The sequence below is a fragment of the Labilithrix sp. genome, assembly GCA_019637155.1.
GTDB lineage: Bacteria > Myxococcota_A > Polyangia > Polyangiales > Polyangiaceae > Labilithrix.
The window spans coordinates 1-113,426 of record JAHBWE010000021.1 but is presented as its reverse complement, the minus strand read 5'-3'; the positions used below and the strand labels follow the sequence as shown (position 1 = coordinate 113,426).

The window sequence follows — 113,426 nt, the reverse complement described above, 5'->3', positions numbered from 1 at the left end:
GACGCGAACGGCGAGATGCTGGGTGTGCTCGCAACCCATGAGGCGCTTCGGCGTGCGCAGGAGCAAGGGCTCGACCTCGTCGAGGTGAACCCGAAGGCGGAGCCGCCGGTCTGCAAGATCCTCGACTTCGGAAAGTACAAGTACGAGGAGAAGAAGAAGGCCGGCGAGGCGAAGCGCAAGCAGACGGTCGTCGAGATCAAGGAGATCAAGCTCCGTCCGAAGACGGACGATCACGACATCGCCTTCAAGACGAAGGCGGCGCGCAAGTTCCTCGAGGCCGGCCACAAGGTGAAATTCACGGTCCGCTTCCGCGGCCGCGAGATCACGCACCCCGAGAAGGCGCAGGAGCAGCTCCAGATCATCATCCCGCAGCTCGAGGACATCGCGAACGTCGAGACGCGCGCGATGATGGAAGCGCGCGCGATGAGCGTGCTCGTCGCCCCGAAGCCGGCCGTGATGCAGCGGGTCGCGCAGATGAAGGCGCAGCGCGAGAAGGACCGCCAGCAGGCCGAGAAGGAAGGCCTCGCGCTCCCGTCCGAGGAGTCGCTCCCCGAAATCGACGACGACGACGACGACGACGAGGACGACGACGGCGACGCGGAGGGCTGATCCCGGTCGACCGGCCGGGCTCGGGATTCCACATGGCTCCGCAACGCGACGTGGTCGAAGTCGAGGCCCGTCGCGCGGAGCCGCGTTCGTGGAAGGCCCGCGTGTCGTCGATCCGAGGTCTGGTGGTGAAGAGGCGCTTCTTCGTTGCGCCGTTCGTCGTGTTGCCGCTGGCGGCGCGGATGCTCGTCGCGCCGATCGGCGATTCGTTCGCGGCCGACATCTCGCGCATCGCTCCGGACGCGCCGGTCGCGACGGAGCCCGACCCGTTCGTGGAAGACGAGCCGCCGGCCGTCGCGCGGGGCCGATCGGCTCGTCACGGCGGCGCGTTTGGAGCGTCGCGGCGGAGCGAGGGTGGCGGGATGGGCGGGGCGGTGTTCGCCGCGGCGGGCACGGATGGCGGGGCGCGCGCGCCGGCGGGGGACGGCGGCGCGCGAGGGGGCGGCGGGGGCGGCGCGCAGGGCGGGGGCGTGCATGGTGGGGGCGGCGTGAGCGGCACGATCGTCGTGCCGGCGTCGGTCGTCGCCGCGGCGATCGCGGACAAGCGGATCGGCGCGCGTGATGCTGTCGACGTGGACGGCAAGCCGGTCGGCGCGCGCATCCACGGCGTGAGCCGCTACAAGTCGGGGCTGCAGAACGGCGACGTCATCGTCTCGGTCGCGGGCTCCCCGACGCCGACGACGACCGCGCTGGTCGAGGTCGCGATGAAGGTCGTCGCCGCGGGCGCGACGAAGCTCACCGGCAAGATCAAACGCGGCGACGCGGTCTACGACGTGGTGTTGGAGCTCCCGCCACGGGACAAGTAGCGCACGAGGCGCGGGGGGTGGGGTGCATGCGGGGATGGAGGGGAGGGGCGCGGGGTTGCGCGAGGGCGCTGCGCGTGGAGAAGACGCTCGCAGCGCCGCACGGAAGGACGCCGTAGGTGGGAACGAGGGTAGTGCAACGCCTCTTGAAGAAAGATTGGCGTTCGCTTCGTTACTCCCAGCGCGCTTTGTCGAGGGCGTGGTCGGAGAGGTTCTGCTGGCCTTTGATGCTGGGGTGGAAGCAATCGAGCTTGCTCACCTCCGCGGGCGCGAACTTGTAGGTGCCGACGGAGCTGTTGGGGGCGTTGCCCTCGTCGAGGGAGCCGTGCCAGTCGCTCTGGAGGCGGATGCGCTTCGGGTTCAGCGTCGCGTCGGCGGCGAAGCGGCGGACCTCCTCCGCGAGCGCGTCGTTGTAGGCGTCGACGCGGTCGCCGATGGCCTTGCGCTTCGCGGCGCTCGTCTCCGTCGTCACGATCTTGCAGATGCCGTTCGCGTACTGCGCGGTGAGGGACCAGAGGTCCTTGCACGTCGTCGTCGCGGAGATGGGGCCGATCGGGGACTCGTAGCGGATCGGGACGCGCGTCGACTGGAGCGTGTCGAAGAGGAGGTCCACGCGCGGCATGCTGAGGACGCGGACGGTCGCGCCTTCGGGGAGCGCGTCGACGAGGGCGGTGAGGCCCTTCACCGCCGCCTCGCGCCAGCGGTCGACGCTGTAGAGGGGCGCGGTCGCGTCGGCGGTGGTGGACTTCTCGCGGTTGCAGACGTCGTTGCCGCCGAGGAGCACGTAGACGAGGTCGGGCTTCGCGCCCGCCTTCGCGATCGCCTTCGCCTGGTTCTCGAAGTCGCGGACCAGCTCGGCGCCGGAGCGCGAGAACGGCGTCATCACGAGGTTCGGATCCTTCGCCGCGAAGTGCTGGCGGACGGAGCCGATGCGCGGGTCCGTGCCCTGGATCCACGAGAGCGCCGGGTTGTCGTGGAACATCAGGCCCGGGTCGCGCTTCAGGAGGCCGACGTCGATCGGGCTCGAGTCGTCCGCGTCGAAGGCCTGCGAGATGCTGTCGCCCAGGTTCGCGAGCGCGTGGACCTCGAGCTCGGGGGCCGGGGCGGCGGCGTCGGGGGCCGCGGGCGCGGGCGCGGGATCGTCGTCGTCTTCGTTCGTCGTGGTCGCCGGGGCCGGGGCGATGACCTGATCGTTGGTGCCGTCCGTCGGGCCGTCGGCTGCGGCGTCGGCGCCCGAGCACGCCACGGCGCCGAGGCCGAGAGGGAGCGCGATGAGAGCGGAGGCCCAGAGGCGAGCAAGCATCCGATGTCCTTGTGCAAACCGGCGGCCGGCGAGGGGTTTACAGTGGGTGGGGAATTGTCGGGAGGTCAGGGGAGAGGGCCGACAACAAACCCGCACAAAACGACGGTTTGGCAGGTGGGAGGGGGTTGCGCAACTGGGGCGCCGACGATCCACCTCGTACTCCTCGCGATCCCGGCTAAGGTCCCGGGCCATGAAGACCGCCGGCCTGCTGCTCACCGCCGCTTTCCTCCTCCTCTCGTCGCCCGCCAGCGCGGCGCTGACCTCGAGCGAGAAGGGGCAGATCAAGGACTTCATCGTCGCGGCCAAGAGCGAGAACGCGGCGAAGGTCCGGTCGCTCGTCGCGCGCACGGACCTCACGCCGGAGGAGGCGGCGGGCGTGCTCACCGAGGCGATCGCGCCGGTGAGCTGGACCGACGCGCGCGGCGGCTTCCTGAGGGAGCTCCTCTTCGGCGGCGCGGCGTCGGCGCGGCCCGTCCTCGCGACGTCGGCGGTGAAGGCCGTCCTCGCGCGCGCGGACGCGATCTTCCAGCACGAGGGCGACAAGCTCGAGAAGGAGCCGCGCGCGATCGCGGAGCTCGTCGCGCTCTACGCGTGGATCGACACGAACGTCGCGAACGCGGGGACGCCGACCGCGACGGCGCACGACGCCAACGCGGGCCTCACGCCGGCGACGTACGAGGACTGCTCCAAGGCGCTGAAGGACCACGTCGAGAAGAACGCGAAGTGGCTGAAGGGCGACGGTACGGTCGCCGATCCGGTCGGGCGCGTGCGCGCGCAGGCGCAGGCCGCCGTCGTCGACATGATGCCGGACCGGCTCACGCGCCGGGTCGAGGCGGCCGACGGCCTCGGGCTGAAGGGCGCGCGGCGGCAGATGCTCGTCGACTGGGGCGTCCTCCTCGCCGACGCGGGGAAGCTCGACGACGCGAAGGCGCTGAAGATCCGCGAGGCGCTCCAGCGCTTGGCCGGCGCGCGCGTCGATCTCTCGCTCGTCTACTACGGCCCGACCGATCGCGCGCAGGCCCTCCGCGCCCGCGGCAAGGTCGTGCAGGCGGTGACGACGAGCGAGAAGTGGCCGTTCGAGGGCGACGCGCCCGCGTCGTTCGATCCCGCGGTGAGCGCCGTCGTGCACGACCTCGCCGTCGTCGCCGCGACGCAGGCGCTCAAGGGGGACCCGGCGCTCAAGGCGCAGTCCGAGAAGGACGCGGTCCTCGCGTCGGGCGACCCCGGGCGCGTCGTCGGCAAGCCGCACGCGCCGAGCGCCGAATACGTCGTCGGCTCCGTGATCCACGCGCTGATGACGGAGGCGAACAAGACGTTCGACCTCATGGTGTCGCGCTTCGGCACGAGCCAGCCGCAGACCGCCGCGCTGGTGAACGACGCGATCGCGGCGCTCGCGGCCTACGCGCCGGAGGCGAGCGGCGCGCGCGTGGCGGCGCCGCTGAGGATCGAGCTCGCGAAGGCGGGCGCGTGGGCGACCGCGACCGTGCTGAAAAAGGGCGTCGACGAGACGTGCGCGTTCACGTTCGACGGCAACTCGTGGGCGATCGACCGGAGCAACGGCGTGGTGGTGGGCATCCGCAAGAACGGCGGCGCCGCGACGACCGCGAAGGGCGCGCCGGCGGCGAAGCCCGCCGCGCCGGCGAAGCCCGCCGCGCCGGCCCCGGCGGCTCCGGCGACGAAGAAGTGATGCGCGGCTGGCTCGGGCTCGCGTTGCTCGTGGGCGTGGGGCGCGTGCGGCTCGGACGAGGACGGCGCGCGTCCTACTTTCCGCGGAGCGACGGGCTCACGCTGCTCAGCCCCGGAGTGCCCGTAACCGAGAAATTGCCCGTCGGCGTGGCAGGGTGGGAGATTCGCCCACATGCCGCGGCTGGCGCGATGCACGGTGGTTCTTCTCGCCCTCGCTGGGTGCCGCCGTGCGGAACCGGTGCAGAACGACCTCGCGCCGGCGGCGGCGGTCGTTGCGGTCGCGCCGGTCGTCGCGGCGGTCGTCGCGCCGGTCGAGCCGGTCGCGCCGCCCGCGCCGTCGCCGCTGCGGGTGCTCGTCGGCGGGGATTTGATCCCGCATCGGCCGAGCCTCGCGACGGCCGAGGCGATCGGGGGCGCGCTCGCGCCGCTCGCGCCGTTGTTCGGGGAAGCGGACGGCGTGATCGCGAACTACGAGGCCGCGACGGGGGACCTCGAGAAGAAGGCGTTTCGCCTCGCGTACGCCGCCCCGCCTTCGTGGCTCGGGGCGCTGCCGGGGGTCGGGATCCGCGCGGTCTCCGTCGCCAACAACCACGCGTGCGACCTGAGCTACGAAGGGGTCGAGGCCACGCTCGCCGCGAGCGCCGGGGCCGGGCTCGTCACGCTCGGCGGCGACATGAAGGGCGATCCGTGGGCGCCGCGCGTCGTCGCGGAGGGCGGCGGCAAGAAGGTGTGCGCGATCGCGTGGACGACGCTCGTGAACGCGGAGGGCGGGTGCGCGCGGAGCGTGCGGCTCGCGGTGGCGCCCGAGAGCGCGGCGGGGAGGGCGCGCTTCGTGACGGCGCTCACGCAGGCGCGCGCGGCGTGCGACGCGACGATCGCGATCGTCCACGGCGGCGCGGAGTACAAGCCGCAGACCCCGAGCGTCCTCGCGCTCGCGCGGCGGGCGGCCGACGCCGGCGCGGACGCGGTCGTGCTCCATCACCCGCACGTCGCCTCGCCCGTGCTCGTGCATCATGCACGCGACGGACGCGACGTGCCGATCTTCGCGTCGGTCGGGAACCTCGTCTCGAACCAGGGCGAGTCGTGGAAGCCGTCGATGTTCCCCGTGCTGCGCGAGAACCGGCGCCTCGTCTGCGTGAACGGGTGGACGCGGCTCGGCGTCATCGCGGACCTGACGTTCGACCTCTCCGGCGCGGCGCCGCGGCTCGATTGGGGCTTCCACCTCACCTGGACCGAGAACTCGCACGCCGACGACAGGAAGAGCGTGCCGACGATCGCAACGCGGCTCGTCGACCCCGCCGCCGACGCCGCGATCCTCGAGCAGCTCGCGCAGGACGACGAGGGGCCGGTCGCGCTCTTCTCCGATCCGTGCTGGCGCGAGCGCGGAGGTGAGCCGGCGCCGCGCTGCGGGACGAGCCTCGCGCGGAGCAACCCCGATTTGACAGCACGGGCGCGGCGGACGATAAGACGCCGGTAATGTCCACCGAGACGCGCAAGGTCCGCATCCTCGTCGCGAAGCCTGGGCTCGACGGCCACGATCGCGGCGCGAAGGTCGTCGCCCGCGCGCTGCGCGACGCCGGCTTCGAGGTGATCTACACCGGCCTCCACCAGACGCCGGAGATGATCGCGAACGCGGCGGTGCAGGAGGACGTCGACGGCGTCGGCCTCTCGATCATGAGCGGCGCGCACAACACGCTGTTCCCCGCCGTCATCGAGGCGCTGAAGGCGAAGGGCGCGGAAGACGTCGTCGTCTTCGGCGGCGGCATCATCCCCGAGGGTGACCTCGAGCGGCTCCGCTCCGCAGGGGTGAAGGGCGTGTTCACGCCCGGCACCACCCTCGAGTCGATCATCGACTGGGTGAAGACGAACATCGTCGCGCGCGCGTAATCTACGCACGGTGCTGCGTGAGTCGTTTCCGCCGGGGGTGACGGAGCTGCCGAAGCTCTCGCGGACGAGCGGCATGCTCGCGGATCCGATCCTCGAGCGCGCGTTCCAGAAGGAGCACTTCGAGCTCACGGTCCGGCGCTACACGCGGTTCAGCATCGCGATCGCGACCGCGGCGATGCTCTCGTACGGGGTGCACGACGCGCTCGTCGTGCCGGAGGTGCGCGATCGAGCGTGGCTGATCCGCTACGCGTTCTTCGGCCCCGTCGCGGCGCTGATCCTCCTCTTCCTCTTCCGGAACCGAAGGCCGGAGCGCCATCAGCCCGCGATGCTCGTCTTCGGGCTCGCGGTGAACACGGTCGTCCTCTGGATCGGCGCGATCGCGCACGGGGGCGGGGCGTTCATCTACACGTCGTACGCGGTCGTCTTCGTCACGCTCGGGCCGTTCCTCGCGCGCATGAACGTGCGCACGCAGGCGATCTACACCGCGCTCTCGATCGTGCTCTACCTCGCGCTCGACGCGGCGCTCGCGCGTTCGGCGGGCACGTACCGGTTCTCGTGGGTGATGGCGCTGACGACGCTCGGCACGATCGGCGTCCTCGCCGCGCGGCAGCTCGAGGTGCAGAGCCGGATGGCGTTCTTGCAGAAGCGCGTCATCAGCGACCAGATGATCGCGCTCGAGGCGGAGCGGATGCGGAGCGAGTCGCTCCTCCTCAACGTGCTGCCGCGCCGCATCGCAGAGCGCCTGAAGACGGCGCCGGAGCAGACGATCGCCGACCGCTTCGAGGGCGTGACCGTCCTCTTCAGCGACATCGTCGGCTTCACCGAGATGTCGAGCCGCCTCGACGCGAAGACGATCGTGACGCGGCTCGACGAGGTCTTCTCGAAGTTCGACGACGTCGCGGAGGCGCTCGGCCTCGAGAAGATCAAGACGATCGGCGACGCGTACATGGTCGCGGGCGGCGTGCCGACGCCGCGCAAGGACCACGCGGAGGCCGTCTGCGACATGGCCTTGCGCATGCGCGACGTGATCGCGGAGCTCGCGGCGAAGGCGGACGAGCCGATCCGCATCCGCATCGGCGTCCACAGCGGGCCCGTCATCGCGGGGGTGATCGGGAAGAAGAAGTTCATCTACGACGTCTGGGGCGACACCGTGAACTCCGCGAGCAGGATGGAGTCGCACGGCGTGCCGGGCGCGATCCAGGTCAGCGAGGCGACCTACGAGGCGACGAAGGACGCCTTCGACTACGAGGAGCGCGGCACGATCAGCGTGAAGGGCAAGGGCGAGATGAAGACGTACCTGCTCCTCGGCCGCCGCGAAGAGGAGGGCGACCGCCCGGCGTCGCTCCCGCTGCAAAGCGTCACCCCGCGCCGGTGAGGGCGCTCAGCTCTTGAGCGGCGGGGTCAGGGCGTCCAGCGCCCAGCGGGTGGCGTTCGGGAAGTGGCGCGTGGCGCCGTAGAGGCGCGGGTACACGACGCGCGGGCGCTTCTTCGCGACCGCGTCCGCGATCATGCGCGCGAGCACCTCGGGCGATCCGGTCGGCACGTTGCGCGCGGTGACGCGGTCCTCGTACGCCGCGCGCGCCGCGGCCTCGAGCTCGCTCGTGACCGGGCCCGGGTACACCGTGACGACGTGGATGCCGTGCGGCTTCACCTCGGCGCGGAGCCCCTCCGACGCGGCGGCGAGGCCGGCCTTCGCCGCGTTGTAGAAGAACATGCCCGGCGTCGGGGCGAGCGCGGCGAGCGACGCGATGTCGACGATCGCGCCGGAGCGTCGCGGGATCATGCGGCGGAGCACGAGGGTGGTGAGGCGCAGCGGGACGAGGAGGTCGAGGCGCATCATGCGCTCCGCCTCCGCCCAGTCGGTGTCGACGACGCGCTTCACGATCTGGACGCCGGCGTTGTTCACGAGCACGTCGATCGGACCGAGCGCGCGCTCCGCGTCGTCGAGCCAGGCCCACGCCGCGTCGGGATCGGAGAGGTCCGCGCTGACGACGTGGGAGCGATCCGCGCCCGCGGTCGCGATCTTCTCGAGGTGGCCCTTCCTCCGCGCGACGAGGGTGACCTTCGCTCCACGCGCGAGGTACTCGCGCGCGATCGCCTCACCGATTCCGCTCGACGCTCCCGTCACGACGACATGCATGCCGCCAGACTAGAGCGAACGGAAGCGGCGCCGGAGCGGGAATGCGACGAGGACGCCGAGGAGCACGAGCCGCGACACGGGGCTCGCCGGGCGGCGTTGCGTCAGCGGCTTGAGCTGCCGCTTCTCGAGCTCCAGCTTCTTCTGGAGCTCGCGCTGGTCGAGCCGGCGCTTGAACGACTCGGAGTCGTCATCGTCGTCGTCGCCCCACTCGATGTCGATGCTTCCGTCGTCGTCGTCGTCATCGTCGCCGAGCCAGCTCCCGCTGCTGTCGTCGTCATCGTCGTCGTCGTCGTCGTCGTCGCCCGACGAGACGTAGGGATCGTCGTCGTCGTAGCTCGTGGCGGAGCCGCTGCAGCTGTCGTCGCTGTAGCCGTCGTCGTAGTAGCCGCCGCCTCCGCCGCTTCCGCTGCAGCTCTCGCCTTCGTAGTAGTAGACGGTGTCGTTGGACGCCGGGCTCGAGGTGTAGGGGAGCGGCATCGGCTTCGGCGGCGGCGCGGGCGCGGGCTCCGGCTCGGGCTCCGTCGTCGGCCGGTGGCCGGGGGTCACGACGATCGGGGCCGGCGGCGGGGCGGCGTCGATGTCGGCGTCCGCGCCTGCATCGGCGAGCTCGGGCTCGGGTTCGGGCTCGGCGTCGGCTCCGGCGTCCGCGATCTCGTCAGGGTGTCGATGCGGGGCGGCGGCGGCATTCTGGGAGGCGGACAGACAGAGACACACGAGAGCCGCAACGACCGCCAACCGCATCGACGAGGGGACTCTTGCAATCGACGTACTTGCCGCCGATCCGCGAGAAATGCCGAAATGTCGGGGACCGTGCCTCGGCTGTGAATCCATCGCTCCGCAAAGCAGCCGAGAACCGGCGGTCACAGGCGCGGACTCGCGCTAGGCTCCGCCTCCATGGACGGCGAGGTGATGCAACGCGTGGCGGCGATGCGCGCGGCGATCGCGAAACTGCGGACCGAGCTCGACGCGCTGACGGAGGCGGAGGAGCAGCTCAGCGAGAAGCTCCGCTCGCTCGGCATCGACGACGCGATCACCACCGTGGACCTCCCGACCGTCGCGGGACTGCCGTCGCGGCGGAAGAAGCGCGCGGCGGTGGGCGCGGGCGGCGAGCTCTCCACCATCAAGGCCGCGGCCGCCGGCGCTGGGCTGATGCTCGGCGTCGCGCTCGTCGTGCTCCTCGCGCTGAACCTCGTCACGCGCCGCTCCGAGCCGGCGCCGATCGCGTCGGCGTCGGCGTCCGCGTCGGTCGCGCCGCCGGCGGCCTCGGTCGTCCCCGTCGCGGCGGCGACCACGCCGTCGGCGGAGCCGGCGCCTTCCGCGGCGCCGCCGCCCTCCGCGAGCGCCGAGGCCCCGCCGAAGCCGGAGATGGGCGCGATCACGGTTCTTTGCACACCACGCTGCGACTGGATCACGGACAACGGCGCGCCGCTCTCACCAGGCAACCTGGTCGGCGTGCCGGTGCCCGTGGGCCCACACCGCATCGAAGCCCGCGCCAACGGCGTGAAGCGCTCCTACTCCGTGAACGTCGCCCCCAACCAGACGCGCGAGGTGAGGATCAACCTCGAGCCGGTCGACCGCGGGTTCTGACTTACTGGGGATCGAGCGCGATGCCGTCGTAGAGGTCGTCGACCGCGATTTCGATCGCGGGACGGAGGACCTTCATCACCTCGCCTCCGCGAAAGTCACGTTCGCTCCACCCTGCGCTCGTGCGCTCCACCAGCGTGAGCCTCCGCGAGCGGTGGGAAACGAACACCACCGAAGCGAGTGAGTCGAGCTGTTTGTACTGACTCAGCTTGTCGCCTCGATCGTAGTCCTCCGTGGACTTGTTCGTGACCTCGACGAGGAGCATCGGGTTCGTGATCGCGTTGGGATCGATGAGCGCGACCTCGCGCTCGCCGCATACGACGACCCCGTCGGGGAAGGTGCTGAGCTCGGTCGCCTCGACGCGGACCTTCATGTCCGACGTGGCCACGCGACATCCCTTCGGAAGGCGAGCGTAGAGCTGTCCGATCATCGCCGCGCTGAGCTCGGCATGCGCCGGCGTGCCTCCCGCCATGGCATAGATGGTCCCCTCCCGATACTCGAGCCGAAGCTCGCTCATCTCGAGCGCCCTCAGGTACTCGGAGTAGTCGTAGTGGAGGCGGCGCGCCGTGCTCACGTCCTTCAACGTAGCCTTTCCCTGGCCCCTGGCCTGGCCCGTTCTGGCCCGGGCCAGGCTCTGGCGCCGAAAAGGGGCGTGATTCCGTGGCGCGGACGTTGGCGCGGTGAGTGCTTTGGGCGCGGGCGGAGGTGGTCATGGGTCTTCGTCGTCGTCTTGGGTTTCTTGTTGTCGCGGTGGTCGCGGTGGTCGGGTTGGCGTGCTCGCCGGCGGCGGAGCGCGAGTCGGCGATCGAGCGGGTGATGGAGAACGCGCCGGCCGACGCGGGGCCGGGCGTCGTCGCGGATCGCGTCGAGCTCTTGCGCGGGGTGCCCTCGCGCGGGCGCGATCCGTCGGTCGTCGCGCTTCGGATCGGCGAGAGCGGGCTCTGCTCCGGCACGCTGATCTCGCCGCGGCTCGTGCTCACCGCGCGGCACTGCGTGAGCAAGACGGCGAAGGTCGTGGAGTGTCCCGCGCCCGGCGTGCAGGTCTACTCCGATCGCGATCCGCGCGATCTCGCGGTGCTGGTCGGTGAGGACATCGGCGCGGCGCGGCCGCTCGCGCGCGGGATCGCGATCGTCTCGCCCGGCGGCGTGACGCTGTGCGAGGCGGACATCGCCGTGCTCGTCCTCGACGAGCCCGTCGTCGTCGCGAAGGCGGCGCCGCTGCGCGCGCGCGGGCCCGCGGCCGGCGATCGGATCCGCGCGGTGGGCTTCGGCGGACCGAACGGAGAGGACCGCGGGAAGAAGCTCCTCCGCGAGCACGTGCCGGTGCTCGACGTGACGACGGCGGAGTTCACGGTCGGGGAGGCGACGTGCCTCGGCGACTCGGGCGGGCCCGCCGTCGACGAGGACACGGGCGAGATCATCGGCGTCGTCTCGCGCGGCGGCCCGGACTGCGAAGGCGAGGACGTGCACAACATCTACACGCGCGTCGACACCTACGCGTGGCTGATGGAGGAGGCGTTCGCGCGCGTCGGGGAGATCGACCTCGAGGAGCGCACCGACGCCGGCGCGAAGAACCCCGCCTTGAAGGCGGCGAAGCGAGGGAGCAAATCGAAGCCGGCGAGCGACATCGGCGGGCCGTGCACGTCCGGCGCGGACTGCGCGGCGGGCATCTGCCTCACCGACGACGCGCGCAGTTATTGCTCGCGGCCGTGCGGGTCCGGGGACCGCTGCCCGACGCGGTATCACTGCCTCCCGGCGGCGGGGCTTCCGGCGCCGGAGCGGGCCTGCACGCAGGTGCGTTGACGCCGGTCGCCGGGGCTCCTAAATGCCTGGTCCGTCATGGACTTTTCCCATTCCGAAGACCACGAGCTCCTTCGTAAGACCGTGCGCGACTTCGCGCAGAAGGAGGTCCTGCCGAACGCGCGGAAGTGGGACGAAGAGGAGCGCTTCCCGAAGGAGATCGTGCCGCGCCTCGCGGAGCTCGGGCTCCTCGGCATCCGCATCCCCGAGGAGTACGGCGGCTCCGGGATGGACATGACGAGCTACGCGATCTGCGTCGAGGAGATCGCGCGCGCGGACGGCTCGCTCGCGCTCACGGTCGCCTCGCACAACGGGCTCGGCACGGGGCACATCCTCTCGTTCGGGAACGAGGCGCAGAAGAAGAAGTACCTGTCGAAGGCGACGACGGGCGAGTGGCTGGCGGCGTGGGCGCTCACGGAGCCGGGGAGCGGGAGCGACTCCGCGGGCCTCCGCACCACCGCGCGGCGCGAGGGGAACGACTGGGTCTTGAGCGGGACGAAGATGTTCATCACGCAGGGCAGCGTCGGCGGCTTCTGCGTCGTGCTCGCGCGCACGAACCCGGACGTCGCGAAGCAGAAGGGCATCACCGCGTTCGTGGTCGAGCACGGGACGAAGGGCTTCACCGCGTCGAAGCACCTCGAGAAGCTCGGCTGCCGCTCGAGCGACACGGTGGAGCTCACCTTCGACGAGGTCGTCGTGTCCGACGAGCAGCGCATCGGCGAGGTCGATCAAGGCTTCACCGACACGATGAAGATCCTCGATCGCGGCCGCATCTCGATCGCGGCGATGGCGCTCGGCCTCGGCTACGGCGTCCTCGACATGGCGGTCTCGTACGCGAAGGACCGCAAGCAGTTCAACAAGCCCATCGCCGAGTTCCAGGCGGTGCAGTGGATGCTCGCCGACATGAAGACCGAGCTCGACGCCGCGGCGCTCCTCACCTACCGCGCGGCGTGGCTCGCGGACCAGAAGCGGCCGTTCACGAAGGAGGCCTCGATGGCGAAGCTCTTCGCGAGCGAGGCGTCGTCGCGCGCGTGCAACAAGGCGCTCCAGATCCACGGCGGCTACGGCTACACGCGCGAGTTCCACGTCGAGCGGCACCTGCGCGACGCGAAGATCTGCGAGATCGGCGAGGGCACGAGCGAGGTGCAGCGCATCGTCATCGCGAAGCAGCTCCTGGCCGGATGATGTGGCGCGGGGGAGTCGCGCTCGCGGCGGCCGTGCTCGCGGCGGCGGCGCTCGCGCTCGGCTGCGAGTCCAACCTGCCGCCGGAGGCGCCGGACCGACCGGCGGCGAAGGCGAGCAACGGGAACGTGCGCGTCGGCGATCTCGCGCCCGACTTCGACGTCATGAACGCGAGCCGCAACACGGGCGATCGTCTTCGCCTCGTGAAGGGCAAGGTCAACCTCCTGTTCTTCTGGTCGACGAGCTCCGCCGGCGCGAAGGACGCGATGCCGGTGCTCTCCGATCTCCAGAAGCGCTACACCGGCCGCGGCCTCGTCGTCAGCGCGATCGCGACCGACGAGGACGTGATGGACGTCGCGCGCGTCAGCGGCGACATGGGCGCGACGTTCGACGTCGGCTGGGACGAGACGAAGTCGGCGCAGACGCGCTACAGGCCGCCGACCGACGCGAGCATCTTCATCGTCGACAAGGCCGGCGTGGTGCGGTTCATCCACGGCGGCTACAGCGGCGGCCTCGCGGGCGACCTCGAACGCGAGTGCAGCTCGCTCCTCTGAATCTCCTGCGCTCGCTCAGCGCCGCGGAACGACTCCACCGTCGGGGAAGACGCGGACGCACGCCTGCTCGCGGCAGGCGGGGTCGAAGGTCTGCCCGCCGCCGCTTCCGCAGTCGAGCGAGCTGCATCCCTCCGCGCGGTACGTCGCGGCGATGGTGGCCCCCGCGTCGGCGCCGCTCGCGTTCACGGCGAGCTCGCCGGTCCAGTTGCAGATGCCGTTCCGGATCAACGTGCAGTCCTCGTCCCGCGCGCACGCGACGTGGCTCGCGACGGTGGGGACCGCGGCGTATTCGGCGCTGAGCTCGCTGCAGCGCGACGGTGCGCCGGCGTCGTTCGCCGCGCTCGCATCGGCGCCGCCGTTCGGCGCAGGGGGCGGCTCGTCGCTCGAGCAGCCCGCGAGCGCCGACGTGGTCACGAGAACGGCCGCAAGGTATCGAAGCACCATCGAGCGCCACGATATCTCGTCGCGCCGTCGCCCGCTCAGAACATCCGGCGCCGGCCTTCGCCGTCGCGCGGCCGGCGTCGTGAAACCCGAAGCCGATGAACGCGACGAGCGGACGTCGATGCTCTCGCGCGCGGAGCGCGATGTCGTGGATGACGGCGTTCGCGAGGCGGCGCTCGTGGCGGCGTCGGGCGCGACGAAGCGGTCGAAGATGGCGGCGAGGGCGCGGTCGCAACGCTCGAAGAGCTCGCGCGTGAAGGTGGCGAGCGCTTCGTCCGAGGTCGCCTCCGTCACCGCGGGGCTCACGACGACGCAGCCGGGTTGCTCGTCGACGTAGAGCGACGGCGACGAGGAACAGCTCGCCGTCGTTGCTGCGGGCTGCAGGCCGTGTTTGCGAGCTCGTTCAGAGCAGCGTCGTGCGGCCCTGGGTCTTCAGGGTGTCGACGATGAGCCTTACGTCCTGGGCGCGCTCGCGCGGGAGGACCAGGATCGCGTCGTCGGTTTCGACGATGACGAGGTCGTCGACGCCGACGACGGCGATCGTCTTGCCCGAGGTGCCGCGGAGCAGGTTGCCCTTTGCGTCGATCGCGACGTCGCTCGGGCCGAGCGCGTTGCCGCTCGCGTCGTGTGGGGCCAGCTCCCAGGCCGACTGCCAGCTGCCGACGTCGTTCCAGCCGAAGTCGCCCGGCACCACCGCGAGGTCGCCGGCCTTCTCCATCACGCCGACGTCGATCGATACGCTCTCGAGCGTGGGGAACACCTCCTTCACCTTCGCCGGATCGGTCCCCATCTTCGCGACGCCCGCCGCGACCGAGGGGAGGTGCTGCTCGAGGAGCGCCGCCATGTCCTTCACGCGGAAGAAGAACATGCCTGCATTCCACAAGTACTTCGTCGGCCCCGCGGCGAGGAACTCCTCCGCCTTCGCGCGGGCCGGCTTCTCGACGAAGCGCGCGACCTTCCGCGCGGGCGCGGCGTCGGAGAGCTCCGCCCCGACCTCGATGTAGCCGTAGCCCGTCTCCGGGCGCGTCGGGACGATCCCCACCGTCGTGACGTGGCCGCGCGCGGCGGTCGCGATCGCGGTCGCGAGGACGCCCTGGAAGCCGCTCTCGTCGGTGATGAAGTGATCGCTCGGGAGGACCATCACCACCGCGTCGGGATCGAGGCGCGCGATCGTCGCGTTCGCCCACGCGATGCACGGCGCGGTGTTGCGCGCGGCGGGCTCGCAGAGGATGTGGTCGCGGCGGACGCCGGGGAGCGCCTGCGCGGTGCCGTCCGCGAGGTGCTCGCCGGTGACGACGAGCACGCGCTCGGCGGGGACGAGGGGCGCGAGCCGCCGCACGGTGGCGGCGAGCAGCGGCTCGTCGCTCTTGCCCGCGAGCGGGAGGAGCTGCTTCGGGCGCTTGTTGCGCGAGGCCGGCCAGAAGCGGGTGCCGGCGCCGCCGGCCATGATCACGGCGTAGACGTTCGGGGTAGCCACGGCCGGCGAATGTAGTCGCTTTCGCCGAAAAGTCGCGCGGATGCGAGCCCTCCTTTATGACCGGAGGAGCCTTGCGCCTCCTCGTCCTCTTCGCCGCGCTCCTCGTCGTCCTCGCGGGATGCGAGCGGACCGTCGCGCCGCCGCTCGTCGAGGTCACCGAGCTCGCGCCGAAGGAGGTCGAGCCCGGCGATCGCATCGAGGTCCACGGCGCCGGCTTTCCGCAGGGCCGCACCGGCAAGCTCGTCCTCGAAGGGACCGCGTTCCGCCCCGGCGAGCCGCCGCTCACGCACCTCACGATCGAGGCCGACGGCGTCGTCGCCGCGCCCGATCGCATGGACGTCGTCGTCCGCGAGAGCTTCGCCGAGCGGCTGTGCGGTCGCGGCGATCGCGCGTCGCACGCGACGTTCCAGGGCGACGTCCGGATCTCCTTCGCGTCCAACGATCCCACCGCGCCGCCGCTCGTGGGGCGCCTGCGCGGCGCGACGATCGACGTGCAGCCGTCGTCGATCCGCGCGACCGTGCTCGACGCGCGGACGACCGAAGGCGCGCGCCTCCTCGAGTTCCTCGGCATCACGCCCGGCGCGCCGTCGCCGCGCGGCATCCCCGCCGAGCAGGTGAGACCGGGCTCGCCCGCGGAGCGCGCCGGGATGCAGACCGGTGACGTGCTCGTCGCGGTCGACGGCGTGCACGCGCTCGCGATCGCCGACGTCGCGCCCGCCTCCGCGCGCTCCGCCGAGCTCACGATCAAGCACACCGAATCCGGGATCGAAGACACGACGACGGTGTCGCTCCTCGACTACTCGGGCGAGCGCGTGCCGACCGAATACGCGCCGGCGCTCCTCCTCGTCGGGCTCGCGCTCGCGATCCTGATCCTCCTCGTCTTGCCGGGACCGCCCGTCCTCGCGACCCTCGAGCTCCGCATCGCGAGCGAGCTGCGGAGGACGAGCTTCGGCGGCGCCGCGCGCGCGCTGTTCGGCGCCGGCACCGGCGCGGCCGCCTCCGTCCTCGTGACCGCGGCGCTCGCCGCGTTCGCGCTGACGCCGTGGATCGTGGGGCGCGACGTCGACGCGGTCGCGCTCTTCGCCGCCGCGGCGGTGCTCTTCGTCTCGTCGCGCGTCGCGCGGGCGAAGGGGGCGGGCGGCGTCGTCCGCGCCGTCTTCGAGACGCTGCTCGTCTTGCTCGTCCTCGCCTCCGCGCTCGCGCTCGCGTTCGCGCAGATCGGCGCGATCGAGCTCTCCGAGATCGTCCGCCTCCAGGGCGCGCTGCCGTGGCAGGTCGAGGCGACGCGCCACCCCGCCTGCGCCGTCCTCGCGGTCGTGTACTTCGCGACCGTGATCGCGCTCCTCCGCTCCCGCGCGCCGTCCGACGCGAGCCTCGATCGCGCGGCGGTCCTCTTCGCGTGTTCGCTCGGCGTCGCGGTGTTCCTCGGCGGCTGGCAGATCCCGAGCGCGAAGCCGATGCTCCTCGCCGGCGCCGCCCTCTTCACGCTGAAGACCTGGCTCATGACCGCGCTCTGCCTCGGCGCGCGGCGGGTCGGGACGAGCCTCGACGCCCCCGCCACGCGGCGCGTCCTCCTCCGCGCGCTCGTCCCCGGCCTCGTGCTCGGCGGCGCGCTCGTCGCGCTCTCGCGTCGCGTCGTCCCCAACGTCGCGGTGGAGACCGCGATCGGGGCCACGCTCGTCGCGCTCGTCACCCTGTTTTCCTTGCGGATCGCGCTTCGGGTTCGGGCCGCGATCGGGCGTCCGGAGCCCCACGCGAGCCCCTTCATCTAGCCTTTATCTGGGCCCAAAATCGCGAGAAGATCGGCCGCCTCCCAATGTTCGAGACGACCGGCTCGCTCGCGCTCGTCCAGCCGGTCTTCATGCTGGTGGGCCTCGTCGCGCTCCCGCTCCTCTGGACGCTGCTCGCGTCCGTCTTCGCGCGCCCGACGAGCGTCTCGCCGGCGACCGATCTGCGCGAGGGCGTCATCGCGCCGATCGTCGCGATCACCGGCGCGGCGGGCACGTTGGGGCTCGCCGTCGTCATCGCGGTCAAGCTCGCGCTGCTCCCGCACGGCTACGTGTTCGTGCAGCACGTCGCCGCGCTCGCGCGGCTCGGACAGCTCGACCTCGCGCTCGACGTCGCGGTCGATCCGCGCAGCGCGACGTTCAGCGTCGTCGTCGCGCTCGTCGCGTGCGCTTCGACGCTGCAGACGTCGTGGTCCTCGCGCCCCGGCACCGGGCCGCGCCTCGCGTGGACGGGCCTCCTGACCACCGGCGCGATGGCGCTCGTCGTCGGCGACGGGTTCGCGCCGATCCTCGTCGGCCTCGGCCTCCTCTCGATCGGGGCGTGGGGCCTCGCGCGCGGCGGCAGCTTCTCGGCGAACGTGAGCGCGAGCGCCGGCAACGTCGCGGTCCTCGTCGGGATGATCTTCCTGTTCTGGTCGCTCGGCGGCGCGTTCGGCCCCGAAGGCTACGACTCGGACGGCGCGCCGCGGTTCGTCCTCGTCGCGACGGGACAGCCGTCCGACTCGCCCGACAAGGCGATGCTCACGATGACGACGGAGGCGGGCGCGCGCGTCTCCGCCGACGACACCGACTTCCCCGGCGAGCCGATCGCGGCGCCGTTCGCGGTGCTCGTCCAGCCGGGCGTGTACACGTTCCGCGTCCAGCGCGGGGCGGCGTCGGCCGACGTCGTCGTCCCGCGGGTGGGGCTCAGCGCGGGGCGCGCCTACGTGCTCGCGCCGTACGGCCCGACCGCGAGCCTCCGCGTCCTCGACGATCAGGTCGCGGTCCCGCGCCTCGCGACGAACGGCGCGCTCGAGACGGTGCGCGCGACGCTCGCCGGTCGCATGATCGTGGGCCTCCGCTCGTCGATCGTGATCCTCCTGCTCGTCCTCGTCGGAGGCCTCGCGCACGTGTACGCGCTCGCGAGCCGGAGCGGACCGTCGGCGATCGCGTCGGTGCTCGAGGCGCTGCCGCCGGTCTACCTCGCGCTCCGCTTCGCGCCGGGGATCGGCGATCCGGCGGGCCTCGAAGGCGCGATCGTCGCCGCGATCGGCGTCGTCACCGCGGTCGTCCTCGCCGCGCGCGCGGCGTGCATCGACGACGAGCACAAGGCGCTCCGCGGGATCCTCGCCGCGACCGCGGCGCTCGCGCTCGCCGCGATCTCCCTCGGCGACGCGGCGGCGGGGCTCGTGCTCTCGTCGACGTCGCTCGTCGCCGTCGCGGGGGCGCTCGCGGCGCTGGAGGCGAAGCGTGACGCGCGCTGGCTCGGCGTCGCGTGCGCGGCCGCGGTCGGGCTCTTCCCCGGCACCGGCGCCTCGGCCGGCTTCGTCCTCGCGATCACGGTCGCGCTCTCCTCCGCCGCGACCGGCAGCGTCGCGTGGGCGGTCGTGATGGCGCTCGTCGCGTCCGCGCTCGTCGTCGCGGCGGCGGTCGCGTCCCTCGCCGCGTACCGCGTCTACGACCTCGTCGTGATCAACGCCGCCGCGCCGAGCCGCCGCGCGCGCGACGGCCGGCGCGCGCGCGGACAAGGTGTGGTCGTGGTCGTCCTCTCGATCGTCGCGCTCGCCGGCGGCGCGGTGCTCGGCGTCGGCAGCTCGCTCTACGGCGGCTCGACCGCGCCGTTCGCGCGGCGCCTCGTCGGAGCCGCCCCCGCGCCGGCGGCGCCGCAGGCGATGGCGATCGCGGGCATCGTCTTCTCCGTCATCGCCGCGAGCGGCGGCGCGGTCCTCGGGCGGCGCGCGAACATGTCGGCCGACGCGCCGGCGTGGCTCCTCGCGCTCGGCCGTCCGTACGATCTGCTCGCGCTCCTCGCGCGCGGCATCGGCCGCGTGATGGGGTTCCTCCATCGAGGTGTGCAGTCGATGGACACGCGCATCATCGACGACGTGCCCGCCGCGTTCGGCGATCTCTACCGGCGCGTCCGCGGCAAGTCCGTCGCGGAGGGCGACGACGAAGCGGCCGAGGGCGGACCGATCTGGACGGGCCTCCTCCTCGCGATGGTCGCGACGCTCGCGGCGGTCGTCCTCTCCGCGCTGGTCCTGGGCTGACGATGTGGACCGTCCTCCGCTCCCTGCTCGTCGCGCTGGCGCTCCTCGCGCTCGCGGGCGGCAGCGCGCGGGCGGACGACGTGCGGCGCGCCGGCACCGTTCGCCTCGCCGCGCCGGGCGGCGGCCGCGGTCCGATCGAGCTCCGCGCGGAGCCGGGGGCGAGGGAAGAGGTGTGGTCGGCGGAGCTCGCGATCGTCAACGACGGCAAGGAGCCGCTCGTCGTCTCGCGCATCGCGCCGCGGGCCGACCCCGCCGATCCGCGCGTCCCGCCCAAGCTCGTCGCGCGCCTCACCGACGGCAGCATCCCGATCACGATCGCGCCGGGGGCGACGCGCCGCGCGATCGTGCAATGGATGCCGGAGAACGGTACGCGCGTGCGGCAGCTCTTCGGCCACATCGTCGTCACGAGCTCCGACGAGGAGTCGGGCGAGGTGGCGATGGGCGTGCGCGCGCAGATGCGCGGCCTCGGGGGCCCGCTCGAGTCGCGGCTCCTCTCCGTCATCCTGCTCCTGCCCATCCTCGGCGCGCTCGCCGCGATCTTCGCGCGCGGCGACGCGCCGACGTCGCGCGCGCTCGCGATCGTCGCGCTCTCGGCGCAGTGCGTGTTCACGGCGTACGTGTATCGCAGCTTCGTGCCGGAGCTCTCCCGCATCGACGGCAACGACGGGCTCCAGTTCATCGAGCACATCGTCTGGGTGCGTCCGATCGGCCTCGAGATCTTCTTCGGCGTCGACGGGATCGCGGCCAACGCGCTCTTCGTGACGAGCGCGGTCGTGCTCCTCGCGGTCATCTTCGATCGCGGCCCCGAGCGCGGTCCGGGCGGCCACTTCGGCGCGCTCCTCGTGCTCGACGCCGCGTTCAACGGCGCGATCGTCGCGATGGACGCGCTCCTCTTCGTGCTCTTCGCCGCGGTCGCGGTCGCGGCGGCGACCTTCCTCGTCGGGATGTGGGGCGGCGGCAAGCGGAAGACCGCGGCGCTGCGGCTCGCGCTGCCCGGCTTCGCCGCGATCGCGCTCTTGCTCGTCGCAGCGATCCTGCTCTCGCGTCACGCCGACGCGACGTTCCTCGTCGACGGCACGTCGGTGACGCGGACGTTCAGCATCCCCGAGCTCTCGCGCACCACCTTCGGCGGCACGTTCGCGAAGGTGCTCTTCGTCGTCGTCCTCGCCGCGGCGGCGCTGCTCGTCGCCGCGTTCCCCGCCCATCGCTGGCTCGGCGACGTCCTCGCGGAGGCGCCGGCGTCGAGCGGCATCCTCATCGCGACCGCGCTCCCGCTCGTCGGCGTCTGCGCGTTCCTGCGCCTCGGGTGCCTCGTGCTCCCGGAGGGGATGCGCTGGGCCTCCGGCGTCATCGTCGCGATCGGCGCGGTCACCTCGGCGTACGGCGCGCTCGCGGCGCTCGGGCAGACCGACCTCCGGCGCATCGCGGCGTCGGCGATCACGACGCAGTCCGGCTTCGTGTTCCTCGGCGCGGGATCGCTCACGCCGCAAGGGCTCTCCGGCGCGATCGTGCTCGGGTCGACGCGCGCGCTCGCGATCAGCGTGTTCCTCCTCCTCGCCGCCGCGGCGTTCGAGCGCGCGCAGACGGTGGACACGAACCGCCTCGCGGGGGTGGCACGACGGATGCCGGCGTGGACGGTGTCGCTCGCGGCGGCGGCGCTCGCGCAGGCGGGCGTGCTCGGCATGGGCGGTGCTTGGGGACCGATCCTCGCGCTGCTCGGCGTCCTCTCGAGCTACGCGCCGCTCGCGATCGTGGCCGCGATCGCGCTCGTCGTCGTCGCGGCCGCGCACCTCACCGCGCTGTCGCCGGTCGCGTTCGGGGTGCTCGATCCGAAGCTCGTCGAGGGCGAGAAGCTGCCCGATCTCTCGCGCCGCGAGTGGGCGAGCGTCGGGCCGCTCGTCCTCGTCGTGGTCTTGCTCGGGGTCTGGCCGGCGCCGGTCGTGTCGGTGACCACCGGAACCGTTCGTGATCTCTCGAACGCGGTGAGCCCGCCGGGTCCGGATCAGGTCGCCTCGAATTAGGTCGTCACACTCGTCCCCCGAGCCCCGAGGAACTCGAGCGCGCCGGCGGTGTCGGCGCTGGAAGAGCTCCGCGTCTGCGGGCGTTTCGACCGGGATCCATGAACGAAGAGGTGCTTCTCTTGCCGATCGCGTCCGCCGCCGAGCGGCGCCTCGGTCGCCTGCACGTGTGGGCGGCGTTCCGACAGCGCGCCGCGGTCGTCGCGGTCGCCGCCGCCATGGGCGCGGCGCTGCGGCCGTTCGTCTGGCCGCTCCAGTATCAGTCGCCGGCGCTCTCGGCCGCTCGTGCCCTCGCGTTCGCGGCGGCGGGCGCGCTCGTCGCGACGACGGTCATCGTCGTGCGCGCGTGGCGGAGCCGGCCTTCGCTCCTGGTCGCGACGCGGAAGATCGACGCCGAGCTCGGGCTCGCCGAGGTGGTCGCGAGCGGCGTCGCGTTCGAGCGCGACCGCCGCGACGACGAGATGGCGCGCTTCGCGATCGCGCGCGCGCGCCGCGCGACGGAGGGGATCGATCCGAAGCGCCTCTTCACCGCGCAGCCGATCGATCGACCGCGCGGGTTTCGCCTCATGATCGCGGTCGCGGCGGCGGGGATCCTCTTCGGCGCGATCGATCGGCTCGTCGTCGAGCGCGCGATGCGGCCGGTGACGGAGAGCGAGCGCAGCGCGGCGGCGGACCTCAAGGCGAACGCCGTCGCGGCGGCGAAGACCGATCCGAGCGCGCCGGCGCCGTCGCCGCAAGAGCAGCAGATGATCGAGGCGGCGAAGCGCGCGGCGGAGGCGGCCGAGCGCGGCGATCGCAAGGGCGCGAACGAGGCGCTCGAGGAGATGCGGAAGGCGGAGCGCTCGCTCCAGGCCGACGAGCGCGATCGCGCGAAGTCGCTGCGCGCGCTCCGCGACGAGCTCGAGGCGAAGCAGCCGAGCGAGAGCACGGCGCGTCCCTCGACCGCGTCCGAGTCCGCGGCCGCGCTCGAGCGCGAGATCGACAAGGCGACGGCGCCCGAAGACCTCGCGAAGCTCGCGGAGCGCCTCGAGCGCGCGGAGAAGGCGGCGCGCGAAGCGGCGAGCCGCGCCGGATCGGCCGCGGCGAAGGAAGCGTGGCAGCGCGCGGCGGACGCGCTGAAGGAGGCACGCGAGGCGGCGGCGCGCGGCGACAAGGAAGGCGCCAAGCGCGCGATGGAGCGCGCGCAGCGCGAGCTCGCGTCGATGGAGTCGGCGTCGAAGCAGAAGAGCGCGAGCGCGTCTCGCCTTGGCGAGAAGGGGGCCGAGCTCGATCGCTCGCTCCGCGGCAAGGCGCGAGAGGGGAAGGACCCTGCCGAAGGCGGCAAGGAGAACGGCGAGGCGGGCGGAGCCAACGCCAAGAGCGACGAGCAGAAGGGGCAGCCCGGCGGCACAGGCGGCGGCGAAGAAGAAGGCGATCGCACGCCGGTCGCGCCGAAGGACCGGCTCAAGCTGAACGGCGATCTGCAAGCCCGCGCCGACGTGAAGGAAGGCGAGAAGGCGGTGAGCGTGATCGAAGGCATGGGCAAGGGCGGCGACCCGAAGGACTACAAGGCGATCTTCCCCGCGTACGACACGGTCGTGGAAGACGGCCTCCGTGAAGACAACGTACCCGCCGCGCGACGGCCGACCGTGCGCCGGTACTTCAAATCGATCCGGCCCGGCGAAGAAGGAAGTCCATGACGACGCAAGCGCACACGAACGGGCACGCGAATGGCCACCACCACCACGCGCCGGCGACGGTCCGTCATACGTCGGCGCCCCCGCCGCCCGCGACGCTGGAGCAGCGGCTGCACGAAGCGCGGGCCGCGATCTTCCGCATCGATCAGGCGCTCCGCGAGATCATCCTCGGACAAGAAGAGATCGTGTCGAGCGTCGTGCAGTCGCTCGTCGCGGGCGGGCACGTGCTCCTCGAAGGCGCGCCCGGTCTCGGCAAGACGCACCTCGTCCGGTCGCTCGCGCAGCTCGTCGGCGGCGCGTTCGCGCGGATCCAGTTCACGCCCGACCTGATGCCGAGCGACGTCCTCGGCACGAGCCTCGTCGTCGCGACCGAAGGCGGCGGCAAGGACCTCCAGTTCCGGCGCGGCCCGATCTTCGCGAACCTCGTCCTCGCCGACGAGATCAACCGCGCGACGCCGAAGACGCAGAGCGCGCTCCTCGAGGCGATGGCGGAGCGCACCGTCTCGGTCGAGGGCCGCCCGCTGCCGCTCCCGAGCCCGTTCTTCGTCCTCGCGACCGAGAACCCGATCGAGATGGAAGGTGTCTACCCGCTGCCGGAGGCGCAGCTCGATCGCTTCCTCGTGAAGCTGATCGTGAAGATGCCCTCCCTCGAGACGCTCGCGCGCATCGGCGCACGCGCGGAGGAGCCGGCGATCCCGAAGGCGATCGCGTCGCCGGAGCAGCTCGTGTTCCTCCAGGCGATGGCGCGCACGATCCCGGCCGCGCCGCACGTCGAGCAGTACGCGGCGAAGCTCGTCCTCGCGACGCATGCGCACCGCGCGTGCCGCTACGGCGCGGGTCCGCGCGCGATGCAGGCGCTCATGGCGTGCGGCCGCGCGCGCGCGCTCGCGACGGGGCGCGCCGCGGTCGCGATCGAGGACGTCGCGGTGGCGGCGCCGACGGTGCTCCGTCATCGCATCGGCCTCCGCTTCGAGGCGGAGGCGGAGGGCCTCACCGCCGACGCGGTCGTCGCGCAGATCCTCCAGTCGACCGCGGTGACGTGAGCGTCATGTCCGACGACGAGTCGCTCCTCGCGCCGGAGATGGTCGCGCGCCTCGCGCGGTTGACCCTCCTCGCGCGCAAGCTCGCCAGCGCGCGACGCGCCGGCCGCCGCCGCACGCGACGCGTGGGCTCCGGCATCGAGACGATCGATCTCCGGGCGTACGTCGCCGGCGACGACACGCGCCGCATCGCGTGGCACGCCTACGCGCGGCTCGAGCGGCTCCTCGTCCGCCTCGTCGCCGACGAAGCCCCGCTCCGCCTCACGCTCGTCGTCGATCAGAGCGCCTCGATGGGCCACGGCGCGCCCACGAAGTCGAGGCAGGCCGCGCGCATCGCGGCGGGGTTCGCGGCGGTGGCGCTCGGCGGCGAGGATCGCGTCGGCGTCGCCGGCGTGCGCCCGGTGACCGGTCGCGCGGGGCTCCCGCGCGTGCTCGCCGCGCTCGATCGGCTCGCGCCTGTCGGCAACACCGATCTCCCCTCCGCCGTGCGCGCCGTGCTCGAGGCCGCGCCCGGCCGCGGGCTTTGCGTGATCGTCAGCGACTTCTTCGAGCCGCACGGCGTCCTCGCGGGCGCGCGTGAAGCAAGGAAACACGGCCACGACGTCGCGCTCGTCGAGGTGCTCGCGCCGTTCGAGGTCGATCCGCCCGACGTCGACGGGCTCGACCTCGAAGACGAGGAGACGGGGGAGCTCCTCGAGATGCCAGCGGCGGGCACGCGCGAGCGGTTCCTCGCCGCGCTCGCGGCGCACCGCGCGTCGATCGACGAGGCGGCGCGCTTCCTGGACGCGCCCGTCGTGCGCACGACGACGGCGGAGCCCTTCGAGACGATCGTGACGCGCGCGCTCACCGCCGGCGTCCTCGCGGGCGGCCGGTCATGAGCCTCGCCGCGCCGATCTTCCTCGCCGCGCTCGGGCTCCTCGTCCCGATCCTGATCACGTTCCTCGTCAAGCGGCGGCGCCGCGTCGTGCGCGTTCCGTCGACGATGCTCTGGCGTCTCGGCGCGAAGTCGATCTCGAGGAGCCGCCGCATCCGGAACGTGCGCCGCCTCGTCGCGCTCCTCGCCTGCCTCGCCGGCGCCGGCCTCCTCGCGCTCGCGGCCGCGCGGCCGGGCGGGAAGGGGATCGCGACCGCGGTCTACGTCGTCGACACCTCCGCCTCGATGGCGGGCGCGCCGATCGAAGAGGCGCGCCGCTACGTCCGCCGCGAGGTCGCCGCGCTCGGTCCGAACGGCCGCGTCGCGATCGTCGTCGCCGGCGACGAGGCGCGCGTGCTCCTCCCGCCGACGTCGCCGGGGCCGCTCGTCGATCGCGCGATCGCGCAGATCGAAGCGGCGAAGGAGACCGCGGCGATGGACGAAGCGATCGGCCTCGGCGAGGGCCTCGGCGTCGCGCATCACGCGCGCGTCGTCGTCCTCTCCGATCGTCCGCTCGATCGTGCGGCGAGCCGCGTCGGCGGCTGGACCGAGCAGCGCGTCGTCGGGCGGGGCGGGAAGAGCGACAACCTCGGGATCGTCAGCCTCTTCACGCGCACCGCGCCGGACGCGCGCGACGACGAAGAGCGCGACGCGACGGTCGTGGTCGCGACCTCGTCGACGTCGCCGCGCCGCGGTCGCCTCGTCGTGACCTTCGCCGGGCGGGTCGTCGCGGATCGATCGATCGACGTCCCGGCCCAGGGCGAGCACACCGAGAACGTCACGCTGCGCGGCGGAGGCAAGCTCGTCGCCCGTATTGCGTCCGACGACGGGAGGAGCGACGCGCTCGCGATCGACGACGAGGCCTCGCTCGAGGAGACCGCGCGGAAGCCGCCGAAGGTCACGCTCGTGCGCGACAAGGAAGACACCGCCGCGACCTACTTCTTCGTGAGCCGCGCGCTCTCGGCGGCGGGAGTGACGGACGTCGACGACGTCGCATCGAACAGCGCGCCGCCGAAGGACGCGGGCGACGTCGCGGTCGTGCTGCGCGACGGCCCGGGGCGTCCGCGCGGGGTCCCGGCGTTCTACGTCGGCGTCGCCGCGGACGAGCTCGAGATCGACGCCCACCACGCCGACAAGTCGGGGGCGCATCTCCGATCGATCGCGGCGGAGGATCCGCTCATGCGCGGCGTCGCGCTCGACGAGCTCACGTCGCTCCGCGCGCTCGTCGGCGCGCCTCCCCACGGCGCGCGCTCGCTCGTCGATCTCGACGCCGGCCCTGCGCTCATCGCGGGCGGGAGCGGCAAGAACGCGTGGGTCTGGCTCGGCCTCGATCTGGAGCGCAGCGACCTCGTGCTCAAGGTCGCGTTCCCCGTCCTCGTCGGCAACGTCCTCACCCAGCTCGGCGGCGCGACGCAGGTGATCTCCGCGAAGACGGTGCCGCGCGACGAGGTCATGCTCGAGGGCGCCGCTCCCGCCGCTGCGCTGCCGGATGCGTCCGAGCCGCGCTGGCGAATTCCACTGAGCCCGCCGGCGTTGATCGCGCTCCTCGGCGGCCTCCTCCTCGCGTTCGAGGCGTGGCTCTCTCTTTCTTGTTCGAGAGGGGCCAGCCCCTCTCGAGCTCTCCCCGCCGGGGACTCTCCGCGCGCGAGGCGCGCTCCGCCGCCCCGGACCCCGGAGATCGCATGAGCATGAGCCTTCGTCTTGTCAGTCTCGCTGTGCGTGTTCTTGCGATCGGCGTCGTCGCCGCGTCGCCGTGGCTCCGGCCCGTCACGCGTCCGAGCACGGAGCAGTCCGTGATGTACGTCGTCGACGCGTCCGAGAGCATGGGCAAGGAAGGCGTCGCCGAGGCGAACGAGTTTCTCGAGGCGGCGTGGGCCGCGCACGAGAAGGAGAAGCTCGGCGTCGTCGCGTTCGGGGCGCGGCCCGCGATCCTCGCCGTGCCCGGAGCCGCGCGCGCGCCCGAGGTCCTCCCCGCGAAGGACGGAAACGCGAGCGACCTCGCGAGCGCGATCCGCCTCGCGGTCGCGACGCTCCCGCTCGAGGGCCACCGCAGCATCGTGCTCCTCGGCGACCTCCGTCCCACCCGCGGCGACGCCGAGGCGGAGGTGCGGAAGGCGAGCGAGGCCGGGATCCGCGTCGACGTCCTCCCGATCTCGGGCCCGAGCCCGACCGCGCCGCTCGTCACCGCGCTCCGCGCGCGCTCGGGGCACGTGGCGGAGCATCAACCGATCGCCTTCGACGTCGAGGTGCGCTCCAGCGTCGCCTTCGTCGTGAGCTGGACGCGCGACGGGATCCCGATGCCGCCGCATCGCCACTACCCGCCGTACCGCCGCTTCGACGAAGACTCACCGCCGTCGAACGACGTGTACACCGTGGAGCTCGTCGATCGCGATCCGCCGCCGGGCGTCCACGTCTACGAGGCGCGCGCGGACGAGACGAGCTACGGCTGGCACGGGGCGAAGCGAGCCGACGCCGGCGACAAGAAGGTGAGCCCGAGCCTGCTCACCGCGGTGAGCGTCGAGGGCAAGGCGTACGCGGCGGTGTTCTCCGCGAGCGGCGACGTCCCGCCCGTGCTCGCCGACGCGCTCCAGGCGGCGGGGCTCGAGGCGCGCCGCCTCCCGCTCGATCGCGCGGCCGATCCCGCGAGCTACTCCGGCGCCGACCTCGTCGTCCTCGCCGACGTGCGCGTGACCGCGGCCGCGACCGACGACAGCGGCCTCACGCGCGCGGCGCAGACCGCGCTCGTCGACTACGTGCAGCAGGGCGGCGGGCTCCTCACGACCGGCGGCGTGTTCGGCCTCGCGCCGGAGTACGCGGGGACCCCGATCGCGCGCGCGATCCCGGTCGAGATCGAGGACCGCGGCCACGTGGAGGACCCGCCCGTCGCGCTCGCGATCATGCTCGATCGCTCCGGCTCGATGTCGGCGCAGGTCGGCTCGCACACGAAGCTGGAGCTCGCGCTCGAGGCGTCGCTCGGCGCGGCGGAGGTGCTGCGCCCGACCGATCTCGTCGCGCTCGCGAGCGTCGACACGAAGACGCATTGGGACGTCCCGCTCGGCCCGCAGGAGCGGCTCCCGCAGTACCGCGACGCGGTGCGCGCGGTCAGCCCCGGCGGGGGCGGCATTTATGTGTACACTGCACTTAAAGACGCGTACGCCGCGCTGAAGGACGCGAAGACGCCGATCCGTCACGTCATCCTCTTCAGCGACACGGACGACAGCGAGCAGCAGGTGGAGGACTGCGACACCGGCGACTGGAACGGGCCGACCAACTGCGCGAACAAGGGCCAGACCGCGGAGAAGCTCGCGAAGGACGCGCGCGGGAGGGGGATCACGACGACGGTGGTGGGGATCGGCGCCGAGGCCGGGAACGACACGCCGTTCCTCCGCCGGCTCGCCGCGTCGGCGGGCGGCCGCTTCTACATCACGGAGGAGGGCGCCGATCTTCGCCGCATCTTCCTCTCCGAGACGCGCGTGCTCGCGCAGTCGAACCTGCGCGAGAAGAAGGTAGAGGTCGCGGCCGCGGGCTCGCACCCCGCGCTCGAGGGCGTCGACGCCGCGAAGCTGCCCACGCTCGAGGCGTACGTCGAGACCGGCCGGCGCTCGGGCGCCGACACCGCGCTCCTCCTCCCCGACGGGCGGCCGCTCCTCGCGACGTGGCGCTACGGCCTCGGCAAGTCGGGCGCGATCGCGACCGATCTCAACGAGGGTTGGGGCGGCGAGTGGGCGAAGTCGCCGGTCGCGGCGCAGCTCCTCCGCCAGTCGCTCCGCTTCCTCCTCCGTCAGAGCGACGCGCGGCGCGCCGACGCTTCGGTCAACGTGCGCGACCGCCTCGTCGAGGTCGACGTCGAGCTCCCGCCCGACGCCGCGCCCGGCTCGGCGCCGGCGGCGATGGACGTCTACGCGGTCGAGAAGAGCGGCGAGTCCCACAAGATCGACGTGCGCCTCGAGCAGCGCGGCCCCGGCCACTGGCGCGCGATCGGCCGCACCGAGGGCGAGGCGGTCGTCATCGCGCGGGCCCGCGACGCGCGCGGCGCGCTGATGGCGGAGGCGCTCGGCCGCGAGGACCGCACGCCGGAGGTGACGGGCGAGGGCGCGAACACGTACCTCGCGAACACGCTCGCGCGCGCGGGCGAGGGCCGCGTCGACCCGACCCCCGCCGCGACGCTCGCGCGCACGGCGCGCCCCGCGAAGGCCCTCGTCGCGACGTGGCCCTACGCGCTCGTCGTCGCGGCGGCGCTGATCGTGGTCGACCTCGTCCTCCGCCGCATCAGCGAGCGCACGAAGGGCGCGAAGACGGGCAAGCCCCAGCGCATCGAGGAGCTCGCGCGAGAGCTCCGCGCCGCCGCGTGAGCGCGACGACACGCGCGGATCGTCGAAATGACTATAGGCACCTGCTCACGCGCGGTGCGAGCTTGGTCGTATGCGCTCTACGTCGGTCCTCCTCGCGATCTCCATCGTGGCGTGCGGGGGAGGCAGCACGGGGACCGGCACGCCGTCGGGCGACGGCTCCACGTCGGGGAGCGCGAGCTCCAGCTCGACGTCGTCGAGCAGTGGTGAGCCGGGAGGCTGCGGGGCGCAGGCGATCGCGCCGAACCTGACCGGTGGATGCGCTCCGAGGATCGTCACGCCGGCGCTCTGCGAGGAGGTCGACCTCACCGGCGGCAAGACCTACGAGCTCGCGTGGACGACGGACGGCACGGGCTGCGAGACGCCGTGGAAGCTCTGCGCGGCGGGCAACCCGGTCAGCGATCCGAACTCGATCTGCGTCAACCTCTCGACCGACGTGAACGCCGGCATCAGCCGCACCGGCGGCATCCTCGTCATCAGCGCCGCCGACCTCGAGGGCCTCACGAGCGACACCGGCGTCCACCACCTCCTCGTCGCGAGCTTCCACGAGTCGCACGCGGGCAGCGTCGCCTTCCGCGTGAAGCGGTAGCGCGCCCCCACGTCCTTGCATTCGCTTCGCGAATGCCTTTTTCTTGGAGGTCAGGGGGTGTCCTGAAGCCGGTCGTCGATACGTCGTTCTCCGCGGGCGATCGCCTGGGCGATTACGAGCTGCTCTGCCCGGTCGGGCAGGGCGGGATGGCGGCGGTGTGGATCGCGCGTCTCATCCGCAAGCGCGGCTTCGAGAAGCTCGTCGCGATCAAGATGATCCTGTCGAGCCACTCGCAGGACGAGACGTTCCAGGAGATGTTCTTCGACGAGGCGCGCATCGCGTCGCGGATCGAGCACCCGAACGTCGCTCACATCCACGACCTCGGCGACGACGAGGGGATCGTCTACCTCGTCATGGAGTACATCGACGGCCACGCGCTGACGAAGCTCCGGAAGGCGATCGCGGCGAGCGGCGACCGGTTCCCGCTCCCCGTCGCGCTCCGCGTCATGGCCGACGTCTGCGCCGGTTTGCACAACGCGCACGAGCTCCGCTCGAACGAGGGTGAGCTCCTCGCGGTCGTTCATCGTGACGTCTCACCGCAGAACATCCTCGTGAGCGTGGCCGGCGTCTCGAAGGTCATCGACTTCGGCGTCGCCAAGGCCGCGAACCGGAGCGCGATCAAGACGAACACCGGCTTCATCAAGGGGAAGCTGCAATACATGGCGCCGGAGCAGGCGCTCGCGCGACCGGTCGATCGCCGCGCCGACGTCTGGGCGGTGGGGGCCGTCCTCTATCACCTCCTCGCCTCGCGTCCGCCGTACGAAGCGGACAACCAGCTCGCGCTGCTCCACCTCCTCGAGCGCGGCCACCCGCCCGCGCCGCTGCCGGCCTCGGTCCCGGCCGCGGTCGCGGCGATCGTCGCGCGCGCGCTCGCGCACGACCTCGGCGCGCGCTACGCCGGCGCGGACGCGCTCGGCGCGGCGATCGAGGAGACGGGGCTCGCCGGCGCTCCGAACGCCGTGAGCGCGTGCCTCCAGAAGTACCTCGGCGGCGAGACCGAGCAGCGGCGCACCGCGCTCGCGCGCGCGATCCGCGTCGCCGAAGAGCGGACGGAAGACCCGACCGCGCCGATGCTGAAGAGCCCCACCGTCGACGCGTCGGCGGTGCCGCGCCCGGCGCAGGAGTCGACGCGCAAGATCACGATCGACGACGAGCCCGCGATCCGCGCCGCGATCGCGCGCGCCGCCGCGGCGGTGAAGCAGACGACCAAGCTCGAGGCGTTCCAGGTGCCGTCGCGCGTCGCTCCGCCGAGCGCGCCGCGGCTCCCGCCGGTACCCCTTCCGATCGAGGGCGGTCCCGACCTCGCCTCGCGGACCGGCCTCACGACGAGCGCCGGCGTGGCGAGCGCGCCGAACGTCACGATGCCGCCCGCGACGCCGAGCGAGCTCACCCGCCTCGTCGCGCTCGCCATCGGCATCGCGAGCACGCTCGCGATCGGCTTGCTCGTGCTCCTCCTCCGCGCGAAGAAGAGCGACGAAGTTCGCCCGCCCTCGTTCGCGTCCGCGCCCACGCCCGCCTCCGCTCCCGCTCCTCTCGCGCCCGCCTCCGCTCTCGCGACGTCCGAGCCGGTGAGCGAGCCGATCCCGCGCGCCGCCGTGACGGCCGAGCCTCCGCCCGAGCCGGTGGAGCCCGCGCCTTCGGCGTCGGTGGTCGTGCGCAAGCCGGTCGCGGCGGCGTCGTCGGCGGCACCGAAGCGAACGCCGATCGAGCGGGCGCGCGAGGCGGCGCTCCTCGACGACCCCGCCACCGTGCGAGCGCTCCTCGAGTCGAAGGCGCGACGCGGTCAGGCCACCGAGGAAGAGGTCAACCTCGTCTACCAGGCCTGCAAGGCGATGCGCGATCGAGCCTGCGTCGACGACCTGAAGCGCCCTTTCGCGCCGCCGCAGTGACAGGGCGTCAGGCTAGTCCTTGAGGGCCTCGGCGCCGCCGATGATCTCCATGAGCTCCTTCGTGATCGCGGCCTGGCGGGCGCGGTTGTATTGGAGCGAGAGCCTCGCGATCATGTCCTTCGCGTTGCGGGTCGCGGAGTCCATCGCCGTCATCTGGGCGCCGAAGAAGCCGGCCTGCGTCTCGAGGAGCGCGCGGTAGATCGAGATCTCCACGTACATCGGGACGAGGCGCTCCAGCACGATGTGCTCGTTCGGCTCGAAGCCGATCGTGGGGGCGACGCCGTCCTTCGGCTTGCTCACCTCCGACGGCGGCGGCGGCGGAAGCAGCTGCTCCATCGTCGTGCGCTGCGTCATCGCGCTCTTGAACTCGTTGTAGACGAGGTAGACCGCGTCGATCTCGCCGCTCTGGAAGGTCTTCACGACGTAGTCGGCGATGATCTTCGCCTTGCTCATGTCGAGCCCGTCGAGGAAGCGCGGGAAGTCCTTCACCACGTTGCCGCGGCGGCGGGTGAGGAACTCGCGCGCCTTGCGCCCGACGGTGGCGAAGCGCACGTCGACGCCCTCCTCCTGCTTCTTCTTCCAGTTGCGCTCGGCGGCCTTGTTCACGTTGCCGTTGAACGCGCCGGAGAGGCCGCGGTCGCCGGACATGACGAGGAAGAGCACCTTCTTCTCCGCGCGACGCTCGAGGAGCGGGTGCAGCGTCTCCGCTTCACCCGAGCCGTGCTCGGAGTCGGTGACCTTCTCGATCATCGCCGCCGACACGTCGTTCAAGACCTCCTGGACCTTGAGCGCGTACGGGCGCAGCGCCGTGATGCGCATCTGCGCGCGGTTGAGGCGCGCGCCGGCGACCATCTTCATCGCGCGCGTGATCTTCTGCGTCGCCTTGACGCTCGTGATGCGCTTGCGGATTGTCTTGAGCGACGCCATCGGTCAGTCGGCTTTCTCGGCCTTCTTGGACTTCTTCTCGGCCTTCTCGGCCTTCTCGGCTTTTTCGGCCTTTTCGCCGCCGCCCTTGCCGCCGAAGCCGGTGCCGAACTCCTTCAGCGCCTTCTCGAGCGTCTTCTTGTTCTCGTCGTCGATGACCTTCTTCGCGCGGATCCCCTCGAAGACCTGCGGGTACTTCGAGTCGAGGAAGGCCATCAGCTGCTTCTCGTACTCGGCGAGCTTGCCGACCTCGAGCGTGTCGACGAAGCCGTTCGTCGCGGCGTAGATGATGACGATCTGACGCTCGACCTGGAGCGGGACGTACTGGCCCTGCTTCAGGATCTCGACGAGGCGCGCGCCGCGCTCGAGCATGTTGCGCGTGACCTGGTCGAGGTCGGACGCGAACTGCGAGAACGCCGCCTTCTCGCGGTACTGCGCGAGGTCGAGCTTCAGCGTGCCGGCGACCGACTTCATCGCCTTGATCTGCGCGTTGCCGCCGACGCGGCTGACGGAGATGCCGACGTTGATCGCGGGGCGGACGCCGGAGAAGAAGAGGTCCGCCTCGAGGAAGATCTGACCGTCGGTGATCGAGATCACGTTGGTCGGGATGTACGCCGAGACGTCGCCGGCCTGGGTCTCGATGATCGGGAGCGCGGTGAGCGAGCCGCCCGAGAGCGGGTCCTTCGCGATCTCGAAGCCGGACTCCTTCGCCTTGCCGGAGAGCTCCTTCTTCAGCGCGTCCTTCGCCGCCTTCTCGTCCTTCGTCTTCTCGGGCGCCTTCTGCCACTTGTCGAAGAGCGCGCTGTCGGCCTTCTGCCAGAGCTCGTGCTCGCTCGACTCGTGGCCCTGCTCGCCGATGTGGATCGTGGCGCTCGGCTCGTCGTCGTACTTTTTGCCCTTCGGCACGACGCGGAGGCGGTCGGCCATGCGCGCCGCGCGCTCGAGGAGGCGCGAGTGGATGTAGAAGACGTCGCCCGGGTACGCCTCGCGGCCCGGCGGGCGGCGGAGGAGGAGCGAGAGCTGGCGGTACGCGACCGCCTGCTTCGAGAGGTCGTCGTAGATGCAGAGCGCGTGGCGCCCGCTGTCGCGGAAGTACTCCGCCATCGTGACGCCGGTGTACGGCGCGATGTACTGGAGCGGCGCGCTCTCCGAAGCGCCGGCGACGACGATGGTGGTGTACTCCATCGCGCCGTTCTGGGTGAGCTTGTCGACGACGGACGCGATCGTGGACTGCTTCTGCCCGACCGCGATGTAGAAGCAGTAAACGCCCTGCCCCTTCTGGTTGATGATCGTGTCGATCGCGACCGCGGTCTTGCCGGTCTGGCGGTCGCCGATGATGAGCTCGCGCTGGCCGCGGCCGATCGGGACCATCGCGTCGATCGCCTTGATGCCCGTCTGGAGCGGCTCCTTGACCGGCTGGCGCTGGAGGATGCCCGGCGCCTTGATCTCGACGCGGCGCTTGTGCGGCGTCTCGATCGGGCCCTTGCCGTCGATCGGGAGGCCGAGCGCGTTGACGACGCGGCCGATGAGGGCCTCGCCGACGGGGACCTCCATGATGCGGCTCGTGCGCTTGACGATGGCGCCTTCCTTGATGCCCGCGACGTCGCCGAAGAGCGCGGCGCCGACGTTGTCGGCCTCGAGGTTCAGCGCGAGGCCCATGAGGCCGCCGGGGAACTCGAGGAGCTCGCCCGACTGGACGCCTTCGAGGCCGTAGATGCGCGCGATACCGTCGCCGATGCTGAGGACGGTGCCGGTCTCCGTCGTGAGCGCCTGGCGCTCGTACGACTGGATCTGCTTCTTGATGATCGACGAGATCTCTTCAGCGCGGAGCTGCATTTTCTAGGTCTTTCCTTACTCAGTTAGGAAGCATCGAGTCTTTGATCTGACGGAGGCGCGACATGAGCGAGCCGTCGTAGATCGTGTCGCCGACGCGGGCGACGACGCCGCAGATGAGCGTCGGGTCGAGCTTGCGGTCGAGCGCGATGCGGCGACCGGTGACGCGCTCGAGCTGCTGCTGGAGCTGCGTGAAGTACTCCTCCGGGAGCGGCATCGCGGTGAGGACCTCGGCGCGGACGACGCCGCGTTTGTCGTCGGCCATCTCCTTGAGGCGCTGCGCGATCGGGACGATCGCCTGCACGCGGCGGCGATCGAGGAGCATCTTGAAGACGTTCTTCGAGGCCTGGCCGAGGCCGAGGCGCTGCCCCACCTCCGCGAGGATCGCGTGCTTCGCCTGGATCGGGACGAGCGGATCGGCGAGGGCGGAGCGGAGCTCGGGGCTCGTGTCGTAGGCCTGCGCCGCGCGGCCGATCTCGTCGACGAGGGCGTCGAGCGTGTTGGTCTCCACGCCGAGCTCGAGGAGCGCGGTCGCGTAGCGGCGGGCGATGATGCCGGGGATCACGATGCACCTCCGGGGCGGGCGACGCGGGGAGCGGCGGGCCTCCGCGCGAGCTCGGCGAGGAGCTCCTGCGCGAGGCGGGCGTGGTCCTCGGAGGTCGCGCTCTTCTCGAGGATCGTCTGCGCCTGCGTCATCGCGCGGTCGATCGTCTCGAGGAGGATGTCCTGGCGGAGCTGCTTCTGCTCCTGCTCGACGAGGCGCTCGGCGTCGCGCTTCATGCGCTCGGCCTTCTCCTCCGCCTCGGAGAGGACGCGCTCGACCTCGCCCTTGCCGGCGCTGACGAGCGACGCCTTCGCGGTCGCGGCGTCGACGTCGGCGTTCTTGAGGTCGGCCTGGTACTTCTTGGCGCGCTCCTTCGCCTCTTCGAGCATCTTGCGCGCGTCGTCGATGTCCTTGCCGATGTCGACGCGGCGCTTCTTGAGGCCCTCGACGACGGGCTTCTTGCCGATCGCGAAGTAGATCGCGAGGAGGAGCCCGAAGTTCACCGCGAGCGCGAGGAACGCGGGGCGCGACTTGTCGGAGATGTCCGTCCAGTTGATCGGCTCGGGCCCATGATGCCCCGCCGCCGCGTGCTCGGAGCCGTGCTCCGCGCCGTGCTCGGAGCCGTGCTGCGCGGCCGTGGTCGCGCCGGCCGGCGCGTGCGGATCGGCCGCGTGCGGGTCGCCCTCGTGCTGCTGCGCGTACGAGATCGTGGCGACGCTCGTGACGAGCGCGGCCGCGATGAGCGTGAGCTTCATTTTCCGGCTCATGGCGCTCATGGCGACACCTCGCGGCCGAGGACGCGGGAGGCGATCGCGCCGCCGAGCGCGGCGGACTCCGCTTCCAGCGCGGCGCGGGCCGTCTTGGCCTCGTCGGCGATCGCCTTGCGGCCTTGCTCGAGGGTGGCGGCCGTCTGAGCGCGGACGCGGGCCATGATCTCGGCCTCTTTCTTCGCGCCTTCCGCGCGGAGCTGGTCGCGCTCGAGGCCGCCGGCCTCGCGGGCCTTCGCGAGGACGCCCTCGTATTTGGCGAGCGCCTTCGCGGAGCGCTCGTCTTCCTTCGTCGCCTCGCGGCGTGTCCCTTCGATGCGCTTCTCGCGCTCTTCGAAGAGCTTGAGCAGCGGGTCGAACAGGAGCGGCTTCAGGATGACGAGGAGGAGGAGGAAGAGGCCGATCTGGACGACGAGCGATGCGTCGAGATCGACATTCACTCCGCCGCCTTCGGCGTTCGTGGATGCTTCGAAGGTGCTCACTGCGAGCAGCGACATGGGTCCTCGGGGGCCTTTCGACAACCGGATGAACCGGCGTGGAAACGGCCCGCGAGTAACATTGTCCGGCCCCAGAGTCCATGGACTCTTGGGGTCGGCGCTGCCGCAGATTCTGCGGGGTTAGGGTCAGGCCCCGGCGCGGCGACGGATGAGCGGGCGCACGGGCTCGAGCGTCGCGTTCGGGCGCGGGACGACCTCGCTGCGTGTCCGAGGGACGTGCTCGCCGGGGGAGCGGGCCGGCGGCGGGCCGACGAAGGGCGTGCGCATCGTGGGCGGCTCGGGGTCGGTCGCGCTCGGGCGGAGCGCGCGGACGTCGCTCGGACGGACGGGCATCGTGCGGTCGTCGAGGTGTCCGGCCTCGTAGGGATCGGGCGGGATCGTCGTGCGCGGCATGCGCTGCGTCGGCATGATCGACGGCGAGATCGGCGGCGCTGACGTCGCGACGACGCTCGGGCGCTCCTGCTCGATGAAGGGATCTTCGACGTGACGTTCGAAGCGCGTGACGTGACCGGTGCGGACGAGCGAGATGCGACCGCGCTCGTCGGTGCGGGCGAAGAGCATCGAGGTGCCGACCTTCGGCATGTCCGAGAGCATTCCCGCGAGCGACGCGTCGAGCGACGCGACGTACTGCGCCCCGACGCAGCGAGCGGCCGCGCGTGAGGCCTCGCGGGTGCGGGTCGCGTTGGCGTTCGGCACCATCACGATCCGGCGACAGATCCCCTCGGAGTCGAGGAGGAAGGTGCAGGTCGCGGTATGGGCCGCGTATTGAATCTCGAAATCAGTCACGACGAAGAACGATGTAGCAAGTGCCGGGCCCGTACACTGTAGGCCCGTATCCTACACAAACCCCGACGTTTTGGTGGGCCCTGTGGCCAAAATTGGAGGTGATTCTGCAGATCGTGGCTCCATCGGGATCCACCCCTGTTCTCCGCGCGTAACGCCCTCCCCTGCGCAACGCCGCGGTAAGCTCTCCGTGGTGAGCACTCCAAAAGCAGCTCTCGCCACCCAGGGGGATCCGGTGCTCGCGGCGCTCGACAATGCGAAGCCGCTCGACGTCCCACTGTCGCCGGAAGAAGCCGACGCGCTCGAGGAGGCGATGGAGGCGACCGCGGGTCCTCCGATCACGACCAAGGAGTTGCTCGAGCGCCTACGCCCGAAGTCGTGAGCTTCAATCCGTGTGGCGCTTACATTCGATCGCGTCGGCAGAGTCCTCCATATCTGGCGCGTGTGGCGTTCGATTCGACCGGTAGCCCGCTGAGCGTAGCTCACGGCGTGCCGCGCCTTGCGGGTCCTCCTTCTCGTCGAGGGTGGCGGGAGGGACGCGGATGCGGGAGAGATCGCCGGCGACGCGTTCGACCCAGGCGCTGACCTCCGGCATCGCGCGTAGCTCGATCGCGATGCGTTCGCGTTCGTCGGCGCTCATTGGGTCGCCCGAGGCGGCGAGCGCGACGTCGGCGAGGAGATCGATCTTCAAGTCGAGCGGCATCTCCGGGCGCCGCGACAGCGCGATGCGCGCGGCCGCTTCGAGATCGCGACGGCGCACCGCGGCGACGAGGCGGACGCGGAAGAGCGCGCGCGACATGAGCGCGTAGGTCGGGAACCCGTTCGTGAGGTTCGCGAGCTCGGTCTCGGCCTCGGCGTGTCGGTCCATCGCCGCCAGCGCCAGCGCGCGCTCGCCGAGGAGCGCCGGCGCGCAGTGGTCGCTCGTCAACGCGCGCGTGGTCGGGTTCTTGTTGCAGAGCGCGATGCCGAGGTCGGCCTCGATCACCGCCTCGGCGAAGCGGCCCTCCTTGTTCGCGAGCGCGGCGAGCGCCAGGCGCGCGCTCGCGGCGAGCGCTGGGTACGGGCTCGTCGAGAGCGTGAGGAGCTCCTTGCGTCCGGCGTCGGTGCGTCCGAGCGCGATGTCGCGGTCCGCGGCGAAGATCCGGCGCTGCTGGCTGCGATACCGGCGCATCCACCAGGCCACGAACGCGACGAGGACCGCGATCAAGCCGAGCGAGAAGTCCCAGATGCCGAAGGACGACGGCTCGGCGGAGGCCGGCGCCGGAACGTCGGGCTCCTGCTCGGAAGGCGAGAGCCAGCCCCAGACGGAGACGAGCAACAAGATGATCACGGCCCAGGGGGCGAGCATCTTGTTCCTCTTCGGGGGCGTCGCCGCGGCGCGCGCGTTCGCGATCGTGCGCATCGCGACGGGATCGGCCTGCGGCGCCGGCGCCTCCCCGCCGTCGACGTAGACCTCGCGCGGCGCATACCCCGCCGCGTCGGGCGCGACCTGGCCGATCCAGCTCCGCACGCTGCCTTCTTCCGTCGACTGATCGGCCGGGCGCGCCGCTTCGCGGTAGACGCTCTTGCCCGGCACGCACGCCATCGCGCGGAGCGCGCGGGCGAGGCTCCGCTCGCGCGGCATCACGTACTCGAGGATGAGCGAGCCGTGCGCCTTGAGGTGGTCGCCGAGGGCCGTCTTGTCGCCGCTCCGCGAGAGCACGATCGCGCGCACGAGCGAGGCGCGCGCGAGCGCGGACGAGAGCGCGTGGCTCGACGCCTCGATCGCGGCCGCGTCCTCGAGCGCCTTCGCGCTCTCACCCTGCGCCGCGCGGGCGAGCGCGCGCGTGGCGAGCGCCTCGGTGCGCTGGACCTCGTCCCAGTCGCGGGTGAAGAACCCGCCCGGCAGCGCGACGCTCTCGGTCGCGACCGCCTCGGCGCGCGCGGTGTCTCCGCGCATCAGCGCGATGAGCGCGCGCTGGGACGTGATCGCGCGCGCGATCATCGGCTTCCGCGCGACGGCGGGCGGGAGCGCGCCGGGGACCGCCTCGGCCTCCTCGAGCTTGCCCTTCGTGATGAGCGAGAGCGACTCCGTGAGGAGGGGGATCGCGATCCCCGACGTCCGGAGCGCGCGACCGTTCCAGAGGAAGAACGCGGAGGCGAGGCCGGCGAGCAACGTCGCCGGCGAGAGCCCGAGCCCAACGATGGACGGCACCGGCGCGATGACGCCGAAGAGGGCGCCCGCGATCAGGTAGTTGCGACCGGTGCGGACGAGCGGATGGCTCACCGCCGGGAGCTTAGCTCAGACGATCCCGTATTCCTTCAGCCGGCGGTAGAACGTGCGGCGCGGGATGCCGATCAACTTCGCCGCCTGGACGCGGTTCCAGTTCGACTTCGCGAGCGCGGCGAGGATCTTCTCCTTCTCTCCGCCCTTGTGCTCCTCCTCGTTCCGCGGTCGCTTCGCCTCCGGGGCGGGACGTGGCGCGGCCGTCGCCGCCTCGGGCGCGGCGGGGCGCGTGCTCGTGCTCGGGAGGTCGAGGTCGTCCTCGACGATCTCGTCTTCCTCCGAGAGCAGCCACGCGTTGAGCAGCACGTGCTCGAGCTGCCGCACGTTGCCCGGCCAGTCGTAGGCCTGGAGCCGTCGCACCGCGGCGCGGTCCATCGCCTTTCGCTCACGCTTGTGGCGCGCGGAGAAGAGCTTGAGGAAATGATCGATCAGCGCGGGGATGTCCTCCGCGCGCTCGCGCAGCGGCGGGATCTTCAGCTCGATGACGTGAAGACGATAGAAGAGGTCCTCGCGGAACGAGCCCTCCGCGACCATGTGCGACAGGTCTCGGTTCGTCGCCGCGACGACGCGCGCGTTGCAGCTCTCTTCCTTCGCCCCGCCGACCGGGCGCACGGTCTTCTCCTGCAGCACGCGGAGGAGGCCGGCCTGCATCTTGAGCGGCATCTCGCCGATCTCGTCGAGCAGGATCGTCCCGCTGTCGGCCTCGCGGAAGAGGCCCTTGCGATCGCGATCGGCGCCGGTGAACGCGCCGCGCACGTGGCCGAAGAGCTCGCTCTCGAGGAGGTTCGCCGGGATCGCGCCGCAGTTCACGCCGAGGAACGGCGACTTGCTGCGCGGACCGGCGGCGTGGATCGCCTTCGCGATGACCTCCTTGCCGGTGCCGCTCTCGCCGGTGATGAGGACGGGGACGTCGGCGTCCTTGATCCGATCGATGAGCGCGTAGACCTTCCGCATCGCCGCGCTCGTGCCGATGAGGCCGCCGTAGCCGAAGTGCCCGCGGAGCTCCGAGCGCGCCTGCTTCAGCTCGCGGCGCGCGGTGGTGAGCTGCTCGGTGCGCGACTCGAGGCGCTCGGCGAGCTTGTCGCGTGCGGCGGCGAGCTCGGCGTTCGCCTTCGCGAGCTCGTCGCTCCGGCGGCGCAGCTCGTCGAGCACGCGCGCGGACTCGATCGCGATCGCGGCCTGATCCGCGAACGCGGCGAGGGTGGGGAGCTCGTCGCGGAAGCGGACGCCGGGGCGGAGCCGCGTCTCGAGGTAGAGCGCGCCGATCGTGCGCGCGCCCGCCTCCGCGCCGCGGATCGGGACGCACGCGATCGACTGGATCATGAGCTGATGGACGGAGACCGCCTGCGCGAGCCGCTCGTCGTCGCGCGCGCTCGTCGCGATGACGGGCTCGCCCTCGCGGATGACGCGCTCGGCGACGCTGCGCGAGAAGTTCGTGTGCGACTCCTCGCCTTTGCTCCCGCGCGCGGTGTGGGCGACGACCTCGCCTTCGTCGTTCACGAGCACGATGAGCCCGCGCTCCGCGCCGAGGAGGCCGACCGCGTGATCGGTCACCTGCTGGAGGAGGCGCGGGAGATCGCGCTCGCGGGCGAGGTCGCGCGTGATCTCGAAGATGCGCATGAGCCGGTCCTCCGCCGGCATCGGGATCCCCATGCTCGTGATCGACGCGGTGCGGGTGAGCCCCGTCGTCATGCCGCGCGCGAACGGCGCCGACCCGCCGGAGAGGACCGGCATCGTCGCGGTGTGCGCCTGCCGGATCGCGCGCCGGCGCGGATCGTTCCAGAAGACCTCGCGGAGATCGCGCGGCAGCTTGCGCGCGGTCTCCTCGAGCATCGCGAGCGACGCGTCGGTGTCGCGGCGCGCGAGCGAGATCGCGCCTTGCATCGCGGCGAGGCGCGCGCGGGCGTCGAGGGCGCGCCACGACCACTCGCGCTGTCCGGACTGCACCGCGCGTTCGTAGGCGGCGTCGAGCGCGGCGCGCGCGAGCTCCTCGTCGCCGCGGGCGAGCGCGAGCGATCCGCGGACGATGCCGGCGAGCGCCTCGTGCTCGCGGAAGCCGCCTTCGCCGAGCCGCTCCGCGAGCGCGTCGACCTCGCGCGCGAGGGCGGCCGCCTCCACCGCGTCGCCGGGATCGTTCGTCGTCGCGCCGAGGCGGATCAAGATCCCCTCGAGCCGCGCCTCGGCCGCGTCGAGCGGGCGGCCGACCGCGTCGTACGCGTCGGCGCAGAGCTCGTAGAGGCGCGCGCCGCGCTCGATGTCGCCGAGGCGCGTCGCGTGCTCGGCCTGGAGCCCGAGCAGCTGCGCGCGCGCGACCGGCGCGAGCCTGTCGCGCTGCTCGGTGAGGTTCTCGATCGACGCGCCCGCGCGCGCGAACCGCCCGAGGTAGAGGTCGAGGTTCGCGAGGTTGAAGAGGGCTTGCTGCACGACGAGGAGCGCGCCCGCGCGGCGGCCCATGTCGATCGCGGCCTCGAGGTGGACGATCGCCTGCGCGAGGTCGCCGTCGTTCTGCGTGATCGTCGCGAGGTTGAGGCGCGTGTTCGCGAGCATCCACGCGTCGCGCGCCTTCTCCGCGCGGACGAGCGCGGCCTCGTACGCCTCGCGCGCCTCCTTCGCGCGGCCGCCGCGCTGATGGAGGATCGCCATCGAGACGAGGGCGACCGCCTCGGTGCGTGCATCTTGCACCTGTTGCGCGAGCGCGACCGCGCGCTCGAGCGCCGCCTTCGCGGTCGCCTCGTCGCCGGTGTACGCGAGGGCGACGCCCTGCACCGCGAGGGCGTCGGCCGCGATCGCGTCCTCCTCGCCGCGCGCGGCTTCCTCCGCGAGGCGGGCGGCGGCGGCGTAGTCGCCGGCGCGCGTGAAGGTGCGGGCGCGCGCGATCTTCCACGGGCGCGAGCTCTTCGCGAGCTCGGCGACGGCGGTGAGCGCGGTCGCCGCGCCGGCCGCGTCGCCGCGCGCGAGGCACACGCGCGATCGCGCGATCGCGAGCTCGACCGCGTCGTCGTCGTCGAGGCCGGTCCCGAGGCGCTCGAGCGCGGTCGCGGCGACGTCGAAGCGTCCGGTCTCGAGCGCGCGGCGGAGCTCGCGGAGGTAGTCGTCGCGCGACTGCGAGGTCGGCGGGATGCTCCTGCTCGAGGTGGCGTCGAGCAGCTCGTCGATCTCCTCGATCGACGTGACGGCGCGACCCTCGAGCCGCCGCACGAACGAGCGGAGGAGGCCGGGCCGGCGCCCCGTGCGCTCGAGGAGGTGCTTCGTGAGCGAGTCGGGGAGGGAAGGGATCGCGCGCTTCACGAGCTCGCCCGCGCTCGCGTCGTCGAGGGGCGGGACGACGAAGCTCCGCGCGCCGCGCGGGACGAGCGCCGCGACCTCGTCTTCGCCGCCGACCGCGACGATGCGCGCGCCGCCGTCGGCCACCTCGCGCAGGCGCGCGCGCGCGTCGTTGCCGAGATCGGCGAGGTCCTCGACGACGATGACGAGGCCCTCGGTGGGCTTGCCGTTCGTCATCCACGCCGCGAGCTCCATCTCGATCACCTCGAGCGAGGACACCGCCCCGTCGTGCGCGGCTTGCACGCCGGCGACGGGCGCGCCGCTCACGCCGAGCGTCCAGGTGAGGCGATGCGCGAGGGTGGAGCGGCCCGATCGGCGCGGGCCCACGATCGCGAGGCCTTGCCCGGGGCCGAGGCGAGCGACGTCGGCGGCGAGCGCCTGCGCGGCCGCGTCGGCGCCGAGGACGGGCCACGCCTCCGCGACGCCGATCTCGCGCGTCTCGATCTTCGCGGCGCTCTTCAGCGCGCTCGCGAGCTCGTCGACGCTCGGGTACCGCGCCGGCGCCTCGTCCGCCGTCGCGCGGGCGGCGATCTTCTCGAGCGCCTCGAACGTCGCGTCGTCGAGGTCGGTGCGTCGCTCGCGGAGGCCGTCGCGCAGCGTCGCGCCGAGCGCGTAGACCTCGGCGCGCACGGTGAGCGGCTCGCCGTGGAACAGCTCCGGCGCGGCGTACTTCGGCGTGAGGCCCTTCGCGCGCGCGCCGCCCTCGCGCCACGGCGTCGCGAGCCCGAGGTCGACGAGGGTGCCCGATCGATCGGGACCGACGATGACGTTCGCGGGCTTGATGTCGCCGTGGAGGAGCCCCGCGCGATGGAGCACCGTGAGCTGATCGGCCGCGCTCGCGAGCGGGACGAGCCAGTCGCGCCCGCCGTCGCCCGCGGGGACGCCCGCGTACACCGCCTCGAGGCTCTGCCCTTCGACGAGCTCGCGCACGAGCCACCGCCGCGTGCTCCCGGGGAGGCGGCCGAACGCGAGCACCTGCGGGACGCCGAGGCCCTCGAGGCCGGAGAGCGTCACCGCCTCGCGGACGAGGGCCATCACCTCGGCCTCGCCCGCGTCTTCGGCGAGCACCTTCAGCGCGAGCTTCCGGCCGGTGACGCGGTCGCGCACGGCCCACACCTCTCCGCCGCCGCCCTTGCCAAGGAGTGCCACCACGTCGTAGCGCGGCGGCATGCGAAACGTGCCGGGCTCGACGCTCGGCACAGTCGAAACGTGCGTGGCTCCCACCGGTTCCCATCCTACCGTGCCACGCCTGTGCCAGTCCCGTTTTCGTGTGCCAGCTCGGATTGCTCACAGAGAACGGAGGAAAGCGAGCAGCGCGCGGCGATCGCTCGCGGGCGCGAGGCGGAAGCGGTCGGCGGCGGCCTGCGCTTCGCCGCCGTGCCATAGAATCGCCTCGGCTTCATCGCGCGCCCGCCCATCGTGGAGGAGGCGCGTGTGGCCGCTGACGACGCGGAGCAACCCGAGGCCCCAGAGCGGCGGCGTGCGCCACTCGACGCCGGTCGCCTCGACGTCGGGGCGATGATCGGCGAGCCCTTCGCCCATGTCGTGGAGGAGGAGATCGGTGAACGGCCGCACGCGCTCGTGCGCGAGGAACGGCGCGTCGGGCACGTCGCCGGTCACGAAGCTTGGAACGTGACAGCGCGCGCACTGCATCTCCTCGAAGAGGCGCTCGCCCGCGATCACCTCCGGCGCGTGCACGTCGCGCCGCGCCGGCACCGTCGTCCCGCGCATGAAGGTCGTCGCGGCGGCGAGGCGGCTCTCGGTGAGCTCGATCGCGGCGCTCGCGGCGGCGGCGCACTCGATCTGCGGCGGCGGGCAGTTCGCGGCGGGGAAGAGCGACGACGTGAGACCGATGTCGCCGGCGAACGCGGCCGCGGTCTGTTGCTCCACCGTGGGATGGCTCGCCTTCCAGCCGAAGCGACCGACGCGCGTACCGCCGCGACGGAGATCGGGCACGCGGTTCGCGCGGCCGGAGATCCCGTCGCCGTCGGCGTCGTTCGGATCCTCGCGCGCGAGGATGTCCGCCTCCGCGATCGCCTCGAGGAACCCGGTCCCGAACGTCTGCGCGGCGAGGCGGAGCGAGAACGTCGTCCCTGGCGGGAACGCGCCGAGGGCGGGCTCCGCGCGGACGGCGGGACGGAGGAGCGTGAACGCGGAGCCGTCGCCGTACGTCCCGCCCGTCTCTTCCCAGCGCACGCGCGCGACGCCCTCGCTCGGCACGCCTTCGTTCGCGAGGTGCTGGAGCTGATCGCCGTACGCGTCGGCGCCGCCGAGGCGGAGCAGCGTGGTGACGAGCTCGCCGTCCGACGCGAGCGGCGGCGGACCACGGCCGTTGTTCGCGTGGCACGCCTCGCACGACAGCGCGTTGAACGTGGGTCCGAGGCCGCCGCGATCGGTCCCTTCTCTCGCGGTCCACTCGAGCTGGAAGGTCGCCTGCCCCGCGATCCACGCGCTGCGCTCCGCCGCCGTCATCGTCGCGGCGGGCTGCTCGAACGCGCGTTTGTCGAAGACGTAGGCCGTCGCGCGGCCGGCGCTGTCGTCGCGGGGCTCGTCGGTGTCCGCGTCGGTGTCCGTGTTCGCGTCCGCGCCGGCGTCGGGCGTCGGCGGCGTGGTGTTGGACGAAGGCTGCGTCGCCGTCCCGGCGGAGCAGGCGGCGAGGAGCGCCGCGGCGAGGACGCGTCTCACGGGATCACGGCACGGTGACGAGCGCGGGCGTCGGCTGTCGCCAGATCGCGGGGAAGTCGGGGATGCCGAGGGTGCCGTTGGTGCTCCAGCCCCAGGTGTAGACCTCGTTCGCGGACGTCATCGCGACGACGTGGAGCGCGCCGACCGCGATCGAGCGGAGCTTCACGCGCTCGTCGAGGTACTCGGCCGTGCCGGTGCTCACGGCGTAGACGCCGGCGCGGACGGCGTGGCCGACCTTGTGCGGCGCGGCCCCCGGGCCGCCGGCTCCGCCTTGCGCGAGGGTGCCGTTGCCGTCTTCGCCCCAGCCCCAGAGGGTGCCGTTCCGCTTGAGCGCGAAGCTGTCGTTGCCGTTCGCGTAGACGGTCGCGACGCCGTCGAGCCCGCTCGAGCCGTCGTCCGAGGTGACGACCGAGGTCGGCGTCGCGACGGGGCTCGCGAACTCGCCTTCGCCGCTCGGATCGCCGTGCCCGAGCTGACCGGAGGCGCCGAGCCCCCACGAGAGGACGTACCCGTCGGCGCTGACGGCGAGGAGGTGATCGCGTCCGCTCGCGATGTCGACCACGTCCGCGAGCGCGGCGACCTTGGCCGGCGTCGCGTGCCGGTCCTTGTCGATCGTACCGGCGCCGAGGTTGCCGTACTCGTTGCGGCCCCACACCCAGACGTCGCCGCTCGCGGTGAGGGCGGCGGAGTGCTGCGACCCACCGACGATCTTCACGACGTCGCGCGGGAGCCCGGCGATCGGCGTGGGGACGGGATGGGTCACTTCGTCGCCGCCGAGCTGCGCGACCTCGTTGCCGCCCCATCCGAGCACGCGTCCGTCTTTCATCAAGGCGAGCATGTGCCCGTAGCCGAGCGCGAGGTACGTCGCGCCTGCTGCGTCGGCGTTGGCGACGGGCGCGTTCTTCCTGTCGCCCTGACCGGTCCCGAGCCCGAGCTCGTTGCTGCGGTTCTCGCCCCAGACCCAGACTCCGCCGGCGGTGTCGATGAACGCGGACCCGTTCTGGTTGAACGCGATCGCGGCGGGCGTGGTCGCGGTCGCGATCTTCTCCGGCGCCGACTTGCTCGGCTCGTCGCTCCCGATCCCGAGCTGCCCGACGTTGTTGCGACCAAATGTGTAGAGTGCATCCTTCGCGATGACGCCGGAGTGACTGCCTCCCGCGGCGGTGAGGAGCCCGTACCGGAACGTGACCTCTTTCGACGAGGTCTCCCCGCGCCCATCGGTGACGGTCACGACGATCCGATTCGCGCCCGCGACGAGCGGCAGCGCCTCTTTGACGACGAGGAGCTTCGGCGTCCCCTCCACCGCGATGTCGATCGGCGCCTCCCCGTTCACGGCGACGCCAACCTTCGCGATCCCATCATCATCCGAGAGGTCCGCCCGCAAGAGCCGCCGCGTCTCGACCGCCCCCTCGGCAGGAATGACGACATCGAAGAGCGTAGGGATCGTGCGCCCGGCGTCCACGCCGCCGTCGGCCCCGGTCCCGCTCGGCGCGCCGTTCCCCCCTCGCTCTCCCTCTCCCGAACACCCAACAACGACCCCCGCAAGCACAACCCACCCCCACCGCCACCCCGAACCGCGGTGCCCCGCCGAGGCGCGGTGCTCCATCGAGCCCGCCGCTCGGTGAAGCTCCGCCGAGCCGAGATGCCCTCCAGAGCTGCGACGCCACCCAGAGCCGCGACGCCACCCAGAGCTGCGCATGACCACATTCTGCCCGCTTTTATGAAAATGAAAATCGTTTTCATAAAGGTGCGCGTTGGGGAGCGCGTGTTGGGCCAAGCGTGGCGGTTGGGCCGCGCGTCCCGCTGCGCCGACCCCGCAGTTGGCGGTGCAGCGGCTGGTCGAAGCGTGGGTGCGCCCGGTGGTTCGGCGGTTTCAGCGCATCGCTGAGCTTTCGGCCGCACGTCGCGGCCGCATCGCGTCGCTGAAGTTCGGCCTCGCGTCGCGGCGCGGATCGCGCCACGGAGGTTTGGCCGCGCGTCATGCCGCATCGCGCGCCGCTGAAGTTCGGCCGCGCGTCACGGCACGCATCGCGTCGCGGAGATTCGGCGTCGCGGCGCGGCGCATCGCGTCGCGGAGGTTCGGCCCACGCGTTATCGCGCGCATCGCGTCGCGGAGGTTCGGCTGAGGCGCGGGGGCTCTGGTTCGGCGGCGCGGCGGGGCGGGCCGAGCTCGGCGGCGCGGAGGACCGTTGCCGCACGGGCGGTGGCGTGGTGGCTGGTAGCGTCTCGGGGGTGCGCGTGCGTGTCGTTGCTTCGTTGGTTTTGCTTAGCGCGTGTGGGAGCGGGGGCGATCGCGTCGTGGTTCGTGACGGTGGCGATGCCGGAGTCGAGGGCGAGGCGGGAGCCGGCGGCGACTCGCTCGCGGCTCCTCACGCTGCGTGTGCTCCGGCGACGGGGTACACCGCCGTCGCGTGGCCGGAGGCGGATGCGCTCTTTCGGCGTGAGCCGCGGTGGCTCGGCGGCGACGCGGCGTACAGCGTCGAGCTCGCGCCGGGGCGGATCCTCTGGCTCTTCGGCGACTCCTTCATCGCGAAGACGGACGCGCACGTGCGCTCGGCCTCGACGCTCGTCCGCAACAGCGTCGCGATCCAGACCGGCACCGACCCGACCACGAGCACGATCGCGTTCCACTGGCGCGACACCGACGGGACGGCGGCGTCCTTCTTTCCGGAGGAGGGCGCGCGCTGGTTCTGGCCCGTGCATGGTGCACGCATCGGCGGCGAGCTGGTCCTCTTCCTCACCGAGGTCGAGCGCGTCGACGGCGGGCTCGGCTTCGACACGGTGGGGTCCCGCATGGTCCGGATCGCGAACCCCGACGCGAGCCCGCTCGATTGGTCGATCGCGACGCGCACCCTTCCGCGCGACGGACGCTCGCACGGGGTCGGCGTCGTCCGCGCCGGCGACTTCCTCTACTCCCTGACGCGCGAGCATCGAACCGCTCACGCCGTCGAGCTCGAGCGCTGGAGCGCCGGCGCGCTCGACGGCGACTCGTCGTTCTGGAACGGGAGCGCGTTCGGTCCGGCCGCGTCGAGCGTGTCGATCTGGACGGACGGCGCGCCCGAGATGTCGACCGCCGCGCGCTGCGGTGAATGGATCAACGTCGAGTCGGTCGGCTTCGGCGCCACCGACCTCGCGATCCGCCGCGCGCGCAGCCTCGCCGGTCCCTGGAGCGACGCGGTGAAGGTGTTCCAGCCGGAGGAGTCGCGCCGCGAGAAGCCCTTCGTCTACGCCGGCAAGCACCACCCGGGCCTCACCGGCGCCGACATCGTCACGACCTACGTGGCGAACAGCTTCGACTTCGCCGACCTCTTCGCCGACACGACCCTCTACTACCCGCGCTTCGTGAAGATCACCGAGCAGCGCTGAGGCGATCGACGTGACGGTCGACGCGCCGTCGCGGCGGTTCACGGCTTCGGCTTCTGCTCGAGGCCGTATTGCCCTTCGAGCCCGAACCAGAAGCCGGTGAGCGAGAAGCCGAGGCCCACGCGCCCGACGAAGTTCTTGATCGGCTTGATGCGGAGGCCGATCTGCGGGAGCGAGATCCACGGGAAGATGGAAGGCTTCGCGCCGCCGTTGAACCAGCTCCGCTCCTCGTAGCCGCCGACCTTGTCGACGCTCGAGTTCTGGTGGTCGGCCTTGTTGCAGCCGGTGCCGGGCGCGCCCACCGTCTCGCAGCGCTTGTACCGTTGGCCCGCGTCGTTCGCGAGCGTGCCGTTCGCGTCGTCTCGTTCCACCCAGCTGTTCTGGAGCGTGCCGAAGACGGCGCCGACGCCGAAGCCGGCGCCGTACTCGAACTCGACGTTCTTGGAGATGCGCGCCGACCAGAGCACGTCGAGCTGCGCGTACATGACCTTGAGGCCGCTGTTGACGAGCCCGTAGTTCCCCGCGATGTCGGGCGCGTTCTTCTCGCGGAACAGGATGTCTCCGGTCCCGAGCTCGTGGTACGCGAGCGCGGGGATGAGCGAGAAGCCGTCCTTCCGGTACTCGAACTCCGCCGCGATCATGTTCGTGTAGACGCTCTTTCCCTCGTCGAGAAAGATGTGGAGCATGAACGCGGGGACGAGGTTTCCGCGGTAGCGGAGGCCGACGAAGAAGTAGGCCTTGCCGGGCTTCTCCTCGACGTCCGTGATGTCCCACTCCTCGCTCGGGGGCTCGACCGTCGTCGTCGGCGGCGCCTTCTTCTTTGGCGCCTGCTCCGTATCCTCGGTGTCGTCGTCCTTCTTGTCGTTGCCCCAGTCGTCGGCGCGCGCGGGACTGGCAAGCGCGAGCGTGGCCGCGAGAGCAAGAGAGGAGGCGATGAACAGCATCAAAGGCGATCGCATCGTGACCTCCGTGACTTCGCGCCGGTTTGTACCCCAGGCGCGACCCGATGCTACACTGTTCCGAGGGATTGTCGGTCCCCCTTGATCCTCTACGGTCGCACCCTCGAACAGACGATCGACCGTCGCGAGAAGGCGACGTTCGTGAAGGAGCTCGTGCTGAGCGGCGGCCGCGTGCCGCTCGCGATGGTGCGGAAGCGCCTGGCCGCGAACGCAGGCGGGACCTCCGCCACGGTGCTGCTCGTGCATGGCTTCGGCCAGAACCGCTACGCGTGGCACCTCCCAGCCCGGAGCTTCGCGAACCACCTCGCCTGCGCCGGCTTCGACGTCTTCAACCTCGACCTCCGCGGCCACGGCCGCTCGCGTCATTTCGGCGCGAAGACCCCCAAACACGTCGACGAGTACGTGAGCGAGGACCTCCCGATCGCGGTCGACGAGGTGCTGTCCCACACCGGCAAGAAGCCGCTCTACCTCGTCGGCCACTCGCTCGGCGGTCTCGTCAGCTACGCCGCCGCCCCGAAGCTCGCCGGCGCGGTCGCGGGCATCGCCTCGATCGGCTCGCCGTACCACTTCACGCGCGGCTCGCTCTCGCTCTCCGCGATCTCCTTCTTCTTCGAGGCGATGCGTCGCGCCGGCGTCCCGCACGCGCACGTGCCGGTGCCGCTCTCGCCCGTCGGCGCGGTGCTCCGCACGATCCGCCGCGTCGCGGAGAGCCCGTTCTATCCGATCCCGCTCCGCGGCTGGCACGCGGGCGCGCTCGAGCCGCACGTGCTCGATCAGCACCTCCGTCTCGCGTTCGATCGCGCGGGCATCTCGGAGCTGCGCCAGATGTTCGAGTGGGCGGGCCAGAAGCGCTTTGGCGGCCCGGCGCAGGACTACGTCGAGCGCTTCGAGTCGATGGACCTCCCGCTCCTCGTCATCGGCGGCTCGAACGACGACCTCGCTCCGACCGCGAGCGTGCGGCCCGCCTTCGAGCGCAGCCGCTCGAAGGACAAGACGTACCGCACCTTCCCCCTCGGCCACATCGACCTGCTCGTCGGCCGCGACGCCCCGCTCTCGACCTGGCCCGCCGTGACGAGCTGGATCCAGAAACGCACCGCCGCGTAGCGCACCTCAGCCGGCCGCCGCCGCGACGAGCGCCCCCGCCTTCTCGACGAACCCCCGCGCGTCCGCCACCGTCGTGGCGGCGACGTCGGAGTCTTCGCCGCGGGCCCAGGGACCGAAGAGGATGACGTGCTCCACGCGGGCGGGCCACTCGCGTTCCAATCGCGCGCAGAGAGAGGCGAGCGCGTCGCGGAGGAGGGCGGGCAGCGCGGCGGGGGCGTTCACCCCTTCTTCTCTTTTTCGAGGCGCGCGACCTCCTCCTCGAGGCGGCGGATCTGGCGCTTCAGGTCGTTGACCTCGTCCTCCGTCGCGAGGCTCATCGCCTTCGCGATCTTCTCGGTCGACTCGGCGGTGAAGGACTGCACCTTCCCGGGGACGCTCATCACGTCCATGACCGCCTTCATCACGCGTTCGTCCTGCATGATCTTCATGACGCGCGGGTCCGTCATGAGCTTCATGCCTTGCTTCATCAGCGTCTTCTTGATGTTGCTCATCGCTCGGCGTTCAGCTTATCGCCTCGCAGGTAGCGCACGACGAGATTCGCCAGCTCCTCGACGAAGCTCGGATCGGAGAGCAGCTGCGGCCGGCGGAGGACGGCGATGTGCGTCATCGCCTCGACGGAGCCGACCGCGAGGAGGGCGGCCATGTCGAGGTCGTCGACCCCGACCTCTCCGCGCCGCGCCTCGAGGTAAGCGCGGACGAGCGACACGATCTCCTCGTCGATCTTGTCGATGTGCGCCATGTTGCCGACGCGCGGGATCTGCTCGACGAGGACGCGATGGAGCTTCGGATCGACGCTGTGCGCCTCGATCATCGTGCGGATGATCTTCCGCGCCGCCTCCTCGAGCGGGAGCTCTACGACCTCCATCGCCGACGCGCGGAGGATCTCGAGCATCTCGTTCGCGTGGCGCTCGCCCACCGCCGCGACGAGCGCCTCCTTGCTCGGGTAGTATTGATAGAGCGAGCCGATGCTCACGCCGGCCGCCTCCGCGATCTTGTTCGTGCTCGCGTGGTCGTACCCGTCGCGGACGAGAACGCGAGCGGTCGCGGAGAGGAGGGCGTCGACGGTGGCGCGCGAACGCTCCTGCGACGCTTCCTTTCGCGGGCGAGTGACGGGCTTCTTCGGCATGGGCAGATGCGAGTAGTAAATGCGAGCGATCGCTCACATAGTAATCCACCGGAAGGGGAAGCGCCATGAACACCGTCACCACGAAGCCCATCCCGCGCGACCGCGGGACTCCGCTCGTCGGCCACCTCGGCGCGTTCCGGAACGATCGGGTCGGCTTCCTCCAGCGCCTCGCGAAGGACCACCCCGACGTCGTCGACCTGCCGATCGGGATCATCCGGCACACGGTGATGGTGCAGTCGCCGGCGCTCGCCAACGAGATCCTCGTCGCGAAGCAGACGTCGTTCCACAAGTCGCCCGGGATGGCGATCTTCCTCAAGCCCGCGCTCGGCGACGGCCTCCTCACGAGCGAGGCGCCGCTCCACGAGAAGCAGCGGAAGCTCCTCGCGCCCGCGTTCGCGCACAAGCGCGTCGCGGCGTACGGGGCGACGATGGGCGCGCTCGCGGAGCGGTTCGTCGATCGCCTCCGCGACGGCGAGCGGATCGACCTCGGCGAAGGGATGATGCGCCTCACCTTCGAGATCGTCGGCAAGACGCTCTTCGACACCGACGTCGGCGCCGACGCGGAGACCGTCTCCGAGGCGGTCGCCACCTCGATGGAGGTCGCGATGGAGCAGATGAGCTCGCTCATCCCGATCCCGCCGATCGTCCCCACGCCGCTGAACCTCAAGTACCGCGCGGCGGTGCAGCGGCTCGATCGCGTCGTCTATCGCATCATCGACGCGCATCGCCGGAGCGGCGAGGACCGCGGCGACGTGCTCAGCATGTTGCTCGAGGCGCGCGACGAGGACGGCAAGCCGATGAGCGATCGTCAGGTCCGCGACGAGGCGATGGGCCTCTTCCTCGCCGGCCACGAGACGACCGCGAACGCGCTCGCGTGGACGTTCTACCTCCTCGCGAAGCACCCCGACGTGCGCGCGAAGATGGAGGCCGAGCTCGCCGCCCTCGGCCGCGCGCCCGACTACGACGACCTCAAGAAGCTCCCCTACACGCTCGCGGTCTTCAAGGAGTCGATGCGCCTCTATCCGCCGGCCTACCTCATCGGCCGCCGTCCGCTCGGGCGCGTGCGCATCGGCGAGCACGAGGTCGGCCCGGGCTCGATCGTCATCGTGAACGTGATGGGCATCCACCTCCGCGCCGATCTCTGGCCCGATCCGGAGCGCTTCGATCCCGAGCGCTTCATGAACGATCGCGAGAAGCAGCTCCCGCGCTGCGCGTACATGCCCTTCGGCGCGGGCGCGCGCATCTGCATCGGCAACCACTTCGCGCTCATGGAGGGCCACGTCGTCCTCGCGACGCTGGCCCGCCGCCTCCGCTTCGAGCTCGAGCACGCAGGCCCCGCCGAGATCGAGCCCCTCGTCACCCTCCGCCCCAAGAACCTCCGAGCCCGCGCCGAGCTCCGCCGCCCCGACTGAACCTCGGGACTGCGTGGAAGAAGACGGCACCGCGCTACGGCGCGGGGGGGGAGACGCCTCCACGCGGTGCCGCTCGCCTGATAAGCGAGCTTCGTGCCGACACCTAAGTTCGCGCGATCAGGTCGCGCCGCGCCGCTGATCTTTCACATATGAAGGATCACGCCGCCAAAGTTGCGCGACCGTCGGCTCAGCGGCGTGCGGCTTCGAGGCGCTTCGCGATGCGGGCGGCGAAATGGGTCGCGGTGACGTCGAGCGCGTCGCGGACGCGGCCGCGGAGCGCGTCCTTGCGCATGCGCGCCGGGAGAGCGGGGACGTAGCGCTCGATGCCGCCGCGCGTCGCGCGATGAAGCCCCGCGATCGCGCGGAGGCAACCCTCCTGGTTGCCGTCGCGCGCGTGAACCTCGAGCAAGGCCTCGAGGACCTCCGCGCGATCCTTGTCCTCGAGGTGCGGGCTCGTCGCGATCATCTCTCCCCACGCGTCGAGCCACGGGCCGATCGGGAGCAGGAGCGCGCGCGCGACGCGGAGGCCGCGCGGCTTCCGCAGCGGGAGGAAGCGGTGGTTCTCGTGCGCCATGATCGCCTTGTTGAGCCGGCCCGCGACGACGAAGGCGGGGCGCGGGATCGGCGCGTCGGCGTGGCCGAGGCGGAGCCAGCGGTCGCGGTATGGCGCGAGGGCAGGGACCTTCGGCCAGTCCGCGACGACGCGCGAGAGGTCGCCGAGGTTGTGCGCGAGGATCGTCGCGACCGTGAGCGTCGCCCGCGCGTCGCCCTGCGCATGATCGAAGATCGCCTCCGCGCGCTCGAGCTCCGCGTCGATCGCGGCCGCGACGCGCTCCGTGAGCGCGACGTCGCCGAGCTGCGCCGCCCGCGCGAGCGCGCCCGCGCGGACCGAGAACCACTCGCCGTCGTGGCCCGAGAGCGGGCCGCGCGGCGAGTCGAACACGCGCGCCGAGACCGCGTGCACGTCGAGGCGCGTGCGCGCGTCGACGAGCTCGCACGCCGCCGCGACCTCGTCCGGCGTCGCCATCGCCTGCCACGCGTGGTGGCGGATGCGCGCGTCGACGTCGGTCGGCACGAACGTCGCGACGGTGGCCCAGTGCGCGGTCAGCATCGCGCCGAGCGGAGCGGGACCGTCGCTGTTCGCGACCGCGTCGAGGTCGCGCGTCGCCGCGGGCTGATCGGTCCAGAGCCACGCCGCCGTGTTCTTCACTTGCCGCACGAGGAGAGAAGCGGCGATTCCTGCTTTCACGCACGCATGATAGTCCGGCCGCGTGCTCGGAGGACTCTCGCCCGCCCGCTTCCTGCGCGAATACTGGCAGAAGAAGCCGCTCCTCGTCCGCCAGGCGTTCCCCGCCTTCGCCGATCCGCTCACGCCGGAGGAGCTCGCCGGCCTCGCGTGCGAAGACGGCGTGGAGTCGCGCATCGTGCGCGGCAAGGGCCGCCGCTGGGACGTCGCGTGGGGACCTCACCCCGAGTCCCGCTTCATCGAGCTCCCCGATCGCGAGTGGACGCTCCTCGTGCAAGAGGTCAACCGCTGGGTCCCCGACGCGGCGCTCCTCCTCGACGCGTTCTCGTGGATCCCGAACGTGCGCGTCGACGACGTGATGGTGAGCTACGCGGAGCGCGGCGGCAGCGTCGGTCCGCACCTCGACAGCTACGACGTGTTCCTCGTGCAAGGCCGCGGGGAGCGGCGGTGGCAGTGGGGCTCGAAGCCGGCCGAGGACCGCACCTTCGTGCCCGGGCTCGTGCTCCGCATCCTCGCCGACCCGGTGCTCGATCGCGACGAGGTGCTCCGCCCCGGCGACATGCTCTACCTCCCGCCCGGCTTCGCGCATCACGGCATCGCGGAGTCGCCGTGCCTGACGTACTCGATCGGCTTCCGCGCCCCGAGCGCGGCCGAGGCGTGGACCTCCTTCGCCGCCGCCGCCGCGAGCCGCCCCGGGGCGGCTGAGCTCCTCGCCGATCCGCCGCTCGCGCCCGCGCGCGAGCCGGGCGCGATCCCGCCTGCGCTCCTCGCCCGCGCGCGCGCGATGATCCGTTCGCTCGATCTCTCCGACGACGCGATCGATCGCTGGTTCGCCGCGCACACGACGCGGCTCAAGCCGGGCCACACGCTCGAGGCTCCGCGGACGGCGCCGGACGCGAAGAAGATCCTGGCGCGGCTCGCGAAGAAGAACGCGACGCTGGTGCGCTCGGAGGAGGGGCGCTGGGCGTTCTTGCCCGCCGCGCGCGGCGCGCTCCGGCTCTACGTCGCGGGCGAGGAGATCGCCGTCCCGCGCGAGGCGAGCGCGCTCGCGAAGCTCCTCTGCCGCGCGCGCCGGCACGACGGCGCGAGCGTCCTCGCGGCGGCGAAGAACGCGGCGGCGCGCGCGCTGCTCGAGCGCCTCTTCGCGATCGGCGCGCTGTCGTTCGGCGCGATCAGAAGGTGATCGTCATCTCGAGCAGGATCGCGTTGGCCGCGCCGTAGCCGTAGAAGCCCACGCCCGAGCCGCGCTCGCCGGCGGGCGTCTTGTCCGTCAACGTCATCGCGCGCCGGACGCCGCCGGGATCGTCTTCACGGTAGATCGTGCCGTCGACCTTCTCGCCCTTCGCCTCGACCTCGAAGATCCACACCTTCCCGGCCGCGAACGCGTACGGGGTCGCCTCGGCGCCGTTGGCGACGTCGGGGTTGTCCTCCGCGACCGTGATCGTCGCCATGAACGGCCGGTTCTCCGTCGCGGCGTTGCTGATGCGCGACGAGAGCACGATCGCCTGGAACGTGTCGCCGGCCCCGCGCCCGCGGACGAAGATGCCGTATTCGTGCTGCTCGTTGGCGAGGATGCGCGCCTTGACCTTGTAGTCCTTCGCCGTCGTCGGCGGCGTCGCCGGCAGCAGCATGCCGTGGTACTTCGGCGCCGTCACCGTCGCGATCTTCGTCCCGCCGCCCGTGATCGTGAACGTCGCGCCGTTCGGGCTCTGCCAGTTGGTCCCGAGCGTGACCGTCTGCGTCGTCGGGCCCGCGTCGCCCGCGTCGGGCTCGGTGACCGGCGGGGCGCCGGTGTCCTCCTCCGTGCCGGGCGGGCTCCCGGTGTCGGGGCGGCCGTCGCCGCCGTCGCGCTCGTCGTCGACCTCGGCCGCGAGGACGCGCTCGTGCTCGCCGGTGATCGCGTTGCACGCGAGGCCGGCGCACACCGCGAAAGGCAAGAGGGCAATCGCGCTCCGTCGCATCTTATCGCCTCCTCTTCGACGCGGCGGCCTCGGGCCGGCGCCCGATGAACAGGTAATTGAAGCCGCGGAGGAAGAAGTTCCCTTCCTCGGCCGCCTTCCGGTAATTCCCCATCTCGAGCGTCTTGTTGTGACGGGTGACGCTCACGACGTCGAGGATCTCGAACGACTCCGCGACGCTCATGAAGAGCTGAAAGCCGACCGGCGCGAATCCCTTCTTCTTTTCGAAGTAGTCGCAGACGTAGAGGCCAAAGACGCCGCCGGGGCGGAGCACGCGCGCGGCCTCGCGGACGGCGCGGTGCATCGCGCGGTAATACGCGGGATCGTAGGCGGAGAGCTTCCCGATGCACTCGCGCTCGTTCGAATAGCGAATATGGTCGCCGTACGGCGGATCCATGAAGACGAGGTCGACGGAGGCGTTCTCGAGCGGCAGCTTCCGCGCGTCGGCGCGCTCGATGTCCGCGCGCTGGGGCGACAGGTCGAACCCGCGCCCGCGCCGCTCGGTGTCCTTCGCGACGTCGAGCGTCGTCCCCGAGCCGCAGAACGGATCGACGACGAGGTCGCCTTTTTTCGTGTAGCGCTCGACGAGGTTCCAGATCACGTACGATGGCGTCGCGCCGACGAAGCGGGCGTCGCCCTGCGTCCCTTCGCCGTAGTGCTGCGAGGGATAATCCCATAACGTGGTCGGCTGGAGTCGGAGCGCGGGCTTGGAGAAGCGGGCGGGGGTCTTCATTCAATCCCGCGCGCAGCGCCCACCGGTTTTGCCATATTTCGTCATGACGGCGAATTGCCAGGTCTGGTGGTTGGCGGAGTGGCCCTCCCACGAGCCCGATCGCGCCCAGCGCCGCTTCGGCCCGTATTGAGGATCGCTCGCCGGATCGGCGCCGAACTGCTGCCCCGGCGACGAGGTCCACTCCATGTTGTTCGCGCCGAGGTCCATGTGTCCGCCGGGGCCTTTATCCATCTCGAAGCGCCCCGGCGGCGCGACGAAATTCGCGAGGTCCCACGGCTTGGCGCCGGTGACCGGCACCTGGTAGCTGTTGGACCAGTTGAAGAGCCCCTGCTGGCACGTGGGCTCGGCGCAGGGGCCGACCGGCTGCGCGGGCGTCGGCGGCGTCGGGAACGCGCCGGGTCCGATGTTCTGGTACGGGCCGTCGGGGAACGGGAAGTTGTTCTGCCCGCCCGCCTCCGGCGTCTCGCCCCACGGATACTTGCCGGCGCCGTAGGCGGCGCTGTTCTCCTCCCACGTCTGGAGGCGCCCGCCGTCCCACGCGCAGAACGCCGCGACGATCGGATACGTGACGCAGTTGAGCGAGCGGCGATCGAGGTCGGCCTGGTCGTAGGCGCGGTCCTCGCCCTCGGTCGCGCCGGTCCAGTACGTGTGCGCGCCGAAGGCTTGATCGCCCTGGTTGCCGACGTAACACCCCTGCGCGGTGCTGGGGCGATCGGCGAGGAACACGTGCGCGGCGACGTGCTCGATCGCCTGGTCCTCGTTCTTCGGGAGGCTCTCCTTGAACGGCTCGATCGACGCCTTCGCCGCTTCGCCGAGCGTGCCCTCGTTCGCGTCGTACCAGCCGCGGACGTCGCCCTGCGTGCGCTCGATGAACGCGCGCATGCGGCCCGCGGTGATCTCGTACTTGTCGAGCTTCGTCTGCGAGCCGGGGATCGGGAGCGCGGTGCAGCAGCTCTCGTGTTTCGCCTCCGGCGCGCCGACCTCGCCTTCGCCGCAGGTGAGCCCGCCGTTGATCGGCACGCAGCTCCGCGCGAGGGCGCACTTCTTCGTCTCGTCGCAGCCGTCGGTGGTGCAGTCGCCGTCGACGGCGCAGCCCTTGCCCGCCGCGCACTTCGGCGCGCTCGTCGAGGAGCCGCCGCAGTCGATGTCGGTCTCGTCGCCGTTCTTGCGTCCGTCGGTCGCGCTCGGCGCGGCGCACTTGTCGCTCTTGCAGAGGTCGTTCTTGCAGTCGCCGTCGACCTTGCACGCCTTGTCGTCGGCGCACTTCTCGGCGTTCTTGCCGCCGCAGTCGATGTCGGTCTCGTCGTTGTTCTTCTTCCCGTCGGTGGCGGAGGCCGGGAGCGGCCGCGTGCATTTTCCCGCCTCGCACTTCTTGCTCTCGCACTCGCCGCCGTCCTTGCAGCTCGTGCCTTCGCACGCCTTCGTCGTCGCGGTCCCGCACTCGACCTTCACCGTGCCGTCGGGGTTCTTCTCTTCGCGCTTCGGCCCCGCCCCCGGCGGCTCTTCCGAGCACGCGAGGAACGCCGCGGCGCCGCAGAGCGCGACGCGGAGGCCGCGAGAGAAGACCATCGGATGGAGGATACGCCGCCACCCGCGCGCGATCGAGCGCGTTTCCTTCAGGTCTTCGCGGCGCTCGTGCCACTCGCGGCTTCGAGCAGAGGGGAGACCCACGATCGTGGTGCTCGACGCGAGAGCTCATGGAAGGTCCACGACGACGTTGTCGACGCGCGACGTCCACGTGCCCTCCACCTCGTGGACGTAGGGCGCGCCGACCGCGACCTCGACCGAGGTCGTCGGCGTCGGCGTCTCCTTCACGTCGACCTCGAACGTGGCGCCGCCGACCGTCGCGACGGCCTTGCGTGCCGGGATGTCGTAGTCGAAGACGACGTGTTGCCACGTCCCGAGCGCGAACGTGACCGGAGCCTCCACCATGTACGTGTCGCCCTGGCCCTGCGGACGCTCCGCGAAGTACGCGATGACGGTTTGGTTGTTCCTCACGCTGAGGAAGACCCCGTGGTACTCGTACGTCGCCGGCGGCGGATAGAAGTCGATCTCGACCGGGATCATGTGGTCCGCCTTCGCGCCCGCCGCAGCCTTCTCGACGAAGACGTCGAGCTCGACGTGCAGCTTCCCGCCCGGCGTCGAGATGGACTTCCAGAGCCCACCGTTCCGCGTTCCCTTCGCCGGCGTCACGGCCGTGCGCAGCGATCGCGGCGCCGAGCGCGCCACGACGTCGTCGAAGTCCACCGGCCCGGTCGCGGTCTGCACCCGCGTCCAGCCTTTGCCCACCTCTTGGCGCGCGTCGTCGAAGTCGTCGCAGAACGCGTGCGCCGTGGCGCAGGGCGAGGAGGCGTCCACCGCGGCGTCCGGCGCGCCCGCTTCGTCCACGGTCACGGGCGTGGCCGAGCCCTCCGCGCCGCCGCCGCCGTCCACCGCACCGCCGCCGCTATCGCCGTCGTTGGAGGCCGCCGGGGTGGCGACGATCAGATCGCTCGTGTCGACGAGGAACGAGCAAGCCGCCGTGCACACCGCGATCGCGACGCCGAGCCCCAAGCGATGCTTCACGCCCATCACCGTCTACGAGACTAGCGCTTAAAGGTGCATTAAGTGGCGCTGGGAGCTGCTCGACCTCCGAGCTGCTGGCCTCGCATCCGCGTTTGGACGCCCCTTAAACGTGCGTTAAGTCGCGCTGGAAGCCTGCATGGTCGCGTTCGGTGTGGCGTCCCATCGGCTACCGTCGCGATCATCACCGCCGCCCTCCCGGTCGAGGCGCAGAAGCCGGCCACCTACGAGCTTGCGCTGTACAAGCCGGATAGCGAGCTTGGTTGCATCCACACCAAGTACACCAACATGATCCCGTCCGCCGTCCCCCCGTCGACGTGGAAGATCTACGTGGGGGCGAAGAGCGGCGGTCAGGACGTTCCCTTCCCCGAGAACATCAAAGGGCAGCTCACCGTCAACGGGAGCGTCGTCCCGTTCACGGCGAAGCAAGGGGACAAACCGATCCAGGTGACCGCGCAGGTGAATCCGTTGGCCACCTGCGGCCCGCTCCCTGTCACGCTCAAGTACAGCCCTCAGGCTCCTACGGCCCCGTTCAAGCCGCCGGTCTCGACCAACGGCAAGGAGCAGACGATCACCCTCCAGCCGAGGGCAGTGAGGTTCGTGGGGTACCCGAAGGACTGCACCGGCGGCACGAGCGGCAGCGGACTGCTCGGGATCGAGCTCTCCGGGACGAACGAGAAGCTGATCAAGTGCGGGGATTCGTTCAACGCGTCGTTGAAGAACACCATCTCCCCGGTCACGCTCCCCAGCGGCGCAACCTCGAGCACGCTCAAGCTCGCCGTGACGGGCACGACCTTGGGCATCCTGGACGTTCCGAACGGCTCGACGGCCGTCAACATCGGCACAGTCGCGTGCGGCGCGCCCCAGTCCTTCGGGATCACCGTCGCGACCCAGAACATCGACCTCGGAACCGACAAGAACGCGCTGTCGTCGTCGAGCTCGAGCTGCATGAGCCCGCGCATCGTCCTGCGGCCGGAGAAGGTCCAGTACTGAAGGTCGCCGTTCGTTGCTCCTTCGCGTCGTCGCGCGCGAGGATGCTCGCGACGGACGCTCTGCGAAGCCACTCGTGCACCGCGCGCTCCGAATTCTCGTCACACGAAGCGCGAGCCCTCCGGACCGCGTCGGGTGTGGTCATTCACCCGGCGCGCGGTTCGTCTCGAGGATCGCGAGGCGGCGTTCGTGATCCGCGACCTGCGCGCGCACCTCGCGGTCGTCCCGGAGATGCTCGGTCAGCTGACGGACCGCCGCGGCCACCGCGACGATCTCCGTCGCGAGCCGGATCTCGCCCTCGTGTTGCCGTTGCTCCAGGCGGTCGAGTCGCTCGTTGGTCTTGTCGAGTCGCTCGTTGGTCTTGTCGATGCGTGAGCCGAGCTCTTCACGCGTCTTCCGCATCTCGTCGCGGATCTCGATCAGGATGCGGGTCGTGAGGTCTTCGGCCATGACGAGAGCGTACCATCCGCACCTCCGCGTCGCCGCCCGCGCGGCTCGCGGACGCGTTGCCGAGTGGAGCTACTGCTGCCAGAGTAGAGAGATGGCCCCGCGCACGCGCACCGCCGCCTTCGTGCTCGTGCTGCCGGCGGCGCTGGGCGGTGCCGCGTGCGGGCGCTCGCCGGCGATGCCCGCGCGCGAGGTGGTCTACGTGCGCGTCGAACCGCCGGCGGCGGTCGCGCGGTGCGACTGGTCGGACGCGTGCGACGACGATCCCGCCCCACCCGCGAGCCACGTCGAGTACGTGCCGATGAGCGAGTGGCAACCCACGCCCTCGGTGCGCCGCATCGAGGACGAGATCGCCCCGCGCGGGAACGATCCGCCGCGCTACATCCAGTTCCCGCAGCTCACCCTGCACCGCCCCATCCCGAGCGGAGGCCGGTACGGAAGGTGGCCCACGCAAGCTCGTTGACGCGCGGGGGTGCCCGCCCGCGCGTCGGGCGCGAGCGGGCGGTGGGTCGTTATTCCTTCGCGTCGCCGCGGGCGAAGATGCTGGCGACGTAGTTCAGCACGTCCGTCGCGCTGACCTCGTTGTAGCCGAAGTTCTTCATCAGGCGCGCCTTGATGATGTCGATCTTCTCCTGCGTGTCCTTGTCGACGACGGCGGAGACGAGCGTCTTCAGCTTGATGCTGTCCTTCTGGTCCTCGAACAGCTTCAGCTCGAGCGCGCGGCGGAGGCGGTCGTTCGTCGACCAGACGAACTTCTTGCCCTCGACCGCGAGCGCTCCGATGAAATTCATGATTTCACGGCGGAAGTCGTCCTTCCGGTTTTCTGCGATGTCGATCTTTTCCTCGATCGACCGCATCAGGCGCTCGTCCGGGTCCTCGTCCTGGCCGGTGTACTTGTTCTTCACCCGCTCCTTGAGCGTGTAGGCCTTGATGTTGTCGATGTAGTTGCCGGCGAGCTTCATGATCGCCTCTTCGTCGGCGCTGATCGCTCGCTGGACCTCGTTCTTGACGATCTCCTCGTACTCGCGCTTCACGAGGCCGATGATCTCGCCGAAGCGCTTCCGCTGCTCGTCGCTCGTGATGAGGGAGTGGTGGCGGAGCCCCTTGTCGAGCTCGTTCATGACCATGAACGGGTTGATCGTGCCCTCGCCCGCCTCATTGACGAGCGCGTTCGAGATCTTGTCCTGCACGTAGCGCGGAGAGATGCCCTCCATGCCCTCGCGCTTGGACTCCTTCCGCAGCTCCTTCACCGTATCCTGCGTGTAGCCGGGCAGGACCTTGCCGTCGTAGAGCTTCAGCTTCTGGATGAGCGAGAGGTTGTGCTTCTTCGGGTCCTCGAGGCGCGTGAGCACCGCCCACATCGCGGCGACCTCGAGCGTGTGCGGGGCGATGTGCTTGCCCTTGATCTTCGCGCCGGCGAAGTCCTTCTCGTAGATCTTGATCTCCTCGTGCAGCTTCGTGATGTACGGGATGTCGATCTTGATCGTGCGGTCGCGGAGCGCCTCCATGAACTCGTTGTTCAGGAGCTTGCGGTACTCGGCCTCGTTCGTGTGACCGATGATGACCTCGTCGATGTCGGTCTGCGCGAACTTCTTCGGCTTGATCTTCTTCTCCTGCGACGCGCCGAGGAGGTCGTAGAGGAAGGCGACGTCGAGCTTCAGCATCTCGACGAACTCGACGATGCCGCGGTTCGCGATGTTGAACTCGCCGTCGAAGTTGAAGGCGCGCGGGTCGGAGTCGGAGCCGTACTCGGCGATCTTCCGGTAGTTGATGTCGCCGGTGAGCTCGGTCGAGTCCTGGTTCTTCTCGTCCTTCGGCTGGAAGGTGCCGATGCCGACGCGGTCCTTCTCCGAGAGGATGAGGCGGCGGACGCGGACGTGGTTCCGAATGACCTTGCCCCAGTCGCCCTCGTACTTCGTCATCAGGTTCTTGAAGATGAAGCGGCTCGCGGGATCGAGATCGCCGTCGACGCGCACCTTGAACTGATCGTTCGAGAGGCCGAGCTCCTGCACCGCCTTCGGGCGCCACTCCTGCGGGATGAGGCGGAGCGGCTCGTCGTTCATCGGGCTCGCGAAGCGATCGGTGTTCGTGCCGGCGAGGTCGGTGCCGCCGAGGTTCACCCAGTCGAACGAGTAGAGCGCGCCGTCCGGCGTGCGCGAGTAGTACTCCGCGCCCTGCTTGAGGAGGCGCGCGATCGTGCTCTTCGACGAGCCGACCGGGCCGTGGAGGAGGATGACGCGCTTCTCCGGGCCGTAGCCCTCGCTCGCCGCCTTGAGGACGTGGACGAGGCGCATGAGCGGGATGTCGAGACCGAAGATGGCGTTCGCGCCATTGTTCATCTCGTCTTTGAAGAAGTTGTAGCGAGTCAGCTTCTTCTTGTTGTCGATGTACTCCTCGGTCCCGAACGAGATGATCATGTCGTAGAGCCGCTGGTACGCGTTGCGCGTGACCTGCGGCCGCTCGCGGACGATGGAGAGGTACTCCTCGAACGAGCCTTCCCAGTGAAGCTCGCGATACAGCTTGAAGTCCTGCATCGCTCCGATCCGATCGATCATCCCTTCGGCCATCTCGTTCTCCTCGCTCGAAGAGTGCAGCGTATCCTGAGTCGCCGTGCAAGCGACCGTCGTCTTTCCACCCGAGAAGAAAGGTCAGCCGGTCGAGGACCTCCTCGTCGACGTCCGCGACGTCTTGATGCTCGGCCGTAACGGATGGGAAGCGCTGCTGACGAGCACGCCGAACCTCTCGAAGCCCCCCGCGCGGCGCGCGTGGCGCGAAGGCGCTCTTCGCGTCGCACCCTGTTCGCGCGCTCGATCTCGAAGGCCTCCGCCCCGCCGACCTCGTCGCGCTCGGGAAGCTGCCGCTCCCGAACGTGCGCGAGCTGTCGCTGCGCCAGCAGCGCATCGACGCCGCCCTCCTCGCGAAGGTCCTCGGCGAGGACCTCGCCCACGGCGAGACGCTGAACCTCACCGGCAACCCGCTCGGCGATAGGCGTCCACGCCGGTTCACAGTCGTGTCGTGGCGACCGGGTCACGCCCTCCTCTCGATTCGACCCGTTGGCATTCATTCCCACGGTTCGTGACAAATCGTCGACGGTTCGGGGCGGCATCCCGTCGGATCCCGCCGGATTCGTCATGTGCACGGCCGGGGTTCCTCCGGGCGCAGGGGTTGCTATGAATGAAGAGACGATGTTTTCGCGCCTGAAGACGTGGACGACGGCGGTCGGGGCAGCCCTCCTGGGGCTGGGGGCCGTCGGCTGCGGTGCGTACGAGCCCGAGCCCGAGGTTCCACAATACGAGTACGCCCCGCCGCCGCGTCCGCTCACGGCGGAGGAGCTCGCGGCGCAGCAGGCGGGTCAAGCGCAGCAGCAAGGACAGGAGATCGCCCTCGGCGAAGACAGCGACGCCGACGAGTACTCCGAGACGGATCCGAGCGCGCTCACCGAGTTCAAGCCCGCGCTCGACGGCCACGGCAGGTGGGTCGAGGACTCGACGTACGGCACGGTCTGGGTCCCGTCCCAAGAAGAGGTCGGCGAGGACTTCCAGCCGTACGTGACCGCCGGGCACTGGACCTACTCCGACGACACCGACTACGTCTGGGTCTCGGACTACTCGTGGGGTTGGGCGCCGTTCCACTACGGACGCTGGGTCTACCTCCCGGGTCATCGCTGGTCGTGGATCCCGGGTCGCCGCTACGCGGGCGCGTGGGTCACGTGGCGCACGGGGCCGGCCGGCTACGGGTACATCGGCTGGGCGCCCGCGCCGCCGGCGTACTACTGGTCGAACGGCTACGCGGTGGGCTGGTCGTTCGGGTTCTACAACTACTACGACCATTACGTGTATTGTCCACACGATCGCTTCTACTACGGCGGCGGTCTCCGCTCGTACGTCGCTCGCGGTCCCGCCGCGCGCGTGCACTACGAGCGCACGGTCGAGTACACGCCGCCGCCCGCGCAGCGCGTCGCCGCGAGCCCGAGCGTCGGCGGACCCACGCGCGTCGCGGCGAGCCCCACCGTGAGCGGCGGCCAGCGCGTCGCGGCGGCGCCCGTCGTCCGCCGCGGCCCGCGCCCGGAAGAGGCCGGCATGGGTCGCGACGCGATCGTCGCCCCGCCGTCGAAGAGCCAGAACGCGGGCATGGACCGCGCGCGCGCCCTCGCCGCCCCGTCGACCGCGGTCGCGTCCGGCGCACGCGCTCCGGTCCGCACCGCCGCCGTCAATCGGCCCGCCGCTTCGGTCATGAGGCCGGGCGAAGGTCCGAGCTCCGGCGGCGCCTTCCGCTCCGCCGCGAGCCCGAGCGTCGGAGCGAACCCGAGCGTCGGAGCGAGCCGGAGCGTCGGTGGTCCGTCGCGCTCGCCGAGCTTCACGCCGTCGGCCCCCGCGCAGCCGCGCGTCGCCGCGTCGCCGTCGTTCCGCTCGAGCCCCAGCGTCTCGTCGCCTTCGTCGTCGCCGGCGTTCCGCTCGAGCCAGCCGTCGTTCCGTTCGAGCCCGAGCGTCTCGTCGTCGCCCACGTTCCGCCCGAGCCAGCCGAGCGTGTCGCGCCCGGCGAGCTCGCCCGCGTTCAGCGCGCGCCCCAGCGTCTCGAGTCGGCCGAGCTCCTCCAGCTCCAGCGTGATGCGCGGCAGCTCGTCGCCGAGCTTCCGCTCGAGCGCGCCGTCTCGCGCGCCGTCGCGTCCTTCGGTGAGCTCGTCGCCTTCGCGCTCGAGCGGGTCCGTCATTCGTTCGTCTCCCAGCGTGCGTTCGTCTCCCAGTGTCTCGAGTCCGCGTTCCTCCGGCGGCAGCAGCCGGGGCGGCGCGATCCGTCGGAGGTAGCTCGTCGATGCAAGGTCTTCGTTCTTCGATCTCGCTCATCGCTCTCATCGCCACCTCGGCGAGCCTCTCGGCGTGCGTCTACGAGAACGAGCCCCCGCGGCGCTTGCGCGACGCGCCGGCGGAGACGTCGTCGCCGCCGCCGGTCTCGGGCACCACGAGCAGCGGCGGCAGCTCGTGGCCGTCCGATCCGGGCGCGGTCGGCAACACGTCGCCGATGCTCGTCGAGGTCGACACGAACCAGACGATGGAGGCGGTCGGTGGCGACGGCGTCGGCGTCTTCGTCGAGTACGCGGCGGGCGGCCACTGGCACGTCTGGTGGACGTGCGACACGACGCGGACCGCGCAGACGTGCGACTTCGCCGTGAGCATCACCGCCGCGAGCGGCGCGCTCTCGAACATCGACGCGACGGACCTCGCCGGCGGCCTGTACTCCTCGTCGTCGCCCTCGCGCCTCGAGACGCGCTCCACTACGTCGGTCGAGATCCACGGCGTCCGCTTCGACACCGACGCGGGCGCGGTCATCACCGTCGAGGCCGCGCTCGGCGATCTCAAGGACGGCTCGTTCCTCTTCTTCGTCCAGGACGAAGAGGTCAACGGCGGCTTCACCGGCATGCTCACGAACCCGCTGCGCTTCCAGGGGTCGAGCCCCTGACCCTCCCCCGAGCGGTCATCGGGCTCGGCGCGAACCTCGGCGATCGGCTCGCGACGATGCGGGCGGCGGTCGCGCGCATCGACGCGATCGCGCCGGTCGTCGCGCGCTCGCGCGTCTACGAGACCGCGCCGGTCGGCGGACCGCCGCAGCCCGACTACTTGAACGCGGCGGTGCTCGTCGAGTGGGGCGGCGAGCCGATCGCGCTCCTCGATGCGCTGCTCGCGATCGAGCACGAGCTCGGGCGCGTGCGGGCGGAGCGGAACGGGCCGCGCACGATCGACCTGGACGTCCTTTGGATGCAGAATGCAAATATCGTCCGAGCGGTGAACGAGCCGCGCCTCGTCGTCCCGCATCCGCGCCTTCACGAGCGCGCGTTCGCGCTCTTGCCGTTCCTCGACGTCGTGCCCGGCGCCGCTCCTCGGCCCGACTACGAGCAGGGGTGCCGGGTCTCCCCTTACTCGCTCGGCTGAGACGTTCGAGAGACCGTTTCAGAAAGCGAGGACGCGCTCGCCGATGTGATGGAAAAGATGGAGGACGTCGCTCGGCACACAACGTAGGACGACGTAATCACTACCGAATGAGACGCTGGGTAGCGTTGCTTGCGCAAATAGCGCCGGCTACTGCTCCGCGCCGATGTTGACCACGAAGTCCGTTGTTCTCGGCTCGGTCGTCGCCGGATTGTTCGGCATGACCGCGGTCGTCGTCGGTTGCAGCGCCAGCGGTGAGGTGGACGAGTACACCCCGACGCAGGAGCAGGAACCCACGCAGCCCAGCAACAGCGCGAAGCTCCCGCCGAAGAGCGACACGGGCAACGGCGCGGTCGACGACGAAGCCGAGGAGCCGAGCTACGCGCCGCTCGGCGACGGCGGCGCGAGCCCGAACCCGAGCCCCGGGCCGGGCCCGGTCTCGGACGGAGGACCGATCTCCACGCCCGCGCCCGACGTCGGCGCGGCGTGCTCCGTCATCGACGAGAAGTTCAAGAAGGTCTGCGGCAAGTGCGGGAAGCAGGAGGCCATCTGCGTGTCGACGCCCGACGGCACGAGCGGCGCCGTGAGCCCCTACGGTCCGTGCGGCGGCGAGAGCGGCGAATGCGAGGCCGCCGCGACGGAGGCGTGCGGGCGCTGCGGGACGCGCACGTGCAGCAACAGCTGCGGCTGGGGCAGCTGCCAGAACCAGGGCGTGTGCAAGGCGGGACAGATCCAGCACGACACCGCGGGCTGCCCCACGCCGGGCACCTACCGCTCGCAGCCGTGCCTCGACACGTGCAGCTGGGGCTCGTACAGCGCGTGCGAGGAGCCCTCGGTCACGCTGCCCGCGGTCGGCGACACATCGAGCACGATCTGGGAGCTCAAGACCGACACGATGGGCAAGCGCCCGTCGACGTGCAAGCGCAACGCGTGGCTCACGTCGGTGACGGTGTTCCCGGTGAAGCTCGTGAACCCGAGCTCGACCGACGCGATCGTCCAGATCTGGCACTCGAGCGTCGGCACCTCCGTCGACACGACGATCCACACGTACCTCCGCGATCAGCCGCCGGCGACGGACGACGAGTGGAAGATGTGCCACACCGAGTACGTCGACGACTGCTCGAAGCTGGCGAACATCTGCGCCGTCGACGGCGCCGGCCACTGGGCGGGCGTCGACAACGTGCGCGTGCCCGCCAACAGCACGCTCATCGTGATGAACGCCGGCTACGGGTCGGCGACGAAGGGCAAGTTCGTCCTCAACATCAAGACGAAGTCGCACTGACGGCGTCGGCGAAAGAGGTCGCGATCGAGGGCGACGTCGCCGTCGTCACCTTCGAGAACAACGAGACCGGCTTCCGCGTCGTCAAGGTCGACGTCTCCGGACGTCGCGATCGGCTCACGATCGTCGGCCTCTTCCCGCGCGTCGGCGCCGGCGCACGCATCCGCGCGCGCGGGGTGATGGAGGTCGACCGCCAGCACGGCGAGCAGCTGCGCGCGACGAGCGTGACGGAGCTCGCGCCGACCACGCTCGCCGGGATCGAGCGCTACCTCGGCTCCGGGATGATCAGGGGCATCGGCCAGGTCACCGCGCAGCGCATCGTCCAGCACTTCAAGCTCGACACGCTCCGCGTGCTCGACGAGGAGCCGCATCGCTTGCGTGAGGTCTCCGGCCTCGGCCGCACGCGCGCGGAGCAGCTCGCGCAGGCGTGGACCGAGCAGCGCGCGATCCGCGACGTGATGGTGTTCCTCCAGGCCCACGGCGCGAGCGTCCACCTCGCCGCGCGCATCTTCAAGCGCTACGGCGCGAAGGCGGTCGCGATCGTGTCGAGCGATCCGTACCGCCTCGCGATCGACGTGTGGGGGATCGGCTTCCGCACCGCGGACAAGATCGCGAGCGAGCTCGGGATCGCGAAGGACTCGCCGCAGCGCATGCAGGCCGCGCTCCTGCAATCCTTGCGCGACGCGACCGAGAACGGCCACTCTTTCATCGTCGCGGAGGAGCTCGTCCTGCGCGCGGCGCGGCTCGTGAGCGACGACGGCGAGCCGAGCATGGACACGATCGCGCACGTCGAGAGCGCGCTCGAGGCGGTGCGGGCGTCGGGCCACGTCGTCGCGGAGGAGGAGGGCGGGCTCGCGCGCGTGGCGGCGCGCGGGACCGCGTCGATCTACGAGACGCGGATGCACGACACGGAGGTGCGGCTCGCGGGGCGCCTCGCGGCGCTGGCGCGGGCGGAGGCGCGTGCGCTCCGCGGCTTCGACGACGCGGTGGAGCGCTTCGAGAAGGAGACCGGCACCGTGCTCGCCGAGGAGCAGCGGCTCGCGGTGACGCAGGCGGCGCGCTGTCCGCTCCTCGTCATCACCGGCGGTCCCGGCGTCGGCAAGACGACGATCGTGAAGGCGATCCTCGGCGTGTTCGAGCGCGCCGGCGTCGTCGCGCGGCTCGCCGCGCCGACGGGGCGCGCGGCGAAGCGGATGAGCGAGGCGACGGGGAAGGAGGCGATGACGCTCCATCGCCTCCTCGAGTTCGATCCGAAGACGAGCTCGTTCAAGCGCGACGCGAAGCGCCCGGTCGACGGCGGCGCGCTCGTCGTCGACGAGAGCTCGATGGTCGACGTGTGGATGGCGGACGCGCTGACGCAGGCGGTCCCCGACGGCGCGCGGCTCATCCTCGTCGGCGACGTCGACCAGCTGCCGAGCGTCGGACCCGGCTCGGTGCTGCGCGACGCGATCACGTCCGGCGTGGTGCCGTGCGTGCGGCTGGTGAAGATCTTCCGCCAGGCGGAGGAGAGCCTCATCGTCCAGAACGCGCACCGCATCAACGGCGGCGAGATGCCGATCGTCCCCGAGAAGGGCGAGGACGCCGACTTCTTCGTGATGCAGAAGCGCGAGCCGGAGGAGGCGCTCAAGGCCGTCATCGACCTCGTGACGAAGCACATCCCGCGGCGCTTCGGCCTCGACCCCGTGCGCGACGTGCAGGTGCTCACGCCGATGAACCGCGGCGGGGTGGGGACGATGGCGCTGAACGAGGCGCTCCAGAGCGTGCTCAACCCGGGCGGCGCCGGCCTCCAGCGCGGGCGGACGACCTTCCGCGTCGGCGACAAGGTCATGCAGCTCCGGAACGACTACGACAAGAACGTCTACAACGGCGACGTCGGCATCGTCTCGACGGTGGACACGGAGGAGGACTCGCTCACGGTCCGCTTCGACGAGACGCGCGAGGTGCCCTACGACGGGCGCTCCCTCGACGAGCTCACCCTCGCGTATGCGTGCACAGTGCACAAGTCACAGGGCTCCGAGTACCCCGCGGTCGTGATCCCGCTCCTCACTGCGCATTTCGTGATGTTGTCGAAGAACCTGGTTTATACCGGGGTCACCCGCGGCAAGCGGCTCGTCGTCCTCGTCGCGGATCCGCGGGCGGTGAAGATAGCGCTCGGGGAACAGCGCCGCGAGGAGCGCCGGACGAAGCTCGCGCTTCGTATTCGTGCGGCGGCGGGATAGACTCGAATGTCCCGATGCTTAAGCGGTTGTTCATCGGGCTCTTCCTCGGAGCCTTGATCGGCGCGGTCGTCGCCGCCGTCCTCATCCAGGTGCTTCACATCGTGACGTTCGGGCCCGTCCTCGCGTACCTGAGCGCGATCGTCACCGGCGTCGTCACGGGCCTCGTCGCGGGCAAGCCGATCTGGTCCGCGGACGGGAAGATCGAGGCGGGGCTCAAGGCGTTCTTCGGCGGCCTCCTCGCGCTCGGCGGCATGTTCGCGCTCCGCCAGTGGGTCCACGCCGACATCAACCTGAGCTCGATGAACGCGGGCCACGCCGAGCTCGGCTGGCTCCCCGCCGCCTCGCTCCCGCTCATCGCCGGCGTCCTCGCCGCCTTCTTCGAGCTCGACAACACGGGCGGCGACCCCGAGGCCGACGCAAAGAAGAAGGACGGCGCGAAGGACACGAAGGCATCGGGCAAGAAGCTCCGCGTCGCCGAAGAAGAGGAAGCCGCAGAGGACGAAGAGGAAGAAGCGACCCCCGCCAAAAAACGCCGCTAACGCAATGACAGGCTCCCCCGCGTCGGCCCCACCCTTCGCGCCCGCAACACGAGACGAGCGGAGCCCCGCCCTCGCGCCGCCGCAAACGCAAAGGGGCCCTAGAAGCGGCCGCGCAAGCGGTTGCGAAGCAACCCGAGCGCGCAGCGCGAGGGCCGTGTCTGGGGTGGGGGTGTCGGGGGCGAAGCCCCCGACGTTGAGTTGATGCCCCTCGCGCGTGCGTTGCTTCTTGCCGCGACGCTGGGGGGGATCCTCTTCTCCGTGTGGTCCGTCCTGCATGGGGCGCCCGAGCTCTGGGTCGCGATCGGGGCGGGGGGGCTCTACGTCGGGCTCGTGCTCGCCGGTGTCTTCGTCGTTCGGCTGCGCATGTTCGCGGACGCGATCGTGCAGGGGCCGAAGGACGCGAACGGGATCGTCCTCACGTTCGACGACGGGCCCGATCCGAAGCACACGCCGCGCGTGCTCGACGTCCTCGACGAGCACGGCGCGAAGGCGGTGTTCTTCGTCATCGGCCGCAAGGTGAAGCAGCATCCGGAGGTCGTGCGCGAGATCGTCCGGCGCGGGCACGAGGTCGGCGTCCACGGCTTCACGCACGATCGCCTCTTCGCCTTGCGCGGGACGAAGCGCGTGAAGGACGACCTCGCGCGCGCGGTCGCCACGATCGAGGAGGTGACGAAGAAGCGCCCGACGCTCTTCCGCCCGCCGATCGGGCACACGAGCCCGGCCATCGTGCGCGCCGCCGACCAGCTCGACCTCACGATCGTGGGCTGGTCGGTCGCGGGCTACGACGGCATCGCGCGCGCGAAGGCGGCGAAGGTCGCGGCGCGCATCACGGCGCGGCTCGAGGACGGGGCGATCGTGCTGTTGCACGACGCCGCCGAGCGGGACGATCACGAGCCCGCCGGCGTCGCTGCGCTGCGCGCGGTGCTGGCCGGCGCGGAGGACAAGAACCTCCGCGTCGTGCCGCTCACCGACTGGCTCGAGGACTGAGCTCAGTTCTTCGTGAACGTGTACGTGTAGTTGCAGTCGAGCGGGAAGGGACCGTCCGTCACGACGTGCTGCGTGCCGCTGATCGTCGTCGGCGTCCACGACGTGAAGTTGGTGACGGTCGAGGTGATCCCGCTCGACGTCTGCGTGCACACGAGGTGCTGCGTGCATTGCACGAAGTCCCATTCGCCCACGCAGCCCGGCCCGGCGTCGAAGTTGTTGCCGCCGCTCTGGTTGGTGTCGATCACCTGCTGCTGGTCGGGCGGCGCGATGCAGAACTGACCGCCGGTCGCGCTCGTGAAGTGGAGCGTGTACGTGCCGCTCTCGATGCCGCAGTTTTCGCCGGGGTTGACGGTGCTGGAGTCCTGCGTGCTGGCATCGGACTCGGTGCTCGCATCGGGCTCGGTGCTCGCATCAGGCTCGGTGCTCGCATCGGGCTCGGTGCTCGCGTCGGGCTCGTTGCCTGAATCCGGATCGTTGCCGGCGTCGGGGTCGGTGCCGGCATCGGGATCGTTGCCGGCATCGGGATCGTTGCCGGCGTCCGGATCGTTGCTCGCGTCCGTCGTGTCCGCGTCGTTTTGCGGCGAGCCGGTGTCGGTCGGGCCGGTCACGCTGCCGTCGCCGGTCACCGGGTTGCCGCCGCTGTCGTTGCCGTTGCCGCCGCCGTCGAGGAGGGTCGAGGGGCCGACGGCAGGGTCGCTGTCGCTGCACGCGGCGATGGCGCACCCGGTCACGCTGACGAGGGCAAAAGACGAAAGGATCCAACGAGTCGAGCGCTTGTCCATCATGTGCCGATGCCGGAAGACGCTCCATCCGTCAACCTTCTGACGACACATCGCGCCGATACTCCACGAATCTTGGCGTCCTCGCCGAGGTGCGAGTTAACTCGCCGGCGCGCCCGGGAGCTCGAGGACGAACCGCGCGCCGTTCGCGTAGGTCGGGTCGATCCGGATCTTGCCCTTCGCTCCCTCGACGATGCCGCGGACCACCGCGAGCCCGAGCCCGGTGCCGGCGCCGACCTCCTTCGTCGTCACGAACGGATCGAAGACGCGCGCGCGGAGCTCGGGCGCGATGCCGGGCCCGTTGTCCTCCACCTCGATCGTGACGAGGCCCTCTTCGCTCCGCGCCCGCACGCGGAGCTCTCGCGGCTCCGGCCGCCCCGCGAGCGCGGCGCCGGCGTTGAGGAACAAGTTGAGGAGCACCTGCGTGAACCTTTGCGGCGAGAGCGCGACGCGCAGATCGGACGGGACCTCGATCGCCGCCGCGATCGACTTGAAGTCCTTCTGCGGGCGCACGAGCGCGAGCGCGTCGTCGACGATCTCGGCGACGTTCGCGCCGAGCGAGCGCACGGAGTCGGGGCCGTCGTCCTCCGGGCGCGCGTAGTCGAGGAGGTCCTTCACGACGACGTGGATGCGCTCCGTCTCCTTCCGCATGCGGCGGAGGAAGTCCGCGCGCGTCTCGTCGTCGGTCATGTCGTCGGCGAGGAGGTCGTGCATCCCCATGATCGCGGCGATGGGGTTCCCGATCTCGTGCGCGACGCCGGCCGCGAGCCGCCCGACGCTCGCCATGCGCTCGCTGCCGGCGAGCTGCTCCCGCGTCTCGCCGAGGCGCTTGGAGGTCGCGGTCAGCTCGTCGACCTTGCCGCGCAGCGCCTTCTCCTCCGCGAGGAGGCGCGTCGCCATCGCGCGCACGCTCGATCCGAGATCGACGACCTCGCGCGCGCCGGCGGACGGCAGGTCGAGGTCGCGCGCGCCGTTCGCGACGCGATCGGCCGCCCGCGCGAGCTGCTCGATCGGCCGCACGATCGTGCGCGTGAGCGTGATGTACGCGAACACGAGGAGCGCGAGCGCGAACACGCTCATGTAGAGCGCGACCCCGCGGACGAGCTTCCCCGTCCGCGCGCGATCGTCCTCCGCGCCGACACGCACGACGACGACCTCCGACGCCCCGCTCGGCAACGTCACGTCGAGCGCGCGCACGCCGCCGGCCGAGACCGCGCGCGCGGTCCGCTCGCCGTAGGGCGGGGCCGGGGCCGGCAGCTCCTCGCCGCTCGACGCGATCGCGTCGCCCTCCGGACCGAAGACGCCGATCGCGAGCGCGCCCTGCTCGCCGGTGTGGGAGCGGACGACGCGCTCGAGCGCGCTCGGATCGTAGGCGCGGACGTCGGCGACGTGCGCCGCGATCGCGCGGCCGAGCGCGCGCGCCGCGTCGTCGCGATCGGCGAGGGCGCTCGCGCGCGTGACCTGCGCGATCGCAAAGAAGAGCGGCACGTACGCGACGAGGATGACGCCCGCGAGCGCGAGGAGGAGCTGAAGACGCAGCCCCGCGCGGCGCGTGCTCATCGCCCCATCCTAGCCGACCCGCGGGACGCTAGGACAAGCCCAGCAAGCCGCCGACTTGATACACGACGACGGCGGCGACGTAGGCCGCCGCGTAGGTGTACGCGAGGACGAAGGCGGGCCAGCGCCAGCTCGCGGTCTCGCGCCGGATCGCGGCCACGGTGCTCATGCACTGGCAGGCGAGGACGAAGAACGCGAGGAGCGCGAGCCCGGTGCGGACCCCGTACTGGGGCGTGCCGTCCGGCTTCTTCGCTTCGCGCAGCTTCTCCGCGAGCGGCGCCTCGTCGTCGCCGGCGTCCTCGATCCCGTACACGACCCCGAGCGTCGCGACCATCAGCTCGCGCGCGCCGAACGATCCGATGAGCCCGACGTCGATCCTCCAGTCGAAGCCGGCGGGCCGCGTCGCGGGCTCGATCGCGCGCCCCACCATCGCCGCGATGCTCCGATCGATCGGCTGCGCGTCGGGGGCCGCGTCGGCGCCGGGCATCGGCACGGTGAGCAGCACCCACAAGACGGCGGAGACGCCGACGATGATGCGCCCGACGTCGCGGACGAACCTCTTCGCCGCGTTCCACGCTTTCCGCGCGACGACGGAGGCTTGCGGGACGCGGTACGACGGCATCTCGAGGACGAGCGGGAGGCCTCGGCCCTTCGTCGCGGTCCGGCGCAGCAACCACGACGCCACGAGCGCGGCGAGGATGCCGGCGAAGTAGAGGCCGACGAACAAGCCGGCGCGGAAGAGGGCCGAGCGGCCGCCGAAGAACGTCGAGAGCACGAGCGCGTAGGTCGGCAGCCGCGCGGAGCACGTCATCAGCGGCAGGACGAGGATGGTGGTGAGCCGCTCGCGCGGGTCGCGCACCACGCGCGTCGCGGAGATCGCGGGGATGGCGCAGGCGTGTCCCATCAGGAGCGGGAGGAAGCTGCGTCCGCTCAAGCCGAGGAGGCGGAGCAGTCGATCGACGAGGAACGCCCCGCGCGCGAGGTAGCCGCTCGCCTCGAGGAGCTCGAGCGCGACGGTGAGGATCACGATCTGAGGCGCGAACGCGAGCACGGTCCCGGCGCCGCCGAGCACGCCGTCGGCGAGGAAGGAGGCGAGGAGCCCCTTGCCGAGGACGCGCACGAGCCCGCCTTGCGCGTAGCCCTTGAGCGCGTCGCACGCGGCGGTCACCGGATCGGCGATCAGGAACACCGCCGCGAAGACGAGGGCCATCAGCGCGACGAAGAGGAACGGACCCACGACGGGGTGGAGCAGCACGGCGTCGAGCCGCTCGGTGACGAGGCGCCGGCGCGTGGTCTCCGCGGTGGACGGCAGGTCGCGCACGACGCTCGCGGCGAGCTTGCCGGGCTCGAAGTCGGCGCGCGCGGAGGTGCGATCGCGATCGCGATCGTGGTCGCGGAGCCGGTCGTCGACCGCGGCGAGGAGCGCGGCCTTCGAGCCCGCTTCGCGCGCGTTGAGGAGCACGACCGGCGCGCCGATCGCGGCGGAGAGCTTCTCGACGTCGACCTCGCGCCCCTCCGCCGCGAGCACGTCCGCGTGCGTGAGCGCGACGATCATCCGCGTCTTCGCCGCGACGAGCTCGCGGGTGAGGCGCAGCCCGAGCGCGAGCCGCGTCGGATCGATCACCTGCACGACGACGTAGCTCGAGCGCGCGTCGTCCGGGATCGCGCGGAGGCTGTCGAGGAACGAGCGCGCGACCCCTTCGTCGGTGTCCTTCGCGACCGTCGCCTCGACGGAGTAGAGCCCGGGGAGGTCGGCGACCTTCACGAGCGCCCCCGACGGCAGGTTCACCTCGGCCTCGAGCACGTCGACGGTGATGCCGGGATAGTTCCCGACCCGCGCGTTCCCGCCGGTGACCTGGTTGTAGAGCGACGACTTCCCAGAGTTCGGCCGCCCCACCAACGCGACGGTGATCATCCGACCTCGCTCTCGTTCTCGTTCTCGTTCTCGTTCTCGTTCTCGTTCTCGAGCTCGACCTGGACCTCGATCTCGTTCGCGACCTCACGCGCGATCGCGAGCTCGCCGCCGGAGGCGAGGCGCACGTGCAGCGGCCCGCCGAGCGCCGCGCGGCGCAGCACCGTGACCTCTTCCCCCGCCGCGAGCCCCACCGCCGCGAGCCACGCCGCCACGTCCGCCTCGAGCTTCGCCTCCACGACGCGCACACGCTGCCCAATCGCAGTGGTGCCCAGCGTCGCCATGGCTCTCCCTACCGCTGTTGAAATTGAAAGTCGACGTCAGTTGACGTAGATGCGGTTCGTATCGCCGTGGCAGCCGGCGGCGAGGTTGCAGTTGCCGCCGGTGGGGGGCGCGGGGAGCGGCGTGACCATCGGGAGCGAGGCCTCGCCGTCGGCCTTGCGGACCGCGACCTTGGCCCCCGCCGGGATCGGGGTGTCGCTCTCGAGCCAGAAGTTGCCCTGCGCGTCGCTGTAGCAGTCGGTGATCTTGTTGTCGGCTTCCGTGTAAACCCCGATTTGCACCTTCGGGACGGGGGTGCCGCCGGTCTTCGCGCTGAACACCGTGCCGGACATCACCCACTTCGGGCCCTTGTCCAAGTGGCACCCGGCCACCGCGCACTCCTTGCCCGCGAGCGGGATCAGCCCCGTGTGCGTGCCCGCGTTGTCGTCCGCGTTGTTCGGAGGACGCCCCTGATCGTAGTTGTACGGGACCGTCTTGAAGAACGCGTCCGTCGCGCCGCCGCCGCTCGTCGAGGTCGAGCTCGTCGTCGAGCCGTTGCGGGGCTCGCCCGACGAGCTCTTGTCGGCGCCGACCTTCACCTCGCCGTTGGTGTAGACGGCCTCGCCCGCCGCGGGCCCGCTGCACGCGAACGCCGCCGCGCCGGCGACGACGAGCGCGACGAGCGAGGAGGTCGTCAGGTGGCTCATGCTCTTGTCGCTCACGGCGCGTAGATCCGAAGGCCGGCGGCGCCGTGGCAGCCGGTGGCATTGTTGCATCCTGCACCCTTGTTCGCGGCGGTGAGCGGCGTGATCATCGGCTTCGACACGCCGCCCTCCTTGCGGATCGCGACCGTGCTGTTGTCGGGGATGACGCCGTTGCCCTCCTCGAACCAGAAGTTGCCGTCCTCGTCGGGCGAGGTCCGCGAGAAGACGTTGCCGTCGGGTCCGAGGATCATGAGCTCCATCTTGGCGCCCTTCGGGAACGCCGCGCCCGCCGCGTCGGCGAAGACGCTGCCCGCGCCGGCCCACGGCTGCGCGCCGCCTTCATGACAGCCCGCGACGACGCAGTTCTTCGGCGGGTTCGCCCCATCCCCCTGGAGAGGGATCTGACCGGAGTGGGTGCCGTCGTTGTGGCTGTTCGCGGACGGGACCGCCGGGGTGTGCTCGAACGGGGTCTTGAAGAAGGTCTCGCCGTCGGGGAGACCGCCCGCCCCGCTCGAGGCGGAGGAGCCGGACGTAGAAGAGGAGGAGCCCGGCGGGTCGGTCGTGCCGCCGCCCGGCCGTTCCTCGAAGGTGATGGCTCCCGGATCCGGCCCCTTGCAGGCAGGAAGCAGCGGGATCGAGCCCGCGATGAGCACCGCGCTCAGGACGACGAGACCGCGACAGTCCATGGCTCCTTGATGACGTGCAATTCGCGCGCCTCTTGCCAGTTCATCACCGCCGGCGCGCCCTGACAAGGCGAGGGCGGCCGGTTCCTCGCCAGCCTTTACAAAAGCGGGTAGGCGCGTATAGTGCGCGCTCCCCACCCCTCGAAAGCACGGAAAACCTCAGCTTTTTCGGCTATCTCGAGCGGTCACCAAGAGGACGAAGCAATGTACGCGGTCATCAAAACGGGCGGTAAGCAGTACCGAGTGGCGCAGGGCGACAAGCTCCGCGTCGAGAAGCTCGCTGGCAACGTCGGCGACACGGTCACGCTGGGCGAGGTTCTTCTCGTCGGCAGCGGCGACGGCGTGAAGGTCGGCGCTCCGCTCGTCGGCGGCGCGAAGGTCGAGGCGAAGATCGTCGGCCAGGACAAGGCGCCGAAGATCATCATCTTCAAGTTCCGCCGCCGGAAGAACTACCGTCGCAAGACCGGTCACCGGCAGCCGTTCACCGCGCTCGAGATCACCGGCATCACGGGCTGAAGCCGCTCAGGAATCGTTAGAGGACGTCATGGCTCACAAAAAAGGCGCAGGCAGCACCCGTAACGGGCGCGATTCGAACTCGCAGCGGCGCAGCGTGAAGGTGTACGGCGGCGAGACCGTCCGTGCGGGCAACATCCTCGTCCGGCAGGTCGGTCAGACCATCGCGCCGGGCAAGAACGTCGGCCGCGGCAGGGACTTCACGCTCTTCGCGCTGATCGACGGCGTCGTGAAGTACGAGTGGCAGACGAAGGACAAGAAGAAGGTCTCCGTCTACGCGGCGGCCTCCTGAGTCGCGCGCTCGGATCACTCTCGACGAATGGCGGGGAAGGGGAAGCGTAAGAGCGGCGCGGGCCGAGCGTCCGCGCTCGCGCGCACGGCGGTGGCGGCGGCGGCGGCGAGCACGCCGCCGCGGCGCCGGAAGTCCGGAACGGTCGCGAAGCCGCGCCGCCGCGACGGCTTCAAGCTCCTCGCGCTCGATCTCGACGGCACGCTGCTCGATCACGCGGGGGCGGCGAACGACGTCGACGTCGCCGCGGTCCGCAAGCTCCACGCGCGCGGCATCAAGGTCACGATCCTGACGGGCCGTCTCTACTCGGGGACGCGCGAGTCCGCGGAGCTCCTCCACATCGACGGCCCGGTCGGCTGCGCCGACGGCAGCCACATCGTCAACGTCAAGAACGACAAGACGCTCCTCCATCACGGCATCCGCGGCCGCGCGGCGGCGCGCCTTCGTTCGAGCCTCGAGGAGAACGAGCTCGTCGCGTTCCTCTTCGCGGAGGAGGCGATCGTGCACGACGAGCGCGGCGCCGACTTCTTGCCGTACATCCGCACGTGGTCGACGGACCTCCGCTACGCGCGCCGCGTGACCGACCACGGCTTGTGGGAGTCGGACGGCGGCATGACGGCGGTGGTCGCGCTCGGCTCGGAGGCGAAGATCCAGCGCACGGTCGCGGACATCCAGCGCGAGGCGCGGCAGTCGATGCAGGTCGCGACCTTCCCGTTCCGTCAGTCGAGCGATCATTGGGGCATGGTCGCGCGCGCGTCGGGCGGCACGAAGGGCACCGCGCTCGAGTGGGTCTCGGAGCACTATGGTGTCGCGATGGAAGACACGGTCTGCGTCGGCGACTGGCTCAACGACCTGCCGATGATGTCCTGCGCCGGCCGCTCCTTCGCGATGGGCCAGGCCCCCGCCGAGGTCAAAGCCGCCGCCACCGACGTCCTCGAAGGCACCATCCACGCCGGCGGCGCCATCGCCGAAGCCATCGAACGCGCCTTCGGTCTTTAGTCACTCAACGTCGGGGCTTCGCCCCGACACCCCACCCCAGACACGGCCCTCACGCTGCGCGCTCGGGGCGCTTCGCGCCCGCTTTCGCGGCCGCTTCTGGGGCCCCTTTGCCCCGATACGACACGGCCTACGTGCTGCGCGCTCGGGGCGCTTCGCGCACGCATTCGCGGCCGCATCTGGGGCCCCTTCGCCCCGATACGACACCGCCCACGCGCTGCGCGCTCGGGGCGGTTGCGCTCGCAGGCGCGGCCGCGGCGGCCTGCATGCGCGGCCGCGTCTGGGCCCCGCGCTTGCGGGGGCGTCTGGTGGGGGATGGTGGCGGCGTGTTCTTTTGTTTGGCGTGCACGGCGCGCCAGTTCGCTGCGACGCCTTTGGTATGCGGCGTCGCGAGGATCTGCCTTTTCGCTACGCATCGCGCCTGCATCCCGGCCAAGGATCCATCCTCGAGTCCACAACCCAGCTCCCAGCAGTCCAGTCGTCGCAGCCGAAGCCGCCCCGGCCCCCGAGAGGCGGACGCTGCGCGACCGACTGGGCGCGCGTCAGTAGCGATGCTGGAACAGGAGGTCGAGGATCGACGTGCCGGCGTTGCCGGCGGTGGCGACGACGGACCACTTGGGGACGATTTGCCAGTTTACGAAGAGGAAGGTCGTGTCGGGCTCGCGGTAGTAGGTTTGGCCGGGGGCCACGCCGACCTGGACCTTCAAGCGGCGGTCGAAGAAGCTGCGGCCGACCTTCGTGCGGGTACGGTTGCCGCCGACGGTGTCGGTCTCGAGCTCGAGGTTCTCGTCGATCTCCGAGAGGACACGGTTCAAGTCGCTCGCGACGAGGCCGGTGCCGATCGTCGTCGCGCCCGCGCCGCTGCCCTTCTGCGCCGTGCCGCTCCCGCGCGCCATGTTCGGGTCGGGCTGGCCGAAGAGGAGGATGCTGAGGATCTCGTTCTTCGAGAACGCCGGCTCCGAGCGGAGCGTGAGCGTGCCGGTCTTGAGCGGGCCCGCGAACTCGACCCAGACGCGCGTGCGATCGGGCGCGTCCCAGTACGCCGCCGCGACGACGGACGGGTTGCCGGGATCGCCGCCCGGCGCGAAGCTCACGATGCCGCGGTCGACCGTGAAGCGGCGGCCGTGCACGATGATCGAGCCGCCCTTCAGGTCGATCTGACCCGTGATCGCGACCTCGTTCGCGAGCTGGACCAGCGTGCGGCCGCCCAGCGCGACGTCGAGGCCGCGGCCCTGGAGGCGGACGTTGTCCCCGAGCTGCGCGTCGATCTTCGTCACGAACGTGGCCGTCGCCGCGGCCGTCGTCGCGCGACCCGAGCCGCCGCGGTTCCTCCGCACCGCGCTCGTGTCGAGGGTCCCCTTCCGCCGCACGCCGATCTTGATCGTCGGGTCGGGCTCGAGCGGCTCGAGCTGCTGCGTGCTCCGATCGGGGAGCGAGACCGCCGCGCGCGGGACCTCGATCGTCACGTCGAGCGCCTCGCGATCCGCGCTCATCTTCGCGTTCACCTTCACCTCGCCGACCACGGAGCCGAAGCTCGCGCCGTCGGAGCTGATCGGGAGACCCTCCTTGCCCGACGACGTCAGGTTCAGGTTCGCCTCCTGGAAGGTGAAGCCCTTCATGCGGCCGTGCACGCGCGCGCGGAACTCGCCCTCGCCGACCTTCCCCGTCGCGTCGTCGACGACGAACCTCCCCGAGCGATCGAAGCGCGCCGTCGCGGTGAGGCCGACCACCTCCTCGCCGACCGCGTTCACGTACATGTTCGTCCCCATGAGCGCGAGGCCGCCCTCGAACACCTGCTCGTCGCCGTCGAGCCGGATCGAGCCCGCGCCGTTCACGCGCCCGGCGATCTCCGAGACCTGGCGGCGTACGAGCGGCCCGAGGAGCGCGAGGTCAACGTTCTGCACCGCGTAGTCGAGGCGCGACGTGGCCTCCGCGTTCCACGACACCGCGAGCCCGTCGATGTGCGCGCTCTGCGAGGAGAGCTGCAGCGTCGCGCTGCTGTCCTTGTCGGTCGCCTTCGCGTGGACGAAGAGCGACGCGTCGCGCCCGAAGACGGTGAGCTCGAGCGACTCGACGCTCGCGCCTCCCACGCCGAAGCCGGCGATCTCGGCCTGCCCCTGGAGCGACGCGTCGCGGTTCAGGTCGCGGACGCGGAACCGGCCCGTGAGCGCGCCGCTGAGCGCGCGGCCCGGGCCCAGCGTCGAGGGTGGGAGCGGCAGCGCGCCGAGATCGATGTCCTTGATCTCGAGCTCCGCCGCCGCGCTCCACGGGCGCGCCCCGCGCTCGCGGCCGTAGAAGAGATCGCGCATGCGCAGGTCCGCGAGCATGACGAGGCCGTGGACGTGACCGGGAGACCGCTTCGGCGGCGCGCCGCGTCGCTTCGGCGTGCGCTCGTCGAAGGCGAAGGTGATCGCGCCCTGCTCGCCGGTCCAGCGCGCCTCGAGCACCGCGTCGAGCGGCTCGAAGTTGGCGGCGCCGAGCGGCCCGCCGGGCGGGCCGGGCGGACCCTGCGATCGACGCGTGCCCCCCGCGTCGATCCCGTCGGCGCGCGCAGAGAGCACGACGGACGGATGTTCGAGGGTCCCGTTCGCGATCGCGTGTAGACCGACTTTGCCGCGTATGTCGGGTATATCGATGAATGAAGGTATATCGCGTATGTCGCGCGACGGGACGTCGGCGACCGCGTCGACCTCGAGCTTCGCGAGCGCGTCGCGATCGATCTTCGCCTTCCCCGTCGCCCACGCGAGGAGCGGCACCTTCGCCTTCGCCGCGGCGGCGCCGAGGACGCCGCGCGCGTCCCACGAGAGGAGGGCGACCTCCGCGTCGTCGGTGCGGCCGTCCCACGCGAGGTGGCCGCTGAGGTCGATCCCGGCGAACGTGGTCGAGGGCTTCGTCGGGTCTTCGAGGTAGACGACCTCGAGCCCCGTCGTCTTGATCGTCGTCCGCACCGCCGGCGGCGCGTCGGGGTCGCCGCGCTCGACGCGTGCCTCGAAGGACGCGACGCCGGCCATCCGCTCGACGTGCTCGCCGCCGAGGAGCGCGCCGCCCTGCGCGAGGTCGATCGAGCCGCGGAGCTCCATCACGCCGGTCGTGCGCTCGATCGCGCGCGCGTCGAGCCGGCCCGGGATGTCGAGCTCCGCGTTCTTCACCTCGACCCAGCCGAGCCCCTCCGAGGAGACCCGCGCGTTGCCGGTGAGGTGACCGCGCTCGATCGCGGCGTGCGTCTCGAGCATCAACCCGCCGCCGAGGAGCGCGCCCTTCTCGCTCGTGATCACGACGTCGACGTGGCCGGTCGCGCCGGCGGGGCTGTCGTGCACGTCGACGTCGAGCTCCGCGCGCGTCCCCTCCGGCAGCACGGTGAGCTCCCGGATCCCGGTCATCGCCGCGACGCGGTGGAGATCGACGCCCGCGCTCTTCGCGCGGATCGACCACGCGCCGCGGCCGACCCGCGCGTCGAGCTCGAGCGGCTCGCCGAGGCCCTTCAGCGACACGCCGCGCGCCTCGACGACGCCGTTCGCGACGTCGATGTTCGTCGCCGTCGCCGCGAACCCGTCCTTGTCGCCCTCGGCGCCGACGTCGACCGAGACCGACACGATGCGGACCGACGGCACGAACGCGATCTGCGCGCGGCCGGTCGCGGCGGGGTAGAGGAGGGGCTGCTTGTCCTTCGCCTGCACCGCGAGGTCCTTCGCGCCGAAGCCGGCGTCGAGGAGCGGGGCCGCGAGCGGGCCGTGGAGCCGGCCGTTCGCGTCGAGGTGCTTCGCGGAGAAGAGGCCGAACGCGAGCCCGTCGCCGCGCAGCGTCGTCGCGACGTCGAGCGTGCGGGCGCGGAGGTCGACCTCGCCGCGCGCGCGCACGGAGGCGGCGCCGCGGACGACGTTCGGCGCGCGATGCAGCTCGTGGAGCGACGCCGATCGCGCTTGAACGTCGAAGGTCGTCACGAGGCTCCCGAGATCGAGCTCGCCCGTCCCGCTCAGCTCGACGCCGGGCTCCTTCGCCGAGATCGTCGCGGTGATGCGCTGCTCCTCGATCTTCCCCTCGATCGTCGTCGCGGGGACGTTCTCGAGGCCGACGCTGCCGGACTCCGTCGTCACCTCGTAGCTGCCGACGAAGCCGGCGCCGGCGCCCACCGCGCCTTCGGCGTGCACCTTCGTCGTGATGTCGGTCGCGATCGGCGCGCCGTACGCGCTCGCGTCGACGTGCTTCGCCTCCGCGTCGAGGCGCAAGACGTGGCCCTTCTGCACGTCGATCTCGCCGCTCGCGACGACGTCCGACTCGCCGACGCGCGCGCGGACGTCGAGCGCGAGCGACGGCAGCTTGCCGGCCGCGCGGACGTGGGCCTCGACCGGGCGCCCGAAGGGGAGATCGGCGAAGGCCTTGCCGAGGGGCTCGGTCTCGACGCGCGCGACGTCGACGCTCGCGCTCACGGTGTCGCCGTCGATCTCCGCGTGAAAGGCGAGCGGCACCGCGCCGACGGCGCCGGTGAGGTCGGCGTGGCCGGAGAGGTGCACGCTCGGCTGCGCCGCGATCGCGACGACGAGCGCGCCCTTCACCGCGCCGGTGATGGGCTGGTTCTGGTTCGGGGCGTGCGGCGCGCGGAGGGTGGCGGTGCCTTCGTCGAGATCGACGCGCACGACGTCGTGCTCGAGGTGCACCCGTGTCTTCAAGCCGTCGGCGTCGCCGTCGAGCGAGGGCGGGACGAGGTTGCCGCTGACGTGCGCGTGTCCGACGCGGACGGAGGAGATGTCGAGGTACGGATCGCTCCGCGTCATCGACTCGTCCTTCGGCTTCGGCGCGAGCTTCTTCGTCTTCACCCGCGGCGCGAACGCGCGCGCGACGTTGACGCTCCCGTCCGGCGTGCGGTCGAGCACGACGTCGGCGGTCGCGACGCGCACGTCCTCGAGCTCCACCGCGGGGCCTCTGCCTTCGGAGAGGGAGCGGAGGAGCGCGCGCAGATCGATCGTGGCGTCGATGCCCTCGGCGTGGATGACGCGCTTCGCGTCGGGATCGAGCACCTCGGCGGCGCGGACGCGCACGCTCGACTTGTTGCCGATCGCGAGGCGCTCGACCTCGCCGATGACGACGCGGCCGTCGAAGAGCGACGCGGTCGCGCGGTTGCCGATCTCGGCCGCCGCGCGCCTTCCGCCGGCGAGGTTCGCGTGCAGGACGATGCCGCCCGTCGCGGCGGCGGAGAAGAGGGTCGCGAGCGCGACGCCGCGCGCTCCGTGCGCGAGGACGGCGAGGGCGCGGCGGCGCATCAGAAGGCCTCTCCGATACCGAACGCGATCGCGATCGGGAGGACGCCGAGGAGCGGATCGGGCTCGTTCTCGAACCTGTCGCCGCTCGGGAACTGGAGGCCGGGGATCCGATAACCGACGTCGAAGCGGATCGGTCCCACCGGTGTGTCGTAGCGCGCCCCCGCCCCGCAGGACAGGTGCGGGTGATCGGGCCGGATGTTCACCGAGAACGGCGAGACGTCGCTCGCGTCGCAGAAGAGCGCGGTCGAGAACGGACCCGACACGTTGATGCGGAGCTCGGCGCTCGCCTCCCAGAGCGTGAGGCCGCCGGTCGGGAGGTCGCAGCCTTGCTTCGCGGGGTCGCAGCTGCCGGCCGCGCTCGACTGCCCGGCGGGGCTCAAATACGGGATCGTGTCGTGCGGGCTGATGCCACGCAGAGGATAGCCGCGGTTCTGGGTCGGGCCGCCGGAGAAGAAGCCGCGGAAGAAGAGGATCTGGTAGTCGCGATCGTCCGCGCCGCCGCTGGCGAGGAAGCTCGCACGCGACTCGAGCATGTAGTTCGCGGGGAAGAGGAAGCCGAGCGAGCCGCGCAGCGCGAGGGTGAGCTTACGGTGGAGCGGGATGTAGCCGCGCACGTCCGGCTGCACGCGGATGTCGGTGGCGTCGCCGCCCGCGGCGCCCTGGAGGACGTTGCCGATCCAGAAGCCGCGATGGGGCTTCGACGGGTTGTCGCGGAAGTCGAGGTTCGTCGCGAGCGCGACGTACGAGATGACGAGCGGCCGCACGTCCGAGCGTCCGAGGTAGTCGAACGGGAAGTTCGCCTGGAGGTCGATCTCCGGGCTCGCGTAGAGCCGCTGGAAGAAGTGACGCTCGAGCCCGATCGCGCCGCGGGGCTCGTGGTAGCCGACGACGTTCTTGTCGAAGGTCCCGTCCTGCTTCGCGGGGAGGAGGACCGGGTACACGTTGTATTCTGCACGTATGAACCCGGTCGTGCGCTTCTCGAGGAACGCCGGCTGCGAGAGCGTCGTCGAGAAGCGGTGCTCGTAGAGCGGCGCGGTGGGAGGGTCGAGGTTCGGGAAGCGCGTCGGGTACGCGATGATGCCGGGCTTGTAGCGGACGTCGAGCTTGCGGAGGCCGCCGAAGAAGTTCGAGTTCTGCCAGCCGAGCTGGATGTGGCCGTCGGTCTTGAGCGAGTCGAGCTCGAAGCCGCCGCCGATGAGGAAGGCGCGGATCTTCGTCGTCTGCGCCTTCACCGTGACCGGCACCTCGGGGCTCGTCTCGATCTGGCTCGTGTCGGCGACGACGTCGACGGTGGCGAAGACGCCGAGGTTGAGGAGGGCCTGCTTTCCGTCCTCGAGCTCGGCGCTCGAGTAGACCTTCCCTTGCTCGACGCCGAACACGCGGCGCACGGCGTCCTCCGGCAACGTCCCGAGGCCCTCGAAGGTGACCGCGCCGAACTTCACGCGCGGCCCCGGCGTGACGGTGTACGTCAGCGTCGCGCGGTGGGAGGCGAGATCGACCTCCGCCTTCCGCTCCACCTTCGCCGCCGCGTAGCCGGTCGCGGTGAGCGCCCTCGTCGCCGCCTTCTCCGACTCGTCGAACTTGTCCTCGTCGAACCTCGAATCGCGCGGGAGCGCGCGGAGGATCTCGACGCGCATCGCCTTCTGCGAGTCGGCGTCGAGCGGGCTCGTCGGGACGACCGCGAACGAGTCGACCGTCACCGGCTCTCCCTCCGCGACCGCGATCGTGACGTAGACCTTGTCCCTCTTCTCGATGACGCGGCTCGCGTAGACGTGCGCCTCGTAGTAGCCGCGCGCGCGGAGGTAGCGCTCGACGCGTTGCAGGTCGCGCCGCAGCGCGTAGGGGTCGAAGACCTCGTAGTCGTAGACGACGCCGTGGAAGATGCCGAGGAAGCGCACGTCCTCGCGCGTGTCGATCCGCGTCAGGAGGTCGTCTTCGTCGACGTTCTTCGCCCCGCGGATCTCGACGTCCGCGACCGCGCGCTTTCCGTCCGGGACGCGGTAACATCCGGTGCCGCCGGTCAGCGCGGCGAGCGCGACGGCGGAGACGACGAGATGACGACGGGCACCGCCCAGAAGCGGCATCGCGCGCACCATATCAGGATGGCCTGCATGCTTGGGCTCGTCTTGCTCGGGAGCGGCTGCGGGCCGTCGATCCCGCTCCCCCCCCAGGCGCCGGTCGATCCGGCGGACTACGTCGCGGTCTCGAGCTCGCCGCGCCCGCCGCCGGTGGAGTTCCTGCCGGCGCAGCCGCGGGGCGACGCGGTCTGGGTCGACGGCACGTGGGAGTGGTCGGGGCAGCGCTACGGCTGGCGGGCCGGGACATGGACCGTACCCCCCAAGGGGCTCCGGCGCGCCCGATGGGTCATCGTCCGCCGAAAAGAAGACGGTCAGCTCTTCTTCGCCCCCTCGGTATGGAAGGACGCCGCGGGGCGAAAGGTCGACGACTCCTCGTGGATCCACGCGCTTGGCCCCCAAGCGCGCGCCCGAAGCCGCATCGGCGGGCCGCCGGCGGAGAGCGACGTTCCGCGCGAGAGGGGCCGAGAGGTCGAGCGCGCTCGGCCGCGGCAAACCCCGCGCGAAGAGTCGAGCCCGGACGAAACGGAGTTGCGCTAGCCTTCCGCTGAATGTCCGAGGCCGGCGCGGTCCGAGAGGAGTCCTTCGAGGGGCAGGTCGTCGGCGGGAAGTACCGCGTCGGACCGCTCGTCGGCTCCGGAGGCATGGGCACGGTCTGGCTCGGCGAGCACATGCAGCTCGGCACGCGCGTCGCGATCAAGTTCATCCGCCCGCAGTTCGCGGAGCGGCCGGACGCGCGGCGGCGCTTCGAGATCGAGGCGCGCGCTGCCGCGAGCGTCGACTCGCGCCACGCGGTGAAGGTGTTCGACTACGGCGTGAACGACGCCGGTCTCCCCTACATCGTGATGGAGTACCTCGAGGGCGAGTCGCTCTCGGAGGCGCTCCTCCGCCGCGGCGCGCTCCCGCCGCGCGAGGCGGCGATGGTCATCGCGCAAGCGGCGAAGGCGCTCGCGAAGGCGCACGCGGCGAACATCGTCCATCGCGACCTCAAGCCGGACAACATCTTCCTCGCGACGAACGGCGAGGACCTCGATCCCGAGCTCGGGTACGCGGTGAAGCTCGTCGACTTCGGGATCGCGAAGATGCTCGACGCCGAGAGCGCGGGAAAAGGTGGCCTCAAGGGCCCGACGCAGGAGGGCTCCGTCATCGGGACGCCCAACTTCATGAGCCCGGAGCAGCTCACGGTGGGCGGGGTCCCGAACGCGCTGACCGACATCTGGTCGCTCGGCGCGTGCGCGTTCGCGGCGTTCACGGCGAAGATCCCGTTCGAGGGGGACGTCCTCGGCGACATCGTGCTCAAGGTCTGCGTCGAGCCGATGCCGCTCCCGAGCACGATCATCGCCGACGCGCCGCCCGGGCTCGACGGCTGGTTCCAGCGCGCCTGCCACCGCGAAGCGCAGAAGCGCTTCCAGAGCGCGGAGGAGATGGCGGAGCAGCTCCTCAAGGTCTGCGGCGCGGGACCGGTGCGCATCCAGACGCTCGACGAAGACAAGATGCAGTTCGCGCTCAAGAAGCCGAAGCCGGGCGCGGAGCTCGCGGTCGTCGACGACGACATGCCGAGCGGCGGCATGAACCCGAAGACCGCGCTCCTCACCGGCATCGTCGTCGGCGTGTCGTTGATGGTCGCGATCCTCGGCTTCCTCGCCTGGCGCGACAACCGCGAGAACGCCGACGCGCCGGTCCCGGTCGAAGCTGGTACACGTTGATCCGTGTGGCCGCTCCACGCCTCCGCCGTCGCCGAGGCCTGCGGGGTCGAGACGAGCGCCGAGCTCGAGATCCATGGCGTCACCGCGGGCGAGCGTGAGCCGCGCGGCGACGAGCTGTTCGTCTCGCTGAAGGAGGACGACTGGGACGGGCACGCCGACGTCGACCGCGCGCTCGCGGCGGGGGTCCCGCTCGCGCTGGTGTCGGATCGGGCGCGCGGCGACTCGACGCTGCTCGTCCCCGACACGCGCGTCGCGGTGCGCGCGCTCGCGGCGCGCTTCCGGCGGGGCTTCACGTTCCCGGTCGTCGCGGTCGGCGGGAGCAACGGCAAGACGACGACGAAGGACCTCGTCGCGGCGGCGCTCACCGGCGGCGGCCGCCGCGTGACGAAGACGAGCGAGACGCAGAACGGCTGGACCGGGATCCCGTTCACGCTCCTCGATCGCGCGCATCGCCGCGCCGCGCCGCCGGACGCGCTCGTCGTCGAGGTCGGCATCGACGCCCCCGGCGCGATGGCCGACCACGCGCGCGTCGTCGATCCCGACCTCGCGCTGCTCACGATGATCGGGCCGGAGCACCTCGCCGGGCTCGGCGACCTCGAAGGCGTCGCGCGCGAGGAGCTCTCCTTGCTCGAGGGTACGACGCGCGGCCCGCGTGTCTTGAATATGCAAGATGCACGTATCGCGGAGTGGGCGGGCGCGCGCCCCGACGACGTCCGCGTGGGGCCGGGCGGAGACCTCGCGTGGCGCGACGTCTCGACGTCGCCGCTCGTGACCGCGATCGAGGCGACCTGGCGCGGTGGGTGGACGAGGCGCTTCGCGGTCCCGCTCGCGGGGGCGCACAACGCGGCGAACCTCGCGCTCGCGGTGGCGGCGGCGGCGGCGCTGGGGCGGAGCGGGGAGGAGATCGCGGCGGGCCTCGCCGGGTTCGTCGCGCCGGAGATGCGGTGCCAGGTCCACCGCCTCGCGAACGACTGCGTGTTGATCGACGACGCATACAACGCATCGCCGCCGAGCATGGCGGCGGCGCTCGCGCTCCTCCGCGCGCCGGCGTGGGCAGAGCGTCCGCTCGTCGTCGTCCTCGGCGACATGCTCGATCTCGGGGCCGCGTCGGGCGAGCACCATCGCGCGTTGATCGCTCCGCTCGCCGCGCTCGTCGCCGAGCGCGGCGCGCGCGTCTACTTCGCGGGCGAGGCGATGCAGGCGCTCCTGCCCGAGGTCACCGGCGCGCGGATGCTGCCGGCGGAGCTCGACCTCGACGTCGCGGGGAGCGTGACGCTCGTGAAGGGCTCGCGCGGGATGAAGCTCGAAGGTGTCGTCGCGACGCTCCGCGAGCGCGCCGAAGAGACGACGCCGGAGGACCTCGTCCCGTTCCACGAGGCGTTCCGGACCGTGTGCGTGACGGGGACGAACGGCAAGACGACGACGACCTCGCTCGTCGCCGCGATCGTCGCCGCCGCGCGCGAGCCGTCGTGCCGCGTGACGACGATCGGCGCGTTCGTGGATCGAGAGCAGGTCGAGACGGAGGCGAGCGGGGCCGCGTTCGTGCGGACGCTGCTCCGCGCGCGCGAGGCCGGCGTGCGGACGCTCGCGGTGGAGACGAGCTCGCAGTCGCTCGAGCGCGGCTTCACGAAGACGTGGCCCGTCCACGCCGGCGTGTTCACGAACCTCTCGCGCGATCACCTCGACTACCACCGCACGCCCGAGCGCTACCTCGGCGCGAAGGCGCAGCTCTTCATGGACCTCCCGCCCGGCGGCGCGGCGGTGCTGAACCTCGCCGATCCCTCGAGCGCGCTCCTCGACGAGGTGACGCCGCCGAGCGTGCGTCGCTTCGGCTACGCCGCTCGCCCGATCGATGAAGAATGCAAGCATCTCCCGGCCGCCCTCGTCGCGGAGGACGTGACGATCGACGTGCACGGCACCCACGCGCGGCTCGCGCCTTCGCCGATCGCGGACGGCCTCGGCGGGCGCCTCGACCTCGGCCTCGTCGGCCACGTGCACATGGAGAACGCGCTCGGCGCCGCGCTCGCGGCTCACGCGCTCGGTTATTCGCTCCCCGTGATCAAGGAGGCGCTCGAGCGCTTCGAGGGTGTGCCGGGCCGGTTCCAGATCGTGCGGCGCGAGCCGATCGTCGTCGTCGACTACGCGCATACGCCCGACGCACTCGAGCGCACCTTGGCGACCGCGCGCCTACTGACCAAAGGACGAGTGATCGTGGTCTTCGGGTGCGGCGGCGATCGCGACCCTGGCAAACGCGCGGAAATGGGCGCCGCGGCGACGGCTTTCGCGGACGTCGTCTACGTCACGAACGACAACCCGCGGAGCGAGGACCCGGACGCGATCGCCGACGCGATCGAGCGTGGGGCGACGCGTTCCGTACATCGCATCCTCGATCGTGCGGCGGCCATCGCGACGTCCATTGCAGACGCCGCGGCGACCGATATCGTCGTGATCGCGGGGAAGGGACACGAGAAGACCCAGACGATCGGCGACGTCGAGTCGCCCTTCGACGACGTCGAGATCGCGCGCTCTATTTCGCGTTGAAGAAACCCGAGCGGGGTCCCGTCCATGTCCGAGCGATCGGGGTGGGGAAGAAACAAACGATGAAGGTCAACCGCGAACAGTTCCTGGCTGCTGCTCTCCTCTTTGCGTCGACCACCGGCTGCGGAAAGCTCGGCGACCGGATGAAAGGCGAGTTCAACGCCAGCAAGGATCCGGTGGTGGCGCCCGTCGAGACGGATCCGGCCAACCCGGGGAGCGCCGCCGATCCAGCGGCGCTCGCGCGTGGCGGCGAGGTGAAGACGAGCGGCAACAAGCCGGTGGCGGTCGCGCCGGTCGCGGCGAAGAACGGCCCGACCACGGTGAAGGCGGTAGGCCCGGCGAACGAGGGCATCGCGCCCGCGAAGGAAGCCGGATGGGGCCCGTCGCAAGAGACCGCCACCAACGTCGCCCCCGCCCGCGAGCTCGCGGGTGGTCCCACCGCCGAGGGTCCGTGGAAGCCGCGCCCTGGCGGCCCCGCCGCCGAGAACGTGCGCCCCGCGCGCGGTCCCGCCGCGGAGGGTCCGTGGCGCCCGCGCCCGGGTGGCGGCCCCGCCGCCGAGAACCCCCGCCCGCCGAGGCCGGCGCCGAAGAAGGCCTGACATCGCGCGTCCGTCGTGCGGCGCGTAGGCATAGTCATTTGTTTTCCGCGCCCGTGTCCGACTGGACAGGGAGATCGAGCGCCTTAGCCTGCGGTTCGTGCCGGGGGCTCGGTGAGCAACGTCGTCCAGCTCGCGACGAGCTCGCTCGATCTCGACGCGCGCAGAGCACCTGGCAGAAGCCCTGAGCGTTGCAGCGACCCGTGAAGACGGTCGGGTATGCAGCGACGCCTGCGTCGGCGACGCGGGGCCCTGCTGGAGCAGCCACGTCGAGAGATCGACGCCGTCCAGGTGCTCGATCACGATGTACGGTGCCCGGTCTCGTCGATGAGTGGGCTGCAGAACGCGGCTCCGCCGCCTAGGAACGTCGCTTCCGGCCCTCTTTCGGTCCGGGAGCGCGTCCTCGCTTCGCCGTGGCCTGGAGCAGGCGCGCGGTTGCCTCGAGCAACACGAGCGCCGCGCGATCCTTCGCGCGGCCGGCTGCGCGCTTGCTGGCGATGATGCGTTGGAGCGGAAGCACTCGTATCGCGAGGCCGCCGAGGTCGAACGCGATCGAGCCGGCGTACTCCGCCGCGAAATCTGGCAGGCCGTCCATCGTCGTTACGACGTCGAACCGCTCGCCTGCGGCTCCAGCGAGCCTTGGCGGCTGCATCCGCGTGACCCACGCAGCGCCGGCGCGTCGCGCTGCCTCGCCGATCCGCTCGTCGGCGATGTCTTCGAACCAGAGATTGATGTCCTCCGTCGCGAGCGTTGCTCCCTGAAGCAGCGCGGCGCTCATCCCGACCAGGAGGTAGCGGACTCCCAGGTCGTTGAGGGCGGTCAGGAAAGCCCGCTCCTCGCGGCTGAGCGAGTCAGCGGCGTTGGGGGCGTCCGAGTCGGCCATGGGCGAGTCCCCGTCGCAGGCGCTCGGCGGGGGAGCGTTCGAGTTGCTTGAGCACCCGGTAGACGTCGTGCGGATCGAGCGCCAGGCTCGCCGCGAGGGCGCGTGCCTCGGACCGGACGCGCTCGTCCTCGACGAGCCACCGCTCCTGTTCGGGCGTCAGATCGTCGCGCTGCGCGGGCATCGTGGTGATCGTAGCACTGGCGCGCGGGGTAGACTCGTGCGGGCATGGACCGAACCGCTGCGCTCGGGCGTATCGCGCTCCGGATGACGCGATCGCTCGAGCCGGGGGAGGTGCTCGCGGAGATCGTGCGGGCGCTCGTGGGCGATCTCGACGCGGCGATGGCGCGGGTGTGGCTCGTCGCGGCGGAGGATGTGGGGGTGCTCTCGCTCGTCGCGAGCGCGGGGCTGTCGGAGCGGCTCGACGGGTCGCACGCGCGCGTGGCGATCGGGGCGCTGAAGATCGGACAGATCGCGGCGCAACGAACGCCGCTCTCGAGCAGCGACGTCCTCGCCGATCCGCGCTTCGTGGAGAAGGAGTGGCTGCGCGCGAACGGGATCGTCGGGTTCGCGGGGCATCCGCTCCTCGGATCGAACGGCGAGCTCCTCGGCGTGCTCGCGATCTTCGCGCGGCGGGCGCTCGCCGAGGAGGACCTCGCGTCGATCGAGATCCTCGCGGCGCAGGCGTCGGTCGCGATCGCGAACGCGAAGCTCTACGCGCGCGTCGAGGAGCTCACGCGCAAGCTCGAGGCGGAGAACGCGTACCTGAAGGCGGCGCTCCACGAGCCGCGCGGCATCCTCGGCAAGAGCGCCGCGATCCAGCGTGCGCTCGGCGAGGTCCGCAAGGTCGCGCCGACGACGGCGGCGGTGCTGATCACCGGCGAGACAGGGACGGGCAAGGAGCTCTTCGCGCGCGCGGTGCACGAGGGGAGCCCGCGCGCTCGCGCGCCGCTCGTCCGCGTGAGCTGCGCGGCGCTGCCGCCGACCCTTATCGAGAGCGAGCTGTTCGGCCACGAGAAGGGCGCGTTCACGGGCGCGGTCGCGCGGCGGATCGGGCGCTTCGAGCTCGCGCACGGCGGCACGCTGTTCCTCGACGAGGTCGGTGAGCTGCCGCTCGAGGCGCAAGCGAAGCTCCTCCGCGTGCTGCAGGAGCACGAGATCGACCGCGTCGGCGGGACGCGCCCGATCCCGGTCGACGTGCGCATCGTCGCCGCGACGAACCGCGACCTCGCCGCCGACGTGAAGGCCGGCCGCTTCCGGAGCGATCTCTACTTCCGGCTCGCGGTGTTCCCGCTCGTCGTGCCGCCGTTGCGCGATCGCAAGGACGACATCCCGCTCCTCGCCGCGGCCGCGTGCCCGAAGCCGATCGACGACGACGCGATGGCGTACCTCGAGGCCTACGACTGGCCGGGCAACGTGCGCGAGCTCCAGAACGTCCTCGAGCGCGCGGCGATCCTCGCGCGCGATCGCGTTCGCCTCGCGGACCTGCCCGAGCTGACGACGGCGCCGCCGCCGAGCACGACCGCCGGCGACGCCCCGCTCAAGGAGCGGGTGAACGCGTTCGAGCGGTCGATCCTCGAGGACGCGCTCCGACGCGCCGACGGCAACCAGTCGGAGGCCGCGCGCCTCCTCCGCACGAGCCGCGCGACGCTGCAGTACCGATTGAAGACGCTCGGGATGAGCTGAGGCTGGGCGGCCTCGGTCGCCGAACCTCCGGCGCCTGCCGAATCTTCGGCAGCTCGGCGGCGCAGAATCGCTCGCGATTTCCGCGGCGCGCGGCGTGCAACGTGCGGGGGTATGCGCGAACGAGCCTGTCACTGCGGTCATCGCCGGGGCGACCCCGCGATTCAAGAGGAGCCCGAGTACACGACGTGGGGATGGATCCTCCTCAGCATGTTCGGGATGACGCCGCGTCCTCATCACATCGCGTTCCGCTGCCTCTACTGCCGCGCGGAGGTGGCGCGCTCGCGCGATCCGAAGCTCCTCGCGTGCCGCTCGCTGCCCAAAGCCGCGTAGCATCGCGGCATGCGCCGTCCGCTCTTCGTCGGGCTCGGGCTCACGCTCCTCGCGTGCTCGTTCCAGAAGCCGTGGGACGTGAAGGACGCGCCGAAGTCGCCGCCCGATCTCCAGTACCGGACCGGCGTCGAGGTCGGGCACGACGTCTACGTGTGGCGCTGCTACGAAGGGAAGCGCGTCGTCGTCTCGCAAGGCGGCTCGGCCTTCTGCGGAGCGAGCGCGCCGCGGCTCTCCACGAGCGCGTGTGGACCTGGTCCCGAAGACGAGGTCGCGGAGCGCGCGCACGACGTGCCGGAGTCGCTCCGCTGGCCCGGCAGCCCGCCGCCGGCGCCGCGCATCGCGCACGAAAGCGAGAGCGTCAGCGAGAGCGACGCTGCTACTTCTCCACCGGCAAGCTCGAGCGCGACCAGCCCGGCTCCGTGATCTCGCCGAAGGGGCCGCGCGCGGCGTCGAAGCCGGCGCGTTGATCGAGCACGTCCGTGTAGCCCGCGGCGAGGAGCGCCTTCGCCGCGCGCAAGCTGCGGCCGCCCGCCTTGCAGCCGACGACGATCTTCGTGTCCTTCGCGAAGCGCGCGTCCATGAGCGCGACGAAGTCGTCGCCGAGGGGCACGTTGACCGCGCCGGCGGGGCGGCCCTCCGCGAACTCCTCGGGGGTCCGGACGTCGACATAGGTGTAGCCCTCCGCCATCTTCGCGTGCGCGTCGGCGGGGGAGATCCTCACGGGCTCGGTCATCGCGGCGACGCTACCACGGGTCGCACGACGCCGAGGAGCGCGCCGCACGCGCCGAGGCACGCCGCGACGACGAGCGCCGCGCGGAAGCCGAACGCACGATCGAGCGAGGCTCCGAGCGCGACCCCCAGCGTCATGCCGAGGTTCCGCGCCGTCGCCGCCATCGCCGCCGCGATCGACTGGCGGTCCTTCGGCGCCGCGCCCATGATGAGCGCGCTGTTCGGCGCGACGTAGAGGCCGGCGCCGACGCCGACGAGCGCGAGGGAGACGACGAGCGCGGGACCTTGCTCCTCCGCCGCGCGCGCGACCGCGAGCATCCCCGCCGCGATGAGGAGCATGCCGCCCGCGCTCGGGAGGCGCGGACCCCAGCGGTCGGCGATCCATCCCGACACCGGCGCGACGAACGCCATCACGATCGGCTGCGCGGTGAGGTAGCCGCCGGCTTCCGCGGGGCCGAGGCCGGCGCGCTGGAGCTGGAACGGCAGGAGCCACGACGAGAGCATGAACGTGACGGTGTAGAGGAGCGTCGCCCCGAGCACGCCGAACGCGAACGGCGGCTGCCGCAGGAGGCGGAGCGGGAGGAGCGGCTGCGCCGCGAGCGCCTCGTGCCGCACGAACGCGCCGAGCGCGACGACGACGAACGCGAGGATCGCGAGCACCGGCGCGCTCGACCAGCCCTCGCTCCGTACGCGATGCAGCGCGACGAGCAGCGCGGCGAAGCCGGCCGCGAACAGCACCGCGCCGCCGAGGTCGAGCGAGCGCCAGCTCGGCCGCTCCGCCGCCGCGCCCGCGCCCGCTCCCCCGTCGTCCGGCTCGAGGAGCGCGAGCGCGAGCACGCCGCCGAGCGCGCCGGCGCCGGCGATGACGAGGAAGACCGCCTGCCACCCGAGCCGCGCCGCGAGGAAGCCGCCGATCGAGGGCCCGAGCACGAGCCCGACGTACGTGAGCGCGAGCTGCGTCCCGAGCGCGCGCGCGCGACGCGCCGGCGGCACCGCGCGCGTGACGATCGCGGGGCCGACCGCCATCAGCATCGCCGCGCCGCAGCCTTGCATGACGCGGGCGCCGACGAGCGCGCGGAGGAGGGGCGCGCCCGCGCACATCGCGGAGCCGGCGACGAAGAAGCAGAAGCCGGTGAGGTACACGCGCTTGCGGCCGAGCACGTCGGCCGCCTTGCCCGCGAGCGCGAGCAGGCACGTGATCGCGAGGAGGTACGCGGTGAGGACCCAGCTCACGTCCTCCTTCGTGACCGCGAGGTCGCGGGCGATGACCGGCGCCGACACCGCGACGAGGCTCGTCGACAGCCCCGCCACGAACGCCCCGAACGACGCGACGAACAGCGGCCGCCGCGTCATCGGCACCTCACGTCAGCGGCCTCGGTAGAGGTAGCGGCGCTCGGCCGGCGGCGCGGCGGCGCGCGCCTCGGTCACGATCGCGTGGCTCGCCGAGAGCGAGCACGCGGGGTCCGTGTTCGCGGCGTCGCCGGTGAGCGCGAAGGCCTGGCAGCGGCAGCCGCCGAAGTCCTGGTGGCGGCGGTCGCAGCTCTTGCAGGGCTCCTTCATCCACGCGTCGCCGCGATAGGCGTTCAGCGCCTCGGAGTTGGCCCAGATATCCGCCAACGAGCGCGCGCGGACGTCGTCGAACTTCAATGAGGGGATGCTCGTCGCGGCGTGGCACGGCAAGACGCGGCCGTCCGGCACCATGTGGATGAACCGGCGCGCCCAGCCGTCCATGCAGGCCTTCGGGGTCGTGCCGAAATAATCCGGTTTCACGAAGAGGACGTCGATCTTGCCCTCGAGGCGCTTCTTGTGCGCGGCCGCCTTCGCCGCGGCCTCCTCCAGCTGCGCGGCGCTCGGCATCAGCTGATCGCGATTCGTCAATGCCCAGGAGACGTATTGCGTATTGGCCAACTCGAGGCGCGACGCGCCGACCGACTCCGCCATCGCGACGAGCTCGTCGACCTCGTCGAGGTTCGCGCGATGCAACACCACGTTCATCGTGAGCGGCAGTCCGAGGTCGCGCACCCAGCGCATCACCTCGAGCTTCTGCGGATAGGCGGCGAAGCCCGCGATCTCGTCCGAGCGCTCCTTTCTCGCCGACTGAATGCTGACTTGCACGTGGTCGAGTCCGCGCTCGGCCAGGCCCGCGAGGCGCTCCTTCGAGAGCGGCACCCCGCTCGTCACGAGGTTGGAGTACAGCTCGAGCTCGCGCGCGCGCGCGACGAGCGCCTCGAGGTCCTTGCGCGAGCACGGCTCGCCGCCGGTGAAGTGCACCTGCACGACGCCGAGCTCCTCCGCCTCGCCGAGGACGCGCGTCCACTCCTCGGTCGTCAGCTCGCCGTCGTGCTCCTTCAGGTTCGTCGGATTGGAGCAATACGGACACTTGAGCGGACACCGATAGGTCAGCTCCGCGATCAGCGTGTACGGCCGCGGCGCTTCGCTCACGGCTCGAGGAGCCCCTTCTTCTGGAGGTCCTCGAGCACCGCGAGCACGTCGGCCTGGACGCTCTGCCCCGCGATCGCGTCGAGCTCCTGCACGATCTGCTCGACGCTCCGCGTGCCGTCGCAGCGCTCGACGATGAGCTTCGCGCTCTCGTTCAGGGCGAGGCCGCGCTCCGGGTACATCAGCATGTGCTTCCCCGAGTGCCGGTCGAACCGCAGCCGCGCCTTCTTCGCGAGCTTCGGGTTCACGCCGAAAATGCCCGATCCACCGCGTCGAGCAGCGCCCAGAGGATCTGCGTCTTCACGATGAGCGCGTCGATGCAGCGCTCTTGCACCTCCCGCGTCGTGGCGTGGGCGATGACGTAGTCGATCGCCTCGTGCGAGTCCTGGCGCGCGCGCGTGACGCGGCCGCGGAAGTACTCCATCGTCTCGGCCTCGACCCACGGGTAGTGCTGCTCCCACGCCACGATGCGGCGCGCCATGATGTCGGGGGAGAAGAACTCCGTGAGCGAGGAGGCGACCGCCTCGACGAGGGGACGATCGCGGACGAGCTGGACGTAGGAGTCGCACGCGAAGCGGACGCCGGGGAGCACGTTCTTCAGCGACTTCACTTCGTCGACGTCGAGGCCGACGCCCTTCGCGAGGCGGATCCACTGCGCGAGCCCGCCCTCCCCTTCGGCCTTCCCGTCGTGATCGTGAATGCGGTGGATCCACACGCGGCGGAACGCGGGATCATCGGACTTGGAGAGGATGATCGCGTCCTTGATCGGGATTCGTGTCTGGTAATAAAAGCGGTTCTCGACCCACGCCTGGATCTGCCGGCGCGAGAGCTTCCCGGCGTGCATGCGCACGTGGAAGTCATGATGATCGTGATACCGCTTTGCGCCTTCGTCACGCAGGCGCGCGATGAACGCCTCCCGATCGAGCGGCTCCGTCATAGCGAGATCTCCATTCCGTCGTAGGCGATCTCCCAACCCGCGGCGAGCACTTGCTTTCGCTCCTTGGAGTCGGGAGCCAAGATGGGATTCGTGTTGTTGATGTGCGTGTAGATCTTCCGCCCGCCGATCTTCAGCTTTTCGAGCGAGACCGAGACCGGGACGTGCGCCATGTCGCGCGCGTACGACTTCGAGAGCCCCGCCTTCACGAGCTCGTCCTCCGTCCAGAACGTGCCGTCGAAGAAGACGACGTCGTGCCCGTCGAGGTGCGCTCCTTCCTCCGCGCTCGCGCACGCGGCGGCGTAGGCGAGCGTCTTCCCCGCGTCGTCGGTGAACGAGAGGCCGACGTTGTCCTCCGGCGACTCCTTCGCGTGGCCGACGAAGTGGACCGGGAGCTTGCCGGCGGCGGGGAAGGCGCGCACCGAGAGGCCGAGCGGCTCGCCGGTCGCGTCGGCGAGCGCGGTCGGCTTGCCGATCTCGAGGTTCCGCACGACGAGCTGCCCCTCGAAGCGGCGCAGCGTGCGGATGAACGCGCTCTCCTCGAGCCCGCGCTGCACCGCCGCGGTCATGTAGAGCGCGAACGGCGTCGACTCGCGGAGCGAGAAGAGGCCCAGCACGTGGTCCATGTCTCCGTTCGTGAGGATGACCGCGCTGATCGGCGTGTGGCGCGCCGAGCGCGGCCAGAGCGCCTCGTTCTTCTGCACCTGCGCCAGGATCTCGGGCGAGGCGTTGACGACCGCGTAGCGCGCGCCGTCGGCGGTGACCGCGATCGAGTCCTGCGTGCGCGCCTCGTACCCCGGGCGGCCTTCGCGCACGGCGACGCAGTTCGCACAGCCGCAATTCCATTGTGGGAACCCGCCGCCGGCGGCGGCTCCGAGGACGATGGCGCGCATCGCGGGAATGCTACCCGCACTCGTCCGCGCCGACGAGAGGACCTATAGCTCTTCCATGCCCACGCTGCCGCCCCGCAAGCACTCGATGGCGTACTCGTCCTGGCGCTGGATGCGGTCGCCGTATCCGTACCTCGACGAGCTCCGCGCGCTCCACGGCGAGTCCTTCCGCCTCGGCATCTTCGGGATGGAGGTGAACGTCTTCTCGAACCCGGACGACGTGCGCGAGGTCTTCTCCGACGGCGGCGACGAGCTCGAGGCGGGCCGCTTCAACCAGACGCTCGCGGTGCTGCTCGGCGATCGCTCGGTGCTGATGGTCGACGGCGAAAAGCACCTCCGGAAGCGGAAGCTCCTCCTGCCGCCGTTCCACGGCGAGCGCATGCAGGCGTACGGGCAGACGATGCTCGACGTCACCGACGACGCGATCGACGCGATGCCTCACGGGCGGCCGTTCGCGTTCCACGAGTCGATGCAGGACGTCACGCTCCGCGTGATCGTCCGCACGATCTTCGGCTTCGAAGGACCGCGCCTCGAGCAGATGGTCACGAACACGAAGCGGCTCCTCGACCTCGGCGCGTGGGCCCCGCTCCTCATCCCCGCGATGCAGTTCGAGCTCGGCGGCTACAGCCCGTACGGCCGCTTCCGCCGCGCGGTGGACGCGAGCAACGACCTCCTCCATCGCGAGATCGACGGCAAGCGCGCGTCCGGCGTCCGCGGTCCCGACATCCTCTCGCTCCTCCTCGACGCGCGCGACGACGCGGGCGAGCCGATGTCGCGCGAGGAGCTCCGCGACGAGCTCGTGACGCTCCTCGTCGCGGGGCACGAGACGACCGCGACCGCGCTGAGCTGGGCGATGAAGCACCTCCTCGAACAACCGGCGCTCTTCGCCGAGCTCCACGCCGAGGTCGAGGCGCTCGGTCCCGATCCGAAGCCCGAGGCGATCAACAAGGCGCCGCTCCTCGACGGCGTCGTCCGCGAGGCGCTGCGGCTCATCCCCGTCATCCCCATCGTCGGGCGCGTGCTCGCGACGGACCGCACCGTCGGCGGGATGGACATGAAGAAGGGGGAGCTCGTCGTCTGCTCGATCTACCTCGCCCATCGCCGGCCCGAGGCGTTCCCCAACCCGGAGACGTTCGATCCGCGCCGGTTCGTGGGGAAGAAGCTCTCCGCCCACGAGTTCTTCCCGTTCGGCGGCGGCATCCGGCGCTGCATCGGGATGGCCTTCGCGGTCTACGAGATGAAGATGGTGCTCGCGCGACTGGTGTCGCGCTGCGGCTTCGCCTTCGAGGGCAAGAAGCCGGTCAGGATGGTCCGCCGATCGATCACGATCACGCCGAGCGAGGGCCTTCGCCTCGTCCTCGAGAAGCGGAAACTAAGGCCTTCTCTCGCGATCCGGGCCGCATGAGGTCTGAGCTACGCAGGATCCGCGATCGAAAAAATTACACCGGTCCATCATCGAAAACCTGAAAGGTTTCGTGTGGGGCCTATGTAGGTGAGGGTGGCCCCACGGTTGCAGTATGCCCCACCATGCGCTCGGCGATGCTCTCCCTGGCCGTCCTCGCGACCCTCTCGCTCGCCGCGTTCGCGCCGGCCTGCGGGGCCCCGACCGACGAGGACGAGGCGCTCGACGAGGGCTCCGGCGAGGAGGCGTACACGACCGAGGGCACCTGCGACGGCCTCCCCCGCCTCAAGACGCTGAAGACGCCGCCCGGCATCTGCGTCGGCCTCGTCACGCAGGGCTTCACGTACTCGCGCGGCATCGCGGAGCTCCCGAGCGGCGACTTCGTCCTCGCGGAGATGGGCGGCTGGGCGCAGGACCGCGGCGCGGTGTGGCTCCTCCGCCGCCTCCCGAACAAGACGTTCTCGAAGACGCGGATCGCGAAGCTGATCGACAAGCCGAGCGGCGTGACGGTGGGGCCCGACGGCCTCCCGTACATCGGCACGCCGACGGGCGTGTTCCGCTTCGATCCCTACGAGGCGACGGTGGACCCCGTCCCGCGGACGGGCCCGTTCCGCACCACGGGCGACTACAAGCAGCCGCGCTTCAAGGTCGTGATCAAGGACCTCCCGAAGGGCGATCCGTACCGGCATCCGCTCAAGAAGATGGTCTTCGACAAGCGCGATCCGTGGAAGCTCTACGTCAACATCGGCTCCGCCTCGGACAACTGCGAGACGGGCAGCGGCTCGAGCCGCCGCTACGCGCTGCCGTGCGTCGAGGCCGAGGGGAACAACGCGCTCGGCACCATCCGCGCGTACGACCTGAACAACGCCGAGCACGTCGCGACCGGCTTCACCGTCGTCGCGCGCGGCCTCCGCAACTCGATGGCGCTCGCGGTGCACCCGACCAGCGGCGCGCTCCTCCAGGGCGAGAACTCGCGCGACTCGATCGAGAAGGCCGACGCGTCGTACCGCGACACGGAGGCGGACTTCCCGCACGAGGAGCTCAACGTCATCGTCCCGGGCGCGCACTACGGCTGGCCCTACTGCTTCGACAACAACGCGGTCAGCCCCGAGTACCGCGGCCGCGTCGACTGCTCGCGCTACACCGCGCCGGCGCTCCTCCTCCCCGGTCACGCCGCGCCGCTCGGCATGACCTACTACGACGGCTCGCTCCTCCCGAGCGCGTACAAGGGCCAGCTCATCGTCACGTACCACGGCTATCGCGACAACGGGCACCGCCTCGTGATGGTGCCGGTCGACGCGAACGGCATCCCCGGCGGCGGCGAGCCGCTCGACATCATCCGCGGCTGGGAGAAGAGCGCGGACGGCCGCGAGCCGCTCGGCGCGCCGGTCGACGTCCTCGCGGCGAAGGACGGCTCGCTCTACATCACCGAGGACAAGAACGGCAACGTCCTCCGCCTCTCCTTCAACGCGGCCGAGGGCAACGGCCTCCCGATGCGCGCGATCCCGATCGTCCGCCCCGGCGCCGATCCCGCCGTCGAAGCGCGCTGCCGCGAGCTCTCGCGCAAGAACGACGCGATGTCGGTGATGCAGAAGGAGGTCCTCGACAAGAACTGCACGAGCTGCCACGGCGTCGGACCCGGCTATCCGGGCAACCTCCGCCTCGACAAGTGCGACGCGGTCGGCAACTGGAAGCGCCTCACCGAAGCGCGCGGCGCGCGCCCGGCCCTCGTGCAGGGCGGCGACATGAGCAGCGAGCTGGTCCTCCGCATCCAGGGCGAGGGCTACCCGCAGATGCCGGCCGGCGGCATCGATCCCGAGTCGTTCCACGCCCTCGAGGAGTGGATCCGCGCCGGCGCGCCCAAACCCTGAGAATCACGCGCGAAAAATTCACCTTGCGCGTTCGGAAATCCGAGTCAGACTCATTGCACACAAGGTAGGACGAACATGTGGAACAAGCCCGAGATGGTCGAGATCAAGATGGACGCCGAGATCTCGTCTTACCAGGACGACAACTACGACCCGATGAAGGACGGCCCGCTCTTCGTCAGTGAGCGCCCGCTCGAGACCGAGATCGAGACCGTCATCCCGCGCGCCTGAGCGCTCGGAGCCACGTCGTCATGAAGCGCCCTCCCTAGCGGGAGAGGCGCTTTTCGACTTTCCGGCGCTCGAGCGCGAAGAAGGCGGTGGCGAGGAGGCCGAGGACGGTCCCGCAGGCCGCGAGGCTGCGGAACGAGCCGAGCTCGGCGGTCCACCGTTCGTAGGGCATCACGAGCGCGGAGGCGCCCATCGCCGCGAGCACCACGCCGCCCCACACGAGCGCGACGAGCGACGCGACCAGTTCGATCCGAGGCACGAGGCCATGAGGAGGCACGAACGGCGCCACCTCCGGCGCGGGCGGTCGTGCGCGGCGATCGCTCGTAAAAAGCGGGGCGCGGTACGGTCGAGCGGGGCGCGCGTGGAGCCGCGCGTTCTCGGTCCGGTGTGAAGACCCATGCGAAATGCTGCAGGTGTCAGCGACAGCTGCCGCGCTCGGCGACGGCGGCGTCGGCGGCGCGCTTGAGGAGCGTGCGCGACTTCGGGTCGCGGAGCGGGGCGAGGCGCTTCTCGATGTCGGGGGGGTGCAGCATGCCGAGGGCCTCGAGCGCGGCCGTGCCGATGCGCTCGTCGGCTTCGTCGACCGGCGACCGCGCGAGGATCGCGAGGTGGGTCAGGCGATCGGCTGCGCTCTGCACGCAGAGCTTCCCCAGCGTCCGCGCCGCGAGCGCGCGGACCTCGACGTCCTCTTGCGTGTCGTCGAGGCGCGCCCGGATCGCGCTCGCCTGGCCCGCCGCGCGGCTCGCCCCGAGCGCGACCACCGCCGCGGCGCGCACCTTCGCGCTTCGGTCGCCGAGCCCCTTCGCGAGCGCGGCCGGCTCCGCCCCCGTCGCGCCCAGCACCTCCGCCGCCGCGACACGCACGAAGGTCCACGTGTCACCGCCGAGCGCCCGCGCCGCCGCCGCGCCGCTCGCCTTGGAAGAGGACGCGTCGTGGCTCGAGCCTGCGCCGTTCGTCGGGGAGCGACTCGGGTTCGAAGCGGCGGCCATCGCGTGGAGGGCGGCTTCGCGGACGCGGGGGTGCGGGTCGGCTGCGCCTTTCATGCGCGATGGCTGCATCGCGGGGAGCGTGGCGCTGGCCTCGAGGGCGCGGGCGCGGACGGGCCACTCCGGATCGTTCGCGAGGGACACGAGGCGCGGTACGTCGCCGAGCTGGGCGGCGGGCTCGGCGACGAGCCAGCGCGTGCGCATGTCCGGCGTCGCGGCGAGGACCTCGGTGAGCGCGGCCTCCGCTTCCGGGCGCAGCTCCGCGAGGCGCGGGCCGAACGCGCGCACGAGGTCGAGCCGCGCGTCCGGCGTGAGGCCCGGTCGCGCGAGCGCGGCGGTGAGCTTCTCGCGCGTCGTCGCCGTCGCTGCCCGCGCGAGCGCGGCGCGGACCGCGCGTCGTGTCTCCGTCGCTCCCGCGCCGGCGACCTCGCTCAGCGGATCGAACGCCGCCGCGGGCGCGATCGACGCGAGGAGGCCCGCCGACGCCGCGCGCCGCCGCTCCTCGCTCGAGCGCACCGCGAGCATGAGCGACTCGGTCGCCTGCTTCCCGCATCGCTCGATGCGGCCGCTCGCGCGGCGGCGCACCTCGCTCGCCTCGTCCGCGAGCGCGCGGGTGAGGAGCTCCATTGCGGGGCCGCCGCACGTGCCCGCGCTCGACGCGACGTCGACCGCGAACGCGCGGGCCTTCGCGTCGAGCGAGGACCACCGCGCGCTCACCGCCGCGAGCGCGGGATCGCCGCCGCGTCGCAGGACCGCCGCCGCCTCGTCCGCGCGGGCGCCGGAGAGCTCCTTCGCGACGTCGTCGAACGTCGCGCCGTCGACGTCGAGCTTCGTGCGCGCCGCGACCTCCGCGATCGTCACGACCGGCGCGGCGCGATCGCCGTCGTACGCCTCGTCGAGCACGAGCGCGACGCACGACGTGCGGATCGGCTCGGGGAAGGGGACCTCGTACGCGACGTTCGCGCGCGCGTCCTCCGGCATCGTCACGTGAAAGAGCCGCGCATCCGTCGCGACGAAGAACGTGCGCGGCGCCACGCGCTCCGGCGACGGCGTCGCGTGCCCCGGCGCACCGCGCTCCGCCGCCGGCGGCGCGTGCGCGGGCACGGGGGTGACGACCAAAGAGTGCAGCGGCGCTTCGGTTGGGGCGCGCATCGCGACGAACTCGCCGTGGCCGTCGCCGGGGCGCTCCTCGCTCCACGCGGTCTCGAGCTTGCCGTCCGTGATCGCGGGAGCCTTGCCGCCGCTCGCGCCGCTCGCCGCGAGCAGGCGCGCGAGCGGCGGACGCGCGGTTCCGCCCATCGCGACCGCGACGATGCGCGTCGCGGCGTCGCGCTCCTTCTTCGCGATGCGATGGAGCGAGGCGCCGCGGAGCGCGAGCGTCTTCGCGTCGAGGCCGCGCACCGAGAGCGGGGTCGTCGCCTGGCCGCAGATGCGCGTGTCCTCCCGCACGTCGGCGACGAGCACGAACTTCGTCGCGTCGTCGCGATCGGTCACCTCCACGATCTGCCCCGTGCGCTCGCCGTCCTCGCCCGCCGTGTAGCCGGTCGGTCCCGCGAAGACCTCCTTGCCGCCGGCGAAGACCGCGTCCCACGTGCGCGCTTGCCATGACGCGCTCGGAAGACCGAGCGCTCCCTCCGTCGCGTGGACGTGGAGCACGTGCCTGCCTTCGCCGATCGCGATCGTGCTGATGCGCGCCTCGGGCTTCGCGAGCGGCAACGCGATCGACCGCGTCGCCCCGCCGGCCCGCACCTCGAGCGTCGCGCCCTTCAGCGTCGCCTCGACGCCCTCGAGCCCGCCGCCGCCCGGCGCGACCCCGTGCGCGTCCGCGAACGCCGCTCCGGTGAAGAACAGCGCGGCCGCGAGCGTTCCAAGGCTGCGAAAGCACCTCCTGGGAAAAACCCTCATGTTCCGGGCCACTATCCGTCGATTCGACCCACTGGACGATCCATTTCTTTGCCCGGTCGAAGCGGACCGTGTCACACGATTCGGCATGCGACGGCCTCCCCTCGCGACGAGAAAAGTAGCAGCGGTGGTGGCGGTCCCGATCGCCCTTACGGTGGCGGTCCTCCTCGCGCGGCGCGGACGCGCCGACACGCCGCCGTCGATCGCGAAGCTCACCGCGCCGCAGGCGGCCGCCGCCGCCGTCGCGCCGCCGCCGCCCTCGTTCGCGGGCGTCGACCTCGCGAAGATGGAGGTGAAGGACAGCGGCGCGACCGCGCTCCTCCCCGACAAGCGCACGGTGAAGCTCTCGGTCGAGCCCGCGCTCCAGCGCACCGCCGACAACGTCATGTCGATGCACCACCTCCCCGAGGCGGCGGTCGTCGTGATGGAGGTCGACACCGGGCGCGTCCTCGTCTACGCGAGCCACGTCGACAAAGGGCCCAAGCGCGACCTCGCGATCGAGGCGACCGCGCCGGCGGCGAGCGTCTTCAAGGTCATCACCGGCACGTCGCTCGTGGAGCACCAGCAGGCGACGCCCGACCAGAAGGAGTGCTACTCCGGCGGCGAGCAGCGGCTCCTCGCGCACGACCTCGTCCCCGATCCGAAGCGCGACAAGTGGTGCACCACCGTCGCCCTCGCGATGGGCCGCAGCGTCAACACCGTGTTCGCGCGCCTCGCGCTCGCGCACCTCAAGCCGGCCGAGCTCGACGAGACCGCGAAGGCGTACGGCTTCAACGCCGCGCTCCCCTTCGACGTCCCGGTGCAGCCGAGCACCGCGAAGTTCCCCGAGGACCAGCTCGGCTACGCCCGCACCGCGGCCGGGTTCTGGAACACCACCCTCTCCCCGCTCCACGCCGCGTGGATCGGCGCCACCCTCGCGCGCGGCGGCGAGCCGGTGCGGCCCGTGCTCATCACCGACATCGTCGACGACGGCAAGGTGAAGTGGAGCGCGTCGACGCAGCCGCTCCCGCAGAAGCGGATCATGAAGACGGAGACCGCGCAGGCGGTCACGCGGATGATGGAGACGACGGTGAGCGACGGCACGTCGTACCGCGCGTTCCACGACGCGAAGGGCCGATCGTTTCTCCCCGGCGTCGCGGTCGCGAGCAAGACGGGCACGCTCACGGACGCGAGCACGCAGCGCTTCTACACGTGGTTCGCCGGCTTCGCGCCGACCAAGCCGGTCGAGATGCCGGAGGTCGACGGCGCGACCCTCGCCCAACCGAAGAAGGTCGCGTTCGGCGTCCTCGTCGTGAACGATCCGACGTGGACGATCAAGGCGAACGTCCTCGCGCGCGAGGTGCTCCGCGCCTACTTCGCCGCGCAGAAGGTCCCCGGCGTGAGCGCGCCGCGCGGAGCGGCGAAGGACGATCAGTCGCGCGAGCGCGACGGCGAGCCTTCGGGCGGCGCCTCGACGACGCCGGCGACGAAGCACCGCCGGCAGCGCGGCTCGTAGTCCGCCGCGCCGCCGACGAAGAGCTGCCCCTCCGTCCCGACGAGCCGCTGCGACCGGCACGCGGGCGCGCCGCAGCGCGAGCACACCGCCTGCAGCTTCGTGACGTACTCGGCGACGCTGAGCAGCGCGGCCATCGGACCGAACGGGCGGCCGCGGTAGTCCTGGTCGAGGCCGGCGCAGATGACGCGCGCGCCTGCGTTCGCGAGGAGGTCGACGACGTCGATGATCGCCTCGTCGAAGAACTGCGCCTCGTCGATGCCGATGACGTCGGGCAGCTTCGCGAGGTCGAGGAGCGACAAGAGCTCCGCGGAGCTGCCGACCGCGGTCGCATCGGCCTTGATGCCCTCGTGGCTCACGACCTTCACGTCGTCGTAGCGGTTGTCGATGCGCGGTTTGAAGAGGACGACGCGCTGCCTCGCGAGCCGCGCGCGCTTCACGCGGCGGAGGAGCTCCTCGGTCTTTCCGCTGAACATCGAGCCGCAGACCACCTCGACGCACCCCCGGCGGTCGCCCGAGGCAAAGGACAAAGGCTCGCCGTGCAGCGACATCAGGGCCCGTCTACCCGCGAAAAAGCCGCGGTACAAGCCTCGGCGGCAGCGGCGGAGGCCGCCCGGAGACCACGGCCAAGCTCGCGGCTCTCCACAGCTTATCGAAGCCCCAGCGCCGCCGTAGACGCGGCCGCTGGCAATGCTAGATTGGGTTTTGTGGAAGTCGTCCTCCGCAAGCTCGGAAAGGGGTCGCGCGCGGTCGCGGGCCGCCTCGTGAGAGCGCCGCGGAAAGGCTCCGTCGTCGTGATCGAGTTCCCCGACGGCATGCACGAGTACGTGACGACGCCGGTGAAGCGCGTGCTTCGTCTCGCGGGCCGCGAGGTCTTCTACATCGAGACGATCAACAGCCGCTACCGCCTCGAGGTGCGCGGTCGCGAAGACGCCGTCGCCGAGAGCGCGGGCTGACGCTCACGTCTCGCGCGGCGCGTGCTCGGGCCAGCGCTCCGCGAGGATGCGCGCGGCGGTCTTCGTCGCGGGCCTGACCTTCAGCGTGTCGACGGACGCGAGCGCCGCGCTGTCGACGAGCGCGCGCGCCTCCGCGGCGCCGACCTTGAACCCGCTCAGCGCGAGGTGACGGAGGCGCGCGAACGGCGCGCGCGCGAACGGCATCGCGGAGCCGAGGCCGCTCGACGAGGTGAGCGTCAGCGCGCGGAGGCGCGGCGCGACCGCGCTCGCGAGCAAGGCGTCGATCGCGCTGAAGCGCGGCGCGCCCGTGACGGCGAGCGCCTCGAGCCGGTCCGCGCGCTCGATGATCGCGCGCGCGAGGACGTCGTCGAGCGGGAGCGTGCTTCGAAGCTCGGTGAGCTGCGGGAGGAGGTGGCTCTCCGCGAGGGCGGCGGCGACGCCGGTCTCCTCGCGTCCCGGCGTCAACCGTAGCGAGCGGAGGGCAGGGAGGTGCGCCGTCGCGAAGAAGTCGATCGCGGTCGTGCGCGGGACGAAGAACAGCTCGAGCTCGCGGAGCCGCGAGAGCGACCAGCGGATCGGCGCGATGTCCGTCATGTTGATCTCGAGCCACTCGAGCCCGTCGGGAGGCGCGGTCACGACCGCCGCGTTGCGCGCGGCGTTCGGCCAGTCGAGCCGGACGCCGCGCAGCGCAGCGCGGAGGTGCGGGCCCTCGAGCGTGAGCCGATCCTCGTTCGAGCCTTTCGTGAGCGACGCGAGGAGCGGACGTGCGGCCGCGGGATCGAGCTCGAGGAGGACGTGCTCGCCGGAGACCTCGAGGCGCTCGAGCCGCGCCGCGAACGGCGCGCGGAGGAGGTCCGTCAGCTCGCCGAGGCGAACGCCGTCGTCGGGCGCGCGCGTCGAGAGGACGCGGAGCGGGTGGTGCGCGAGCCGCGCCGCGTTCGGTGAGAGCGACTCGAGCGGCGCCTCGCGCAGCGTGTCGACGAAGCCGCGATCGAGCGTGACCCTCCACGTCTCCCAGTCGGAGAGCTCCGCCGTCCAGTGCGCGAGGTGCTCGCGCAGGAGCTCCTGCACCCGGAGCCGGTGCTCGCGGCGGCGCCCGCATTGCAGCACGATGAGCTCGCCGAGCGCGGCCTCGCCCCGCTCGATGAGGCGATCGGCGTAGACGAGCCTCGGCGCGTCGTCCTCCGGCGCCGCGAGCACGGCGCGGACGAGCGGCTCGTCTTCGGGCGCGGGGACGAGGCCGCTCACCAGACGCTCGGCTCGAGGAACGGCCACCGCGCCCGGAGGACAGCGAGCGCATCGCCGCCGAACGAACAGCGGAGCAACCGGAGCTCGTGGACGCCGGCGAAGGCCGCCGCCGACGCGAGCGCGCCCGCCTCCTCGCGCGAGATATGGAGATGCTCGAGCGCGAGCGCGCGGAGCGCCGCGAACGGTGCGGCGAAGAGGGGGAAGAGCGGGACGCGCTCGTCCTCGCGCTGGACGAGGGACAAGGAGCGGAGGCGTGGGACGAACGAGCCTTCGAGCAAGGCCTCGAGCCCGGCGCTCGTGACCGCCCCTCCGAGCCGGAGGTCTTCGAGCCTCTCTCCGCGGGCCGCGATCGCGGCGCCGACGTCGCGATCGAGCAGCACGTTCAGGTCATTCCAGGTTGACGGGGGCCCCGCGCATCGTGTTGGATGCGCCCCCCATGGGTAAGTTCGACCGCCGCAACTCGCAGAAGATGAAGCGCCGCAAGGCGCAGGTGAAGAAGAAGACGCGCCTCAAGGCGAAGCGTACTCCTGCTACCGCGCCGGCGAAGGCCCCGAAGAAGGCGGCGGCGAAGAAGTCGGCCCCCCCGAAGTCGCAGTCCGAGCCGAAGGTCTAGCTCGGGCTTCGCCCGTCTCAGTCTGCCGAAGCTGGCGCGTTCTCCGTCGATCCGAGCCGGATCGTCGGGAACTGCGCCGCTTTCTTTTGTCCGGGCGGCGCCTCGCTCGGCAGCGGCAGCGGCGCGGGGACCGGCTCGCCGAGGAGGCCGACGTCTCCGTCCGAGTGCGTCTCGTCGACGAGCTGCCAGGCGCCCTTGGTCTGGTGCCACGACTGCCGGAGGAGCGTGTTGTGGAGGTCGCCCTGATCGACCCGGTACCACGCCACGCGGACGAGGCTCTCGGCGTCGTTGTCGCCCTTCATCTTGAAGCCGGCCATCTCGTAGTCGGCGACGCGGATGGCGCCGCCCCACGCGCGGTGCCGGACGAGCCACGCGTCGCGATGCGAGGGCGCGACGCGCTCGGTCGCGAGCTCCATCCGCCCGAAGCGTGAGTTGATGTTGAGCTCGGTCGCCGCCTCCTGCGCGCGCGCGGCGGGGGACATTGGCGCCACGATGGCGCACCCGGAGAGGAGGAGCAGGGTGGCGGCGGCGAAGCGCATGCTCGACCGAGAGCACGCCGGTTCTCCGCGGGCCAAGTAAACGGCTAGGCTGCGGGTCGTGGCTTGGACCGCCCTATCCTGGAAAGAGAAGAAACACGCGCAGGACGTCAGCTATGACGATCCGGCGCTCCTCACGCAGACGGTCGAGAAGCTGAAGGCGCTCCCGCCGCTCGTCACGTCGTGGGAGGTCGAGCGGCTGAAGGACCTCGTCGCCGAGGCGCAGGCCGGCAAGCGCTTCCTCCTGCAGGGCGGCGACTGCGCGGAGACGTTCGCCGACTGCCAGCCGGGGATCATCGCGAACAAGCTGAAGATCCTCCTCCAGATGTCGCTCGTGCTGATCCACGCGTCGAAGAAGCCCGTCATCCGCGTGGGGCGGCTCGCGGGGCAATACGCGAAGCCGCGCTCGAGCCCGACCGAGACGAAGGACGGCGTCACGCTGCCGAGCTTCTTCGGCGACATCGTGAACCACCCGGAGTTCACGCCGGAGGCGCGCCGCTTCGATCCGCGCGCGATGCTCGACGCGTACGGCCACGCCGCGATGACGCTGAACTTCGTCCGCTCGCTCGCGGTCGGCGGCTTCGCCGACATGCATCACCCCGAGTACTGGGACCTCGGCTTCATGGCGCGGGCGGACCTGCCCGACGATATACGTGCAGAATACAAGATGATGACGGAGCGGCTCTCGGAGGCGCTCCGCTTCATGGAGGCGATCGGCGAGAAGAAGGTCGACGAGCTGTCGGGCGTCGAGTTCTTCACGAGCCACGAAGGCCTGAACCTGCACTACGAGTCGGCGCAGACGCGGCGCGTCCCCCGCCGCGACGGGCACTACCTGCTCACGACCCACATGCCGTGGATCGGCGAGCGGACGCGCGCGCTCGACGGCGCCCACGTCGAGTTCTTCAGCGGGATCGAGAACGTGGTCGGCGTGAAGCTCGGGCCGAAGGTCGACCCAGAGGACGCGGTGAACCTCTTCACCGCGCTCTCGCCGACCAACGAGCCGGGGAAGCTCGTCGCCATCACGCGGATGGGCGCCGCGAACGTCGAGAAGGCGCTCCCGCCGCTCATCGACGCGGTCCGCCGCGCGAACCGCCGCGTCCTGTGGGTCTGCGACCCGATGCACGGCAACGGCATCACGACGAAGAGCGGGCTCAAGACCCGGAGCTTCGACGACATCCTCCTCGAGATCGAGCGCACGTTCGCGACGCACCTTCGCCTCGGCACCGAGCTCGGCGGGGTCCACTTCGAGCTGACGGGCGAGGACGTCACGGAGTGCATCGGCGGAGGGCTCGACGAAGCGGATCTCGACAGGCGCTACCTCTCCGTCTGCGATCCGCGCCTCAACTACCGGCAGGCGCTCGAGATGGCGCTGCGGCTCGGCGGCTGGATGTCGGGGACCCGCCGCGCGCGGCTGTGAGCCGCATTTGACTGCTCATCCGTACAGATGTGGTGGGGAAACGACACCCCGTCGCTTGACCGGGCCCGGGCCCGCAAGTACTCGATCGAGACCGATGGGTAGTCGCATGAGTTGGCCGGAAATCCGGCAGAGCGGCGCATACCGAGGGCGCTGGGTAGCGCTCGACAACTGCCGGTACGACGCGAAGACCGCCGAGCCGGTCGAGGGCACGATCATCGACGCCGACGACGACCTCGTCGAGCTGTGCAACCGGATCAAGCAGGGCGAAAACAAGCACTGCGCCATCCTCTTTTGCGACGACGACGGCGAGCTCTCGCGGCCGTCCGCGACGATCGAGCGCGGGGCCGGCTCGTCGTTCCCGCCCACGCACTGACGCGGCTCGCGCGCCTCAGCCCTTCTTGACCTGGCTCGGGAGCGGCGGCGGAGGGCGGCGGCTTCGCGGTCCGCCTTCGAGGTCGGGAACGCTCGGGGCAGGGGGCCGTGCGGGTGCGGCGACAGGGATCGGGAGGCGGCGCTCGCTCGGCGGGGGCGGGGCGACCGGCGGCTCGGCGGGCATGCGGCTCACGGAGCTCGGGAGGCCGA

Annotated in this window: 102 protein-coding genes (1 of these 102 running past the window's edge); 52 read left to right on the top strand and 50 right to left on the bottom strand. The window is 71.4% G+C overall.

Annotated elements, in window-relative coordinates; translation table 11 throughout:
- Both infC and KF837_36720 read left to right on the top strand, forming a co-directional pair.
- Nucleotides 1-609: the 3' portion of a translation initiation factor IF-3 gene (gene infC / locus KF837_36725; GenBank protein MBX3232927.1), read on the top strand. The gene continues 93 nt to the left of window position 1, outside the view; only the last 609 of its 702 coding nucleotides appear in the window; its start codon lies beyond the left edge, outside the window; the stop codon is at nucleotides 607-609.
- A gap of 125 nt (nucleotides 610-734) precedes the next feature.
- Nucleotides 735-1,412 carry a hypothetical protein gene (locus tag KF837_36720; protein MBX3232926.1) on the top strand — a complete coding sequence of 226 codons (678 nt, stop codon included), beginning with the start codon at nucleotides 735-737 and terminating at the stop codon, nucleotides 1,410-1,412.
- 169 nt (nucleotides 1,413-1,581) lie between these two features.
- Here KF837_36720 and KF837_36715 read toward each other — a convergent pair whose 3' ends face one another.
- A complete protein-coding gene (locus tag KF837_36715; GenBank protein MBX3232925.1) occupies nucleotides 1,582-2,712 on the bottom strand; it encodes a hypothetical protein in 1,131 nt (376 codons plus the stop codon).
- Nucleotides 2,713-2,902: 190 nt separating this feature from the next.
- Here KF837_36715 and KF837_36710 point away from each other — a divergent pair, with 190 nt between their 5' ends.
- The 4 genes from KF837_36710 (at nucleotide 2,903) to KF837_36695 (ending at nucleotide 7,660) form a co-directional block, all read left to right on the top strand.
- A complete protein-coding gene (locus tag KF837_36710) occupies nucleotides 2,903-4,399 on the top strand; it encodes a hypothetical protein (protein ID MBX3232924.1) in 1,497 nt (498 codons plus the stop codon).
- Nucleotides 4,400-4,636: 237 nt separating this feature from the next.
- Nucleotides 4,637-5,875, top strand: coding sequence for a CapA family protein (locus KF837_36705; protein MBX3232923.1), 1,239 nt, complete (start codon nucleotides 4,637-4,639; stop codon nucleotides 5,873-5,875).
- Nucleotides 5,875-6,285 carry a cobalamin B12-binding domain-containing protein gene (locus tag KF837_36700; GenBank protein ID MBX3232922.1) on the top strand — a complete coding sequence of 137 codons (411 nt, stop codon included), beginning with the start codon at nucleotides 5,875-5,877 and terminating at the stop codon, nucleotides 6,283-6,285. The genes KF837_36705 and KF837_36700 overlap by 1 nt, the downstream gene beginning before the upstream one ends.
- A gap of 10 nt (nucleotides 6,286-6,295) precedes the next feature.
- Entirely contained in the window at nucleotides 6,296-7,660 is a 1,365-nt protein-coding gene (locus tag KF837_36695; protein MBX3232921.1) for a hypothetical protein, read from the top strand.
- A 6-nt stretch (nucleotides 7,661-7,666) separates the two neighbouring features.
- On the opposite strand, the gene KF837_36690 is transcribed toward KF837_36695, so the two are convergent.
- Both KF837_36690 and KF837_36685 read right to left on the bottom strand, forming a co-directional pair.
- Nucleotides 7,667-8,425: an SDR family NAD(P)-dependent oxidoreductase gene (locus KF837_36690; protein MBX3232920.1), complete on the bottom strand. Its 759-nt coding sequence runs from the start codon at nucleotides 8,423-8,425 to the stop codon at nucleotides 7,667-7,669.
- Nucleotides 8,426-8,434: 9 nt separating this feature from the next.
- Nucleotides 8,435-9,139 carry a hypothetical protein gene (locus tag KF837_36685; GenBank protein ID MBX3232919.1) on the bottom strand — a complete coding sequence of 235 codons (705 nt, stop codon included), beginning with the start codon at nucleotides 9,137-9,139 and terminating at the stop codon, nucleotides 8,435-8,437.
- A gap of 180 nt (nucleotides 9,140-9,319) precedes the next feature.
- On the opposite strand from KF837_36685, the gene KF837_36680 reads away from it, so the two are divergent.
- The gene (locus tag KF837_36680; protein ID MBX3232918.1) at nucleotides 9,320-10,012 is read left to right on the top strand and encodes a hypothetical protein; all 693 of its coding nucleotides are present in this window, start codon (nucleotides 9,320-9,322) and stop codon (nucleotides 10,010-10,012) included.
- 1 nt (nucleotide 10,013) lies between these two features.
- Here the strand turns inward: KF837_36680 and KF837_36675 are convergent, their stop codons facing one another.
- Nucleotides 10,014-10,583, bottom strand: coding sequence for a Uma2 family endonuclease (locus tag KF837_36675; GenBank protein ID MBX3232917.1), 570 nt, complete (start codon nucleotides 10,581-10,583; stop codon nucleotides 10,014-10,016).
- A 137-nt stretch (nucleotides 10,584-10,720) separates the two neighbouring features.
- Between KF837_36675 and KF837_36670 the strand changes: the two genes are divergently transcribed.
- From KF837_36670 to KF837_36660, 3 genes are read left to right on the top strand one after another with little or no spacing between them, the layout of a single operon-like run.
- Nucleotides 10,721-11,812 (top strand): S1 family peptidase, encoded by a 1,092-nt coding sequence (locus KF837_36670; GenBank protein MBX3232916.1) that lies wholly within the window; start codon nucleotides 10,721-10,723, stop codon nucleotides 11,810-11,812.
- A 36-nt stretch (nucleotides 11,813-11,848) separates the two neighbouring features.
- Nucleotides 11,849-12,994 carry an acyl-CoA dehydrogenase family protein gene (locus tag KF837_36665; GenBank protein ID MBX3232915.1) on the top strand — a complete coding sequence of 382 codons (1,146 nt, stop codon included), beginning with the start codon at nucleotides 11,849-11,851 and terminating at the stop codon, nucleotides 12,992-12,994.
- Nucleotides 12,991-13,545 (top strand): TlpA family protein disulfide reductase, encoded by a 555-nt coding sequence (locus KF837_36660; protein ID MBX3232914.1) that lies wholly within the window; start codon nucleotides 12,991-12,993, stop codon nucleotides 13,543-13,545. Before KF837_36665 ends, KF837_36660 begins: the two co-directional genes overlap by 4 nt.
- A gap of 15 nt (nucleotides 13,546-13,560) precedes the next feature.
- Here KF837_36660 and KF837_36655 read toward each other — a convergent pair whose 3' ends face one another.
- Nucleotides 13,561-13,959 carry a hypothetical protein gene (locus tag KF837_36655; protein MBX3232913.1) on the bottom strand — a complete coding sequence of 133 codons (399 nt, stop codon included), beginning with the start codon at nucleotides 13,957-13,959 and terminating at the stop codon, nucleotides 13,561-13,563.
- A gap of 109 nt (nucleotides 13,960-14,068) precedes the next feature.
- On the opposite strand from KF837_36655, the gene KF837_36650 reads away from it, so the two are divergent.
- The gene (locus tag KF837_36650; protein ID MBX3232912.1) at nucleotides 14,069-14,323 is read left to right on the top strand and encodes a hypothetical protein; all 255 of its coding nucleotides are present in this window, start codon (nucleotides 14,069-14,071) and stop codon (nucleotides 14,321-14,323) included.
- Nucleotides 14,324-14,389: 66 nt separating this feature from the next.
- Here the strand turns inward: KF837_36650 and KF837_36645 are convergent, their stop codons facing one another.
- The gene (locus KF837_36645; protein MBX3232911.1) at nucleotides 14,390-15,433 is read right to left on the bottom strand and encodes a mannose-1-phosphate guanylyltransferase; all 1,044 of its coding nucleotides are present in this window, start codon (nucleotides 15,431-15,433) and stop codon (nucleotides 14,390-14,392) included.
- A gap of 101 nt (nucleotides 15,434-15,534) precedes the next feature.
- On the opposite strand from KF837_36645, the gene KF837_36640 reads away from it, so the two are divergent.
- The 10 genes from KF837_36640 (at nucleotide 15,535) to KF837_36595 (ending at nucleotide 31,970) form a co-directional block, all read left to right on the top strand.
- Entirely contained in the window at nucleotides 15,535-17,235 is a 1,701-nt protein-coding gene (locus tag KF837_36640) for a hypothetical protein (protein ID MBX3232910.1), read from the top strand.
- 44 nt (nucleotides 17,236-17,279) lie between these two features.
- Nucleotides 17,280-19,496: a hypothetical protein gene (locus tag KF837_36635; protein ID MBX3232909.1), complete on the top strand. Its 2,217-nt coding sequence runs from the start codon at nucleotides 17,280-17,282 to the stop codon at nucleotides 19,494-19,496.
- A 2-nt stretch (nucleotides 19,497-19,498) separates the two neighbouring features.
- A complete protein-coding gene (locus tag KF837_36630) occupies nucleotides 19,499-21,517 on the top strand; it encodes a hypothetical protein (GenBank protein MBX3232908.1) in 2,019 nt (672 codons plus the stop codon).
- Nucleotides 21,518-21,615: 98 nt separating this feature from the next.
- A complete protein-coding gene (locus tag KF837_36625) occupies nucleotides 21,616-23,193 on the top strand; it encodes a hypothetical protein (protein ID MBX3232907.1) in 1,578 nt (525 codons plus the stop codon).
- Nucleotides 23,190-24,233, top strand: a complete 1,044-nt coding sequence (locus KF837_36620) for a MoxR family ATPase (GenBank protein ID MBX3232906.1) — start codon at nucleotides 23,190-23,192, stop codon at nucleotides 24,231-24,233. Before KF837_36625 ends, KF837_36620 begins: the two co-directional genes overlap by 4 nt.
- Before the next feature lie 5 nt (nucleotides 24,234-24,238).
- Nucleotides 24,239-25,108 (top strand): DUF58 domain-containing protein, encoded by an 870-nt coding sequence (locus KF837_36615; GenBank protein MBX3232905.1) that lies wholly within the window; start codon nucleotides 24,239-24,241, stop codon nucleotides 25,106-25,108.
- Nucleotides 25,105-26,829 (top strand): BatA domain-containing protein, encoded by a 1,725-nt coding sequence (locus tag KF837_36610; protein ID MBX3232904.1) that lies wholly within the window; start codon nucleotides 25,105-25,107, stop codon nucleotides 26,827-26,829. Before KF837_36615 ends, KF837_36610 begins: the two co-directional genes overlap by 4 nt.
- Before the next feature lie 2 nt (nucleotides 26,830-26,831).
- Complete coding sequence (locus KF837_36605; GenBank protein ID MBX3232903.1) at nucleotides 26,832-29,495, top strand: VWA domain-containing protein; 2,664 nt, start codon at nucleotides 26,832-26,834, stop codon at nucleotides 29,493-29,495.
- Nucleotides 29,496-29,565: 70 nt separating this feature from the next.
- Nucleotides 29,566-30,081 (top strand): hypothetical protein, encoded by a 516-nt coding sequence (locus KF837_36600; protein MBX3232902.1) that lies wholly within the window; start codon nucleotides 29,566-29,568, stop codon nucleotides 30,079-30,081.
- A gap of 32 nt (nucleotides 30,082-30,113) precedes the next feature.
- Complete coding sequence (locus KF837_36595; GenBank protein ID MBX3232901.1) at nucleotides 30,114-31,970, top strand: serine/threonine protein kinase; 1,857 nt, start codon at nucleotides 30,114-30,116, stop codon at nucleotides 31,968-31,970.
- Nucleotides 31,971-31,982: 12 nt separating this feature from the next.
- Here KF837_36595 and atpG read toward each other — a convergent pair whose 3' ends face one another.
- The 6 genes from atpG to KF837_36565 form a co-directional block, all read right to left on the bottom strand.
- A complete protein-coding gene (atpG, locus tag KF837_36590) occupies nucleotides 31,983-32,897 on the bottom strand; it encodes an ATP synthase F1 subunit gamma (protein MBX3232900.1) in 915 nt (304 codons plus the stop codon).
- A 3-nt stretch (nucleotides 32,898-32,900) separates the two neighbouring features.
- Nucleotides 32,901-34,730 (bottom strand): F0F1 ATP synthase subunit alpha, encoded by a 1,830-nt coding sequence (atpA, locus tag KF837_36585; protein MBX3232899.1) that lies wholly within the window; start codon nucleotides 34,728-34,730, stop codon nucleotides 32,901-32,903.
- Between the two features lie 19 nt (nucleotides 34,731-34,749).
- Nucleotides 34,750-35,292: an ATP synthase F1 subunit delta gene (gene atpH / locus KF837_36580; protein ID MBX3232898.1), complete on the bottom strand. Its 543-nt coding sequence runs from the start codon at nucleotides 35,290-35,292 to the stop codon at nucleotides 34,750-34,752.
- Complete coding sequence (locus tag KF837_36575) at nucleotides 35,289-36,026, bottom strand: ATP synthase F0 subunit B (GenBank protein ID MBX3232897.1); 738 nt, start codon at nucleotides 36,024-36,026, stop codon at nucleotides 35,289-35,291. Before KF837_36575 ends, atpH begins: the two co-directional genes overlap by 4 nt.
- A 17-nt stretch (nucleotides 36,027-36,043) precedes the next feature.
- Nucleotides 36,044-36,535, bottom strand: coding sequence for a H(+)-transporting ATPase (locus KF837_36570; protein ID MBX3232896.1), 492 nt, complete (start codon nucleotides 36,533-36,535; stop codon nucleotides 36,044-36,046).
- A gap of 126 nt (nucleotides 36,536-36,661) precedes the next feature.
- Entirely contained in the window at nucleotides 36,662-37,321 is a 660-nt protein-coding gene (locus KF837_36565) for a hypothetical protein (GenBank protein ID MBX3232895.1), read from the bottom strand.
- Nucleotides 37,322-37,511: 190 nt separating this feature from the next.
- On the opposite strand from KF837_36565, the gene KF837_36560 reads away from it, so the two are divergent.
- Nucleotides 37,512-37,700 (top strand): hypothetical protein, encoded by a 189-nt coding sequence (locus KF837_36560; protein ID MBX3232894.1) that lies wholly within the window; start codon nucleotides 37,512-37,514, stop codon nucleotides 37,698-37,700.
- Nucleotides 37,701-37,703: 3 nt separating this feature from the next.
- On the opposite strand, the gene KF837_36555 is transcribed toward KF837_36560, so the two are convergent.
- The 4 genes from KF837_36555 to KF837_36540 all read right to left on the bottom strand — a co-directional run bounded on the left by KF837_36555 (nucleotide 37,704) and on the right by KF837_36540 (nucleotide 47,055).
- Complete coding sequence (locus KF837_36555; GenBank protein ID MBX3232893.1) at nucleotides 37,704-39,584, bottom strand: hypothetical protein; 1,881 nt, start codon at nucleotides 39,582-39,584, stop codon at nucleotides 37,704-37,706.
- Between the two features lie 15 nt (nucleotides 39,585-39,599).
- Nucleotides 39,600-44,078: a sigma 54-interacting transcriptional regulator gene (locus tag KF837_36550; protein ID MBX3232892.1), complete on the bottom strand. Its 4,479-nt coding sequence runs from the start codon at nucleotides 44,076-44,078 to the stop codon at nucleotides 39,600-39,602.
- Nucleotides 44,079-44,195: 117 nt separating this feature from the next.
- Entirely contained in the window at nucleotides 44,196-45,593 is a 1,398-nt protein-coding gene (locus tag KF837_36545) for a thiol oxidoreductase (protein MBX3232891.1), read from the bottom strand.
- 4 nt (nucleotides 45,594-45,597) lie between these two features.
- A complete protein-coding gene (locus KF837_36540) occupies nucleotides 45,598-47,055 on the bottom strand; it encodes a hypothetical protein (protein MBX3232890.1) in 1,458 nt (485 codons plus the stop codon).
- An 836-nt stretch (nucleotides 47,056-47,891) separates the two neighbouring features.
- On the opposite strand from KF837_36540, the gene KF837_36535 reads away from it, so the two are divergent.
- The gene (locus KF837_36535) at nucleotides 47,892-48,959 is read left to right on the top strand and encodes a DUF4185 domain-containing protein (GenBank protein ID MBX3232889.1); all 1,068 of its coding nucleotides are present in this window, start codon (nucleotides 47,892-47,894) and stop codon (nucleotides 48,957-48,959) included.
- Nucleotides 48,960-48,997: 38 nt separating this feature from the next.
- Here the strand turns inward: KF837_36535 and KF837_36530 are convergent, their stop codons facing one another.
- A complete protein-coding gene (locus KF837_36530) occupies nucleotides 48,998-49,915 on the bottom strand; it encodes a hypothetical protein (GenBank protein MBX3232888.1) in 918 nt (305 codons plus the stop codon).
- Between the two features lie 81 nt (nucleotides 49,916-49,996).
- Here KF837_36530 and KF837_36525 point away from each other — a divergent pair, with 81 nt between their 5' ends.
- A complete protein-coding gene (locus KF837_36525) occupies nucleotides 49,997-51,019 on the top strand; it encodes an alpha/beta fold hydrolase (protein MBX3232887.1) in 1,023 nt (340 codons plus the stop codon).
- A 6-nt stretch (nucleotides 51,020-51,025) separates the two neighbouring features.
- On the opposite strand, the gene KF837_36520 is transcribed toward KF837_36525, so the two are convergent.
- From KF837_36520 to KF837_36510, 3 genes are read right to left on the bottom strand one after another with little or no spacing between them, the layout of a single operon-like run.
- A complete protein-coding gene (locus KF837_36520) occupies nucleotides 51,026-51,241 on the bottom strand; it encodes a hypothetical protein (GenBank protein MBX3232886.1) in 216 nt (71 codons plus the stop codon).
- Nucleotides 51,238-51,510 (bottom strand): hypothetical protein, encoded by a 273-nt coding sequence (locus KF837_36515; protein MBX3232885.1) that lies wholly within the window; start codon nucleotides 51,508-51,510, stop codon nucleotides 51,238-51,240. The genes KF837_36520 and KF837_36515 overlap by 4 nt, the downstream gene beginning before the upstream one ends.
- Nucleotides 51,507-52,145 (bottom strand): TetR family transcriptional regulator, encoded by a 639-nt coding sequence (locus KF837_36510; protein MBX3232884.1) that lies wholly within the window; start codon nucleotides 52,143-52,145, stop codon nucleotides 51,507-51,509. The genes KF837_36515 and KF837_36510 overlap by 4 nt, the downstream gene beginning before the upstream one ends.
- A gap of 65 nt (nucleotides 52,146-52,210) precedes the next feature.
- On the opposite strand from KF837_36510, the gene KF837_36505 reads away from it, so the two are divergent.
- Nucleotides 52,211-53,557 (top strand): cytochrome P450, encoded by a 1,347-nt coding sequence (locus KF837_36505; GenBank protein MBX3232883.1) that lies wholly within the window; start codon nucleotides 52,211-52,213, stop codon nucleotides 53,555-53,557.
- Between the two features lie 187 nt (nucleotides 53,558-53,744).
- Here KF837_36505 and KF837_36500 read toward each other — a convergent pair whose 3' ends face one another.
- A complete protein-coding gene (locus tag KF837_36500; GenBank protein MBX3232882.1) occupies nucleotides 53,745-54,806 on the bottom strand; it encodes a hypothetical protein in 1,062 nt (353 codons plus the stop codon).
- Between the two features lie 22 nt (nucleotides 54,807-54,828).
- Here KF837_36500 and KF837_36495 point away from each other — a divergent pair, with 22 nt between their 5' ends.
- On the top strand, nucleotides 54,829-55,986 hold the full coding sequence (locus tag KF837_36495) for a cupin domain-containing protein (GenBank protein MBX3232881.1): 1,158 nt from the start codon (nucleotides 54,829-54,831) through the stop codon (nucleotides 55,984-55,986).
- On the opposite strand, the gene KF837_36490 is transcribed toward KF837_36495, so the two are convergent.
- The 4 genes from KF837_36490 to KF837_36475 form a co-directional block, all read right to left on the bottom strand.
- Nucleotides 55,976-56,764 carry a hypothetical protein gene (locus tag KF837_36490; protein ID MBX3232880.1) on the bottom strand — a complete coding sequence of 263 codons (789 nt, stop codon included), beginning with the start codon at nucleotides 56,762-56,764 and terminating at the stop codon, nucleotides 55,976-55,978. The genes KF837_36495 and KF837_36490 overlap by 11 nt on opposite strands.
- Nucleotide 56,765: 1 nt before the next feature.
- Nucleotides 56,766-57,494 carry a class I SAM-dependent methyltransferase gene (locus KF837_36485; protein ID MBX3232879.1) on the bottom strand — a complete coding sequence of 243 codons (729 nt, stop codon included), beginning with the start codon at nucleotides 57,492-57,494 and terminating at the stop codon, nucleotides 56,766-56,768.
- Nucleotides 57,495-59,063, bottom strand: a complete 1,569-nt coding sequence (locus tag KF837_36480) for a hypothetical protein (GenBank protein ID MBX3232878.1) — start codon at nucleotides 59,061-59,063, stop codon at nucleotides 57,495-57,497.
- A gap of 126 nt (nucleotides 59,064-59,189) precedes the next feature.
- Complete coding sequence (locus tag KF837_36475; protein ID MBX3232877.1) at nucleotides 59,190-60,059, bottom strand: hypothetical protein; 870 nt, start codon at nucleotides 60,057-60,059, stop codon at nucleotides 59,190-59,192.
- A 285-nt stretch (nucleotides 60,060-60,344) separates the two neighbouring features.
- Between KF837_36475 and KF837_36470 the strand changes: the two genes are divergently transcribed.
- A complete protein-coding gene (locus KF837_36470) occupies nucleotides 60,345-61,049 on the top strand; it encodes a hypothetical protein (GenBank protein MBX3232876.1) in 705 nt (234 codons plus the stop codon).
- Nucleotides 61,050-61,187: 138 nt separating this feature from the next.
- Here the strand turns inward: KF837_36470 and KF837_36465 are convergent, their stop codons facing one another.
- Entirely contained in the window at nucleotides 61,188-61,496 is a 309-nt protein-coding gene (locus tag KF837_36465; protein MBX3232875.1) for a hypothetical protein, read from the bottom strand.
- 91 nt (nucleotides 61,497-61,587) lie between these two features.
- Here KF837_36465 and KF837_36460 point away from each other — a divergent pair, with 91 nt between their 5' ends.
- Nucleotides 61,588-61,956, top strand: coding sequence for a hypothetical protein (locus KF837_36460; GenBank protein ID MBX3232874.1), 369 nt, complete (start codon nucleotides 61,588-61,590; stop codon nucleotides 61,954-61,956).
- A 49-nt stretch (nucleotides 61,957-62,005) separates the two neighbouring features.
- Here the strand turns inward: KF837_36460 and KF837_36455 are convergent, their stop codons facing one another.
- Nucleotides 62,006-64,060, bottom strand: a complete 2,055-nt coding sequence (locus KF837_36455; GenBank protein MBX3232873.1) for a serine protein kinase — start codon at nucleotides 64,058-64,060, stop codon at nucleotides 62,006-62,008.
- Nucleotides 64,061-64,362: 302 nt separating this feature from the next.
- Here KF837_36455 and KF837_36450 point away from each other — a divergent pair, with 302 nt between their 5' ends.
- The 6 genes from KF837_36450 (at nucleotide 64,363) to KF837_36425 (ending at nucleotide 72,441) form a co-directional block, all read left to right on the top strand.
- Nucleotides 64,363-64,572 carry a hypothetical protein gene (locus KF837_36450; GenBank protein ID MBX3232872.1) on the top strand — a complete coding sequence of 70 codons (210 nt, stop codon included), beginning with the start codon at nucleotides 64,363-64,365 and terminating at the stop codon, nucleotides 64,570-64,572.
- A gap of 106 nt (nucleotides 64,573-64,678) precedes the next feature.
- Nucleotides 64,679-66,298 (top strand): hypothetical protein, encoded by a 1,620-nt coding sequence (locus tag KF837_36445; protein ID MBX3232871.1) that lies wholly within the window; start codon nucleotides 64,679-64,681, stop codon nucleotides 66,296-66,298.
- A gap of 348 nt (nucleotides 66,299-66,646) precedes the next feature.
- Nucleotides 66,647-67,420 (top strand): 2-amino-4-hydroxy-6-hydroxymethyldihydropteridine diphosphokinase, encoded by a 774-nt coding sequence (gene folK / locus KF837_36440; protein ID MBX3232870.1) that lies wholly within the window; start codon nucleotides 66,647-66,649, stop codon nucleotides 67,418-67,420.
- 1,089 nt (nucleotides 67,421-68,509) lie between these two features.
- Nucleotides 68,510-70,915, top strand: coding sequence for an ATP-dependent RecD-like DNA helicase (locus KF837_36435; GenBank protein ID MBX3232869.1), 2,406 nt, complete (start codon nucleotides 68,510-68,512; stop codon nucleotides 70,913-70,915).
- A gap of 14 nt (nucleotides 70,916-70,929) precedes the next feature.
- Nucleotides 70,930-71,454 carry a hypothetical protein gene (locus KF837_36430; protein MBX3232868.1) on the top strand — a complete coding sequence of 175 codons (525 nt, stop codon included), beginning with the start codon at nucleotides 70,930-70,932 and terminating at the stop codon, nucleotides 71,452-71,454.
- A 201-nt stretch (nucleotides 71,455-71,655) separates the two neighbouring features.
- Nucleotides 71,656-72,441 (top strand): polysaccharide deacetylase family protein, encoded by a 786-nt coding sequence (locus KF837_36425; GenBank protein ID MBX3232867.1) that lies wholly within the window; start codon nucleotides 71,656-71,658, stop codon nucleotides 72,439-72,441.
- 2 nt (nucleotides 72,442-72,443) lie between these two features.
- Here the strand turns inward: KF837_36425 and KF837_36420 are convergent, their stop codons facing one another.
- The 6 genes from KF837_36420 to KF837_36395 all read right to left on the bottom strand — a co-directional run bounded on the left by KF837_36420 (nucleotide 72,444) and on the right by KF837_36395 (nucleotide 78,340).
- Entirely contained in the window at nucleotides 72,444-73,172 is a 729-nt protein-coding gene (locus KF837_36420) for a hypothetical protein (GenBank protein MBX3232866.1), read from the bottom strand.
- A gap of 147 nt (nucleotides 73,173-73,319) precedes the next feature.
- On the bottom strand, nucleotides 73,320-74,780 hold the full coding sequence (locus KF837_36415) for a HAMP domain-containing histidine kinase (protein MBX3232865.1): 1,461 nt from the start codon (nucleotides 74,778-74,780) through the stop codon (nucleotides 73,320-73,322).
- A 28-nt stretch (nucleotides 74,781-74,808) separates the two neighbouring features.
- Nucleotides 74,809-76,692, bottom strand: coding sequence for a ferrous iron transporter B (locus KF837_36410; GenBank protein ID MBX3232864.1), 1,884 nt, complete (start codon nucleotides 76,690-76,692; stop codon nucleotides 74,809-74,811).
- Nucleotides 76,689-76,973, bottom strand: a complete 285-nt coding sequence (locus tag KF837_36405) for a ferrous iron transport protein A (GenBank protein ID MBX3232863.1) — start codon at nucleotides 76,971-76,973, stop codon at nucleotides 76,689-76,691. Before KF837_36405 ends, KF837_36410 begins: the two co-directional genes overlap by 4 nt.
- A 36-nt stretch (nucleotides 76,974-77,009) precedes the next feature.
- Nucleotides 77,010-77,672, bottom strand: a complete 663-nt coding sequence (locus tag KF837_36400) for a hypothetical protein (protein MBX3232862.1) — start codon at nucleotides 77,670-77,672, stop codon at nucleotides 77,010-77,012.
- Entirely contained in the window at nucleotides 77,669-78,340 is a 672-nt protein-coding gene (locus KF837_36395; protein ID MBX3232861.1) for a hypothetical protein, read from the bottom strand. The genes KF837_36400 and KF837_36395 overlap by 4 nt, the downstream gene beginning before the upstream one ends.
- A 201-nt stretch (nucleotides 78,341-78,541) precedes the next feature.
- Between KF837_36395 and rplU the strand changes: the two genes are divergently transcribed.
- From rplU to KF837_36380, 3 genes are read left to right on the top strand one after another with little or no spacing between them, the layout of a single operon-like run.
- Entirely contained in the window at nucleotides 78,542-78,853 is a 312-nt protein-coding gene (rplU, locus tag KF837_36390; GenBank protein MBX3232860.1) for a 50S ribosomal protein L21, read from the top strand.
- A 28-nt stretch (nucleotides 78,854-78,881) separates the two neighbouring features.
- The gene (rpmA, locus tag KF837_36385; protein MBX3232859.1) at nucleotides 78,882-79,142 is read left to right on the top strand and encodes a 50S ribosomal protein L27; all 261 of its coding nucleotides are present in this window, start codon (nucleotides 78,882-78,884) and stop codon (nucleotides 79,140-79,142) included.
- 27 nt (nucleotides 79,143-79,169) lie between these two features.
- Nucleotides 79,170-80,138 (top strand): HAD-IIB family hydrolase, encoded by a 969-nt coding sequence (locus tag KF837_36380; GenBank protein MBX3232858.1) that lies wholly within the window; start codon nucleotides 79,170-79,172, stop codon nucleotides 80,136-80,138.
- 539 nt (nucleotides 80,139-80,677) lie between these two features.
- Here the strand turns inward: KF837_36380 and KF837_36375 are convergent.
- The gene (locus tag KF837_36375; protein ID MBX3232857.1) at nucleotides 80,678-85,393 is read right to left on the bottom strand and encodes a translocation/assembly module TamB domain-containing protein; all 4,716 of its coding nucleotides are present in this window, start codon (nucleotides 85,391-85,393) and stop codon (nucleotides 80,678-80,680) included.
- The gene (locus tag KF837_36370; GenBank protein MBX3232856.1) at nucleotides 85,393-87,477 is read right to left on the bottom strand and encodes a BamA/TamA family outer membrane protein; all 2,085 of its coding nucleotides are present in this window, start codon (nucleotides 87,475-87,477) and stop codon (nucleotides 85,393-85,395) included. Before KF837_36370 ends, KF837_36375 begins: the two co-directional genes overlap by 1 nt.
- 27 nt (nucleotides 87,478-87,504) lie before the next feature.
- Here KF837_36370 and KF837_36365 point away from each other — a divergent pair, with 27 nt between their 5' ends.
- From KF837_36365 to KF837_36350, 4 genes are read left to right on the top strand one after another with little or no spacing between them, the layout of a single operon-like run.
- Nucleotides 87,505-88,008 (top strand): YXWGXW repeat-containing protein, encoded by a 504-nt coding sequence (locus tag KF837_36365; GenBank protein ID MBX3232855.1) that lies wholly within the window; start codon nucleotides 87,505-87,507, stop codon nucleotides 88,006-88,008.
- Between the two features lie 11 nt (nucleotides 88,009-88,019).
- Entirely contained in the window at nucleotides 88,020-89,174 is a 1,155-nt protein-coding gene (locus tag KF837_36360; GenBank protein MBX3232854.1) for a serine/threonine protein kinase, read from the top strand.
- A 3-nt stretch (nucleotides 89,175-89,177) separates the two neighbouring features.
- Entirely contained in the window at nucleotides 89,178-91,715 is a 2,538-nt protein-coding gene (murE, locus tag KF837_36355) for a UDP-N-acetylmuramyl-tripeptide synthetase (protein MBX3232853.1), read from the top strand.
- Nucleotides 91,716-91,774: 59 nt separating this feature from the next.
- On the top strand, nucleotides 91,775-92,311 hold the full coding sequence (locus KF837_36350) for a hypothetical protein (protein ID MBX3232852.1): 537 nt from the start codon (nucleotides 91,775-91,777) through the stop codon (nucleotides 92,309-92,311).
- A 355-nt stretch (nucleotides 92,312-92,666) separates the two neighbouring features.
- Here the strand turns inward: KF837_36350 and KF837_36345 are convergent, their stop codons facing one another.
- A complete protein-coding gene (locus KF837_36345; GenBank protein MBX3232851.1) occupies nucleotides 92,667-93,191 on the bottom strand; it encodes a hypothetical protein in 525 nt (174 codons plus the stop codon).
- Complete coding sequence (locus tag KF837_36340; protein ID MBX3232850.1) at nucleotides 93,160-93,372, bottom strand: hypothetical protein; 213 nt, start codon at nucleotides 93,370-93,372, stop codon at nucleotides 93,160-93,162. Before KF837_36340 ends, KF837_36345 begins: the two co-directional genes overlap by 32 nt.
- A 44-nt stretch (nucleotides 93,373-93,416) precedes the next feature.
- Between KF837_36340 and KF837_36335 the strand changes: the two genes are divergently transcribed.
- The 3 genes from KF837_36335 (at nucleotide 93,417) to KF837_36325 (ending at nucleotide 95,627) form a co-directional block, all read left to right on the top strand.
- Nucleotides 93,417-94,874, top strand: a complete 1,458-nt coding sequence (locus KF837_36335; GenBank protein MBX3232849.1) for a sigma 54-interacting transcriptional regulator — start codon at nucleotides 93,417-93,419, stop codon at nucleotides 94,872-94,874.
- Between the two features lie 111 nt (nucleotides 94,875-94,985).
- Nucleotides 94,986-95,204, top strand: a complete 219-nt coding sequence (locus KF837_36330) for a hypothetical protein (protein ID MBX3232848.1) — start codon at nucleotides 94,986-94,988, stop codon at nucleotides 95,202-95,204.
- Between the two features lie 9 nt (nucleotides 95,205-95,213).
- On the top strand, nucleotides 95,214-95,627 hold the full coding sequence (locus KF837_36325; GenBank protein MBX3232847.1) for a hypothetical protein: 414 nt from the start codon (nucleotides 95,214-95,216) through the stop codon (nucleotides 95,625-95,627).
- On the opposite strand, the gene KF837_36320 is transcribed toward KF837_36325, so the two are convergent.
- From KF837_36320 to pqqB, 6 genes are read right to left on the bottom strand one after another with little or no spacing between them, the layout of a single operon-like run.
- Entirely contained in the window at nucleotides 95,581-95,937 is a 357-nt protein-coding gene (locus KF837_36320) for a rhodanese-like domain-containing protein (protein MBX3232846.1), read from the bottom strand. The two genes, KF837_36325 and KF837_36320, sit on opposite strands and share 47 nt — an antisense overlap.
- On the bottom strand, nucleotides 95,934-97,286 hold the full coding sequence (locus KF837_36315) for an MFS transporter (protein ID MBX3232845.1): 1,353 nt from the start codon (nucleotides 97,284-97,286) through the stop codon (nucleotides 95,934-95,936). Before KF837_36315 ends, KF837_36320 begins: the two co-directional genes overlap by 4 nt.
- 12 nt (nucleotides 97,287-97,298) lie before the next feature.
- The gene (gene pqqE, locus KF837_36310; protein ID MBX3232844.1) at nucleotides 97,299-98,375 is read right to left on the bottom strand and encodes a pyrroloquinoline quinone biosynthesis protein PqqE; all 1,077 of its coding nucleotides are present in this window, start codon (nucleotides 98,373-98,375) and stop codon (nucleotides 97,299-97,301) included.
- Nucleotides 98,372-98,620 (bottom strand): pyrroloquinoline quinone biosynthesis peptide chaperone PqqD, encoded by a 249-nt coding sequence (gene pqqD / locus KF837_36305; protein MBX3232843.1) that lies wholly within the window; start codon nucleotides 98,618-98,620, stop codon nucleotides 98,372-98,374. Before pqqD ends, pqqE begins: the two co-directional genes overlap by 4 nt.
- Nucleotides 98,617-99,309, bottom strand: coding sequence for a pyrroloquinoline-quinone synthase PqqC (gene pqqC, locus KF837_36300; protein ID MBX3232842.1), 693 nt, complete (start codon nucleotides 99,307-99,309; stop codon nucleotides 98,617-98,619). The genes pqqD and pqqC overlap by 4 nt, the downstream gene beginning before the upstream one ends.
- Nucleotides 99,306-100,199 (bottom strand): pyrroloquinoline quinone biosynthesis protein PqqB, encoded by an 894-nt coding sequence (gene pqqB / locus KF837_36295; GenBank protein ID MBX3232841.1) that lies wholly within the window; start codon nucleotides 100,197-100,199, stop codon nucleotides 99,306-99,308. The genes pqqC and pqqB overlap by 4 nt, the downstream gene beginning before the upstream one ends.
- 55 nt (nucleotides 100,200-100,254) lie before the next feature.
- Between pqqB and KF837_36290 the strand changes: the two genes are divergently transcribed.
- The 3 genes from KF837_36290 (at nucleotide 100,255) to KF837_36280 (ending at nucleotide 103,697) form a co-directional block, all read left to right on the top strand.
- Nucleotides 100,255-101,601 carry a cytochrome P450 gene (locus tag KF837_36290; protein MBX3232840.1) on the top strand — a complete coding sequence of 449 codons (1,347 nt, stop codon included), beginning with the start codon at nucleotides 100,255-100,257 and terminating at the stop codon, nucleotides 101,599-101,601.
- A 122-nt stretch (nucleotides 101,602-101,723) separates the two neighbouring features.
- Nucleotides 101,724-103,469: a PQQ-dependent sugar dehydrogenase gene (locus tag KF837_36285; GenBank protein MBX3232839.1), complete on the top strand. Its 1,746-nt coding sequence runs from the start codon at nucleotides 101,724-101,726 to the stop codon at nucleotides 103,467-103,469.
- Nucleotides 103,470-103,544: 75 nt separating this feature from the next.
- Nucleotides 103,545-103,697 carry a hypothetical protein gene (locus tag KF837_36280; GenBank protein MBX3232838.1) on the top strand — a complete coding sequence of 51 codons (153 nt, stop codon included), beginning with the start codon at nucleotides 103,545-103,547 and terminating at the stop codon, nucleotides 103,695-103,697.
- A 34-nt stretch (nucleotides 103,698-103,731) separates the two neighbouring features.
- Here the strand turns inward: KF837_36280 and KF837_36275 are convergent, their stop codons facing one another.
- Together KF837_36275 and KF837_36270 are read right to left on the bottom strand one after the other, a co-directional pair.
- Nucleotides 103,732-103,953 (bottom strand): hypothetical protein, encoded by a 222-nt coding sequence (locus KF837_36275; protein MBX3232837.1) that lies wholly within the window; start codon nucleotides 103,951-103,953, stop codon nucleotides 103,732-103,734.
- A 157-nt stretch (nucleotides 103,954-104,110) separates the two neighbouring features.
- The gene (locus KF837_36270) at nucleotides 104,111-106,585 is read right to left on the bottom strand and encodes a hypothetical protein (GenBank protein MBX3232836.1); all 2,475 of its coding nucleotides are present in this window, start codon (nucleotides 106,583-106,585) and stop codon (nucleotides 104,111-104,113) included.
- Between the two features lie 127 nt (nucleotides 106,586-106,712).
- On the opposite strand from KF837_36270, the gene KF837_36265 reads away from it, so the two are divergent.
- Nucleotides 106,713-108,077 (top strand): penicillin-binding protein, encoded by a 1,365-nt coding sequence (locus KF837_36265; protein MBX3232835.1) that lies wholly within the window; start codon nucleotides 106,713-106,715, stop codon nucleotides 108,075-108,077.
- Here the strand turns inward: KF837_36265 and KF837_36260 are convergent.
- Nucleotides 107,993-108,625 carry a thymidine kinase gene (locus KF837_36260; protein MBX3232834.1) on the bottom strand — a complete coding sequence of 211 codons (633 nt, stop codon included), beginning with the start codon at nucleotides 108,623-108,625 and terminating at the stop codon, nucleotides 107,993-107,995. The two genes, KF837_36265 and KF837_36260, sit on opposite strands and share 85 nt — an antisense overlap.
- Nucleotides 108,626-108,781: 156 nt before the next feature.
- Between KF837_36260 and KF837_36255 the strand changes: the two genes are divergently transcribed.
- Nucleotides 108,782-109,030 (top strand): hypothetical protein, encoded by a 249-nt coding sequence (locus KF837_36255; GenBank protein MBX3232833.1) that lies wholly within the window; start codon nucleotides 108,782-108,784, stop codon nucleotides 109,028-109,030.
- Nucleotides 109,031-109,033: 3 nt separating this feature from the next.
- On the opposite strand, the gene KF837_36250 is transcribed toward KF837_36255, so the two are convergent.
- A complete protein-coding gene (locus tag KF837_36250; GenBank protein ID MBX3232832.1) occupies nucleotides 109,034-110,278 on the bottom strand; it encodes a TIGR02996 domain-containing protein in 1,245 nt (414 codons plus the stop codon).
- Nucleotides 110,275-110,658, bottom strand: a complete 384-nt coding sequence (locus tag KF837_36245) for a hypothetical protein (GenBank protein MBX3232831.1) — start codon at nucleotides 110,656-110,658, stop codon at nucleotides 110,275-110,277. Before KF837_36245 ends, KF837_36250 begins: the two co-directional genes overlap by 4 nt.
- A gap of 56 nt (nucleotides 110,659-110,714) precedes the next feature.
- Between KF837_36245 and KF837_36240 the strand changes: the two genes are divergently transcribed.
- Nucleotides 110,715-110,891, top strand: coding sequence for a hypothetical protein (locus tag KF837_36240; GenBank protein MBX3232830.1), 177 nt, complete (start codon nucleotides 110,715-110,717; stop codon nucleotides 110,889-110,891).
- A 17-nt stretch (nucleotides 110,892-110,908) separates the two neighbouring features.
- Here the strand turns inward: KF837_36240 and KF837_36235 are convergent, their stop codons facing one another.
- On the bottom strand, nucleotides 110,909-111,430 hold the full coding sequence (locus KF837_36235) for a hypothetical protein (GenBank protein MBX3232829.1): 522 nt from the start codon (nucleotides 111,428-111,430) through the stop codon (nucleotides 110,909-110,911).
- Nucleotides 111,431-111,479: 49 nt separating this feature from the next.
- Between KF837_36235 and KF837_36230 the strand changes: the two genes are divergently transcribed.
- Nucleotides 111,480-112,844 (top strand): 3-deoxy-7-phosphoheptulonate synthase, encoded by a 1,365-nt coding sequence (locus KF837_36230; GenBank protein MBX3232828.1) that lies wholly within the window; start codon nucleotides 111,480-111,482, stop codon nucleotides 112,842-112,844.
- A 106-nt stretch (nucleotides 112,845-112,950) separates the two neighbouring features.
- On the top strand, nucleotides 112,951-113,217 hold the full coding sequence (locus tag KF837_36225; protein ID MBX3232827.1) for a hypothetical protein: 267 nt from the start codon (nucleotides 112,951-112,953) through the stop codon (nucleotides 113,215-113,217).
- Between the two features lie 15 nt (nucleotides 113,218-113,232).
- Here the strand turns inward: KF837_36225 and KF837_36220 are convergent.
- A partial coding sequence (locus KF837_36220) for a hypothetical protein (GenBank protein ID MBX3232826.1) occupies nucleotides 113,233-113,426 on the bottom strand: 194 nt, incomplete at its 5' end.

What these genes read in the sequence shown, in the direction of transcription:
- KF837_36715 (MBX3232925.1), bottom strand. Translation starts at nt 2,712, where the DNA reads ATGCTTGCTCGCCTCTGGGCCTCCGCTCTCATCGCGCTCCCTCTCGGC.
- KF837_36710 (MBX3232924.1), top strand. Translation starts at nt 2,903, where the DNA reads ATGAAGACCGCCGGCCTGCTGCTCACCGCCGCTTTCCTCCTCCTCTCG.
- KF837_36700 (MBX3232922.1), top strand. Translation starts at nt 5,875, where the DNA reads ATGTCCACCGAGACGCGCAAGGTCCGCATCCTCGTCGCGAAGCCTGGG.
- KF837_36690 (MBX3232920.1), bottom strand. Translation starts at nt 8,425, where the DNA reads ATGCATGTCGTCGTGACGGGAGCGTCGAGCGGAATCGGTGAGGCGATC.
- KF837_36680 (MBX3232918.1), top strand. Translation starts at nt 9,320, where the DNA reads ATGGACGGCGAGGTGATGCAACGCGTGGCGGCGATGCGCGCGGCGATC.
- KF837_36670 (MBX3232916.1), top strand. Translation starts at nt 10,721, where the DNA reads ATGGGTCTTCGTCGTCGTCTTGGGTTTCTTGTTGTCGCGGTGGTCGCG.
- KF837_36665 (MBX3232915.1), top strand. Translation starts at nt 11,849, where the DNA reads ATGGACTTTTCCCATTCCGAAGACCACGAGCTCCTTCGTAAGACCGTG.
- KF837_36660 (MBX3232914.1), top strand. Translation starts at nt 12,991, where the DNA reads ATGATGTGGCGCGGGGGAGTCGCGCTCGCGGCGGCCGTGCTCGCGGCG.
- KF837_36645 (MBX3232911.1), bottom strand. Translation starts at nt 15,433, where the DNA reads ATGGCCGGCGGCGCCGGCACCCGCTTCTGGCCGGCCTCGCGCAACAAG.
- KF837_36635 (MBX3232909.1), top strand. Translation starts at nt 17,280, where the DNA reads ATGTTCGAGACGACCGGCTCGCTCGCGCTCGTCCAGCCGGTCTTCATG.
- KF837_36630 (MBX3232908.1), top strand. Translation starts at nt 19,499, where the DNA reads ATGTGGACCGTCCTCCGCTCCCTGCTCGTCGCGCTGGCGCTCCTCGCG.
- KF837_36625 (MBX3232907.1), top strand. Translation starts at nt 21,616, where the DNA reads ATGAACGAAGAGGTGCTTCTCTTGCCGATCGCGTCCGCCGCCGAGCGG.
- KF837_36620 (MBX3232906.1), top strand. Translation starts at nt 23,190, where the DNA reads ATGACGACGCAAGCGCACACGAACGGGCACGCGAATGGCCACCACCAC.
- KF837_36615 (MBX3232905.1), top strand. Translation starts at nt 24,239, where the DNA reads ATGTCCGACGACGAGTCGCTCCTCGCGCCGGAGATGGTCGCGCGCCTC.
- KF837_36610 (MBX3232904.1), top strand. Translation starts at nt 25,105, where the DNA reads ATGAGCCTCGCCGCGCCGATCTTCCTCGCCGCGCTCGGGCTCCTCGTC.
- KF837_36605 (MBX3232903.1), top strand. Translation starts at nt 26,832, where the DNA reads ATGAGCCTTCGTCTTGTCAGTCTCGCTGTGCGTGTTCTTGCGATCGGC.
- KF837_36600 (MBX3232902.1), top strand. Translation starts at nt 29,566, where the DNA reads ATGCGCTCTACGTCGGTCCTCCTCGCGATCTCCATCGTGGCGTGCGGG.
- KF837_36595 (MBX3232901.1), top strand. Translation starts at nt 30,114, where the DNA reads ATGCCTTTTTCTTGGAGGTCAGGGGGTGTCCTGAAGCCGGTCGTCGAT.
- atpG (MBX3232900.1), bottom strand. Translation starts at nt 32,897, where the DNA reads ATGGCGTCGCTCAAGACAATCCGCAAGCGCATCACGAGCGTCAAGGCG.
- atpA (MBX3232899.1), bottom strand. Translation starts at nt 34,730, where the DNA reads ATGCAGCTCCGCGCTGAAGAGATCTCGTCGATCATCAAGAAGCAGATC.
- KF837_36575 (MBX3232897.1), bottom strand. Translation starts at nt 36,026, where the DNA reads ATGAAGCTCACGCTCATCGCGGCCGCGCTCGTCACGAGCGTCGCCACG.
- KF837_36570 (MBX3232896.1), bottom strand. Translation starts at nt 36,535, where the DNA reads ATGTCGCTGCTCGCAGTGAGCACCTTCGAAGCATCCACGAACGCCGAA.
- KF837_36550 (MBX3232892.1), bottom strand. Translation starts at nt 44,078, where the DNA reads ATGCCGCCGCGCTACGACGTGGTGGCACTCCTTGGCAAGGGCGGCGGC.
- KF837_36530 (MBX3232888.1), bottom strand. Translation starts at nt 49,915, where the DNA reads ATGCGATCGCCTTTGATGCTGTTCATCGCCTCCTCTCTTGCTCTCGCG.
- KF837_36515 (MBX3232885.1), bottom strand. Translation starts at nt 51,510, where the DNA reads ATGAGCAACATCAAGAAGACGCTGATGAAGCAAGGCATGAAGCTCATG.
- KF837_36510 (MBX3232884.1), bottom strand. Translation starts at nt 52,145, where the DNA reads ATGCCGAAGAAGCCCGTCACTCGCCCGCGAAAGGAAGCGTCGCAGGAG.
- KF837_36505 (MBX3232883.1), top strand. Translation starts at nt 52,211, where the DNA reads ATGAACACCGTCACCACGAAGCCCATCCCGCGCGACCGCGGGACTCCG.
- KF837_36490 (MBX3232880.1), bottom strand. Translation starts at nt 56,764, where the DNA reads ATGCGACGGAGCGCGATTGCCCTCTTGCCTTTCGCGGTGTGCGCCGGC.
- KF837_36485 (MBX3232879.1), bottom strand. Translation starts at nt 57,494, where the DNA reads ATGAAGACCCCCGCCCGCTTCTCCAAGCCCGCGCTCCGACTCCAGCCG.
- KF837_36480 (MBX3232878.1), bottom strand. Translation starts at nt 59,063, where the DNA reads ATGGTCTTCTCTCGCGGCCTCCGCGTCGCGCTCTGCGGCGCCGCGGCG.
- KF837_36470 (MBX3232876.1), top strand. Translation starts at nt 60,345, where the DNA reads ATGATCCCGTCCGCCGTCCCCCCGTCGACGTGGAAGATCTACGTGGGG.
- KF837_36465 (MBX3232875.1), bottom strand. Translation starts at nt 61,496, where the DNA reads ATGGCCGAAGACCTCACGACCCGCATCCTGATCGAGATCCGCGACGAG.
- KF837_36460 (MBX3232874.1), top strand. Translation starts at nt 61,588, where the DNA reads ATGGCCCCGCGCACGCGCACCGCCGCCTTCGTGCTCGTGCTGCCGGCG.
- KF837_36455 (MBX3232873.1), bottom strand. Translation starts at nt 64,060, where the DNA reads ATGGCCGAAGGGATGATCGATCGGATCGGAGCGATGCAGGACTTCAAG.
- KF837_36445 (MBX3232871.1), top strand. Translation starts at nt 64,679, where the DNA reads ATGTTTTCGCGCCTGAAGACGTGGACGACGGCGGTCGGGGCAGCCCTC.
- KF837_36430 (MBX3232868.1), top strand. Translation starts at nt 70,930, where the DNA reads ATGCTTAAGCGGTTGTTCATCGGGCTCTTCCTCGGAGCCTTGATCGGC.
- KF837_36425 (MBX3232867.1), top strand. Translation starts at nt 71,656, where the DNA reads ATGCCCCTCGCGCGTGCGTTGCTTCTTGCCGCGACGCTGGGGGGGATC.
- KF837_36415 (MBX3232865.1), bottom strand. Translation starts at nt 74,780, where the DNA reads ATGAGCACGCGCCGCGCGGGGCTGCGTCTTCAGCTCCTCCTCGCGCTC.
- KF837_36410 (MBX3232864.1), bottom strand. Translation starts at nt 76,692, where the DNA reads ATGATCACCGTCGCGTTGGTGGGGCGGCCGAACTCTGGGAAGTCGTCG.
- KF837_36405 (MBX3232863.1), bottom strand. Translation starts at nt 76,973, where the DNA reads ATGGCGACGCTGGGCACCACTGCGATTGGGCAGCGTGTGCGCGTCGTG.
- KF837_36395 (MBX3232861.1), bottom strand. Translation starts at nt 78,340, where the DNA reads ATGGACTGTCGCGGTCTCGTCGTCCTGAGCGCGGTGCTCATCGCGGGC.
- rplU (MBX3232860.1), top strand. Translation starts at nt 78,542, where the DNA reads ATGTACGCGGTCATCAAAACGGGCGGTAAGCAGTACCGAGTGGCGCAG.
- rpmA (MBX3232859.1), top strand. Translation starts at nt 78,882, where the DNA reads ATGGCTCACAAAAAAGGCGCAGGCAGCACCCGTAACGGGCGCGATTCG.
- KF837_36380 (MBX3232858.1), top strand. Translation starts at nt 79,170, where the DNA reads ATGGCGGGGAAGGGGAAGCGTAAGAGCGGCGCGGGCCGAGCGTCCGCG.
- KF837_36375 (MBX3232857.1), bottom strand. Translation starts at nt 85,393, where the DNA reads ATGCGCCGCCGCGCCCTCGCCGTCCTCGCGCACGGAGCGCGCGGCGTC.
- KF837_36370 (MBX3232856.1), bottom strand. Translation starts at nt 87,477, where the DNA reads ATGCCGCTTCTGGGCGGTGCCCGTCGTCATCTCGTCGTCTCCGCCGTC.
- KF837_36365 (MBX3232855.1), top strand. Translation starts at nt 87,505, where the DNA reads ATGCTTGGGCTCGTCTTGCTCGGGAGCGGCTGCGGGCCGTCGATCCCG.
- KF837_36360 (MBX3232854.1), top strand. Translation starts at nt 88,020, where the DNA reads ATGTCCGAGGCCGGCGCGGTCCGAGAGGAGTCCTTCGAGGGGCAGGTC.
- KF837_36350 (MBX3232852.1), top strand. Translation starts at nt 91,775, where the DNA reads ATGAAGGTCAACCGCGAACAGTTCCTGGCTGCTGCTCTCCTCTTTGCG.
- KF837_36345 (MBX3232851.1), bottom strand. Translation starts at nt 93,191, where the DNA reads ATGGCCGACTCGGACGCCCCCAACGCCGCTGACTCGCTCAGCCGCGAG.
- KF837_36340 (MBX3232850.1), bottom strand. Translation starts at nt 93,372, where the DNA reads ATGCCCGCGCAGCGCGACGATCTGACGCCCGAACAGGAGCGGTGGCTC.
- KF837_36335 (MBX3232849.1), top strand. Translation starts at nt 93,417, where the DNA reads ATGGACCGAACCGCTGCGCTCGGGCGTATCGCGCTCCGGATGACGCGA.
- KF837_36330 (MBX3232848.1), top strand. Translation starts at nt 94,986, where the DNA reads ATGCGCGAACGAGCCTGTCACTGCGGTCATCGCCGGGGCGACCCCGCG.
- KF837_36325 (MBX3232847.1), top strand. Translation starts at nt 95,214, where the DNA reads ATGCGCCGTCCGCTCTTCGTCGGGCTCGGGCTCACGCTCCTCGCGTGC.
- KF837_36320 (MBX3232846.1), bottom strand. Translation starts at nt 95,937, where the DNA reads ATGACCGAGCCCGTGAGGATCTCCCCCGCCGACGCGCACGCGAAGATG.
- KF837_36315 (MBX3232845.1), bottom strand. Translation starts at nt 97,286, where the DNA reads ATGACGCGGCGGCCGCTGTTCGTCGCGTCGTTCGGGGCGTTCGTGGCG.
- pqqC (MBX3232842.1), bottom strand. Translation starts at nt 99,309, where the DNA reads ATGACGGAGCCGCTCGATCGGGAGGCGTTCATCGCGCGCCTGCGTGAC.
- pqqB (MBX3232841.1), bottom strand. Translation starts at nt 100,199, where the DNA reads ATGCGCGCCATCGTCCTCGGAGCCGCCGCCGGCGGCGGGTTCCCACAA.
- KF837_36290 (MBX3232840.1), top strand. Translation starts at nt 100,255, where the DNA reads ATGCCCACGCTGCCGCCCCGCAAGCACTCGATGGCGTACTCGTCCTGG.
- KF837_36285 (MBX3232839.1), top strand. Translation starts at nt 101,724, where the DNA reads ATGCGCTCGGCGATGCTCTCCCTGGCCGTCCTCGCGACCCTCTCGCTC.
- KF837_36280 (MBX3232838.1), top strand. Translation starts at nt 103,545, where the DNA reads ATGTGGAACAAGCCCGAGATGGTCGAGATCAAGATGGACGCCGAGATC.
- KF837_36270 (MBX3232836.1), bottom strand. Translation starts at nt 106,585, where the DNA reads ATGAGGGTTTTTCCCAGGAGGTGCTTTCGCAGCCTTGGAACGCTCGCG.
- KF837_36260 (MBX3232834.1), bottom strand. Translation starts at nt 108,625, where the DNA reads ATGTCGCTGCACGGCGAGCCTTTGTCCTTTGCCTCGGGCGACCGCCGG.
- KF837_36240 (MBX3232830.1), top strand. Translation starts at nt 110,715, where the DNA reads ATGGGTAAGTTCGACCGCCGCAACTCGCAGAAGATGAAGCGCCGCAAG.
- KF837_36235 (MBX3232829.1), bottom strand. Translation starts at nt 111,430, where the DNA reads ATGCGCTTCGCCGCCGCCACCCTGCTCCTCCTCTCCGGGTGCGCCATC.
- KF837_36225 (MBX3232827.1), top strand. Translation starts at nt 112,951, where the DNA reads ATGAGTTGGCCGGAAATCCGGCAGAGCGGCGCATACCGAGGGCGCTGG.